The sequence below is a fragment of the Parafrankia sp. EUN1f genome (genome assembly GCF_000177675.1).
Lineage (GTDB): Bacteria > Actinomycetota > Actinomycetes > Frankiales > Frankiaceae > Parafrankia.
In genome coordinates this window covers 1-81,200 of sequence record NZ_ADGX01000022.1, presented here as the reverse complement: position 1 = coordinate 81,200, position 81,200 = coordinate 1, and the positions used below count along the sequence as shown (strand labels likewise).

Here is an 81,200-nt window from a genome sequence, read left to right as displayed (position 1 = left end):
CCATCGCGTCCAGCAGCTGGTCGACGAGCCGCTCGATGCGCGGCGCCAGCCCCGAGATCATGCGCGGGGTGAAGGTCCTGCTGACCATTCCCCGCAGCCGGGTGTGCTGCGGCGGGTTCATGAAAAGAAACGAGTCGCCGCCCCGGAACGCGCCGTCCGGACCCTGGTTGTGCCCCCAGGACGGGTTCTGCAGCACCGCGGTGCATTCCGCGTGCCGGGTCACCAGCCGGATGCCGAGCGGCGTCTCGTGTACCGGCCCGCCCTCGCGCAGCTGCGCGAACAGCGGGTAGGGGTCGGCGCGGTTCGCCGGGCTGAACAGATCCAGCAGGATCCGGGTGACGTCGTCCGCGGGCAGGGTCGAGGCCATCGGTCCTCCCTCCGAGATCGGTGTCAGGAGATCGGTGTCAGGTCCGGGCGGCCATCTGGAGGGCGGCCAGACCACGAACGACGATGTTCGGCTTGTAGGGCGGGTCGTCGTCGAGCAGTTCGAGCGTCCGGGCCCGGCGCAGCAGGCGGTCGAGCAGGATCTCCATCTCCAGCAGCGCGAGCGGGGCGCCGAGGCAGTAGTGGATGCCGAGGCTGAACGCCAGCTGGTGCGGCGGGACCGGGGTCCGCTGGTGGAACCGGGTGACGTCGAGGCGGTCCGGATCGTGGAACGCCGCCGGGTCACGGTTCGCCGAGTTGATGAGAACGACGACTCCCTCACCCTCGGCGAACGTGCGCCCGCCGATGGTCAGCGGCCGGGTGGCCGACCGGGTGGTCAGATGCACCGGCGGGTCGTAGCGCAGGAGCTCCTCCACCGCGGCCGGGACGAGATCGGGCCGATCGCGCAGCACCTGGACCTGGTCGGGATTGCGCAGCAGCGCGAGGATGCCGTTGCCGACCAGGTTCACCGTGGTCTCGTGGCCGGCGACCAGCGTCGTCACACAGGACGTCAGCAGCTCCAGCTCGGTCAGCACGTCGCCCTGGTCCTCGACGGCGGCGAGCGCGCTGAGCAGGTCGTCCGCGGGCTGGCGCTTACGCTCGTCGATGAGCTCCCGGAAGTAGGCCTGGAAGTCGCGGGCCGCCGTGCTGCGCTCAGCCCGCTCCTGCGGGGTGAGCAGGGCATCCGGGTCGAAGCCGCGTCCCAGCCACTGGGACCACTGCTGGACGAGCGCGTGGTCGGCGGCCGGCACCCCGACCAGCTCGCAGACGACGGTGAGCGGCAGCGGGTAGGCGATCGTCTCGATGAGGTCGAACTCGCCCGCGGCCAGCGCGGTGTCGAGCAGGTTGTCGACGAGCCGTTCGATGCGTGGCCGCAGGCCGGCGATCAGCCGCGGGGTGAAGGCCTTCCCGACCAGCCGGCGCAGCCTGGTGTGGTCCGGCGGGTCCATCCAGAGGAACGAGGTCGGCAGCTCGGAGGCCGCCTCATGCGCCTCGACGTCCCCGTGCAGCTGCGCTGCCTCGTCGGCGTGGCTCCAGGCCGAGTTCTGCAGGACGGCCACGCAGTCGCTGTGCCGGGTCAGCAGATACAGGCCCAGCGGCGTGCGGTGCAGCGGGCCGGCCTCACGCAGGCTCCGGCACAGCGGATAGGGGTCGGCCCGGTGGTCCAGGCCGAACAGCGAGAGAATGGTCTCGGTCAGGTCGACCGTGTCTGATACGCCGGGTGATGCGGCTGACGCGTCCACCGAGAACCTCCTGCTGCGGAAAGCCGTGCGAAAACCGTAAGGCGCCGGGTATCGAGACGGCGAACGATAGGCGGTTTTCATAATGTGATTGATTTCGGTCGAGCACCTTGACCGCCGATTTTCGCGATGGGCAGGATTTCGCTGCTGAATCCTTGTGGGTCGCGCTGCTGATCGCAGGCCGACAGCTGTGGAGGGCGATGTGGCAGACGCAGGTAGCTCCAGCTCGGAGCGCCGTGGGCGGGCGGTGGTGCTCGGAGCGAGCATCGCGGGCATCCTCGCCGCCCGAGTCCTCGCCGACAGCTACGAGCAGGTGGTGGTGCTCGACCGCGACGAGCTCACCGGGGTGCTCCAGCGCCGCGGCACCGCGCAGGGCCGCCACCTGCACGGGCTCATGGAACGTGGCCGCCGGATCATCGAGGACCTGTATCCCGGGGTGACCGCGGAGCTCGTCGGCCTCGGTGCGCCGACCACCGAGGTCCTGACCCGATCCCGCTGGTACCTCAGCGGCCTGCGGGTCCATCCGACGTCCACCGGCCTCACCACGGTGCTGGCCAGCCGGCCGCTGCTGGAAAGCACCCTGCGGGCCCGCACCGCCGCGATGCCCGGGGTGGAGATCCATGCGGGTGTCTCCGCGTCCGGCCTGGTCGCCGTACCCGCCGCACCCGACGGCGCGCGGCGGGTGGTGGGCGTGCGGGTCACGGCCACGGACGCGGCCACCGCCGCCGCGATCGACCACCTCGGCCAGAATGCACCCCGCAACGGCCAGGACGCGCCCCACCTCGGCCATGACGCAGCCCGCCTCATCCAGGACGCAGCCGGCAACGGCCAGGACGCGTCCCAGGGCTCCCGCGGCGGGACCGTCATCGCGGCCGACCTCGTCGTCGACGCGACCGGGCGGGCGTCGCGCGCTCCCGACTGGCTTGCCGAGATCGGCTGCGACCGGCCGGCCGAGGAACGCATCGACATCGACCTGGGCTACGCCTCACGCACCTACGAACGCCGCCCGGAGCACCTCGACGGTGACCTCGGTGTGGTCGTCTCGACCATGCCGGGCTGGCGCGGCGGCGGCGCGATCGTGCTCGAGGGCAACCGCTGGCACGTCACCCTCGGCGGCATGCTCGGCGACCACCCACCCCTCGACGAGGCCGGCTTCCAGGCGTTCGCGTCCACCATGCCGGTGCCGGACGTCCACCAGATCGTCTCCACCGCCCGGCCGCTGGAGGACCCCGTCCCACACCGGTTCCGCGGATCGGTGCGCCGCTTCTTCGAGCGGCTGGCCGCGCCGCCCGAGGGCTTCCTCGTCATCGGCGACGCCGCCTGCAGCCTCAACCCGATCTACGCGCAGGGGATGACCGTCGCCGCCCAGCAGGCCGAGGCGCTCGCCGGCTGCCTGCGCGCGGGCCGCGCCGACCTGCCGCGGCGCTTCTACCAGGAGGCTGTCACCCGCATCGAGTTCGCCTGGCAGATGTCGACCAACGCCGACCTGAACTACCCGGGCGTCGTCGGCAACCGCACCCCGCGGGTCCGGATCATGAACGCCTACATCCGCCGCGCTCACATCGCCGCGCACCTGGACCCCACCGTCGCCCGGACCTTCATGCGCCTGGCGAACCTGGTGGAGCCACCCTCCAGCCTGCTGCGGCCGCCGATGATCGCCCGCATCCTGCGCCACGGCTTCTCCGCCTCCGTCCCCACTCCACGCACCGGTGCGTCGGCCGTTTCGAAGGGTCGCCGGACGCCGCGGCGGCCCGGGCCTCCCGGTGAGAATCGGCTGATCCGGGCCCGCTGGCTGCCGCTGCTGTCGAGCAAGAAATGAGGATTTCGGCTTCTGTAACGACCGAAATCCTCACTTCTTGCGGATTGCCAGGACCATTTTTCTCTATTGGTATGAGTTGGCGGCGCTGCGTGGCGGCGCGGGTTCCCCTCAGCCGGCGGGGCGGTCGCCCGGGGCGTAGCCGCGGACGAAGAGCCCCACCGCGGAGCGCAGAGCAGCGTCGAGGGCGGGATCGTCGAGCTCGGGCGGGTGGTAGACGGCGAACGTGCCGAGCTCGGTCATCTCCCAGACGGTGCCGTTGACCAGGGCGACGAAGTGGCCCGCCGCCCGGGCCGGGTCGTCGATGAGCAGCGCGCCGCCGTGGGCGAGGCGAGCGAGCTGGCCGATCAGCTCCGACCAGACGGGCGCGGCGACGCGCTGGCGCCACAGCTGCGTCAGCTGCGGATTTCGCGGTCCCTCGGTCTGTAGGAGAAGCCGCAGCGCGGCGGTGCGCGGGTGGAGGAAGGTCGCCATGATCCGGCGCGCCAGCTCGTTCAGATAGACCTCGGGGTCGGGCAGCTCACTGGGGAAGTGCGCTGTCGCCTCGCGCAAGGTCTCCAGCGTCGCGCTGAGATGCTCATCGATGACGGAGAGGAACAGGGTCTCCTTGTCGCCGAAGTGGTTGTAGATGGTCTGGCGGGAGACCGGTGTGGCCGCGGCGACGTCCTCCAGAGTGGTGGACGCATAGCCCTGGCGGACGAAGAGTTCCAACGCCGCAGCCATGATCGCTTCACGTTTGGCCGGGCGGCCCCGTGCGGGCGCACGTGGGGCTGGTGGGACTCGCTCGGGCACCCCTTCAGCCTAGTCTTGGACGCTCCTGTCTAAAATTCTAGACGATCACGTCCTGATTGGCGCTCCGGGTGCGTGGGCGCGGCGTCGCCGGCCACCACGGGGCCCTGCCGAAGGAGACGAATTGACCGAGGCTGAGCGTTCGCACACCGCCGTCATCGGTGCCGGCCCCGCGGGGCTGACCGCCGCCTACCAGCTCGCCGCCCGCGGCGCGGCGGTGACGGTCTTCGAGGCCGACGACGTCGTCGGCGGGATCAGCCGCACCGTCGTGCGTGACGGCTGGCGGTTCGACATCGGCGGGCACCGGTTCTTCACCAAGGTGGCTGAGGTGGAGGCGCTCTGGAACGAGATTCTGCCCGCCGACGACTTCCTGCTCCGGCCACGGATGAGCCGGATCTACTACCAGGGCAAGCTTTACGACTACCCGCTGCGGTCGCTGAACGCCCTCGGTAATCTCGGGCCGCGCGAGGCTGCCCTCGCCATCGGGTCCTATCTGCGGGCCAGGATCCGTCCGCCGCGAGACCGGGACGCCAACTACGAGTCGTGGCTGGTGGCCAGGTTCGGCTGGCGCCTCTACCGGACGTTCTTCAAGACCTACACGGAGAAAGTGTGGGGAATCCCGGTCAGTGAGATGCCCGTGGACTGGGCCGCCCAGCGCGTGAAGAACCTCTCCCTCTCCGCGGCGATCGTGAACGCGGTCCTCCCGAAGCGCAACCAGAAGAACATCACCAGCCTCATCGAGGAGTTCCGCTACCCGAAGCTTGGACCGGGGATGATGTGGGAGGAGGCCGCCCGCAAGGTGGAGAAGATGGGCGGAGAGGTCGTCATGAACTCCGCGGTGACGACGATCCACCGGGCCGACGGGCGAGCCGTCGCCGTCACCGTCACCACCGGGTCCGGGCAGCACCACCGGGTGCCCGCCGACCACCTCATCTCCTCGATGCCGATGTCGGCACTGCTCAAAAGCATCGACCCGCCCCCGCCGGCGGACGTCCTGGCGGCAGCGGACGATCTGCGTTACCGCGACTATCTGACGGTCGCGCTGATCGTGCCGCAGGAGTTCAGCTTCCCGGACAACTGGATCTACATCCACGATCCAGGAGTTCGGGTCGGCCGTATCCAGAACTACGGGTCATGGTCGCCGTATCTGGTCAAGGAGGGCCGCACCTGCCTCGGCCTGGAGTTCTTCGTGTTCGAGGGCGACGACATGTGGACGAAGCCCGACAGCGAGCTGGTCGCGCTCGCAACCGCGGAGCTGGAAGCACTCGGGCTGGTCCGCCCTGGCATGGTCGAGACCGGCTATGTCGTGCGGGTTCCCAAGGCATACCCCACCTACGACCAGTACTACCGGCGCAACGTCGACATCATGCGGCGCTGGCTGGAGGAGAACGCTCCGAACGTGTACCCGGTCGGCCGCAACGGAATGCACCGGTACAACAACGCCGACCATTCGATGCTGACCGCCATGCGCACCGTCGAGAACATTCTTGACGGCACCGAGCACGACGTGTGGGAGGTCAACGTCGAACAGGAATATCACGAGGAGAAGTCGACCACCGGCGCGAGAGCGCGGGCGACCGGCGGAACCGGCCGCGACGCACCGATCATCCCGCGCCGGTAGAGACGGCCCCTGGGGCAGGGCTCAGATCGCCGAGATCGCGTCCCAGATCGGGGGCCAGCAGGCGACCGCGGTGACCACTGCCGCGGCGGCGAGCAGGCCCGTCGTCAGCAACGGACGGGCCTGGCGGCGCAGCCGCATGGCGAAAGGCGCGCTGCTGCCCGGCGCGGCCCGGACCTCCTGCGCCACGACGAAGCCCAGCACCAGCAGGAACACCAGCGTGTCCTGCAGGGCGAACAGGAGATACCCCGCCGTCGCGCCCTCGTCGTAGACGGCGAGGTGAAACCAGCAGACCACCAAAGGCAGCACGACCATGGCGATGTAGGGAGCGACGAGCCGCAGCGACATGGCGCCGGCGTCGTCACCGACACCCTTCTTGGTGATCATGTACGGCTTCTTGACCCGCATCACGACCTGTACCAGCGCGGAAAGGACGATCACCCAGCGGGCCGCGTGCAGCACGATTCCGCGCCAGGTGAGACGCACCCGGCGCGGTACGTGCCACGGCCGGCTCCACCACCAGACACCCGCCCCGACCGCGCTCAGCGGCAGGCTGTGGACGATGAACTCCAGGTAGTGAATCGTCGCGATGCGCCAGTTCAGGCACAGCGCCGCCAGCGGCAGCGCGAAGAGGGTCACCATAGACAGGCACCAGAAGGTGTACCAGGTCTGCGAGAAGAGGAACTGAACCGCCTGCCGTGGCCGGTAGTTCCGCAGCAGGCGCGGTGTGTGCCACAGCAGAACCTCGATCATCGAATAGGCCCAGGCGAACTGCTGCGAAAGATAGGTCTCGAACGTCTCCGGCCCGTCGCCCACCGCGATGACGTCGGGGACGAAGACACCCTGATACCCGCGCGCGGCGAGGCAGACCGTGTCGAGATGATCCTCGGCCCGGGTCGGCTGGAAACCGCCGATCTCACGGATCGCCGCGGTGTCGTAGGTGCAGTGGGAACCGATGATGAAGGGAGTCCGGGAGAAGCCGTAGAAGCCCATCTGCAGCGGGCCCTGCAGGCCCAGCTCCTGCTCGGCGGCGCCGCGGGCCGTCCAGTGCTCGAAGTTGCCGTAGACGCTCGGTGCCTGGACCCACTTCACCTTCGGGTCGGCGAAGTAGCCGAGGACCTGGTGCAGGTAGTCCGGGTTGGGAATGTGATCGATGTCAAGCTGGGTGAAATGGCTGTACTCGTGGCCGTGGGCATCGAGCCAGGCGTTGACGTTCCCGGCCTTCGTCTTGCGCTTGAAGGGCGGGAAGCGCCGGTTCCAGCCCGCCACACCCGACTTCCCCCAGCGGGCCTCGTCATGCCGGCAGAAATATCGGACGCCGACCGAGCGGGCCATCTCCTCGATGTCCGGCGAGGGGACCTTGTCCACCAGGATCCAGCTGTCGTGCGGATAGGTGATGCGGCTCATCGCGACCAGCTGACGCCGGACGATCTCCAGCGACTCCGAGCCGGGAACGGTCAGGCTGACCACCGCGACCCGGCCGATCGCCCCGGCATCCTCCGCCCGCCGCACCGGGATGCGAAGGGGCCGCCGCATGTTTCCCACGAAGATCAGGTACATCGTCGCGAGGAACGTGCCGACGTAGAAGAGGGACAGCGACATCAACACGAACAGCGGCGGGGAGCCGATGTTGCCCGGCCGCAGCCACCACTGCCAGAAGAAGACGACCGCGGCGACCCAGCAGACCACGACCAGCCGGTACTGCCACGCCTGCGACCGACTCATCACGGCCACCGCCCGGACCCGAATTCCAGCACCGTCGGCCGCCGCCGTCCGCCCGCGGCCGCGGCTCGGCACCCGCGGACGCCGCTGTACCGGCACGGTTACCTGGTCGACACCACCGACCGAGAGCAGCACCGTGACGTCATCCAGATCCAGGAAGGACGTCGCAGCCTCGGCCTGGGAGGGCACCGCGGCCTCGGCCTGATGAGGCACCGCGGCCCTGATGCCTGCACCGGGCCCGGGTCCGGCCGAATACGCCGACGTCGTACCGTCACGCAGCGGGCTACGCACCAGTCTCTCCCCCCACGAACCACGCACCATTGATCACGCGGCGAAAAACAACGAGCGAGCGGCTGGACGGTCTCGGGGTCACCGAATGCGCGGACAGGTGCCAGGGCCCGCGGCAGGTGCGAAAGAACTTCCCGCGGTGTGGCGGATTCGCCTGCTGGCAGCCCAGGTGGGCTGCCGATGAATGACGCAGGTCACATTTCCCGGACCCGTCGGTCTGAACGCGCGAGTAGTCGACGAATGAACTCTCGTCGCAACGTCCAGCCCCCTCCCGCATCCGATCGAGAGCCGAGGAATAGATCGGCGTAGTCCGGATGGATAGTCACGCTAGGCCATCCGGGACGGCTTGGCAAAATTGATGCACACCGCTGCCAGACGGACGCTCTCCGGCGCCGGGGCGTAATCAGGTAACGCAGGTCACTCTGTTTTTCTGCTCACATTCGCCGCTGCTGGCGGCGATAGCTGAGATCACTTTCGACTGGATGGGGAAAGCTTTTCGTGGCCAGGTATCTTGCGAGACCTGAGGCGTTGTCCGTAGGGCCCGGGCGGTCGCGCGGGCCCTGGGCCCCGAGATCGCGGAGCCCGCGGGCCGGTCGGCCGGGAGGGGGCGGGCACCGATGCGGGGACGGACCGTGCGGGTGGCCCCACCTGCGCGGGTAGCCCTGCCGCTGATCCTGGTCTTCGTTCTCGCGGTGGTGTCGGTGCTGGTCACAGTGCTGAGTGGGCCAGGTGCGCGCTCGGCGGAGGTCCTCGGTGTCCGCGGCGCCGACATCTCCTTCACCCTGCAGGAGGAGGCCGCCGGCACCGCCCTGTCTGACGGCGGGCAGCGGCGTCCCATCGAGCGGATACTCGCCGCCCACGGCGGGAACTACGTCCGGCTGCGGGTCTGGGTCAACCCGCCCGCCGGTTACAGCGACGAGAAATCGGCGCTGACACTCGCCAGGAGAGCGCGCGGCGCCGGGCTGAAAATCATGCTGGTGCCGCACTACTCGGATTTCTGGGCCGATCCGCACGCGCAGGAACCGCCGGCGTCATGGCCCCGGTCCGACCTGGCGGCCATGAAGCAGAGAATCGGCGATTACACCCGGGATCTCGTGTCGAGGTTCGCCGCGCAGGGCACCCCGATCGATATGATCCAGATCGGCAATGAAATCACCAACGGAATCCTCTGGCCGCTGGGCTCCGTCCGGGCCGGCACCGCGGACGGATGGGCGAGGCTCGCGGCCCTGCTGAACAGCGCCATCGCCGGTGCCCGCGAAGGCGCGCCGGGCCGGCATCTCCCGGTGGTCCTTCATGTCGACAGCGGCGGGGACAGCGGCCTGTCCCGCTATTTCTTCGACAGCCTGATCCAGGCCGGTGCCGCATCCTTCGACATCATCGGCCTGAGCTACTACCCGTTCTGGAACGGCTCGCTGGCCGCCCTGCGCGCGAACCTCGACATGCTCGCCTCCCGCTACCACCGCGGAATCCTCATCGCGGAGACGGCCTACCCGCGGAGCCTGGCCGCGGCGAAGCCCGGTGACTGGGTAAGCACCCCCGACCAGCTACCGGACGGCGCCGCCCTGCCGGCAACACCAGCCGGCCAGGAACAGTTCCTCACCCAGCTGCGCCAGATCCTGCGTGACGTGCCCGACCATCGTGGCCTGGGCTTCTTCGTGTGGGAACCGGCGTGGCTCACCGTGAGCCCGAAACCCGGCGAACCGATGCCGGCGGCGAACCTGGCGATGTTCGATCGCGATGGCAACGCGCTGCCCAGCCTCAACGCCTTCGCGGCCACCGAGCCCGCGGCGGCGGGCGAGAGCTGATCCCGGGCGCACGCGGAGGCAGCGGAGGCATCGGAGGCGCCGGGTTTCGCGGCCGCGCTCCTGATCAAAACCAAGGATTCATCTCGGTTTTGCGGTTTTCGGACCCAGTTTCACGTCCGGTTGAAATGCGCCGCGAAGATTTACTGCATATTCGCTCTCGGGTTGCTCTGCCTGATCGGTTGTCTGGGATTCTCCTGGACGGGTTTCGCCGGACCTGGACCGGAATTCCCTCCGGCCCCGGCGGGGCCAGTCAGGAGAGCGTGGTGTCCCCTCGTGTCTTCAAGACGGCGGCTGTCGCCGTCGTTGCCATGCTGGTCGGCGTGCTCCTCGCCGCCGCGCCGGCGAATGCGACGCCCCCGAACATCCCCTCGGCAAGCACCGCACTGAGCCGGCTGAACTCCCTGACCGTCGCCGCCGAGTCGCACTCCTCCACCTACGACCGTGACCTCTTCCCGCACTGGATCACGATCTCCGGCGCCTGCAACACCCGCGAGCAGGTCCTGAAGCGTGACGGCACCGGTGTCGTAGTGAACAGCAGCTGCGCGGCGACCTCCGGCTCCTGGTACAGCCCGTACGACGGCGCGACCTGGACGTCCGCCTCCGACGTCGACATCGACCACATGGTGCCGCTGGCGGAGGCGTGGGCGTCCGGCGCCTGGGCCTGGACCACGGCGCAGCGCCAGACCTACGCCAACGACCTCGGCGGCCCCGAGCTGTGGGCGGTCACCGACAACGTCAACCAGTCGAAGGGCGACAAGGACCCGGCCGAGTGGCAGCCGTCGCTCACCTCGTTCCGCTGCACCTACGCGCGTGCGTGGGTCCAGGTGAAGTACTACTACAACCTCACCGTCGACAGCGCGGAGAAGTCCGCCCTGACCACCATGCTCGGCACCTGCTGAGCCCTTCAGAACTGATTTCCGCCTGACTTCGCCTGGCTGCCCACATCCGAACCCGCGGGCAGCCAGGTCGCGGCGCGGTCAGAGCAGGCCCGGGAGAACCTCTACGAAAAACGGGTGGTCGCCGGCGAAGGTGGGTTCCAGCTCGAGGAACTCGGCCGGGGTGACCCAGCGGGCGGCGCTTGCTTCGTCCGGGTCGAGTGCGAGCTCGCCGGTCTCGGCCGGTGCCGTCCACCAGTGCAGCCGGAAGGTTCCGTTGTCGGTGTCGCATTCCCAGACCTTGGCGCCGGGGGTCACGGTGAGCCCGACCTCTTCTCTGACCTCCCGGACCAGTGCTTCCTCCTGGCTTTCACCGGGCTCGATGCGCCCGCTCGGCGGCGCCCAGTAGCCGGATCGCTCCGTCCGTGGCCCCCGCTCGATGACGAGGACCCGCCCGGCTCTGGTCAGCACGGCCACCACTGCCTGTCTTTGTGCCACGGCTTTGATGCTGCCAGAGCGTCCGGCGCGGGGGCTCGGCCGAGCCAGGTCAGCGCAACGAGGGGGCCAGGCCGGAGGGCGTGGGCAGGTCACAGGCCGGTTCCGCGGAACCGGCGGTGAGGCGGAGCGGGATCACGCCTGCCCAATAGCCCAGGTCGAGGTCGGCCTCGTCGTCGTTCGGTGGCCCGGTGCGGGCCTTGAGCGCGACGTCCGTCGATTCGGCGTCCAGGTCGAGGGCGAGCACGGCGGTCGCCGCCAGCTCCTTCGAGGTGGGCGGGCGGCACTGGGTCGAACGGGCGACCGCCACCCGGTCGACGAGTGCGGCCAGCGCCCGTTCCTTCGCCGCGGGGTCGAGAACGTACTCGGCGTTCCCGTGGATGATGACGGAACGGTAGTTGAGCGAATGGTGGAAGGCCGACCTCGCGAGGACCAGGCCGTCGAGCAGCGAGACCGTCACGCACACGGGCAGCGGTTCCGGCCGCGCAGCGGTGAGCAGGCGGGCCGCGGTCGAACCGTGGACATACAGTGTTTCGCCGATCCGCGCGTGGAGGGTCGGCAGCACGTGCGGTCGGCCCTCGACGGTGAAACCGACGTGGCAGGTCAGCGCCTCGTCGAGCACGGCGTGTACCGCGGCGCGGTCTCTGGTCACCCGCTGGGCGCTCCGTGAGGGTGTCAGCATGGGGGGATTCTGTCCCGCCACCCGAGCCCGTGACGACTGCTTTTCCTGCCGACCGCACGAACGCCGCGGTGCCGCGGTGCCGCACTGCTGCGGCACCGCGGCGTGCCGGCGTGCCGGCGCTGAAGCTGCCTTGGTCGGTCCGGCCTACCTGACGATGACCCGGGCGCGGGCGATGTTCTGAACGAGCGTGTAGGGCGCCGCCGCATCGCCGTTGCGTTCGGATGTCACCCGCACGACCGCAAAATACGTCCCGGGCCTGGTGAAGGTGTGGCTGATGGACGTCTGGACGGAACTGTCGGGCTTGTTGATTTTGGACTGGTCCGGGAATGTGCCTCTTCCGTCGAAGTCCCATTCGATGCTGACGATCTTCCCGCTGCCGGGCGGTGCCTGGGTGGAGACGGCGAGGGTGACGGCCTCATCCGGTCTCGCGTCGGCACGCACCGCCGCCGGCCTGATCTCCCGGGTGCCGACCTTGCTGATGGTCAGGTTGACGACGGGCTGTACTCCCTTCCGCTGCTCGGCGGTGGGTGCGAGGTTCACCTGAGAGTCGCCGTCGACGGTGTACGTGCTGCTGGCGGGCGGTGCGGTGCCCTGGGTGACCCAGGCGTCCAGGTCGAGCAGGGCCTGCTGGGCCTCGCCGCCGTAGCTGACGGCATGCGTCTCGGCGGCGTCGTCGCGCGGTGAGCCGTGCACCGCGTTGTCCATGTACCACAGGCGGTAGCTGTCGTTCAGCCCTGAGCCGAGGGTGGTCTGTGCCTGGGTGCGGTACCAGTCCGCGGGCCAGGGGAACGCCTCGACGTCCAGCAGCGAGGCGAGCATGATCATTTTTCCGTGGAACTTCCCGGTCGGCACGGCCCCGCTCGCCGCCTGGGCGAAGGTCGGCCCGGCGAGGATCGGCCGCTGCGGATACAGCGGCGCGCCGTCCGAGCCGCGGAACTGGTTCCAGCCGTACATGTCCGCCGAGGGAACCTGATAGCGCTGGTAGTACTGCAGCGCGAGCAGCCACGAGTTGTCGAGGCGCACGTGGTCGCCGGGACGGATCGCGCCGATCGCGGCAGCCGTGGCGGCGTCCGCATCCTTGCGGAAGGTGACCTCGGTGCCTTTAGAGCCCGCGGCGATGACGGACTTGCCGGTCGCGGCGCCGCTGGTGACGACGATGTCCGCGCCGGTCAGGTCACCGGTCGGCACCCCGGACAGCCGCAGCCCCGTCGGAGGGCTCCCGACCAGCTCCGTCACCTCGGCGTCGTACTGGAAGCGGGCGGTGCCGGCCGAGGACGCCGGATCGGTTCCCGCGTAGCCGGGCTTGCTCCAGAAGTCGTCGACGTAGGTCGGGTCGAGGATGCGGACCCCACCGGCCACCGCGTAGAAGGCGCCGCCGTCCATCTCGGCGTGGTCCCACCAGCCGCGCGGGGAGAACCCGAGGCGGGTGGCCTCCCTGAGCACCGCCCGCTGTTCGGTGTTCAGCCCGGCGTAGGGATCGCCGCTGCCGCCGGGCTCCATCGCGTCCACGATCTGGGGGAGCTTGTCACGAAGCACCCGCAGCGCCAGCAGTTGCGTGGTCATGCTGCTCGGAATCGCGTTCGGGGTGCCTGGGACGATGGGCACGCCGCCATCCCACACGCCTTCGGTGTTCTCCAGGGCGCCGATGGTCTGGTAGGCGCCGCCGCTGGCGCCGTAGATGTAGCCGCGGGGCCTGGCGGAGTCGGCGTACACCTGGGCGGCGACGGTGCGCGAGAGGTTCGCGGCGGCCGCGTTCGCGCGGTAGCCGCCCAGCTCGCCGGCCTTCGGCAGGCCGCCGGCGTTGTTGGTGCGGACCAGGTAGGCGCCGTTCGAGAGGGCGAACGCGATCGTGGCCGGCCCCGCGTCGTCCGTGGTCAGGGTCGGGTAGGTGTACTGGAAGAACCGCCCGGCGTAGCGCTCCGGGAAGTAGAAGGCGAAGGTCGCCTCGGTCCCGCTGAAGCCTCCGTGCACGTAGCGGAAGTCGACCTTGACCTTGGTCTCCGGGTCGGTGACCGAGCGGCGCTCGTCCTTGTCGACGTAGGGCTGGTTCAGCTTCGGGTCGACGCAGGAGCCGGTGACCACGGGCGTGCCGTCATCCCTGGTCCGGCACGGCTGGCCGGGTAGCGGCGTCGAGATCTGTAAGGGACGCCCGACGTTGCTCTTCCACGACGCGGTCGCCGCGGGTGTGGCGTCGGCGTCGGGCTTTCCGTCCGATGTGCAGGCGGCGGTGAGCAGGCCCGCTGCGAGCGCGACCGCGACGAGCCGGATCGTCCGGCCGTGAGGCGTGGGCTTTCTGAATGACCTCATCACAGGGCTTCCTTCACTTCCTTCACTTCCTCGCCACCGATCGTCGATCTTGATCGTTATGAAAACTGAGCGAACCATAAAGATGAGTCGCCAGCAAGGAGAAGCAAAGGTACAAAACAAACTTTTCGGGCGAGGATAGGCCCCGGGACCTTCATGTCAGATCAGAGTTGGGATGGGCGATGCTCGGTACATGGCATCGACGTCCAGCCGCTCGCGCGGCCGCTACGCCCGGACGGCCGGGCGCCGACGAGAGATCGCCGCGGCGGTCCTCGACCTCGTCATGGAGAAGGGGCACGCCCAGGTGACGATCGCCGAGGTGGCCAGGCGCGTCGCCGCCAGCGAGGCCACGGTCCTGTACCACTACCCGAGCAAAGATCATCTGCTGGTGGCCGCGCTGGAGCGGGACGACGAGGTGGCCGTGGCCCAGGCCGAACAGGACGGCGTGCCGCCCGGGGCCGGCCTGCCCGGGCTCGACCTCGACACGCTCGCCGCACACGTGCGGGGCGCTGCCGGTCGCGAGCCCGTGTTGCGGCTACGGGCCGTTCTCTCCGGCCTCGCCGCGATCCCGGGCCACCCCGCGGAGGCCTACTTCGCCCAGCATTACCGGGTGGCCGTCGAGACGTACGCCCGGCTGGTCGCGGACCGCCAGCGCGGCGGGCAGGCCCACCCGAGCCTCGACCCGGTCGAGGTCGCTCGACAGTTCGTGGCGACCTGGGAGGGTCTGCAGGCCCAGTGGCTCATCACCCCGGATTTCGATCTGGGGGCGACCCTCGTCAGCGCGTTGCGCAGGCTCTCCGGCCAGAACTGGATGGAGGCGACCCGTGCGGTGCTGGAGCCGCCGACCGGTATCTGAACGTGCCCCAGCCTGGGGCTGGGGCTGGGGCGGGGCGGGCCGAGGCCTGGCCGGATCAGGCGGTGCCGCGCAGCTCCAGGGTGCAGCATTTCGGGCCGCCGCCGGCCTTCTGCAGCTCGGACATGTCCACGCCGATCGGTTCGAAGCCGCGTTCGCGCAGCTGTGCGATCACCCCGGTGGCGCCGTGGGGGAGCACGACGTGACGACCGTCCGAGACGGCGTTGAGGCCGAACGCCTCGGCGTCGTCGGCGGAGGCGGTGATGGCGTCCGGGTAGAGCTCCTGCAGCCGGCGGATGCTGTCGGCGCTGAAGGCCTGCGGGTTGTACATGATCAGGTCGTCGTCGAGGACGGCGAGGGCGGTGTCCAGGTGGTAGTAGCGCGGGTCGGTCAGGGTGAGGCCGACCGTCGGCAGACCGAGGAACTCCTGGATCTCCGTGTGGGCTTCGGGGGTCGTCCGGAAGCCGGAACCGGCCAGGATGTGGGCCCCGGCGGTCAGGCAGTCGCCCTCGCCCTCGTTCGTCCACTGTGCCTGGCGGACCACGCTGAACCCGTGGTCGGTGAACCAGCCGCGGAACACGTCGGATTCGGGGCGCCGCTGCGGATGGCGGAACCGCGCGACGAGGACCCGCCCGTCGACGACGGTCGCGCCGTTGGCGGAGAACACCATGTCGGGCAGGCCGGGGCGGGGTTCGAGGACGTCCACCCGGTGCCCGAGCTCGAGATACAGGTCGCGCAGCGTGGACCACTGCTCGAGCGCGACCTTGGGGTAGGTCGGCAGCTCCGGGTGCATCCAGGGGTTGATCGAGTACTCGACGTCGAAGTACGTCGGCTCGACCATGAGGTAGTGGCGGCTGGTGGCGGTCCGCTGCATAGGCCCTCCTGGAGCGCCTCGGGTGCGGGTGTCCCTGTCCCCGTCCATTCTTACGGGCGTGGCGCGTGTTCCCTGGTGCGACCACCGCGAGTCGGGTGACAGGCCGCATTTCGCGCGAGCGCCTGCGCCGGTCGCGCGAGCGCCTGCGCCGGTCGGGAGAAGTGACACCAGTGTCTGAAGCGAGGCTCGGGCGCTGACGGGACCGGCTCGCCGGGACCGCGGTCACCGCCACGGATCAGCCCCCCGAGGTCCGCCGCCCCGTCCCACCCGCGCCGTGTCTGGATCCGTGCCGGATCCGCGCTGCGTCTGGTGGAGGCCGACGATGCGGGCGGGGGCTTGCGGAGCCAGTACCTCCGGTGGAGTCAACAGGCGTTCCGTGGAAGGCCACGAGGAGCCCTATAGGCACGCGAACGCGACAGCCGAACCTGCCACGAAAACCAGCCATGAGTGTCAGATTTCCAACGGAACCCGGGGCTGTGCCCAGGCGTCATCCGGCGGGGTCGACGGGCGCCCGGCGGTGGCGCCACAGGGCCGGCGCGGCGACCCCGATGGCCGTGAAGGCGGACGTCCAGGCGAGGTGGCGCAGGTCCGTCCAGGAGAACCGCTCTGAGAGCAGTTTCGCCAGCAGCAGCTCGATGGCGCCGACCGCGAGGGTGGTGATCATCCACCACAGGACCGCCGCACCGATCTCGCGGGAGACGCTGCGTTCCCGGGCTGGCTGCACCGATCGGATGAGAACGCCGCGGGCGGTGTATTCCGCCGTCCGGCGGGCCCGCCGCCGGCGCGCTGGCCGTCCGTGCCCACCGGCCACCCACTGGACGTAGGTCCGTCGCAGCTCGTCGCTCTGCTGTGACCACTGATCCCAGGCGTCGGGGGCACGCCGCAGCGCGTCGGTGAGCTCGACCGGGAGCTCTGGGCCCGCGTCGTCTCCAGCCATCCGGGCATTGTCGTGGTGTGCGGGCGCCTCGGATGGCTGAATGCGTAAAAGATCGCATACCGGACGTACGCGGGCTTCACGCCTGACACCGAAAGCCTGCGCATGTGTTCCGTAGATACGGGAAAAAGGCTATAGTTGATCCGCAAATTATGTTTGCAGGCTTCTGTGTTGGCGTGACTGCGGCTCCATCGGGTGGGAGTGGAGGGCGACACCATCACGACCGCCCAGACCGCGTCGGGCAGACAGCGGCGATCGCCGGCCGAGAAGGCTGTTCTCGGGCTGTTGATCGGGTGCGTGCTGTTCGCCTCGTCCGCCTACGGGGTCCTGCTGCTCATCGGGCCCTACCGCGTTCGTCTTCGTCGGCTCGAGTCCGGTGTTCTACTGCGTGGCCTCTCTCGCGCTGGGCTGCACCTACGGCCTGGGGCTGCCGGCCTTCCAGGCGCGGGCGGTGAACCTCGCCGGGCCCGCCGAACGAGCCCGGATGCTGCCGATGGCGGGCCTGCTGTTCGAGGTGGCGATCCTGGTCTTCCCGCTGGTCGCCGGGGCCGTCGTCGGCTCGGCCGGGTACCGCGGGCTGTTCGCTCTGCTCATCGGCATCACGGCAGCCGTCACCGCGCTCGGCCAGATCCGCGGCCGCCGCGCAGAACCCGTGGCGGCGCCGCCGCTGCAGTCCGTCCCGGCTGCCGCGGTGGCGGATGGCGGTTCCGCGGAACCGGCCTGAACACGGCGGTTCCGCGGTTCCGCGGAACCGCCCCGAACCTGAACCCGAACCCGAACCCGCCCGAGCCGCGCCCCGCGATCGTCTGGAGGGCTGGATGTACTTCTCCACCACCTACGCCGAGGCCCGCGGGCCGACTGGGAGGGTCCCGCGCACGCCGCGGCCGACGAGCGCATCTTCGCGCACCTCGCCGCGGCGGGGGAGCGTGCCACCCAGCTCGCGATCACAGCCGGTCAGTACCACCACCCCGACGGCCTGTTCTACGGCGGCGCCGAGCCCTGCTGGTCGAACACGACCTGGCGATCGATCATCCGCGAGCACCTGACGGGCTACGACCGGATCGCCTACCTCGACCTGCACACCGGTCTGGGGGCGCGCGGTGCCGCGGAGCCGATCTTCCGCGGCGGCGAGGACCCGGCCGCGTTCGACCGGGCTCGCGCCTGGTACGAGCCGGCGCTGACGGACTCCGACGATGGGACGTCCAGCTCGACGCGCATCGGCGGGAACTCCGCGCGGGCACTGATGGACGAGCTGCCCGGCACCGAGCTGACCGCGATCACCCTGGAGTTCGGCACCCAGGACGCGATCACGGTCCTGCGGGCGCTGCAGGCCGACAACTGGCTCTGGCTGCACCGCGCCGAGGCGGCCGAGGAACAGGTCGCGCGCGTGGCCGGGCTTGTCCGGGCGGCGTTCGACCCGCCGGAGGAGACCTGGCGCGCCGAGATCCTCGACCGCGGCCTGGCCGGGATCACGGCCGCCGTAACCGGTCTGGCCGCGGGATAGCGGCCTCCGACCGGTCATCCTCCGGCCTGGTCGTCAGCCGTGCTCCTCCGCGTCGAGAGCGGAGTCCAGGCTCGACCACGTCAGGCTACCGACCACGCCGTCGGCGGCCAGGGCCTTCTCCTGCTGGTAGTGCAGCACGACCTGATGGGTCACCGGCCCGAAATCGCCGTCCGGATTCAGCCACTCCGGGGTCCCCTCCTGGCGCTTCAACGCCCTGTTCAGGGCGCGCTGGAGCGTCTGTACCGGAGCGCTCCGGTCGGGGAAGCCGGTACTGCGGTGCGGATCCCGGGCGTCCTGGCGCAGCACCGGGTACCCGTGAAAACGATTGGCCGGCTGCGCGCGGGTCGGATACCACTCGTTGTAGTCGACCCCTCCGGTGGCCCGCCCGATGCCCGAGACCGAGCCCGTGGACGTGTACTGCCATGCCACCAACGTCTGTTTGTCCCAACCATGCGGGAGCAGGCTGTCTCGCCAGGTGTCGGTGTAGGAGGCGAGCCAGAGAGGTGTGCCGAAAGGCTTCACCCCTCCCTCCTGGAGATAGTATATTCCTGAATAAAGCCACTTCTCGCCTGGCACCCTGTCGAGGAAGTCGCGGGCCAGGGCGCCGCGGCGAGCGGCCGGGAGCGACGCCTTTTCCAGGTCGAGCACCAGGATGTCGTCGTTGCGGTAGTTCCGGTTCACCACGTTCAGGAAGTGTGTTGCCTGGTCCGCGCTGTCCCGTATGGAGGCGAAGTGGTAGTGGCCGACGCGTAGCCCGGCACGGCGGGCGTCCTTGACCCACCCCTCCCATCTTTCGTTGACGTAGGTCGCCCCCTCGGTCGCCTTTATTATGATCAGGTTGTGGCCGGCGTTCTTGTAAACGTCTGCGTTGAAGAAGGTGTTGTGCACTGAGATATCGGAGAAGTGCAGCATGTCTCCCCCCGGAGTCCGTGCCGTTCCGATCCGTGGCCTGGTGTCCGAAAACGCGGACCAAAGCGCGTGTACTCTGCCTGATGCCCGCGAGGAGCGGACCTGAAGCACGGCGGGTTCTTCGCGGTGGACCCGCCATGTGGATCCGTGCTGCGGCTCTGTTTCGGGAATGTCCCCGATGTCAGGACAGGAGCTGGCGGATGTCGTCGGCGTCCAGCGCCGTGTCGACGAACTCGCCACTGTCCATCACGCCGGAGAACAGCTCGGCCTTGCGTGCCTTCAGCGCCATCACCTTCTCCTCGATGGTGTCCCTGGCGACGAGCCGGTACACCATGACATTGCGGGACTGGCCGATGCGGTGTGTACGGTCCACCGCCTGCGCCTCGGTCGCCGGGTTCCACCAGGGATCGAGCAGGAAGCAGTAGTCCGCCTCGGTCAGGTTCAGCCCGGATCCGCCCGCCTTGAGACTGATGAGGAAGACCGGCGCGGAACCTTCCTTGAACCGCCGCAGGACCCCGGCACGGTCGCGGGTCGAGCCGTCGAGATAGCAGTGTTCGATGCCGGCGGCGGTGAGTGTCTCCCGGACCCTGCCGAGGAACCGGGTGAACTGGCTGAAGACGAGGGCCCGGTGCCCGCCGTCGGCGACGTCCCGCAGCTGCTCGAGCAGGACGTCGATCTTCGCGCTGGGCGTGTCGTCGTGCTCGTCGTCCACAAGGCCGGCGTGCAGGCTGAGCTGCCGCAGCGCCGTGAGCGACCGCAGGATGGTGAACCGGTTGCGGTTCAGGTCGCCGATGAGGCCCAGGATCTTCTGCCGTTCACGCTGCAGATGGGTCTGGTAGATCCGCCGGTGCCGCGTGTGCAGCTCGACCTCCAGGATCTGCTCCTGCTTGGCGGGAAGCTCCGGCGCGACCTGTTCCTTGGTGCGCCGCAGCATCAGCGGTCGGATCCGGCGCCGCAGCTGCGCCAGACGCTCGGCGTCACCCTGCTTCTCGATCCGGCGGGCGTAGTAGGCGTCGAACCGGCCGCGGTTCGGGAAAAGCCCCGGCGCGGTGATCGACAACAGCGACCACAGCTCCATCACATTGTTCTCCAGCGGCGTTCCGGTGACCGCCAGCTTGAACGGCGCGGGCAGCAGCCGCGCACACTGGTACGCCTTCGACTGGTGGTTCTTGACGGTCTGCGCCTCGTCGAGAACCAGGCCGGCCCAGGAGACAGCTGAATACGCCTCGATATCGAGGCGGAAAAGCGTGTAGGACGTCACGACCACATCGGCGCCCGCGATGATCTCGGGGAGGCTCTCGCCGCGGCGACGCAGCGTGTCGGTGACGGCCGCCACCCGCAGCGACGGCGCGAACCGGGCGGCCTCCGCGGCCCAGTTCGCCACCACGCTCGTCGGCGCGACGATGAGGAACGGCGGCTGCCCCGGGTCGGTCTCGCGGGCGTGGCAGATCAGCGCCAGTGACTGCACCGTCTTGCCGAGCCCCATGTCGTCGGCGAGGATGCCGCCGAGCTGGCATCCCCACAGGAAGGTCAGCCAGCGGAACCCGTCCGCCTGGTAGGGCCGCAGCGTGGCCTGGAGAGTCTCCGGCGGCTCCTTGGCACCGGCGGCGTCGAGTGCCAGCAGGCCCGACACCTGCCGGCGCCACGCCTCCGCCTGGCGCACGACCACGCCGATGCCGGTGAGCTCCTCCCACAGCCCGGCCTGGAAGCGGCTGATGCGCAGCTCCCCGCCGGAGCCGGAGCCGGAGCCGGAGCCGGAACCAGCGCCGGCGCCGGGGGCGTCCCGCAGCGCCTTCGCCTCCTCGACCAGGGTGCGCAGCGCGCGCAGGTCCGGCCGGTCCAGGCTGAGGTAGGCCCCGTCGTCGAGCAGCAGGTGGGACTCCTGCCGGCTCAGCGCCGCCAGCAGCGCCGCGAACGGGATCTCGCGCCCGGCCAGCGTGACGGCGACACCGAGGTCGAACCAGTCCGTCTCACCCGGGACGTCGTCCGTCGACACCTCGATCCGCAGCAGCTCCCCGGCTTCGCGGTAGTCCGCGGGACGCCCACCGACCTCGACGGTGAGACCGTCGACCTCGGTGAGCAGCGGGAGCAGCCCGGTGGCGAACCGCATCGTCTCGACACCAGCGAGGCGCACCGGATCGGACGAGACGTACTCGGCGTCCGGCGGCCAGGGCACATCGCCACCCCCGCCCGGTGACAGCAGCGTGGTGGACCCCGGTGGCAGCCGCAGCCCGGCGAGAATCTCGGCCTCGGCCACCTCGTCACGGAACCCGCCCGTGGCGGTGGTGGTGGTGGTGGTGGCGCTGTCGCTGAGCAGCGGTGTGCGCTGCCGGGCGCCGCCGACCATGTAGGCCCACTCCCAGGCGATCTCGACGGCGTGGCCCGGGCCGAAATCCGCCCGCATCACCAGCTCCGGAGGTGTGATCACCGGCGGCTCGAACGAACCGTCGCTGGAGATGATCCGGGCCACCCGGCGCAGCCGCGGGTAGAACTCGTCGACGAATCGCGGCCGCTCGGCGGCCGGAATCCGCAGAACCTCGGTCGCCATCGTCAGCTGGATCAGCGCGGCGGAGGCCGGCACGCTCAGCCGGACGAGCCGCAGGTGCCAGTCCTCAGGACGATCCGTGGCCGCGATCTCCGCCCCGTCGATACCCACGACGCCGTGATCGCCGATAAACGCGATCGTCGCCACCGCAAACGCCGCATCCGCGTCAGCGTCCGCGTCGACGTCGGTCAGGCACAGCAGGGGAGCGACGGTGAGCTCCGCGGCTCCCGCTCCGGCTCCGGCACCGGCTTCGGTATCGCCTTCGCTTTCGGCATCGGCTGAGGTCACGTCCAGGCACAGCTCCGCGGAACCGTACCGCTCGATGTCGCCGAGCCGCCGGTTCCCGTGCACCAGCCGGACCCCGGCCGCGGCGGCCTCGTCGAGCAGCGGCCACAACCGCGGACTCGTGAAGGCGCCGAGGTCGAGGTATTTCACGTCGCCGTACACATAGGCGCCGTACCCCGTCTCCTCCTGCCCGGAAAGGTAGACGGCGTACATCTCCCGCAGAATTCGCAGGTGCGCCGGGAGATAGCCGTCGCGCTGGTAGACGCCGTACGGAGAGTTCAGCTTCGACCACGGGAGCGCGTTGATCCAGCCGGTCTTCCCCGCCTTCACCAGTCGCGCCCGCACACCCACTGACGGCTCGCCGCCGCGATCAGCCCCGTGACCTGCGGCGCCCCTTGCACCACTGCGCCGACGGGCCCGCCCGCCACGGCTCGACCGCGCCGCCGGCACTCCGGCGGACTCGGCGGAGAGCGTCAGCTCGATGGCGAGCGGCGTCGTTCCGTGCGGCTCGTCCGTGGCCGACCGTTCGCCGATCAGGGCCGACATCGAGGACGCCCAGTCCCGTGCATCGGTGGCGCCAGACCGGCGAGCAGGGGTGCCGCCGGCACCGCCCGAACCGGCATCGGCACCGGAACCGCCGGCGCGGGTGGCCGCCGCCAGCACCAGCGCGACGGCGTGCTTGCAGTCGACGCCGACCGGGCAGGTGCACCGCCCGATGTCGAACCACCACTGCTCTCCGGAGCCGACGCCGGTGAACTGCACGGTGGTCAGGTACCGCTCTCCGTGGCTTCCCGCGACCACGCCGGCCAGGGTGTTTCCCGCCGGACGCCACGATATCTGGAGGACGGCGCCCTGCTGCGCGTACTGCAGCCCACGCCGGTAGGTGGTGTCACCCACGGTGGCCCGCAGGTGACCCCGGTCGACGTTCTGCAACTCCAGGGGCAGCATGCGTACGACGCTAAACCCGTCCCATCCCGGCGCAGATGCCCCCTACCTGCGGAGACCACGCGGGCCGACATCCTGGATCGCGCCGAACATCCACGTCGATCAGCCGCCGAGGCCGTCGGCGCCGGCCATCGGCGCTGGACGTCGGTGCTGGCCGTCGGTGACGCACAGCTGGGAGCCGGGGTGCGGGCGTTCCCACCGGATGACGACTCGTATACCCGGCGGCCAGGCGTGGTAGCCCAACCCGTACGCCGCCGGGAGTGTTAGATCGTCGCCGTTCTCGGTGTTGAGGCGGTTCGCACATGCTCCGAAGGCGCGCTGACCACCGCGCTGTGCGCCCGCCTGGGGTCTGGTGGTTGGCGCGAGGGTACGACTGCCATCGGGTCGGCCGCGTGAATCGGCGCTGGTGGCTGGCTGACTGGAACTCAGAGTCGGTAGAGCTTCCTGGCGTTCTCGCCGAGAATCTTTGCGCGCGCGTCGTGGGACAGGGTTGCCATCTTCGTCTCGACGCTCTGCAACGGATCCGGGTAGAGGCAGGTCGGGTGCGGGAAGTCGGTCTCGAACAGGATCCGGTCCTCGCCGACTGCCTCGATGAGATCTGGCAGCCTGTTTCGGTTGTTCTCGAACCAGAATGTGGCGTAGATGTTGCTGCGGAAGTAGTCCGACGGCATCTTCTTCAGCTGTGCGAGCTCTGCCGGAGCGTTTTCCGCCATCTCGTAGTCGAGCGCTTCGAGAATGAACGGGATCCAGCCCACGCCGCTTTCCACTGACACCGTCTGCAGGTCGGGGTGGCGGTCGAAGATACCGGAAAGAATCAGGTTTGTCACGACCCGCGCGTTACCGATGAAAAGGAGCGTGCCACCGATCGCAAGCTTGGTGTTCGGGCCGTGGGACTCCCACGGGTACTTCCCGTAGAACGTCATGCCGGTGATGCTGGCGCCGATGTGGAAGTGCACTGGCAGCCGCAGTTCGGTGCAGGTCTCCCAGAACGGGTCCCAGGCCCTGTTCGCCAGGTCCGGAGAACCCAGGTCCTGCGGGTCCGAGGTCATGTTGACCCCGCGCGCCCCCAGCGCCGCGACCCGCTTCGCCTCGCTGACACACAGGTCGATGTCCCATGCCGGCATCAGCGGCAGCGGTAGCAGGCGGTTGCCCGACTCGCTCTGGATCTCCGCCATCGCGTCGTTGTAGATCTCGATCGACAGCCGGGTGAGGGAGGCGTCGTCCGCCAGGCCGAGGCCCTGGCCCCCGAGCCCGATGGTGCTCGGGAAGATGATCTGGGCGTCGATGCCGCACTCGTCCAGGACCTGGAGCCGGACCTTCGGGTCGTAGGCGCCGACGTGGATCTCGTCGATCGTCCACTCGAATAAGGCCTTTTCGGCGCTTTCCTTCTTGCCGTCACGGCCGATCACGCCGCCGGCGCTGTAGTTTCCGACAGGCTTTCCGTCGAAGACCCACATCTGTTGCCCGTCGATCGTCTCCACGCGCGGAACCCGGTCGCGGAACTCGGCCGGTGCGCGCTTGGTGAAAAGATCAGCGGGTTCGGACCAGTGGGAGTCGGAGTCGACGATGAAGAGATCACTGTTCGTCATGGTGTCCGATGCTAGCCTTTGACTGAGTGGCGGGCAATGGTGAATGGGTTCTTATGGGCAATTATTTCGTCCGCGGCGAGGTGGTCGGAGGTCATTGCGCTGGACGGTTCCCCGGGCATGCGGGAATCCGTCACCACGGGCGCCGCATAGTGGCGAGAAGGGTGCATTCGGGCGGAATGATCCGCCGGCAGGCTCGTTCTGTTGTTCTTCCGAAGCCCAAAGCCGATTGCGGCCGCGGTAGACGTCTCCCGGCAGCAGCCTCCGTGACCGGTCGCCCGGGGACCCGACTCGGACACGGGACTGGAGGTCCCACGAGCAAGCTGGCTCGTCCTGTCACGGTTCGTCGAAGAACTCCAGGAGGACGGGTGCCGCCAGCACCCACGGGCTGAAAAGGTCGCCTGTGCCCGCGAGTGACGCGGCGACGGCGCGCTCCCAGGCGTCCTCGGGCCAGGGAGGCTCGATCAGGCGGGATCCCTCGATGAGTGAGTGCACTTCCAGCGACGTCCGCTTCGGGTGGTCGTAATCTTTCTCGCCACCGCGGATGATCAGTGTGGGTACCTTGATCTGGTCGAACTCCCAGTCGCTTACCCCGGGGATGGGCTCGTTGGGCTTCGGCACGAACGCGTCCAGCCACCGGTTCATAACTCGTTCGAACTGCTCGCTCCCCAAAGCAAGCAGCCGATCTCTGTTACGTGGATTCGCGGCGATGGCCTCGGCCCAGCCGCCCGCGGCGCCCGATGTCTCCATGACGCCCTCGATGCCCCTGGCTCGCACCGTGCGCAGCTCGTTGATGACGTACACCTGCGCGAGCGACATGGTGCTGAACGTGCCACCGACGATCGACCACAAGGCCAGTTTCCGGACCAGTTGAGGCCACCTCATGGTGAAGATGATCGAGTCCCGTGCGCCGCCGGAACCGCCCGCCGCGATGACCCGCTCCACTCCGAGCGCCCGCAGCATCAGACCGAGGGTCTCGGCCCGCATGTGCGACTCCGAACGCCCATACAACTGCACGTCGGACCTGCCGCAGTTCGGCCGGTCCCACAGCAGGACCCGCTTGCCACCTTCGGCCAGCGCGTTGGCGAGTTCGTGCAGGCCACCCACGTCCTTGCTGAAGCGGCCTCCCGGGGTGAGGACGACGATCTCGCCGTTCTCCGGCCCGACGAACTCATAGACGACGACACCGCCGTTGACCTCGATCTCGAGATCAGGCATGGCCCTCCCTCTGGCATCTCGACGGTTGCCCGCGCGGTGCGGGCCTCAGGGCGACGACTCGCGGGCGTCGCCGGATGACGACAGCTCCCGGCACCCATCGAGGTGATGATCTCAACGGGCGATCTCAATATCTTAATCATATATATTGATCATCTGCAGGACAAGTAAATATCTTTTATTCGTAGGGCGCGGACGAGGCTGCTAGAGTCGACGTCTCATGGGGCAGTCCGAGCAGCAGCTTGCAGCTGACCGCCGCGCGCCGCTCGTCCACGTGCCGAAGGTGGCAGAGCTCGTTGCCGCCGAGGTCCGGCGACGGATCGTGGGTGGCGAGCTCCGCGACGGTGACGAACTCCCTCGCGAGTCGGACATGCAGGACGAGTTCCAGGTGAGCAGGCCCAGCGTGCGTGAGGCACTGCGGATTCTCGAGACCGAAGGCCTCGTTCGCATTCGACGAGGGAAGGTCGGCGGTGGCGTGGTCAGGCGACCCACCGCCGCCAGCGCCGCATATCACCTGGCACTGACCCTCAAGGCTCACAGCGTCACGCACGAGGACCTGGCCACCGCTCGGCTGGCGATCGAGCCGAGCTGCGCCTCGTTGGCGGCCGGCCTGCCCGATCGTCGAGCTGTCGTCGCCGAGCTCACGCGCCTCGTCGACGACAGCGCGACGTGCCCCACGACCTCGGCGTTCACCGAGGCGGCGCAGGCGTTCCACCTTCGACTCACCGAACTGTGCGGCAATACGACCATGACGCTGCTCGCGGGCACGTTGGAGGCGGTCTGGAGCTTCCAGGAGTCCCGGGTCGCCCGAGTCATCCTCGACACCGAGGACCACCCCGACAACATGAAGATGAGACGGCGGGCCATCGCGTCTCACCGGCGCCTCATCGCGGCGATCGCCGCCGGCGACAGTGATCGGGCAAACCGTGAGATGCGCAAGCACATCACCGAGATGCAACAGGAAGTGATCGGAACCTACGGCTCCACAGTGATCGATCTTGCGGAAGCGCCGACAGCAGGTACGCAGCGCCCTCGCGCCGGGTCGGTCGCCCCCACCCGCTCACGCTAGCCAGCGTCGCGGATGCCGGTCGCCCGTGGCGGCCGCCGGAAGGCACTTGTCATGAGGGGGGGTGTGTTCCGATGATCCGGACGGGGCAGAAGGTCGAGGTCGGGTTCGTTGCCGGCGGCGACCTCAAACGAGCCGCCCAGCTTGAGGAACTCGGGGTCGACTCGCTGTGGACGGGGGGCCACATAGCCTCACGTAACCCGTCGCCAGAGGCGATGATGAACCTCGCGCGGCTGTCCGCCGTGACCGACCGGGTGCGACTCGGCACCTCGATCCTGTTGTTGCCGCTCTACCCGCCGGCGATCATCGCGAAGCAGGTGGCGGACCTCGACCGGTCCACCGGAGGCCGGCTCGTCCTCGGGGTCGGGGTCGGGGGCGAGTATCCGCAGGAGTTCCGCGCATGCCAGGTGCCCATACATGAGCGTGGGCGGCGGCTGGACGAGGCGATTCCGCTCCTGCGGCGGTTGTGGACCGCGCAGGAGATCTCCCACGACGGGCCCTTCTACGCGATGCGGGATGTAAAGGTCCACCCCGCACCGGCGCAGTCCGGCGGACCGTCGATCGTCGTCGCCGGCCGCAAGCTGCCGGCGATGCGACGTGCGGCGCTGATCGGCGACGGGTGGATGCCCTACCTGTACTCGCCGCGTCGATACGCCGCGTCAGTCGAGACGATCCGCACCGTCGCGGCTGAGATCGACCGCGATCTGCGCGGGTTCGAGTGGTACGCCTTCGTCTTCGTCAACGTCGACAGCGACGGCCGGCGCGCTCGTGAGGAGGCGGCACGCACCATCGGCGGCAACTACAACCAGGATGTTCATGCCATGATCGACAGCGTGGCCGCGGTGGGAACGCCAGCCGAAGTGATCCGGAAACTGCGGGACTTCGTCGCCGCCGGCGTCCGGCACTTCATCTTCACGCCGGTGCCGGGCACCGGTGACGCCGACGTCATCGTACGGCGGTTGCTCGACGAGGTCCTGCCCGAAGTGCGTGCGGAGCGGCTGCCCAGCCTGTAGCGCAGGCGCGGCGCAGGTCCCGCCAGGCACGAACCGCACGGGCCTCGCGCCAGTCGGGTCGCGTCGTGTCGAGGTCGCCCCGGCCACCGGGAAGGCCGAATTCCAGACGGTCTCGTTCGTCAGCGGCTCCGGCACGCAGACCCACACCTACACCGGTGCGAAGCTCGTCGACCTGATCACCGCGGCCGTGCCGAAGTTCCGCACCGAGGTCAAGAACGACCTGCTGCGCTACGCGGTGCTGGTCAAGGCCAGTGACGGCTACGAGTCGGTCCTGTCCTGGCCCGAGATCACCTCCGGCTTCGGTGGCGTCCAGGCCCTCGTCGCCTCGACCGAGGACGGCGTCTCCCTCGCCGACGTCGGCCCGCGGTTGACTGTGCCCTCCGACACCAAGGGCGGCCGGTACGTCTCGTGGATCACCTCGATCACCCTGGTGCGCGTGGGTTCCTGACCCGCTCCCGCATGCCAGGTCCGCGCGCGGACCTGCGCCGGGCCCGGTGCCGGAACCGGGCCCGGTCCGGAGGTGAGCTGGGCGATTCCCGGGTCGGAACAGCGCGGGAATCCTCGGGGGACTCAGGGGAGCTCCGAGGGCCCCGGATATTCGCCGAACCCGACGACCACCGCTTCCGGAATCGCCGATTCCGGCGCCCGGCCCATGGAAGCCGGAAACCGGGATCCGATTCGGGATGTGCACGCGGCCACGCCGGTCGGGCCACCCGCACGATGGTGTGGATCCGACCAGGTCAGGTGACACCGGCCGCGGCACTTCCGCGCGGACGCAACCGGACCGCAACAGGACCTCGTTACTGTCCCAGACATGACCTTGAGCATCCGTAACCGGCTGACCGGGACCGTGTCCGACATAACCAGTGGCACGGTGATGGGTACCGTTCGCATTGAGCTCCCGAACGGTGAAATCGTCACCTCCGCGGTCACCATGGACGCCATCAAGGAGGTCGGCGTCGGAATCGGCTCCGCCGTCGAGGTGCTCGTGAAGGCGACCGACGTCTCCCTCGCCACCGGTGAGACGTCCGGGCTGACCATCCGCAACCAGCTCAGCGGCACCCTGGTCGGCCTCGACACCGGCGGCGCGATGGCACTCGCCCGCGTCGCCCTCTCGTCCGACGTCGAGCTGACCGCGGCGATCACCCGCGCCTCCGCCGACGACCTGGGCCTCACCCCGGGCACACCGGTCACCGCCCTGATCAAGTCGACGGAGGTCGCCTTCTCCGCGCTCTGAGCCTCGCGGCACAGCTGGCCTCGCGGCACAGCTGGCTGCGCGGCGCGGTACTACATCTTCCGGAAGTCCCAGCTGGTGAGCTTCTCCGGGGTGACCCGCAGCCACGCGTGCCGGCCGTCGTAGTGCATCTTGTCGCCACCGGTGTACTTGCGGGCGTACAGCAGCTCCGGGGTTTCCAGGTCGGGGTCGGGGGCGCCGCTGCGCGGGACGTCCCCGACGCTCTCCACCCGGCCGCGGATCTCCACCCCGCGCAGCTCGGTGAACGCGTCACCGGTGTCGACGACCACCGCCACCCGCGGATCCCGCTCAAGGTCCGTCCAGCGCTGACTCTTCACGACCGAGTTCAGCCACAGCGACGTACCGTCCCAGGCGAACCACAGCGGTGTCAGATGAGGGCCGCTCGGGCTTGAGGTCGCCACGCGGCAGGTCCGCTGCTCGGCGAGGAAGTCGTCGATCTCGGCCTGGCTCATGGCGATCTTGCGGCCTCGGCGCTGCTCTCTCATCGTTGTCCCTTCGTGGGCCGGGTGCCCGCCGTGCGCGACGGTGCCGAACGAACGTATGGCTGGCAGCACGCCCGGCGCACCGCCTTCGCTGGGAATTCGCGCTGGGATTCGCGCTGGGGATTCGCGGGGCGAACCCGCATCGCCCGGCCGGAGGGTCCGCCGTGGTGGTCGCGGTGGCCTACGCGGTGGGCCCGCCGACCGCGTGGCCGAGAGCCACGCCGAGGAACGCGGCGCCGAGACCTGCACTGACGCTCAGCGCGACATTCAGGACGGCCTGGCGGCGGTCGCCGTCCCGAGCCAGCCGCACCGTCTCGTACCCGAACGTGGAGTACGTGGTCAGCGCACCGCACAGCCCCGTGCCGGCGGCGGCCCGGACCGCCGCGGATGCCGGCAGCCCGACCAGGAACCCCAGCAGCAGTGACCCGACGACATTGACGGCCAGGGTGCCCCAGGGCATGACCGAACGGTGCCAGGACTGGACCGCCCGGTTGGTGAGATACCGCAGCGGCGCTCCGAGCGCCGCCCCCAGCGCGACCCACAGAACGGTCACCGCGCACCACCTCCGCTTCCGCTTCCGCCTCCGTCGCAGTCCCGAGCGCCGCCGCCGGCGTCGGCATGGGTGTCGGCGCTCAGACCAGGGCTTAGGTCGGGGCCGACGTCGGCGATGAGGCCAGGGTCGGCGATGAGGCCAGGGTCGGCGATGAGGCCAGGGTCGGCGATGAGGCCAGGGTCGGCGATGAGGCCAGGGTCGGTCGGAGGGTCCCGGCGCAGGGCGCGCTCCGCCAGGGCGGAACCCGCCGCGACGGCGGCGAGCGCGGCGACGACCGACACGGCGAGGAACACCAGCGCCGTGTCGACCGCGCCCGCGTCGACCGACTGCTGCACGTCGACGACGTAGGTGGAGAACGTCGTGTAACCGCCGAGCACACCGACGCCGAGAAATGGCCGGACCAGCCGCCGCCCCGCCCAGACGGTCGCGACCAGTTCCATCAGCACACCGATGAGAAAGCACCCGGAGGTGTTGATCGCCAGTGTCGCGCCGTCGAAGTCGCCCGGCTCGTGCGGGAAGGTCACCGCGAGCCCGTGGCGGGCGAGCGCCCCCAGCGCACCACCGACGGCGATGGCTCCGAGCACCGGCCAGGGGCCGGGCCGCAGCTCCGCCCGTTCGTCAGGATCGGACAGGTCGACATCGGGGTCGACCGGGCGGGGGTGCGACGGCGACGGCACTGACCTGACCACTCCGATCCCACTGAAGACACAGCTCAGACGCAGTTTCGCACCGCGTGGCCGTACACATCGTCGCCTGGTAGGCCCGGCATGCCAGGCACGGGACACCCCGTCACGGTCAGGCATCATCGATCAGCTCACGATGAGTTTCCCGATCCGTGCACGCGGTGCGAGTAGTCAGTGATCCCGAGCCCTGGGCCACCGCCGCCGCTGCTTCCGAGCAAGACCCCTGGCCACCGCCACCGCCGCCGCTGCTGCCGAGCAAGACCCCTGGCCACCGCCACCGCCGCCGCTGCTGCCGAGCAAGAATTGAGGATTCTGGCTGCTGCAGCAACCGAGATCCTCAATTCTTGCGGATCGTCAACCGACTCCGTGGCTCCGTTTGCACCTATTGGTGTGAATTGCTGGCGCTGTGTGGCGGCGCGGGATCCCCGGTGGTACGCCGTGCGGCGGGTGGTGCGGAGTGGACTGGAGCGCCAGGTCGACATCGGAGGCCGGATCCGCGGCTTCTCGGGATTTTGCGTTCGCTCTGGAATGATGAAAATCCGCAGATCCACTAGGCGTGGCTTCGGGCTGCCGATTCGGCTGCCGTTGTTACGTGGCAAGAATTGAGTGAGGGATTCTGGTCGCTGGAACGACGAAAATCCTCAATTCTTCGGGCTGGGGCTGGGGCTGGGGCTGGGGCTTGGAACTGCCGCTGCTGCCGGGCGAGATCTGAGGATAAGGTCGCCAGGGAGTGCGCACCGCCCGGTGCGGACGTCTGCGGACGTCGTGCATGCCGACAGGAGGCGCGGTTGAGTCCTGCCTGGGTACCGGTCGACGGTTCGCGGGCGCGCTCGGCGCTGGCGAGCCTTGCTGCCATCAGCCCGTACTTCGAGGCCGACGTTCTGGACGCCATCGAACGCCTCGCGCCCACGGCCTCCGCCAGCAACGTCGAACATGCTCGGTTCGAGCCCGTTGCGGTCGCTGAGCTCAACAGCGGAGGCGCCGCGCTCGCCGCGGCCGTCGACGGGGTCAACGAGCGGCTGGGCGGCGTCGAACGGCGGGTGGCCGCGTCAACGCTCGCGCTCGGCCATGCGGCCCGGTTGTGGTCGGTGGCGCTGGGCACCTGGGCGACCTCGGGCATCGTCCCCGATCTCGACCCGGCGGTGCTGCGGGTGCAGCCGCGGCTGACAGCGCCGCTCCGGCTGATCGTGGACCGGCCTGCCGGCTGGCGACCCGCACCAACGACACCGGCGACACCAGCCGCAACTGCCGCGTCGGCGACACCGACCACGGCCTCACCGACCTCGCCGGCGGTGCAGGCCGATGACCACCTGGAAGCTGCGGACCTGATCCACGAGGTGATCGTCGAGCGGAACCTGCGGCCGTACTTCGCGGCCGTGCGGGCCGAGACCGGGCTCGCGCTCGGCCTGCTGTGGGGGAACGCAGCCTCCGCGCTGGTCGGCGCGACAGGGATGCTGATCCGGTTCCTCCGTATCGAGCCGAGCAGTACGACCACCGTGGCGGCGGCTCAGTCGCAGGCTCAGGCCATGGTTTCGGCTGCTGGTCCGGCCTCGGCTCCGGCTCCGGTGACGGCTGAGGGCGTTGGCCGGTTGACCGCGCGGCTGCTCGCGACCCCACCGCTGGCCGGCACGACGGTCCACAGTCTGACCCTGGACGGTCAGCTGGTGGTCCCGTCCGTGGTGCGGCGCAGCTGTTGCCTGTTCTACCGGGTACCCGGCGGCGGCACCTGCGGCGACTGTCCGCTGGCGCGGCCCTGAGCCTGAGCTGAGCTCGAACCCGGAGCTTGAAGAGCTGAAGATTTCGGCTGTTCTGGAACCGGGCGAAAAACGCGGCCGGAAGCGGCGGCAGCCGCGGACGCTGCTCGGAGCCGCGGGCTGAGGACGTTCCCGCCCCCGTACCTCGCATGCCGAGGGATGGGCTTGTGGGCTGCGCATCTCGTCGAACTTCTGTGTTTCTGACAGCGCTGGTCAGCTTTCGACGCGGGCGCGACCTTTCCGTTCGTGAACCTAAAGGGCTTTGCGTTTCTCTTCCTCTCGATCTCTTGACATCCATTTCTTTGCCGGTTTCGCAAGCTTCCGCGTGGTGCTTATTGGAAGAGCCACGAAGAGCCCTTTAGTTGCCGATTCCGCGCACCTTGCCGACTCCTGCGGGAGTGGGATTTCGTCCGCCCGGCGAGCCGTGGGCGCTTCCGGAGGGCCCTCAAACCGCTGGTCTCGGGGGTGGCTGGGGGTTCCACCAGCCACCCTGACGCCGTGGCGGGTCGACGATGTCGGAGGCGCGGGTCACCCGCGGTGCGTATGAGCCTGCGACGACCGATCGCGGCCCGCCTGTCATTCATCAAAAAGATGGGAACGATTCTGGTTCAGACATCTCTGTCACCTTTCGGGTGAGCCGGAAGAGCGTCCACTGGGGCTCTCCGGCGTTCCCCGGGTCAGCCAACGCTGCGCCGCCTGACCCGGCCCGCGCCGCCCGTGTCAACCGGCCGTCGGCGCCGCCGCGCAGACGGTGCCGTGCCGTGCCGTGGCGCTGGCACGTGGCGGGGCTGATCCACGACCACATTGATGATCGTGCGGCAGTGTGCCGGACTGATCGGTCCGATCTGTCGGATAGCGCGAGCGTATCGAAGTCCCACGGTGAATCCTGGATCATCATTCAGTGCACGGCAATAAAAGGGTGACCGATTCGTTGCCGCGTCGGTGCGGTAGTTGACTTCGTTCGCCGAGCCGCGATGCGCCTTGGCTTGCATGGTCAATTCTTGCTCCTGATTCCCGTCCGGTTGTCGGGTTCGTGTTAGCGTTACCGACTCCCAGGGGGGTGTGATGCAGGTCTCCGACCATGACCCGGACTACGACGTCGGCCCCGGGCCGCTGGCGTCGCTCTGGCGTTACCGGCTCGCCTCATCCGTGGTCATAGTTCTGGCCGTACTCGTCGGCGTGATTCATGGTGTGCTGGCCGCGCCGCCCACGAAATCCCTCGCCCGGATCGGCCTGGCGAATCCCCGCGGTCTCACGGTGATTCTGGGCGGCAGTGCCTCCGGTGCGGATCTCGGCCGGTACGCGAGTGCCCGGGCAAGGTTTGCCGAGAGTACCGACGTGCTGGCGACGGCAGCGCGGTCACTGAAGGACGGGACGTCGCTGGCGACGCTGCAGACGGTGGTCGAGGTCACCGCCACCGCGGATGCGGACGTTCTGATAGTGACGGCCACCGGCTCGGGTGCCGAGCAGGCGGAACGCCGGGCGGACGCTGTCGTGGCGGCCTTCCGGGAGCTGACCCTGCAGGCCACGAACGACACGGTGAACAGCCAGCTCGCCGCGGTGGCACGGGCGCAGGCCCAGCTCGACCAGCTGTTCACGCCTGGCCCCGGCGACAGCGCGCGGGCCGCCGCGGCGGCCACCGCGCTCGGCGAGCTTCAGCAGACCGCCGCCCGGGCCCAGACGGAGGCGGCGCTGTTCGGCTCGGGAACGGTGTTCGTCGAGAACGCGACGGTGCCGCATCCGTCCAGTGGTGCGGCCCGGGCGGAGCGGGGCGGCCTGCTCGGGCTGCTGCTGGGAGTGCTTCTCGCGGGCACGGTGGCCTGGCTCCGGGCCGGCCGGCGGCGCGAGGTCGGTGACGGCGAGGCGGCCGCCCGGTTGTTGGGCACCCGGCTGCTGGGCGAGGTCCCCGCCACCGGGGAACGCGGCCGTTTCGGGGAACGCGACCGTTCCGCTGAGCGTGACGGTGTCAGGGAGCGTCGCGGTGTCAGGGAGCGCGGCGGTATCAGGCGACGTGGCCGTCCCGGGGATCGTGGCCGCGCCGACGAGGCTGACGGGCCGCGGAGCTCTCCGCAGCCTGGCCACCACGCCGCCGCCGGTGTGCTCACCGCGGTCGGCGGGCGCGGGCTGTACGTGCTGGCCAGCCCCGGACGCCAGGACGGGCGGACGGCGACAGCCCTGGGCCTCGCGACGGCGCTGGCGGCCGGCGGCTGCCGGGTGGCGCTGGTGGACGGTGACCTGCGAACCGGCCGGCTCACCGCCCGGTTCGGGCTCCCCGCGGCCGCGGTGGGGCTCGCCCAGCTCGCGCGGGGAACCACCGACCTCGCCACCGCCATACGGACGTATTCGACCGCGGAGGGCGGCGAGCTCGCCTTCGTTCCCCGGGGCCAGCTGGCCACCGACCCGGCCGGGCTGCTGGGCAGGGCGGAGCTCACCGAGACGATGGGCCGGCTCAAGAAGCTCTTCGACATCGTCCTCGTCGACACACCGGCGACCGGTCCGACCGCCGACGCGTTCCTGCTCGCCGCGACCGCGACCGGGATCATCGCGGTGGCTCGTTGGCGCACCCCGGGCGGTCCGCTGCGGCGGCTGCGCGCGCAGGCCGACGCCACAGCCGTTCCCCTGGTCGGAGTGGTGCTCACCCATGGCCCCCGGGTGCGTGGCGGCTACCAGGACGCCTACGGCGACCAGATCGCCTTCGACGTCGAGCGGACCCAGACGCTGCGGCCGCGGACGTCCGGGGACCGGCCTGACCGAACCCCGCCGCACGAAGCCGCGGCCCTGCACAAGTCACCCGTGCACAGGCCGTCGGTGCACAAGCCATCCGTCGCCGCCCGGCTCTGATGCCCCGCAGCGACGGGCCGCCAAAGCCGCCAAAGCCGCCAAAGCTGCCAAAGCGGCCGCGGCGGCCGCGGCTGATCGGCGGACGGCCCGGTGGACCGCCCGGTGGACCGCCCGGCCGACGGATCGGCCGACGGATCGGTGGACGGGCCGGCGGCGCGGTCGCCGCACAGGCCATCAACGCGGGCGGAAGCCTGGTGGTGCAGCTCGCCGCCGCCCGTGCCCTCGGCGCCGACCGGTTCGGCGCGCTGGTCCTGCTCGTCTCCTGCCTGGTCCTGTGCACGGCGCTCTACACCGCGTTCGTCGGTGACGCGCTGACCGTGCTCGGCCGGGACGATCCGGCGGTGCGCGGCGCCGTGCTGGTCGCGCACGGGGTCCTGGTGACGTCCGCCGCGGTGGTCGGTTTCGGGGTGGCGGTCGGGCTCGCAGGCCTCGGGCCGGGTGTCGGGGCCGCGTACGCCGGGCTGATCGTGCTCTGGCTGCACGAGGAGCTCGGGCGCCGGGCGCTGATGGCCGGGTTGTCGTTCTGGAAGCTGGCGGCGAACGATGCCGGCTACGTCGCGGTGACGCTCCTGACCCTCACCGCCGCCGGAGCGGCCGGGATGACGGTCAGTCTGCTCATGGTGATCTTCGCGATGGGCGCGGGGGCCTCCTTCGCCATCGGGCTCGCGCTCGGACAGCTCCCGGTCGCCCAGCTGCGTCCCGCCCGGCCCACGCCGGGCCTGGTGCGCGATGTCGCCGCTTTCGCGGTGTGGCGTTCGCTGCAGGCCGGACTCACCCCGGCACTGCTGTTCACGGCGCGGGTGCTGATCAGCGCTGTCGCCGGGCGTGGCGTGCTCGGCCAGGTCGAGGCGGCTCGGCTGATGGTCGCGCCGGCGCAGACGGTGGTCGCGGCGGCGGGAAACGTCCTGCTGCCGGCGTTCGCGGCGGATGGTGCGACGTCCGCCCGGCGGGCCCGTCGCGCGAGCGCGGCGCTGATCGGGGCGACGGTGCTGGTCGGCGCGGTCGCCTTGCTCCTCGTCGGCCCGTTCGCGGATCTGGTCGTCGGGCCGGGGGTCGAGGTGCCCCGCACCGCCGTGCTCGCCTGGTCGGCGTACTGCTGCGCACTCGCGGCCGGCCTGCCCGCCGCGACCGCGCTGGTCGCGCGCCGGCGCACCAGGACGGTGTTCCTGGCCTGGCTCGGCGACGCGCTGGTCGGGGTCACACTGGTGGTCGTCATTCTGGCCGCAGGGCATCCGGTCGCGGTCCCGGTGGGCCTGGCGGTCGCCCGGCTGGGGAGCGCACTGTGCCTGCACGTCCTGGCCAGCCGCGCGGATGAGCAGCCCCGCTCCCGGCACCGGCACCGGTCCCAGCACCCGGGCTGGTCCCGTTCCCGGACCCGGGCGCGAAGCCTTCGGTCGCCGGGCGCGGGCGCGCGGCGGCTGCCCCGGCTCCTTCCCAGCCCGAACCGGTGGGCGCTGGCGGCCGTCGTGCTCCCGCTCATGCTCGCCAGCGACTACAAGCTCCGGATGCGCGGCAGGGAGGCGACGACGTCCGGGCAGGCTGACCTGTTCATCCTGGCGGAGATGGCCGTGTACGCGACGGTCGGTGTTGTGCTGCTGCTGACCGTGGCGCGGGCGCCCGCCCAGCGGCGCAACGCCACCGTCGTCGTCCTGGCCTGGGTTTTCGGGTCCTACTGTGCGCTGTCGGTGCTCTGGTCGCCGTACGGCAGCCTGGCGGTGGTGCGTGCGGCGCAGCTGCTGCTCACGGTGGCCGTCGCGCAGACCGCGGCGCGGTACGCCAGCCGCGCCCAGCTGCACGGCCTGGCCCACGCCTTCGCCGCGACCGTCGCCGGCTCGGTGCTGTTCGGTGCGCTGCACCGGTTCCCGCCGGTGAGCGGCGAGACCGCCGGACGCTTCACCTGGCTGTACGTCCACCCGGTCGTCGCCGGGATCTACCTGGGCGCCGCGACGGTGATCCTGACCGTCTACCTGACCCGGCCGGGCCGGGAGCACCGCATCTGGCCGACCTGGACGTACCAGGTGCTGCTGGTCGTCGTCGGGTCCGGGCTGCTCGCCTCGCGGACCAGGGGCGCCCTCGGCGGGGCGGTCGTCGCCGCGCTGCTGGCGATGGTCTGCAGCACCCGCGGTACCCGCCGGCTCGACCTGCTGGTCACGATCGGTGTCTTCGCCGCGATCGCGGCGGTCACCTCCTCGGACGTCGTCCTGTCCTACCTCAGCCGGGGCGAGTCCGCCGAGAAGCTGGCCACGCTCAACGAGCGCACCAACCTGTGGTCGCTCGCCCTCGACGCGTTCGAGCGGAAACCGATGACCGGCTGGGGGCTGACCGCCTCCCGCGGGATCTTCCTCGACGCGATCGGTCTCGGCGGCGGGCACAACGCGTTCGTCAACGTCCTGGTCGACGGAGGTGCGATCGGTGCGCTGCTCTGGCTGGCGCTGCTGGGCGGGATCGTGGTCGCGCTGCGCGGGCTGTGGCGCCGGGTCCGGCCGGACGAGCGGGCGGACCTGACGTTGCTGACCGCGCTGCTGCTGTTCCTCCTCTTCGACGGCCTGACCGCCGAGCACATGGCGGCACCCGCCAACGTCGCGAACATCCTGCTGGCGGTGATCGTGGGCTGGACCGGCGCCTTGACCCGCCGGCAAGCCGGTTCCGCGGGGCCGGCGCCCGAACGAGGTCCGGTGCCTGCGGGACGTCCCGGAGGTTCGGCGCGAGCGGGAGGTCCGGACGGTCTCGACGGTTCGGTGCCGGTGCGCCCGACGGGCCGGCCGGCGCCGGAGCGGATCCCGGCCGGGGCCGGCTGATGGCCCGCCGGACGGTCCTGTTCGCGCATCCCTCCGCCGAGCTGTACGGCGCGGACCGGATGCTGCTCGACTCGGTGCGCGGGGTCGTCGCCGCCGGCGCACGTGCGGTCGTGGTCCTGCCGAACCCGGGGCCGCTGTGGCCGCTACTGGAACAGGCCGGGGCCGAGGTCCGGGCCGGTGACGTCCCCGTTCTGCGCAAGCGGTACCTGCGCCCGCATCGGGCCTTCGGCCTCGCGGCGCGGATGGTGGCCGCGGTCGGGCGGCTGGTCCGCCTGATCCGGCTGGTCCGGCCGGACGTCCTCTACGTGAACACGATCACGATCCCGGTCTGGCTGGTGGCCGCGCGGCTGTGCCGGCTGCCGAGCCTGGTCCACGTGCACGAGGCGGAGCGCACCGGCCGGCTCGTCGGCGTCGCCCTCACCGCCCCGCTGCTGCTGGCCCGGACGATCGTGGTCAACAGCTCCGCCGCGGCGGCCACCCTCGCCGCGGCCGTGCCGGCGCTGGCCGGACGGACCGAGCTCGTCTACAACGGGGTCGCACGCGCCGGCGGACCAGCGCCGCCGCCCTCGCCGTCGCCGCCCTCGCCGTCATCGCCCGCCCTGATATCGCCCGAGCTGGCGTCGCCCGCGCTGCCGCCGCGCCGGCTGGCATCGCCCGCGCTGTCACCGCTGTCACCGCCGTCACCGCTGCCGGTGCGGCCGGGCACTCCGGCTCGGCTGGTTCTCGTCGGCCGGCTCTCCCCGCGCAAGGGCACCGACGTCGCCCTCGACGCGCTGCTCAGGCTCCGCGACGCCGGCCGCGACGTCGAGCTCGACCTGGTCGGCAGCACATTCGAGGGGTACGAGTGGTACGAGCGGCAGCTGCGGGACGTCGCCGCCGGCCCTCGGCTCGCCGGCCGGGTGCGCTTCCACGGCTTCCAGCCCGACATCGAGCCCTTCCTCCGCGCGGCGGACATCGTCCTGGTCCCGTCCCGGGTCGAACCGTTCGGGAACGTCGCGGTCGAGGCCCTGCTCGCCGGACGTCCGCTGGTCGCGAGCGCCACCCAGGGGCTCGCGGAGATCGTCATCGCGGAACGCACCGGCCTGCTGGTCCCCCCGGACGACCCCGCGGCCCTGGCGGCGGCGGTCGGCGCCCTGCTCGACGACTGGCCGTTCGCCGCCCGACTGGCGGCGGCGGGGCGCGCCGACGCCGCCGAACGGTTCGGCCTGGAGCGCTACCACGCCCACATCAACGCCCTGATCGGCACGCTGGCCGCGGCCCGCCTGGCAAACCCGGGCTGACCGGCGCCGGAACCAGCAGGGCTCCGGCACATCTCGTGCCTGCACCAGCACAACTCCGGCGCGCTCCCGCTTCACCGGCCAGCGGCGCCGCACGGCGCCAGCAAGTCCCACCGATCAAGTCCCCCCAATAGTGATAAAAGGGACATAAAGTCACTTGGCAATCCGCAAGAAGTGACGATTCAGGTTGCTGCAACAGCCAAAATCCCCGCTTCTTGCTCGGGAGCGGCGGTGGCCGCGGAAGCCCGAGGCTCGGGAGCCCGCGACGGGCTTCGGAACGAGGTCACGGGTATTCCGCGGGCCCATCGGAAATCCGCGGGAAGGATGGCACTGAAGTGCCGGTCGGCTCAGCGGCCGGAAAGCAGGTGCACCATAACGGAGGGCCGGGTATCCGTCTCTCGTCCGTGGTCTGAGGAAAAGGTCGTAGGAATCGATGGAATTCGCCGGCGCCTCGGGCGGGAACTGGCTGGTGAAGCGCGACGGGTCGTAGGGTTCCCGGCGTGAGATCGTTATCCGTCCTTGAATCCGGGGTGCTGGCCGGGGTTCTCGCGGCCGTGGTCGCGCTGGCCGGCTGCGGAGGTGGCGACGACGACGGGGCGGGGGACGACCCCTACCGAAAGCAGGGCCCCTTCCCGACCGCGCTCGCCGCCGTGCCGAGCGCGCCGGCACCGACCGCCGGCCCGGCACCGTTCACGGCACCGGCGTCCGGGGCTGGCAGGGTCGTCGTCTCGGTGGCCGACATCAGCCCGGTGCGCTCGGCAGGCGAGGGGCCGGGGCAGTTCACCGGCCGGCCCGCCGTCGCCTTCACGTTCGCCCTGCGCAATGACTCCGGGCAGGTCCTCGACCTGAGCGGGGCCAACATCACCGTGTCCTACGGCGCGGACGACACGCCGGCGCAGCCCGACGACGGCGGAACGGTGCGGCCCCTGGCCGGAACGCTGCAGCCGGGGCGTACCGCGGGCGGCGTCTACGTGTTCCTCGTCCCCGAGGACCAGCGGGCCAGGGTCACAGCCGTCGTCAGCTACGACCCGACGAAACCGGCGGTCGTCTTCACCGGTCCCGTCGGCTGACGGGGCCGGTCTGCCGGCGCGGCGGTCCGCTGACGTAGCGGTCCGCTGGCGTCCCGTTTGGTGCACATCCACCGCCGGCACCGGTTTCAAAAAGCAGCCTGATCTCTTTATCGGGTCGACGAAATTCTGGCCGAGCCCGGTTGGCTCGCCGTTGGTTCTCGTCGGTTTCCGTGACGTGCCGCCGCACGGCTGAATTCGTCGCAATGCTTAACGGTTGAGGTGGCGTGGGCAGCTGTGTAGGGTTCCCCGAAATACCGGCGTGTGGCGGTTAATTCTTCGGCGGGCAATGGCGGGCGTGCTTCTGGTCACGCTCGGCGTGGGAAGAGCGTGATGCGTGTGACACGGCGAAAGTCAGGGCGAGGCGGAGGTTTACCTGCCGGCAGGCCTGGCCGGCCGGCCGGCGGCGTCGGGCAGCCGGACAAGCGGTCTACCGGGCGTGGCAGGTTCGCCAGGCGCCTCGTCGGCGTGGCCGCGGTCGCCGCCCTGGCCGCCGTCGGTACCGGCGCGTCCGTCCTGCTGACGGCACCGGGCGCCGCGGCGGACACCGCGCCACCCGACCCGTCGACACCGGCGACGGTCAGCGCGGACGCGCTGCCGACCGTCCAGGTGAACGGCGTCGTGTGGGCGCAGGCGACCGTCGGCAACACGGTCTTCGTGACAGGCAGCTTCACCGCGGCCCGGCCCGCCGGCGCCGCCGCCGGCGTGAACGAGACCCCGCGGGGCAACCTGCTCGCCTACGACATCACGACCGGCAACCTGATCGCGGGCTTCAACCACACGCTCAACGCCCAGGGCCGGGCGATCACCGCCTCACCCGACAGCCGCAGGATCTATGTCGGCGGCGACTTCACCTCCGTCGACGGGCAGACCCGCAACCGGATCGCCGCGTTCAACACCGTCGACGGCTCACTCGTCAGCGGCTGGACCGGCGGCGCCGCCGCGTCGGTACGCGCCCTGACCGCCTCCGACTCGACCCTCTACGCCGGCGGGGTCTTCGCCTCGGCGATGGGGAACACCCGCTCCCGCCTGGCCGCCTACTCGACGTCCACCGGGGCTTTGCTGAACTGGGCGCCGGCGGCCGCGAACGGCCAGGTCAACGCGATGGTCCTGACCCCTGACCGGTCCCGGGTCATCGTCGGCGGCCAGTTCAACTCCCTCAACGGCGTGTCCGCGGTCGGGCTCGGCGCCGTCGACGCCACCACCGGCGCGACCCTGCCGTGGGCGGCGAACAAGACCGTGCGCAACTCGGGCGACAAGGCGAGCATCGACAGCCTGCGCACCGACGGCACGAACATCTACGGGTCGGGCTGGGTGTCCGGGGCGACGAGCGGCAACCTCGAGGGCAGTTTCGCCGCGAACCCCACCACCGGTGACCTGATCTGGATCGAGGACTGCCACGGCGACACCTACGACAACTTCGCCGTCGGCGGCGTCCTGTACAACGTGGGGCACGCGCACTTCTGCGGCAACATCGGAGCCTTCCCGCAGACCGATCCGATGTCCTACTACCGGGCGCTGGCGCACACCACCGCGGCGACCGGCACCGTCGGGCGCAACACGCTGATCGGCTACGCCGACTTCGCCAGCAACCCGGCCCCGACGCAGCTCAACTGGTACCCGAGGCTCGCCGCCGGCACGTTCACCGGCCAGGGTCAGGCTGCCTGGTCGATCACCGGGAACAGCGGCTACCTGTCGCTCGGCGGTGAGTTCCCGTCCGTGAACGGGACGCCCCAGCAGGGCCTGGTCCGCTTCGCGATCCGCGCGGTGGCGCCGAACCGGGTCGGCCCGGTCTACTCCGCCGCGGCTCTCACCCCGACCGTCCAGGCCGTGGGCGCGGGCACGGCGCGGGTCAGCTGGACGACGACCTACGACAACGACAACGAGGCCCTCACCTACCGGATCGTCCGGGACGGCAACACCGCGAGCCCCGTCCACACCACGACGATCAACGGGCGGTTCTGGAAACCGCAGCAGGCCACGTTCGTCGACACCGGCCTGAGCGCCGGCACCCACACCTACCGCGTCTACGTGTCCGACCCGCTCGGCAACATCACCCCGGGCCCGACCAGCGCACCGGTGACGGTGACGGGCGCGGGCCCCGCGCCGACCAGCGCCTACGCCCGGACCGTCCTTGCCGACGGGCCGACGAACTACTGGCGCCTCGGCGAGACGGCCGGCACCACCACCTCCGTCGACCTGGCAGGCGGCGCGGACCTGCGCCTGGGGAGCACCGTGACCCGTGGCACCCCGGGGGCGATCGCCGGTGACGCGGACACCGCCTCGACCTTCAGCGGCACCTCCACCGGCTTCGGTGCCACGCCGACGGCGGTGACCGGGCCGGCCACGTTCAGCGCCGAGGCCTGGTTCAACACCGCCTCGGCCCGTGGCGGGAAGCTCCTCGGATTCGGCGCCAGCAACACCGGGACGTCCTTCAGCTACGACCGGCACATATACCTGACCAACGCCGGCCGCGTCACGTTCGGCGTGAACCCGGGCGGCTTCCGGACGATCACCAGCGCCGGCGCCTACAACGACGGGCGGTGGCACCACGTGGTGGCCACCCTGTCCAGCGCGGGGATGTCGCTCTACGTCGACGGTGCCCAGGTCGGCCAGGACCCGGCGACGACGTCCGCCCAGGCGTTCAGTGGCTACTGGCGGGTCGGCGGGGACGCCCTGGGTTTCTGGCCGGACCGGCCGACCAGCAACTTCCTCGCCGGTGCGATCGACGAGGTGGCGATCTACCCGACCGCGCTGACACCGGCCCAGATCCAACGGCACAACCAGGCCGGAAGAACAAATTAGTTGCGGGGCACGCACGGAATCTGAACGTGGGGTGGGGCGCAATGCGAATAGCCATGCTCGGTACCCGTGGTGTGCCGGCGAACTACGGCGGCTTCGAGACGGCGGTGGAGGAGGTCGGCCGCCGGCTCGTCGAGCTGGGCCACGACGTCACCGTCTACTGCCGGGGAAAAGGACCGGACGAATTCCTGGGAATGCGCAGAATCGAGCTGCCGGCGCTGCGCCGCCGATCGCTGGAGACGCTCAGCCACACCACCGTGAGCGTCGCGCACGCCCTGCGGCACCGGCCGGACGTGGCGCTGCTCTTCAACGCCGCCAACGCCCCCCTCTTACCCCTGCTGCGGCTGCGGAGAATCCCGGTGGCCGTGCACGTCGACGGCCTGGAGTGGCGCCGCGGCAAATGGGCCGGTGCCGGCCGGCGCTACTACATGATGGCCGAGGCCCTCGCGGTGGCCTGGGCCGATGACCTGATCGCCGACTGCACCGCCATCGCGGACTACTACCGCTGGAAGTTCCACGCGGACTCGACCGTGCTCACCTACGGCGCACCGCTGCTCGAATCCGCCGCGACCGCCCGGGTCGCCGAGCTCGGCCTGCGCGCGAAGGAGTTCCACCTGGTCGTCGCCCGGATGGAACCGGAGAACAACATCGACCTCATCGCCCGCGGATACCTGGCGAGCGGTGCCCGACATCCACTCGTGGTCGTCGGCGGTAATCCCTACCCGACGCGGTACACCCGCGACCTCACCCAGCTCCTCGCCGCCGACCCGCGGGTCATCTCCCTGGGCTCGGTCTACGACCAGGAACTGCTCAACGCGCTCTACGCGGCCAGCCTGACCTACCTGCACGGGCACAGCGTCGGCGGCACCAACCCGTCGCTGCTGCGCGCGATGGGCGCGGGCGCCACCGTGATAGCCACCGGGAACCGCTTCAACCGCGAAGTGCTCGGCGACGCCGGTTTCTATTTCACCGAACCGGACGAGCTGGCCCGCCACCTCGAGTCGACCGAACAGAATCCGCTCATCGGTGAGCGGTACGGCCTGCTCGCGCGAAACCGGGCCGCCGCGAAATTCGACTGGGACGAGGTCGCGATCGGCTACGAGAAACTCTGCCTGCGCCTCGCCGGCCGTGACCCGCACTGGCGGCCCACTCTGACCAGCTCCCTTCGCCGCTTCACCGAGAGCGGGGACCTCGGGCCCATCACCGCTCCCGTTCCCGTTCCCGTCCCCGTTTCGGTTCCCGCCGCTGTTCAGCTTCAGCTCCCGCTCCAGCTTCCACTTCCGCTTTCGGGTCCGATTCCGCTTTCGGGTCCGATTCCGCTTTCGGGTCCGCTTTCGCTTCCGGGCTCGGCGCCGCGGCGGCAGGCGCTGCGCCTCGGGAATCGGAGGCACGCGTGAGCGCCTCCCCGCCGGCCGGTTTCCACGCGGCCCTGGACCGGCTGAGCTCCGCGCAGAAGTCGCCGAAAGGCGCGCCCGCCTACTCGCGTTTCGTGAACCGGCGGCTAGGCCGGCTGTTCGCCGCCGCCGGCTACACCGTCGGGCTCACCCCGAACCAGGTGACCGCCATCAGCGGGCTGTTCACCTTCGGCGGTATCGCCCTGCTCGCGACTGTCCGTCCGACCGCACCCGTCGGCGTCGCCGTCTGCCTCGCCCTCGTGATCGGCTACGCCCTCGACTCGGCTGACGGCCAGCTGGCCCGGCTGCGCGGCGGCGGCAGCCCGGTCGGCGAATGGCTCGACCACGTCTGCGACTCGGCGAAGATCCCGCTGCTGCACCTGTCCGTCGCGGTCTCCTGCTACCGCTTCTCCGCCCTCGGCCGCGGCGGGTTCCTCCTGGTCCCGCTGGCCTTCGCGGCAGTCGCCACGACCACCTTCTTCTCAATGATCATCAGCGACTTCCTGCGCCGGACCCGCCCAGCGGCCGTCGCTGCCCCTCCGGCTTCGGGGGGCCCTTCGGCTTCGGCAGGCCAGCCAGTCGCGGGGAGCCAGCCGGTCGCGTCGGGCGCTGCGCCCGGGACACACGCGCCGGTCTGGCGGTCGCTTCTCGTACTGCCCAGCGACTACGGGCTGCTGTGCCTGATTTTCGTCCTGCTCGGCGCCGGTACCGCGTTCAGCGCCCCGTTCTGCGTCTCCTACGCCGCCCTCGCCGCCGCGAACACGCTCTACCTGCTCGGCGTGCTGCTGCGCGGCTACCGCGCGATGACCGCACTGGGCGCGACCGCCGCGACCGCCGCGACCGCCGCCGACGCCCCGACCGGCGTGACCGGCGTGACCGCTGCCGACGCCCCGACCGGCGTGACCGGCGCCGGTGCGACCTCGGCGGCTTCAGGGCCGCCCGCTCCGACGGCGCCCGCTCCGACGACGTTCATGCCTGGGGTGAACGTCCGCGTCGTGAACGCTGTGCGTGGCGGCCGACGGTGACCGTCGTCGGCTACGTTCCCGGCGTCTACGACATGTTCCACATCGGCCACCTGAACATCATCCGCCGTGCCCGCGGGGCCTGCGACCATCTCGTCGTGGGTGTGGTGACCGACGAGGTCGTCCTCGCGGTGAAAGGCCACCTGCCCGTCGTCCCGCTCACCGAACGCCTCGAGATCGTCGGCAGCCTGCGCCTGGTCGACGAGGTCGTCGTCGATTCGCACCACGACAAGTTCGCCATGTGGCCGGCGGTCCGCTACGACATCCTGTTCAAGGGCGACGACTGGCAGGACACCCCGAAGGGACGGAAGCTGGAAGCCGACCTGGCCACGGTCGGGGCCCGCGTCGTGTACTTCCCGTACACGGTCCACACGTCCAGCACCGAGCTGCGCCGATTCCTCAACCAGCAGCGCGACGACCTCGCGAGCAGCGAGGCGCGCGGCCCCGTCCCGTCGGCGTCGGCACGAATACCGCGGCGAACCTGAACATGTGCCCGCCCGACCTTCGGGCCGCCGTTGCTACCGTCGCTGCTGAGCAAGAAGTAAGGATTCTGGCTGCTGCAACAGCCGAAAACCTCACTTCTTGCGGATTGTCAGATGACGCCCCGGGCCTTGTTTGTCGCTATTGATATGAATTGGCGGTGCTGTGTAGCGGCGCGAGATCCCCGGTGGGTCGCCAGGCGGCCGGCGGGCACGGATCGCCAGGCCAATATCGTCGGCCGGAAGGTGACGCGGTGAGGAGGTGAGGAGGAGGTGAGAAGGTGATTGGCATGGGAACGATCGTGGTTATGGGGGTAAGCGGGTGCGGGAAGTCCACCGTCGCCGCGTCCGCCGCCCGCACGCTGGGGCGCCCCTTCCTGGAAGGCGACGACCTGCACCCGCCGGCGAACCGCGCCAGGATGGCGGCCGGCTCCCCGCTGACCGACGACGACCGCTGGCCCTGGCTGCACCTGATCCGAGCCTGGATGGTCGAGCACCCCGGCGGCGTCGTCGCCTGCTCGGCCCTCCGGCGTGGCTACCGCGACCTGCTGCGCACCGCGGGCGACGTCCGGTTCGTGCACATCAGCGTTCCGGCGGACGTCCTGCGGCAACGGCTCACCGACCGCACCGGCCACTGGATGCCCGCCTCGCTCCTGGACTCCCAGCTTGCCACCCTGGAACCGCTGACCCCCGACGAAGGCGTCATCCTCGACGGCCAGCTCCCCCTAGAAGAGCTCCTCCGCCAGCTGACACAGCTCACCACCCACCGGCCGACCGTGGCCTGAACGGACTGGCTGACGGCAGACGGCTGACGGCAGACGACTGGCGGCAGACGACTGGCGGACGTCAGACGATGCCGCCGTTGACGCGGATGTTCTGCCCGTTGACCCAGTGGCCCGCGGGGCTCGCGAGGAAGGCGACGACGCCGGCGATGTCGGTCGGGGTGCCCAGGCGTTCCAGCGGCGGCTGCGCGGCCAGCCGGGCGATCGTCTGCTCGTCCTTGCCGTGCAGGAACAGGTCGGTCGCGGTGGGGCCGGGTGCGACGGCGTTGACGGTCACGTCCCGGCCGCGCAGCTCCCGGGCCAGGATCAGGGTGAGGCCCTCGACGGCGCCCTTGCTGGCCGCGTACGGGCCGTAGCGGGGGAGGGCGAGCCCGAGAATCGACGTCGAGAAGGTGATCAGGCTCCCGCCTCGGCGCAGTCGGCGGGCCGCCTGCTGGGCGACGACGAAGGTGCCGCGGATGTTCGTGCGGTACAGCTCGTCGAGCACCGCCAGATCCAGGTCGGCGACGGTCGACAGAGGCATCCTGCCGGCGGCGTGCACGACGACGTCGACCCCGCCGAACTCCGCCCCGGCTGCCTCGAACATGCCCGCGACGGCGTGCTCGTCGGCGACATCGGCCTGCGCGGGGATCGCCGCACCCCCGGCGGCCTCGACGGCGGCCACGGTCTCCTGCGCCGCGTCCGTCCGACCGGCGTACCCGACGACGACCGCGAAACCGTCCGCGGCGAGCCTGCGGGCCACCTCACGGCCGATGCCGCGGGAGCCACCGGTGACGATGGCAACACGGTGCGTCGATGTGTTCGTCATGGGCCCACCATCGGCGCACCGGGCCGGTGCGACCAGTGGATGTTCAGCCCACCGCGGCAGGCGGGTCGCCTCCGCTCAGCGCGCGATACCTCCGCTCAGCGTGGGCCGACTCCCACCCGCTCGGGCTTGGTCATCACGTCCGCGACCCTGCCCGTGAGGGATTCGATCAGCCGGACTGCCTGGGAGAGAGACAGATTCAAGACGATCTCAGTGCCGGCCTCGGCCGGCAGACGCACCGATACATCCGCCATCGTCGTGCCCTTCCTAGCGAAAGCAGGTCACCCCATCCGCAATGCGGGGCCATGGTGACGCTACGAGGGAACCCGGCCGTGGCGTCAGCAAAGGTGTGCAGCAGCACTCTCGCCGACCCGGGGAGGCAGCCTAGCCAGGCGGCTGTGCCGAGATCGCCGCGGCGCGGGGTGAGGCAGGTCTCAGAGCGGCCGGAAGCGAAGGATGTACCAGTCGGCGACCTCGCAGGCGACCTCCTTGAGGATCAGCGCCTTGGCCACGCCGACGTTCTCGTTCTGCCCATGGGCGATCTTGTTCCGCAGCTCGACCAGATAGTTCAGCTCACGTCTCAACCGCTGGTCGTTCGCCCCGAGCAGGGCTCTCAGCTCGGACTTCAGTGCCGGATCGAAACGCAGCGCCAGCTCTCCCAAGGCGTCGGCGCTGGGATTCGGCGCGCGTTTCAGCGCACCCAGCGCGAAGTTGCGCACCATGCCGTCGGACGTCCGGCTGATGTAGGCCCGGGAGGTGACGATGACGGTCTGCTCCAGATAGCCGCAGCTGCGGACCACGAGCAGCCGGGCCAGCCACGAAGCGACTTCCTGGTTGTCCGGGATCCGCGCCTGTTCCTGCACCAGGGCGGATAACTCCCCGAGACGACCGAGAATGAGCTGGGTCTCGGCGGGCGGCCACTCCTCGCGGGCATGGCGGCGCGGCCCTCTGCTGCCCATCTGTCCGATGCCCATCTCAGATGCGGGAGAAGGCCCTCGTGGCCAATCCGAGACGTCTGCGCACACTGTCCTCGTCCGCGGTGGCCCGGGTGGTCACGTAGTCGATCCCGGGTTCGCCGAGCAGGTTCGTGATCGCCATGCTCACCTGGCCGGCGCTCGGCTCGTCACCGGCGTCGAGCCGGCGGGCCAGACCCACCAGCAGAGCCTCGGTGAGCGAAGCGTTCAACTGGCGGCCCCGAGCACGCAGCGCGTTTCTCCCGGCGTCGGCCAGCACCAGCTCCGTCGCCCGGGTGAAACGCTTCTCGATGAGCTCCACCGGCAGGTCGTCGAGGTCCCGATGGGTTCCGACGAAGTCGTTGAGGTACTTCTTGAGCGGACGCCGGTAGTTGCCGGGCGAGATGTAGAGCGCGATGAACCTGAGCACGATCTCCTGGTCGCGCAGCCGAGGGGAGCGCGGGCCGTAGAGCGCCCGCCAGGCCGGCTTGTCGTTCAGCGCGGTCAGGAACCTGATGAACTCGCCGGCGTAGAGCGCGACGCGGATCTCGTGCGGGGTGAGCTGTGTGCCGCCCGAGTTCAGCCGCTCGAAGATCTGGTAGACACCGTCGAGCGACTGCGTCGTACCGTCCGTCCTGACGACGGTCGCCTGGATGAAAGTGTTGTCGAGGGTGCGGCGCTGTTCGTCCGACAGTGTGCTGTACGTGAGATCCCGGAAACGGGGGCGACGTTCTGCAGCGCGAACTCGCGGTTGCCGATGCTGCCGCCGTAGAAGAGGCTCAGCGTCCTGATGCGCTGCTGCCCGTCCAGGACGAGATAACGGCGGTCCTGCTGCTGGACGAGGAAAATCCCCGGGATGGGGTAGCCGAGCAGCAGCGACTCGATGAAGCGGTCCATCTGGCTGCGCTTCCAGACGAACTCGCGCTGGAATCCCGCGGTCTCGATGCTCGGATCGTCGTTGCCGAACGACGGCACCACGATGTCGCCCCGGTCGTGCCGACGGACGATTCCCTCGATATCGAAGTCGGTGCCGCTGTAGCTGATCTGGGGCGGATCGGGATCCACCTCCTGCAGCTCGGCGACATCCTCGGCGAGCAGTTCCTCGGAGTCGCGGCCGCCTGCGGAATCGCGGCCGTCTGCGGAGCCGCGGCCGTCTGCGGAGCCGCGGCCGTCTGCGGAGCCGCGGCCGTCTGCGGAGCCGCGGCCGTCTGCGGAGCCGCGGCCTTCCCCGGCGGAAGGCTCGTTCCCGGTCATCTCAGGTTTCATCCGTGAAGAACCCTACTCCCCGGCCCGATCCCGGATGCCGTTGTAGACGTCGAGCCATCCCGTGCTCATGTGATCGCCCCGCCGGGAGAACACACTGACGCCGCGGTCCTGGGCGGTCGGCACCTGCCCCGGGGGCGAATGATCGCCGGCATCCGGCCAGGACGTCCACTGCCCGGCCGGTGAATCGACGACGTCGCGCCGGTGCCCCGCCCACAGCACCGCTGTCGTCCCGTTCGGCCCGGTGACCTTCACCCGCCCGTCGGACTCCGTGACCGAGGTGCCGGTCGTCCGGTCCCGGAGCAACGCCAGATAGTCCGGGGCGTCGAGCTGGCACTGGGCCGGGGCACGTCCCACCGGCCAGTCCGGGGCCGTCACACCGCGCTCGCGCGCCGCCGTGAACAGCAGCGGAACGACCCGCTCCGCCCGCAGCGCCGTCGCCATCTGCTCGCACATCCACAGCAGCCGGCCGGCACCGCGGGTGGGCGCGAGGTGCCGCCACCGGACGCGCCGCCCGAGATCCCCCGCGGTGACCGCAACCCAGGGCGCGACGGTGCCCAGCTCACCCTGCGCCGCCAGCCAGGCGAAAAAGCGTGGCGTCTCGCTGAGGATCGGCAGCAGGACCGAGGACGGCAGGCCGGCGATCCGCCGCGCCGGCCGGCTGAACACCGACGGGCTGTTGGCGACCAAGGCGATCGCGACCTGCGCCAGATCACCCGGGGCGACGACGGTCGACGGCACGAGGCCGGGCGTGCCGCGCGCGGTGTCGAGCTTGCCGAGCTGGTCCAGCTGACCGCGGGCGCGTAGCAGCCGTGCGACCTGGGGGCGCAGATCGTCCGTCACCGGCGCCTCGGCGAACTGCGGAACACCCGCGCCGATCGCGAGCCCCAGCAGCCGCTCGGCCTCCGCGGCGCCCCGGGGGAGTGGGTCGACGTCCGCGAGGAAGGCCCGCAGCCTCATCCCGATCTCGACCGGGACCATGAACCGGCTCGTCAGCCGCCCCAGGTCGGTGACCTGCAGCAGCGTGCCCGCATCGGGTGTGTCGGGTGCATCGGGTGCATCGGGTGTGTCGGGTGCATCGGGCGCGTCGGCCAGCGTCACACAGCCGGCCTCCACCAGCAGGTCCACGGCCCCACGCACCGGCGTGAGCCCGGCCGCGCTGCCGCTGCTGCTGCCGCCGCCGGCGCCGGCACCGGTGGTGCTCTGGTGGTGGGCCAGCGTGTTCAGCCACCAGCTCTGGGCGTCGGCGAGGGTGTGGACGCGCTGCTGCGCCGCCTCCGCGAGCAGATGGTCGGCAAGACTGTCGGCGATCCGGGAACGGACCGCGTACCCGGCGACGAGCCGGCTCTGCCACGTCGCCCGCTCGGTCTCGTCGACGAGCAGATACGCCCAGCCCTCGGTCTCCCCGGCACCGACCCGGCCAGCCCGGCCGAACATCTGCTGCACGGTCGCCACGTCGATCCGATCCAGACCGATCCGGGTGTCGCGGACGACCACCGCCCGCGCCGGCAGGTTCACCCCCGCCGCCACGGTCGTCGTCGCGACGAGGACGTCCAGTCTCCGGTCACGGAACGCACGCTCCGCCTCGCGGCGATGCTCCCAGTCCTTGTAGTGCAGACCGACCCCGACGGCGCCGCACGCACGGTGCACGTGGCCGACGTCGTCCGGGTCGACGCCGCGGATGTCGGCACCCCGGTCGGCCGCGATCGCGAGCGCCGTCGCGCGGACGTTGCGCCGGCTGCCGCAGAACACCAGCACACTGCCACCGTCGTCGGTGACCTGGCGAGTCAGCGCCGTCGCCGCCCGCAGCCTGTTGGCGTTGTCGGTCTTCCGGTCGGCGCTGGCCGGGATCATCGGCAGCTGCCAGGTCAGCCTGGACGGGCGCCAGGCGGTCGCCACAACCCCGGCCCCGAGCCACCCGGCGACCTCGTCGGCATTCGCGACCGTCGCCGACAGCCCGACGATCCGCACCGGCGAGTCCTCCCCGCGCACCCGGGCCAGCAGAGCCTCCAGCAGCGGCCCCCGCCCCGGACTGCCCAGCAGATGGATCTCGTCGATGACCATGCAGCCGACCTCGCCCAGCGCGGCCCGCAACGACGTCGCCCGGCACACCGACTCGAACTTCTCCGTCGTCGACACCCACAGATCGGCCGCACGGGCCCGCTCCACGTCGACGACATGCTCGCCGGAAAGGCGCTCCACCCGTAGGCCCCGCGCCCGCCAGCCGGCGAGCTCCCGGTCGAGCTCGTCGGTCAGCGACCGCTGCGGCACCAGCCAGGCCGCCTTACGGCCCTCACCCAGAATCGCCTTGAGCGCCGCGAGCATCCCGATCGCCGTCTTGCCCGACCCGGTCGGCGCGGCGACGACGAGATGGCCGTTGCCGCCCAGCACCCGCGGCGCCGCCTCGGCCTGCGCCGGATTCAGCCCAGGATGCGGCAGAAACGGCACCCACTCCTCGGGTATGAGCGTCCGAGCCTCGACCGGGCTCCACTCCGGGAGGAACGGCTCGCCATGGTTGTCCCAGGCAAGCTCGAATGCGTCCCGGGCGGCCTCGGCCGCAACCCCGATCACACCCGCCGTCCGCTGCCTCGCCGTGTTCGTGACAGGCAGCAGCTCGGGAACCGCGCGCAGCCCGACCAGCGCGCCGTCTGGCCCCACCGCGCCGTCCGGCCCCACCGTGCTGACCGTCTCCGCCTCAACCCAGTGCCGCACCCGCCGAAACGGCACTCCGGCGGAACTCATCAGAGCACAGAGCGCATCGAACGCGGCCGCCTGCGGCACCAGCACGCGAACATCCACCCCAGCAGGCCGGGACGGAACCTCAGCCCACGGATCAGAGATCTTGCACCAGTGCAGGAGCCTGCGCTCGGTACTCGGCCGCGGCGCAACCGGCCCCGCCGGTCTCGACGGTCTCGACGCGGCACCGGACGCACCCGGGGTGGGAGCGGACCCACGCGCGGTGAAGTAGCCCGGCGCGATTCGCGGGTCGAGCAACTCCTCGGCGAGCCTGCGCGCGCGCCCGCTCCGGTTCCCGGACGAAGCCTGCGAGCCCCGGGAACTGTTGAAGCCCGATGAGCCGGTGGAGCCTGGCGGGCTCGTGGGGTCGGATGACCGGCCACCCCGGCCCCCGCCGACCGGCGATGACCGCTGGAGCAGCTGCTTGTAGGTCCGTACACCCAGATCAGCCAGGGTGAAGGTGGTCGGGCAGGCAGGGCACACGAACGCGACGTAACGCTGGAACCTCCCGCGGTTCTCGAACGTTCCGCGCAGAGCGTGCAACGGCTGCTCGCATCGCGGGCATCCGACGGGCACGACCCCGTCGTACGACCAGCCGGGCCGCCCGAACCGCTCATGCGCCAGCGGCGGCGAAACGCCCCACCGAGCCCGCGCGACACCCGCGACACTCGTGCCGTCATCCGCTTCCCGAGCCGGTCCGGGAACCGAGCCCGTGCCGGTGGCCGCGTGGTTGCCGGCAGCCGTGGCTGTGCCGGTGTCCGTTGCCGTGCCGGTGGCCGTGGCCGTGTCCGTGTCCGTGACGCCGATGTGGCTCCGTTCCGGCGGTTGGCCCGATGGCGCGGCGACGTCCGCGGACGGTCGGGCCGCGTTCACCAACGGCCCGGAAGCATCGGCGGCCGACGCGGAGGGCCTGGCCGGCGCGGAGGGCCTGCCGGAAACCGGCGGCGTCGCACTGCCAGGCGACGTCCGACGCCAACCGAGCACACAGCCCCCTCAGACAACACCGTGACGCCCGAGCCCTGTTCCGGGCCTGCTGGTTACTCGCAGCAATCAAAATAGTGCATAGGGCGCTTGGGCTGCCCGGATTGATGGGATTATGTGCAAACGAAGCCCGACCTCGCCGCTTCCTGTTGGGTGGCCGCGCAGGGGCCTGGCCCCGCCTCGCCGGCCACATCGTCCGCGGGAAAGACCCTCGAGATCGCGGCGCTCAGCCGGTCGCCGGAGAGCCCGTCCATGCGGTCCTGGCTGGCCAGCGGCCGGCGGACGTCCATCCCATCCCACCTGCTGTGGGCGCCTCGGCCCGATCCGCCCGCCGGGCGCACCGGCCCCTACCCAGACCGCTACTCTTGGGGCGTGGTCACCACACCCTCGGTGGCCCGTCCGGGGCGGTAGCTCAGCCGGTCAGAGCAGCGGACTCATAATCCGTCGGTCGTGGGTTCGAGCCCCACCCGCCCCACCGAAGCCCCTGGTAGACAGCCACTTTTGAACCTACCGGGCAGGCCCTGAAGATCGCAAACCCCACGGAAACCCCACGCTTTGCGGAGTCGCCGAAACCCATCGTTGACCTTCGATGTCGATCGTCGTCTGCTGAAGATGTAGCCGCCAAGCGACGCGCAGGGGGCCTGCAACGAGCACGGCGTCGGTGCACCGCGCCCGGATCGCCACGAAGCGGCCATCCGGCACCCGAGGAACTCATCGCGCGCCCTTGAACCACGACCTGCCGTCTCGCATCGGTGTCCCTTTGTACGACCGGAACGCACTCTGCTCGACCGGGAGCCTCCTCCGTGAGCAAGCCAGACTGTGCGTTGCGCACGCCCTAGACCACGAACTGGGGTACCAGGTCTGCGATCACGCCTTGCCAAGACACGAGAGATCTGAGAGAAGTGGCTGTCCCTGTCGCCACCTCCGCGGCTGCACCGGATAAAGTACGGCCGTCAGAGTTTCCCGGCGGCCGTGGTCGGTGCTGTCTGGCAGGGGTGAGTAACTCGTGAGTGCGCTATCACAGGTCGAGGTCGAGGCGTTCGCGGACGCGTTTTGTGATCCAGCGAGAGCGCGTCATCTCTTAACGAACGCCGGTCTACCTGCCAATCGACATCCGTCCTGGCAGGCATCTGATGCACAGACCTTCTGGGCCGAAGTCTCAAGTTTGATTGCTAGCGGCGTCCGGCCTGGTCTTCAGGATGCGCTGTTCAAGGAAGCGGCGCAGCTCTTCCCAGGGAACGCGGTATTTTCCTGCGGATCGACTACGAGCACCGCGCGCAGCCGAGTTCAGCCAGCGCGAGACCTGCTGCCGTCCCTTCCGCCTCATCACGTCATTCGCGCCGAGGACCTCCATGCGCTTCGCGCGCTGTTAACGGACTCGACTAATTCTCAGGTAGTCGGAGTCTGGGCCATGGGCGGCGCCGGAAAATCCACGTTGGCCGTTGCGCTGATTCATGATCCAGTAGTCTGCAGTTTGTTCCCCGATGGCATCGTGTGGGAACGAATCGGATCCGAGCCGGACATCGCTGGAATCCTCAGACACCTCTTGAATGCTTTCGGTGACTCGTCGCACGTTAGTGATGTAGATGTCGGCGTAAGGCGCCTGAGATCATTGCTGAGTGGCGCTCAATGTTTGATCGTGCTCGACGACGTGTGGGATATCGCGATCGTTGAGGCTCTCCGACTCCCTTCCAGTGTGCGAGTCCTGGTCACCTCCCGCACCCGCGCTGCGTGGTACGCGGACGCCGCAGCCTATGAGCTGGCGATGCTCGACGAGCACACGGCTCGACGGATGCTGGCTAAGTATGCCGGTCTTACAGTCGATGAGCTACCGGCCGTCGCAGATGAAATCGTGGAGCGCTGCGATGGACTGGCCTTGGCGCTTGCATTGGTCGGCTCCATGTTTCGGCTCGGAAGCCGATGGCAGTATATTGTAGAACGACTTCGTGGTGCCACTCTGCATAAACTAACAGCTCGCTTTCCCGGCTACCTATACCAAAATCTGTTCGCTGCGCTCGATGTTTCGGTCCAAGCGCTGCCGCCATCTGAATCTGATCGTTTTCGAGACCTGGTTGTATTTGCCGGCCGTGGGCCAGTGCCGATTGATATCGTCGCCTTGCTGTGGGGAGCGACAGGGGGCCTTGACTCCCTTGACGTCGAGGAAATGGTCAACCTGCTCGGGCTGCGCTCTCTCGTCCGTGTCGACCGATTTACAGGCACAATAACTCTTCATGATCTTCTCTTTGACTACATGCGGGTCAGCATTCCCGAAGGTCGTTATGAGTGGTTGAACCGCGTGCTCTCGGAAGCACTTCTGTGCCGGTGGGGAGGAGTCCAGAGCGGATTTCCTGGGCTGCGCGAACGGGTCAGTATCGATCTCGCCGACCGCTATGGACTAGCCTGGCTAATACCCCATTTGGCGGCAAGCGACATTCCTAATACTATTGATCAAGTTCTTGCTCTAGAGGGTAGCGGCGACGGAGTACTGATTAATGTTTGGTTCGATGTACATGAACAGTTGGGGATGATTAACTCTTATCTATCGGACGTTGACACGGCTTGGAGGCTGGCAAAGGAGCGTACTGATCGCGACTTAGCGGAAGGCCGGCTGGCCACCACTCTTGGGATGGAGATCCGTTATGTCGCGATGAAGGGCTCGATTCTGCTCCGAGTATCCCGAGTTCCTCCCAAGCTGATGTATCGTCTCGTAGAATCTGGGATTTGGACGCTCGAATACTGCTTGGAGCATGTAGGTGCGATCCCTGAGGGTCGAGACAGAGTCTCAGCGGTCTGCGAGATTATCGACCTTGTTCCTGAAGCATCGCGTGACGCATTAATCCACGAAACTCTCGATCGCCTGGATGACTTCATCTACTCTGATTCCGTGCGCTTGGCAAGCCTTGCTCGCTCCATGCCTTTGACGCTACTGCGGATGGTGGTCGATGGCGCGAAGGTGTCGACTATCGAACGATGGTCCAGAAATTTGATACTTCTAAAGCATCATATCGACCCCGTCGAGTTTTCCGAGATGTTGATCGAAGCGTTTTCTCGGGCTCTTACGGAGAAGAGCAGTGGCGCCCTATCTGTACTGATCCCACATCTAGATCAGTCGAGGCTAGATCGGATTATCGAGTCGTTGAGATCCTGGAGTAGCGACGCTGGCGAGGTATATAGGGTACATAAAGTCCAGGCGCTATGTGAAATTTCTCGACGACTCGACGGGGATCAGCGTTCGATATTCTCTCGCTGGGCCCTCGCGCTGGCCTCTGGGATAGAGGGGCACCCGCAGCGATTCGAGGCATTTCTCGCATTCGATGACGAAATGATTCCCGATCGACGGTCGAGACTTGTTGACATCGCACTCAGTGTCGAGGATCCTTACCACAGACTATTTTCGATACGATCGGTAATCGAATGCGGCGAAAAGGTTACGCCTCTTTTGGTGGACGAGATGCTGCGCTGCACACACTCGGTCGATAGTGATGCGATGCGGGCTGAGTGCCTCGGTGCAGTCTCGGAATTTCTTTCCGAGACTGCAAGAATTAATGCACAGCTGGAAGCGTTGGATCTACTTGCTCGCAGCGATAATCTCGATGACTGGTTCTACACACTTGACGGAATATCCCTCGAACTCGACCACTCGCTTCTGCGGCGGGCATTTCTGGTATGTCAGAGGATCGACGACGCGGGTGATGTTGCAAAGACTGTATCTGAGTATGCCTTGATATTGGGCGAGGAACGCCAGGTGGTGTCGTCTACAGAGTTTAAGGATATGCGCAGCTCGGCAAAGTCTCCGGAGCAGCGGGCCGCGCTTGAAGTTGCGATCCTTCGAATTGATAATGATCTGTCGGTAAGTTCCATTCTAGATGCTGTCGAGCCCCTTCACGTGGCGGGATGGAGTGCGGTCGAGTTTGATGAGCTGCTGCCATTCGTGACCGCGGGTGTTGACGATGGTCGAATCGCCGCGCGCCTTGAGGATATAATTAATACCGAGCAGTGGCCTTCCAGTCGTCTCGATCTAACGGTTCAGCTACTTAAACATAATCTTCCGGATCCCCGACTTCGTCGCGACATCGCCGTCTTGGCATTCCGCTCGGTTCTTGATATAAATAACGATGACTTGGTGAAGGCGCGGGAATTCGCAGAACTTGTGCAGTATGTCCCTGCCGACATGGGGCCGGAGGCCCTTGCGACTGCACGCGAACTGGGCGGCTACGTAATGCCGTGGACGCTGGCCGCGATTGCGATGCGGGGTGACTGGGAGACAGACCTTGGATTGGCAGACGATCCCGCAGCAGCATTGGCAGGTGAGACTGAGGGGTATGTGTACGCTCGCGCACTACTGTGTCTATGTCGGTGTGCAGACGGAGAATCACGAGAAGTACTTGTGCGAGCAGCCCTCCATAGTATGCGGAAGGTTTCGGACACATTGCAATGGGCGTTCTTCCTTGCGGCCGTTGCACCTTATGTAGATTCTCGACGATTTCGACCTTTTCTTGACCTGATCGATATTTTGTGTCCGCGCGACGGCTGGCGCATGGTGCCGGGCATCCCGGAATCAATGCTGGATGGTCATCATTCGCGTGTCGCGGAATTGATCTGCAGATCCAGGCCGCAAGGTGTAATTGCTGACCGTCTTTCGAAGACGCTTATGCGGTTGGCGACCGCCAAATCTATGATCTTCTGGTGGAGGCTAGTTCTCGAAGAGGGAGCCAAGATGGGGCGGTCAACTTTTGTTCAAGCTATTCTTCCTGCTGCGTCAGTTGTCGCCAAATATGGCGGGAACGAGGCTGTGGAAGAAGCTGCTCTTGGCATACTGGACTGTCAGCGCTGGTGGCCGTGAGCGTTTGCCGGAACCGGCACTAATCTTCAGTAATCGCATCATTCGACATCGTCTGATGATCGATTCGCCGCGATCCACGTGCGGACCTCCTCCTCGTCCCAGAATCGGCCGGCTGGGGTCTTCTGTGCGGGTTCCGGGAAGCCGACCTTCCGCGTGATCTGGTCCGCGCGGCGGCGTGAGAGGTGCCCGTCCGGTGACGACGGGCGCAGTAGCTCCTGCACCTCGGAGATCGTGATCAGCCGGCCCACCACTACTAACCTAGGGACTACCACCCTAGGGCTACCGATGGTGGAAGGGGGCGTGTAGCGTGCCCAGTAGCCCGAAAAGAGGGCGGGCCGCCTCCGGTGAGTCAGCACCAGGGGCGGCCCTCGGCACCGACCCTTCAGGAGGTCGACACCGTGTCCGACATGTTGTCAGCCCCCAAGCGCGCCGCCCGCGCTGGGAGCATCCCCGACACCGCGCTCACGATCCGAGAGGAAGGAACAGGCCCCTACCGCTACGTCACGGTGACCGTCCCGGACGGCGTCCATCCCGCGACGCTGGCGGCCGCACTGCGCACGCTGCCCATCGCGTGCACCCTGGCGTCGATGGTGGACGGCGAAATGTCGTTCAAGGTCATCGGCCACGATGAAGAGGACGCCGACTGGAAGGCCGTTGGCGCGGCCCTCGGCGCCCGCACCGGTGGGTAGGGCCGTGGGCGCGACGACGGCCGCCCGTGTCGTGATCCTCGCGAGCGACGATCCAGGGCCGGTACACCTGATGTTCGTCGAGTCTGACGGTCAGCCGTCGCCGCTACGGCACCGGCCGTCGGCCATGCTCGCCGTGCGGTACGTGGAGGCGATGACCGGGATCATCGACCCGAGCGTCTCCGCGCGGCGGACGTGGCTGGTCAGCCCGTGTGGCTGCGGATCGACGCAGGGAGGTTCCTGACCATGCCGGGGTGGCCGTCGGTCGCCTGACGGCACCGTCGGTCAGCTCAGGCACAGGAAAATCTGAACTTCATCACCGAAAACCGAAACGACCCCCAACACCTCACCGGGTGTTGGGGGTCGTTTTTACTTCAGGGATTTCTGTTGTCCGGCGTTCGGGTCCCTGGTTGACTGGTTCGCTCGTCGAAACTGGTTAGCGTTGACTCGCGGGCCGGCGTTCCCTGGCTGGCGGTGGATTCCCGCTGTTACTCACTCCTCTGCTTCTCAAGCCAGTCGGCTACGTCCACCGCGTCGAAGCGGAGGTACCGTCCGACGCGGTACGCCGGAGGACCCTCCCCGGTACTTCGCCATTTGTAGATGGTGTTTATGGGTACGCCGAGATAGCGAGCCAGATCGTTAGCTGTCCATAGTCGCGTGCCGCGTTCTTCGGAAGTTCCGGGGGTCGTCGCCGATGCGGAGATCCTTGTGGGCATTATTCTCCTCTTCGCGAGTGCGGTGTTCCGCTTGGTCCCGTGCGACCTCGTCGCCGTGTGCGACTACGATAGGTCACGTCCGACTATGGTGGTCTAGCGACGGGTGGGGAGGGGCGGGAACCCCTCTCTGGCCCGTTTCGCGGCTCTCCGCTGGAGCCCTGCTAGGCGACTAGAGCCCAGCTCAGAGTAGCTTTCGGCTGCTAGAGGTGCTGCTAGACCTAGCAGGTAGGGGTGCTAGACCTAGCAGCACAATCCGTCAGTCACCGCCCCCACTTCTGCTACGATCCGTGATCGCTGAGACGACCTGCTGTCGCTCGATCCCGCGCCTGTTGGCGCCTTTACCACCGGGGGTCGTGCCCCACACCTGGCCGGGGGAAATCCCATAGGGCTTGAGAGCGACGGTAAGTTGCTCGGCGCCCCACCCGGTGTACGCGTCGGGGCGTAGCTCGGCAAGTCGAGCGACGATGGTCTCCGACCAGACCTTGGTTTCGCTGGCAGGAAACACGGCCAACACGTCGTCCAGAATGGTCGACGTTCTTCCGGCTGGTTCCGGTGGGGCTTCGCCTGCCGCGATTCCGGCGAGTGCGCCAGCCTGGATACGGACTGCGCGTGCCCGGTCGGCTATCTTCTCGGCTGTTGGTGTGTCGATGTAGGCGGCCCGGACGATGAGCGGGTCATCCGTCGCGCCGACGAGGTAGCCGATTCCCTTGTCGGTGGGCCGGAGCGTGGTCGCCCGGATGCCGTTCTTGTACATCGACGTCCCGAGGATCATGTCGTTTTCGACCTGGCCCATGACCCGCAGGCAGAACCGCACCGAGACGCTGGACGACACGCCGGTCGGGAGGCTGTTCGCGTCCGGGCGCTGGGTGGCCAGAACGAGGACGACGCCGAGGGCCCGTCCGAGCTTGATGACGTCGGTGGCCAGCGTGCCGGCTTCCTCCCCGTAGACGGGATGGGTGAACAGGTTCTGGCACTCGTCGAAGAACGCGACGAGCAGGTGCAGGCCGAGAGATCGGCGGTTGGCCAGAGCGCGGGTGACCTTGCCGTCCGGGCACAGGTCCTTCGGGAGGTTCTTCAACGCGGTGGCGCGGCGGACGACCTCGGCGCGCAGGTCGCGAAGCGCGACGAGTGCGGCTTCGACGCTGGCATCGTCGATGCCCGTGACGCACCGGTGGGCGAACTTCTCGGCGGCGTCCAAGTCGCCGGTGCCCTTGAGGTTGTAGACCCACACCTCACACGTGGGGTCCAGCCCGCAGGCGAGCAAGAGCACCCGCACCGCCGAGGTCTTGCCCGCGCCCGGCAGCGACCCGACGAGCACGTTGTTCTCCGGTAGCAGGACCGTGACCGGTCGGCCGCGGGCATCGGACCCGAACGGCAGGGGCGCGAACACGTCGGCGGTGCCGCGCCGTGCCAACGGCCACTCGGCGGCGTTGGCCTTGGACATGTCCTCGTCGCCCACCCACAGCACGAGTCGACCGGCGTGGGTGTCGTGGACGGCTTCGGGCCACACGCACCCGATCGGACGGCGCAGGCCGGACGCGAGACGTTCCCGGCGGTCGAGGATGTCGGACACGGTCACGCCGTAGGGAAGGTCAACGTCCGCGCGCCATCCGGGCCCATCACGGGTGATCGGCGCGGGAAACGTGATCCCACCACCCTCCCGACGTGCCTTGTTGATCTCGGCGATGCCGAGCGACTCCAGCGCGCGGACCACGATGTCAGCGGTCAGCCGGCCGACCTTGGTCGGAGTGACGGCCGGCCCGACGAGTGGCCGGTCCGCCGGCGCGCCGAGCGTGCCCAGGACGCCGACCAGAATCGCGAGGATGACCAGATGGACCGCCGGGGGAGTGGCCATCCACGCGATCGTGAATGCCGCGGTAGTCGGCAGTCCCGCGGCGATGGCCACGATGGTGCGTACGCGGACACGCGCGTCCCGCAGCTTCGCCAGCCTGAGGTACTCGCTCGTCTCCTCCCGACGGATCGCCGTTGCACGGGCCGGTCGGGTCTCGGCGTCGGTCAGCCAACCGGCGGCGCCGGTCGCTGCGCGCCCGAGGCCACGGGGCGCACGCCAGAACAGAACGGCGGCGTAGAACGGTAGCCGGACGGCATGGAACAGAGCCGTGTGGAAGCAGTAGCCAGCGAACCACCGGGCCGCCGATCGCAGCGCTGCCCACGATCGCAGCCAGGTCGGCATGACCGGCCGCCGCGCGCCGGACCGGGCAAGCGCCCATGGACTCGGCGGCGGTTCGGGCGGATTGACCGCGACGCCGGTCACGACCACGTCCTCGGTGTCGGACCGGCCGTCCCGCGGTGCGGCCTTCACGAGGTCGTAGACGATCTGCGCCGGTGCAGCGGGCAGCCGGTCGCCGGACCCGTACGGGACGAGGGAGCCTGCCTCAGGGCTGACGTCAGGCACCCATCCGCCGGTGCCGGACGGCGTCCCAGCCGGATCGGACGGTGTCGAGGGAAAATTCTCGGACATACTTATGGTTCCTCCGTGAGAGCGGGGAGCCCGGGGCGCGGCGTCTGTCTTGGCGGTCAGGACCGCGCCCCGGGGCGAATTCAGTAGCTCGGTGTCGTTTGTTTCTTACGTCGCCAGGTTGCCTCCAGGCGGTGGAGGCCGACGGTCTTGCGGTTTCCTTGCACGAGCCGAATCGGCAGTATTACCGGCGGGCTTTCATCCGAGAGGGCAGCCATCGCGAGGACGAGAGGCGGAACTCTATTTCCCCCTAGACCCCGACGGTCGAGACGATCCCGATGACTTCGCCGATGATGTCGCCGATCGTCGGGGCTAGGCTGGAGGAGGCCAGGTAGAAGCCGAGCACGATGCACAGCAGCGCCGACGAGATGGAAAGTCGGTACGAGCGGACGAGAACCACGACCGCGAAGAGCAGGAGAACGACGATGGAGATGCTCACCATTGTGAGTGCCGGACCCTTTCCTTGAGGAGGTGAACAGGACGATGCGGTTTCACGTGCTGTCGGGGTCGAAGTCGTAGTCGGTGCCGAGCTCGTCGCCGAGAACCTCGTCGGGCTCGTCGGGAATGGGATCCAAACCCGCCGCCACCGCCCACGCGTTGTACAGGTCGTGCCACGCCTTCCGGGCCCTCGCGTGGTACCTTTCCAGCTCGGCAAAGACGAGGTTCAGCGCCTCCCGGGCGGACTCGTCGGCGTGATCCATCCACAGCACATGCAGGACAGATGACGCGGTGTAGCCGTCCCCGTGATCGGCGTACGCTCGGGTGGCACGGTTCTCCAGATCGGCCAACACCAGACTTCCGAAAACCACGGTGTCGCCGGTCTCGCTGGTGTGAGCGTTGCGTGAGTTGGACATCGTGATAGCTCCTTCTGCGGTGGGTCAGGGAACGGAGTGAGGAAACTCGGTGCCGGGTTCATGGCAGGCGTCATGAAGTGGCGGATGAGCCCTACAGGTCCATCGGCGTCCTCGGCTAGGTCCCCGAAAATGGGGGCGCTCCTGCTGTGAGAATCAGAGGTTCTTCGCTACTCTCGGAGTCGATGGAGGCTCCACACGACCGCGACGACCAGGATTCCGACGACCGTGAACGGAAGAATCGCGGGAAGAGCTTTGACGAAAAGCCACTGAAGGCCGGTCAGGAAGAGGATCAAGGTGCCGGTTCCCAGCGTCCATCGGAGGATGGTCGCGAAGGGCGATCGATAGTAGTAGCGCCGCATTCTTGTCTCCTATAGGTGAGTCTTCTGTCGGCGGCCATCCCTCGGTGGACCCGTGACCAGACCCGCTTTTGGTGGCTGCCGTTCGACGTTTCCCATGATGGGACAGTCGACTGTTTGGAATCGCAGATGAGAACGCCGACTTCCGGATGGGTATCGGCTGAGAAACGGCGAAGAACTGCGCACGGAACGTCGGCGTTGCGCGGCGAAAGTGTGGGAGGACTGCTGGAAAAGTGCTGGCCGACTGCCATCCGCGCAGCTCAGGGCAGGTGCAGTCCACGATGGCACAACAGCCCTCGATCACACGTGAGATGCCTCAAGTGTCATCTGTGCGAGGCAAACGTAGGCAAACATGGCGATCAAGCTGCAAACCTGGCATGCTCTTGGGTCGTCCCGGACGGAACACGTCCCCCGGCAAGGTCCGGGACACCCGCCACAGAGAGGAGGCGAACCGACGGGGGACGCCGTGGGGTCACACTGGCCCCTGTCGAACCGCGATGATCACACCAACCGTTGACTTCGAGGCTCTCCGCTCCGAGCTGCGCGCGACCCTGCGCCGCGGCGCACGGGCCCGGTCGCTGCTCGACCGTATGGCGCTCGTCGACCTGCTCATCCCAGCTAAGCCGAATGAGGAGGCACCGCCCGACGCGCAACGGGCACTCGAAGCCGCGCGGTTGGTGGCTGACACCGTCGACGCGCTCGACCCGCCGATAGACCGGATCATGTCGATCATGCTGTGCCTGGCACCGGGCACCGCAGGCATGACCCTCTCGGCACGGCGCACGCGCGCGGCCGACCTGGTCGACGTCCAGCCGGTCACGTTCCGGTCCGAGGAACGCTACGAACAGGCGTTCGTCACCGAACTCGCGCTTGCGCTCTACGGGCGACTGACCGGCTGCGCCTGACACACGACGAGGGCCGCTTCCCAAAGAGGATCGGGGAAGCGGCCCTCGTTCATGAAAGGGTCGACTAGCAGATGTCCAAGAAGCAATTTTTTGCCCAGAAATTGGTCTTCTCTTTGGCGGTGGAGTGTCATTATGTGGCCGGAAGATTCTCGTTTTTCAGAGTTTAGCGCCGTGATATTTTGCGCTCCGGTGAGGTGAGGTAAGGCCCAGTGAAGATGGGCTACTAGCGGCGACGGGAATAAGCGTATGGATCATTTCTGGAGTGGGCTCAGCTCTGCCATCGGAGGCATTGTTACGGCAATTGTCGTATTTGCCATTCTCGCTATGTGTGGGCCCGAAATATCGAATAGCTTCAAAGAAGCTAGTTGTGCAGATCCAAAGGGCCTGGATCGCGCAGAGCAGCCAACCAGAGTTGAGGCGACATCTCAACTTCCGCCGCAAGAATCGATCTCCTATGGGCCAAATAATCTCGTTGACGGCGATACGGGAACGGCTTGGGTGGAAGGGGCTGATGGTCTAGGTGTAAAAGAGAGAATAACCTTTACCTGGACTGCGCGACAGAACATAAAGCTGATTTGCGTAGTAAATGGATACGGGAAAAGCTGGACCAGCTATACCACGAATGCAAGGCTACGTTTGGTGAATGTATCGACAAACGATGAAGATGCCGAAGAATCCGCACTATCTGAGCAAAATGAGAGCAGCTTTGCCGAATTCCAGAAATTGGAGGGCCCTCAAGGGGAAACATCGGCGATCACGATAGAAATCCTCGCGGTCCGGGCGGGGAGAGACGACAGTGAAGACGTGAAAAGGGCGAGCGATATGGCGATCAGTGAGATAGAATTCTGGGTGTCGGATTGACTAGCTTGATTGCATGCCGGGTGGCGGCATCGTTCGGATGGCCTCGGTGAGGAGCATCATCTCGAACTCTGCTACGTCGTCGCTGTCGGGCTGGTAGGTGGCCATTCGATGCTGGGCCTCGGCGAACCAGGAAGTCAGTGAAATAACATCCTGCGGGCCAATGCGACCCTTGGCCACCCCGTGTGCAGTGATGAGGTCGAATTCTTGGCGGAGCAACTCCGGTTTGGGGCGCTGTGGATTAACCCAGTCATCCACGGGTACAGGGCGAACACGGGCTGCTGCGTCGTTCCATACTAGGTTCAACGTCAGGTCAACTGTGAAGCCCTCGGGGAGTTCGGCAGGCCATAGGCGACGAATCGCGGCTCGTTGACCTGACCAAGGGGTGGCGCCAACCTTGGGGAGCATCTCGGGGAAGATGCGGCCCGCCAACGGTGCAAGAAAACCGTACAGCCACATCTGCGGATAGAGGGGGCGCCAATAGAGATCGGCTATCGTCGCGTCGACTATTCCCATCATGATTGGCCGAAGGAGCGTCGCGGCGATCGGCTCAGGGCCAAAATATCGAAAGTCGCCATCCACGGTCGCTACAACTGTGCCGGTACTTTCCAAAAGCGCAGCTTTGACCGCGTTGCCCTTGCCCTTCTCGGCTTCGATCACGCGGGCGCCAGCCGCACGGGCGAGCGTCGCAGTCTCGTCGGTGCAGTCGCTTGCCGCGACGATGACTTCACCATCCGCGCCGAGTATCTCGATCGCTCGGCGAGCCTCGCTCACGACCTCGGTGATGGTCTCGGCTTCGTTGTGGGCAGGGATGCAAATGCTGACCGGCCCGGCCCGGTAGGCCAAGGAGCGGTGCCCAACGAGTGTGAGGCCGAGGGCCGGATCGATGAAGGGCTCGTCAGCCAAGGAACGCTCCTTGCCACAGTGGGTTGCGGTCCCGATGCGGTCCGATGATGGATTCCTCGTGTGGGTCGAGCGGGATCAGCCGCGGGTCGGACCACGCGGCCTGGACGTCGGCCGGTGGTGTCTGTTCGGTCCAGAGCCCATCTTCGACCGCCGGGGCGGTACGTGTGCCCGCGCGGCCGAGGATGAGCAGCCGTACCGAGTACTCGCAGCCGTCGGGAAGCGATCCACCGGCGCTTCCCACGGCGCCGATGGCGGCAAGGTGCCTACGGACCCGACCGATCCAGGCCGCGTGGTCGGCCTGGGCGGCGGCGTACCTGTCCGGCGCGCCGCCGAGGTCGCTCGGCGGGTCGTAGAGCAGGACGCGCCGGAAGCAGAAGCCGGTCTGCTCCTTGAGCGCCCGGCGGAACAGGGCGTGGTCGAGGTCGTCCCGGACCCGTTGGTGGTCGGGATCGGTGAGCCATGGCGTTGCGACCTGCACCGTCCACACGGTCGCGGCACTCTCGACTGCGGGCAAGCTTCGCCGCCACATGTCCGGCGCGGGGGTAGGACCGGCGCTCACCGGAGGATCGCTTCGATGATGTCCAACAGTTCCTGTCGCCGTGCAGGTCGGTCGCCGAGGCGATCGGCCATGCGGGGCGACCAGGTGAGCATGACCGGCTCCGCAGGTCCGTCGATGGTCAGCGAGAAGCGGGCAAGCTGCAAGGCACCGGCGACGAGCGGCTCAGGCAGGCGATCGACGAACTCGCGGGCGTCGTCCGGCCGGTGCATCTGGAGACAGCACAGGGCCGCTAGCGTCGTCGCGGCCGGCCGGGCGTCCGGCCCGTGTAGGTCGAGGGTGCCCGGATGCCCGACGGCGGAGACCGCGGTGTCGACAGTGCGCCATAACGAGCGTTGGGTCGGGAACTGAGACAGCGCGGTCGAGAGCCAGTTCAACGCGCCGTCCGGGTCGGGCAGGCAGTCGTACGTGGCGAACATCGTGATCTGTGAGCGCAGATACCGCCGGTCGGTCGAGAAGGTCGGGTCCTGCTCGAAGCCGGCCGGTGGGGTGAAGCGGGTGTTCCGTAGACCGGCGATGACGGTCGCGCACAGCTCCAGCGCGACGGTTTGCAGCCCTCCACACGCCGCGACAACCTCGGCGGCGCGCCCGTCCTCGGTGCGGTGCCGCCGGGAACCGTCGGCACCGATCCGCCGCTCGATCTCGGTGAAGATGCATTCGTCGTTCCAGTAGTTGCCGTAGAACTTCTCACCGGTGATCACCTCAGCGAGTACGTACAGGCCACTGCCGACCCAGGACCCGCCGAACTCGCACATAGACCACAGCCACACCAACACCGCGGCAGGATCGCTCAACCCGTACGGCCACGGGTCCTCTGCCTGCCGGTAGAAGCCGGGCGGGTCGGGATCGACGAACTGAACGATCCGTAGCCGGCCCTTGGCGACCGATGAGATCACCTGTCGGGCGCTGACGTCGTCCGGCCGTTCCTGAAGCCGCTCGTGCGCGGCTTGCTGAAGCCAGCCGATCACACGGCAGACCTGGCCGAGGGTGACCGCGGCTTCGACCTCACTGACGTGATCTTCCGACGCCGCTCCGGTGCCGGTCAGCTCGGTGAGCCGGTAGCTGGAGTGCAACGCCCCGTCGATGAGATGGGGGAGCGCGACGCGTGCCGCATCGCCGGTCAGGTCGTGGTAAAGCACCGCCCGCCCGACCCGCTCGATCAGGTACGTGAGCAACGCCAACCGCCATCGGGCGACCTCGGCGTGCTCGTCGTCGCGGGCCTGCCGGGCGACCTCCGTCATGCGCTGTCCGAGGGCCGCGACGTCCGCGCTATCGATCGCGGTCTCGACCGCGCCCAAGTACCCGGCAAGCGCATGGGCCCGGTCGACCCGAACTGGCCGACCGGAGCGGGCGGCGCGCCTGAGATCCTCGGACGCAAGACGAGCAAGGAAGAGTTGTCGGCCCTCACCGGCAAGCACCCGCAGAAGCGCCTGTAGCGAGTCGATCCCCAAGATGAGCTGTGCGACGACGAGACCGAGACTGAGGTCGGCCAGGAGGCCACCCCGTCCTGTGATGTCCGCAGCCGCAGGCAGCAGCACGGAGAAGGTGCCTGTCGTGAGCCAGAGGACGAGGCCGGTCTCTTCCACCAGGTCGAGGAAGGACGGCCAGACTGTCTCAGGGTCCGCGCTGACCGCGAAGACGATGGTCTGCGCGGTCAGGAGCGCGGTGAACAGGCCCAAGCCGAGCTGCCATAAGACACCGGCCTTCGCCGCTGACACCGACTCTCCGGCTGCCCACAGCCCAACCGCACCGACTGCAGCGACCACGACCACGAGGGATCGAAGCACCAGCTTGCGCTTCGCCGACACCAGCCTCCCGCCGCATGCTCGACTCCATCACCGTCGTCAAGTGTTCCACGAGTAGTCCTCTCGTGTGCCTGAAAGGCCAGTGGTCAGGCTAGGGCCGACCGAGTTGGATACCCGGGATTCTCACCTGGACACCGGGCCGAGGGCCGGCGGCCTCGCGTGACGAATCAAAGAGATCCCTACGTCCCATCTACAAACATCCACGGCAGGCCGTAGGTCCAGGCCACAGGCCTATAGGGGTGTCGGAGTCTGTGTGCGGCTGACCTCACACTCCCATGCGTCGGACACGGTCTTGCCGCGGCCACAGCCGCCAGGCGGCCGGTTTGCCACCGATCGACCACTTCTTCACGATCGTGACCGCTTGTGATTGACTGCGTAGTCTTGCTTACATCTGCTGCGCGCTTGATCCGGTGAGTATCACCCGTTGCGACCGGGTGCGAGTCCGTCACGGTAGGGGAGGGGCCTTGATCCAGAGCCCGCATGGGGGTCTTCATGGAGCAGCTTGATCTCACTCCATCTCCCAGACTGCTGGAGGTCCTGGGAGATATTCCGTATCAGCCTTGGCAGTGCCTTGCGGAATTGATCGATAATGCCTTCGACGATTTTATCGCGGATGAAGAACGAGACCCGCAGGAACCTCCGACCGTACGCGTCACTCTCCCTAAGCCCACCACGCCAAAGGGCGATGAAATCGTATGCGTGGCCGACACCGGACGCGGTATGGGTAAAGAGGACCTGGAAAGGTCCCTGCGGGCTGGGTACACGAACAACTCACGGCATGGCAGCTTGGGGCTGTTCGGTATGGGTTTTAACATAGCCACCGCCCGACTTGGAACGCTCACCGAGGTGCGTACAACGAGGGCTGGTGACGCAGATTGGCTCGTGGCCGAAATCGATTTTCGGCGGATGGAGAAGGCCGGCAGCTTTAGCGTCCCGCTGAGCAGACAACCCAAAGCAGACATCGCCATTCACGGAACCGAAGTAACGGTACGGAGACTAAAGCCGGAAACGCGTGCCTCGCTACGCCGACAGGCAACAGGTTCTCAGATACGAGAAAAACTAGGAGACGTATACTCGTATATGCTGAGATCGTCCGATAGTGTACCGGAGCTTCCCGGGCCGGCGCTGGTAGGTCGAGGTTTCGCGCTCTACGTCAATGATAATCGTGTCAAACCGCGACTCCCGTGTGTTTGGTCGGCAAACCGGTATGTAACTTATCGAGGTGCAAACGTATCCGCAATAACTAAAATTGAGAGGACTCTTAAGCCTGCTTGGGCTTGTATGGACTGCGGTTACTGGCATCATTCGGATCCGGATTTCTGTGCTGAGTGTCAGAGTGAGAATTTGCAGCTCCGGGAGCGGCGAGTTTTTGGCTGGATAGGCTTGCAGCGCTACTTCGATACGAGCGATTTCGGCTTCGACCTATTGCGAAACGGCCGGAAAATTCGCCTGAAAGACAAATCTCTCTTTAAGTGGGAACATCCCGACACGGGACGAGAGTGGACCGAATACCCGATCGAACTTGGAGCTACCGTCGGTGGACGCTTTGTTGGCGAAATACACCTAGACCACGTTCCAGTAACATATCAAAAAAATGATTTTGAACGGGGATCTTCGGATTGGCGCACGGCCGTTGACATCGTCCGAGGCGATGGGCCGCTTCAGCCTAAAAAAGCCAAGGAAATAAACTACCCGGAGAACCACTCTCCCCTTGGCTGGTTCTTCGGAGCATTTCGTGATATCAAACCGGGACAGCGTAATCTAATTCCGGGCGACGGCGCGCGAGCGCTGCACGAGACCGCCCGGGAATGGGGCCGGGATTTCCATAAAGGACTGCCGGAGTATCGGACTGATGCCCGATGGTTTGAAGCTGCAGTCGACCACGATGAAGTAAGAGTAGGCCAGCGGCCGTCGAGAAAGAGTACGGCGGCGGGAACTAGCCGTCCCAACGTTAGTTCACCGGACCCCCAAGATGACATCCTGGCTATTACAGGACTATCGCTGACTGGGGCATCTTCTTCTACCTCTCCGAGCGGTCCTGGTCCTATTACGCGCCAGGAAACCGATGAGGAAAGATTTGATCGATACCGCGCATCAGCCAGACGCCTCCTTGACCTGTGCCATGAAGTGGCGTTGCCGAACCTTGGCCGTCGGGAGGTCGTTGTCTACGAGACTTCGGAGCCTCTCAAGGACGGAAACGGCCGTGAGACCCCGACCTTGGCCCGCAGCCCAAGAGGTAACAAAATAGAGATCTTTGTTGATGGCCGCCACCCAGTCTTCAAGGAATGCGGGCGAGACCCGCGAGATTACGCCATTATGCAGCTGGCGGAAACAATGCGCACCCAAGCTAGAACGACCGAACCGCTCGCCTATGTCGCTGCGGATATCATAAGCCGCCTACCCGATCAGCGCTTTACCGACTCGGCACTGCGGCAACGTATCGAAGGTCTACTGCAGAGGACCCGCGAAGCACTAACATCGGTAGTCGCCGTTCGCGAGCATGCGATTGCTCTATGGAATTGCTTGCCGATCTCGGAGAAAGAATATGCCGAGCGGAATGCTGAGGCTACCGAATCAAGCTTGGTATGGTCCGAGGCCACAACCGATGGTCGATTTATCGCACATCTAGGGCCAGGCGGAGTTGCAGCTATCATCAGAAGCCGGCCGGACCTAGTGCTAGACGGAGTTGTCTTCACTACGACCTGGTCAACTTGGCCGAGCCATGATGCCAAAGCGCGGCAAGTCGAGCGACTCGCAAGACGCTTTGAATCGTTGGCTGAGTTTGTGGTCAATACCGATGCAAAAGGCCGACTCGACCTCTCGTTGACTCGGCTCACGCTAGACATGCTTGATCAAGAACTCAGGTCGGAGGATCTGCAGTGAGATCTTCCTTCGTAGACCCGCTTTTCCTAAAAGAGGTCGGCCCGATCGCCTTCACCCGTCAGGTAGAGCGAGTACTACTCCACCTCGGATTTACGGATGTTACGAACATCGATGGCTCTTATGATCAAGGCGGCGATATTCTTGCCCGTCGTAACGGAGAGCGATGGGTGTTCCAGACGAAATGGAAATCTACGGCCTCGGTTGGCGCCGCCTCGGTTGACGAGGTTGTTAAAGCGAAGGATTACTACAGCGCCGATCGCGCTGCGGTTGTCACGAACTCTCGTTTCGGCCCGTCGGTGCTTCGTCGGCGAGACGAACTTCTGCGTGTTGGAATACGTGTCGAACTTTGGTCCGGTAAAGAACTCGTTCAGCTCTACGGGGAGGAGCGAGCTTTTCTAAACCGGTTGCCTGAGCGTCCGCTCCGTCCATACCAGTCGGAGGCATTTCAGCGGGTCACAGACGCGCTAGACGAACATCAGCGAGCGTTGCTGGTACTTGCGACCGGCCTTGGAAAGACTGTGATCGGTGGCGAAGTCATCGCCCGCCACCTAAGCCGACATGCGGCGGGCCGGATACTTGTTGTTGCCCACACCAAAGAGCTCGTCGAGCAGCTTGAGCGGGCTCTTTGGTTTCATATCAGCAAAGGTACCCGAACCCAGCTTCTGACTGGCGATCACCGACCAGATGACCTTCGGGGCATTACCTGCGCGACGGTCTTTAGCGCGCTGTCATACGTACGAAGTGGGTATCGGCCTGATCTCGTTGTGGTCGATGAAGCTCACCATGTCGCCGAGAATGGGTATTTCGCAGAACTGCTCGACCTGTTGTCAGATGTGCCCCAGCTGGGTGTTACAGCAACTCCCTGGCGGGGCGATCGCTATGATATTAGACACCGCTTTGGTGAGCCGGTATACACTCTCGGTATCGAAGATGGGATGCGTCTCGGTTTTCTGGCCGAGGTTCGCTATCGATTGTTTGCGGACAATATCGATTGGGATTTTGTGCGTGCCGCTAGCCGGAATAACTACGCGATTAAGGATCTGAACGCACGCCTCTTTGTTGCCGAACGTGATGAAGCGATTCGCGACAGACTTATTGAAGCTTACGAGCGAACACCCGATCCGCGCATAGTCGTGTTTTGTCGAACTATTGAGCATGCCGAACGGATGGCGATACTCCTAGATCAAGTTCCCCAGTGGAAGGGTGCTGAGGCAGTCCATGCAGAGCTGCACCGGAGGGAACGACAGCTTCGTCTGATGCGCTTCCGCGCTGGTGACACGCCGATCATCACGGCGGTCGATATCCTAAATGAAGGCGTGGATGTTCCCGACGTGAATATTATTTGTTTCGCTCGCGTGACGCATAGCCGTCGTATCTTCGTCCAGCAGCTAGGCCGAGGGCTTCGGCTACGTCAAGGGAAAAGTCACGTCGAAGCATTGGATTTCGTCAGTGATATTCGGCGCATTGCTGCGGTACTCAATCTACGGGAGCGGGTTTCTGCTGACGAAGTAGAAACCCTAAGACTATCGAATACGGGCACTCGGTTCGAATTCAGTGATCGTGCTGTCGAGAATCTGATGCAGGAATGGATCAAGGATGCGGCGAGCCTGGAGACTGCGCTGGATGAGGCAAAACTCCAGTTCCCCGACCCCAACGTTTTTTCGGACTAGAACACATGAGTGATCTTCCGGACGCCGTGCGCCGCCAGCTTATCACTGAGATCTATCGTAGAGCTGACGAGCTGGATTGGGACGGCCTAACGCAGGTGGATCGCTCGGCTACCTATAACAGGTGGCTTGATGATCCAACGATCGGAGAGGTTCTCGCACAGTTCGTTCCACGCGAACGGGCAAGGCTATGGATCAAAGATGTGCCGATGAAGAACTACGACCGCGCACGGCATGGTATCGGCCCCTATGCTCAGTTCGCTACGCGGAGGCTTCCTGGACCCGACTATCTTGTACATCAGGAATTTGGTCCCGAGTGGTCAATCAACACGAAATCGCTGCGAGAAAAACCAAGTCGATGTCTGATCACCGACGGGCGGACTCGGAAGCTTCTGATCTGGGGTAACCCAAGTAACTTTCGGGCTTTGATATGGGCTGGGCTGAACGCCAGGATCGATGGCGGACCGACACCCGTGATCGTTGTTTCCGTTCGCCAAGGCCAGAGGCTGACCGAAGGAGAGATCGCACGCCACGTCCTCCTAGGCGGGCAGGCTGGAATTGAGGTACGGCATACAGTCATCCGAGAGCTCCCGCGAATGAGTGGAGAGTGACTATGCGTGATCCTCAAATAACCAGCAAGATTATGTCGTCTGTCAAGTCCCGGGACACGCGGCCCGAAATGGTGCTTCGTAGTGCGCTCTGGCATCGCGGCCTCCGGTTCCGTGTTAGATACCGCGTTACGGGCCGCCCTGATATTGTTTTTCCTGGTCCCCGCGTAGCCGTGTTTGTTGACGGCGATTTTTGGCATGGCAATTCCTGGCGTGTGCGCGGCATGTCTTCTTTTGAAGCACAGTTTGAGCGAATGAATAATGCGGAATTTTGGCGGGCAAAGATTATTGGAAATATGCTTCGTGACGAGCGTGTTGCGCAGGATCTGGCAGACGCGGATTGGACCGTTTATAGAGTCTTCGAGTCGCGGCTGAAGACAGATCTTGCCAGCGTAGTTGACGAAATCGAGCAGCTTGTACGTTCCAAAGCTGCGTCACGTCGGCGACAGTCGACCACGTCGCCGGAGGAATCAAATGGGATATTGGTTGATGGGTCAGGTGAGGGAAAATGCCGCGATCAGTAGAACTTTTCGCGGGTGGCGGGGGCATGGCACTGGGTATGCGGGACGCTGGATTCGAGCATGAGCAGCTCATTGAGCGGGAGCCTAGGCCAGTCCATGTACTACTAGCGAATGCGGCGCGGAACCCGTGGCTGTGGAAAGCTGAAAGCGTAGTGGAGGCCGACGTCCTCGATTGGCTTGAGGATGTCGAGAACCTGGAGCTGGACGACATCGACCTAGTTGCGGGTGGTCCACCTTGTCAGCCGTTTTCTATTAGCGGTGCTCATGCTGGTCACAATGATGTCCGTAATATGTTTCCGTCTGCGATAGAGACAGTCCGTCGCCTACGCCCGAAATTGTTTGTTTTCGAAAACGTACCTGGGCTCCTGCGGCCCAGCTTTCTCCCATACTACAATTACATTTCTGACCAGCTTGCGATCCCGGAGGTTACTCCGCGAGATGGCGAGTCTTGGATGGAGCACCATGCCAGAGTACGGCGGTCGCATTCGGATGGCCTTCGCTATCATGTATACAGACAGCTGGTGAACGCCGCAGACCTGGGAGTCGGGCAGGAGCGGCGGAGAGTTTTTCTTGTCGGTATGCGATGGGATATCAGAGGTGCGGATTCATGGTCGGAGATTTCTCCCACGCATAGCCGGGACTCTCTTCTTCGGGATCAATGGATTACTGGCGAGTACTGGGAGCGACACAGATTAGCGCCGGAAGGCGAGAGTCCTGTAAGACTCGCGAGTAGAATAGCGGCTCTTCGTCAGGAGAAGCTAGAATTTTCCTCTCTGCCAGCGTGGAAAACTACTCGTGAAGTGCTCCTGGGTCTTCCTGATCCAATCGATGACAAGGAGCATCCTAAGGTTCTCAACCATAAAGGCATTCCTGGGGCGAGAACATACAAGGGGCATACGGGGGGTCTCTTCGATTGGCCAGCTAAGACCCTGAAGGCTGGTGTTCATGGTGTCTGTGGTGGAGAGGCAATGATTCGTTTCCGTGATGGATCGCTTCGTTACCTAACTATTCGGGAGAGTGCCCGAGTACAGTCATTTCCGGATGATTACGAGGTTCCTGGTACGCGGACTGCTGCCATGCGCGTCCTTGGAAATGCGGTCGCGGTTGACGTCGCTGCCGCCATTGGGTCCGCCCTCCGCGCCCACACCGGATTGTGATCGCGGTGTTTAACTGATCCATGGGTCGAGTCGTCATTCCGAATTCGGGAGTGTTATCGGGTACATAGTCTTGATTATTCGGGCTTTGGGTGGGTGTGATGGCGGCTATGGCGGACATCATGTATCCAGCTCTTCAAGAATTGCTGCCGCTCCGGTCTCGGCGACCTTGCGGCCGAAGTAGCGGTCTTGGGTCAGGCTGACTTGGCGGTGGCCGAGTTGGTCGGCGGCGGCGCGGGCAGTCAGTCCGGCGCTGTCCATCGCTGAGGCGACGGACTTGCGGCCGACGATGTGGGAGGTTGCCCACTCCATACCGACGGCCTTGAAGGCGTCGCGTAGGTCGGCCTGCGTGTTCGATGGGTCGCGTAGTCCGCCGAGCTGAGCGGGGAAGACCGTCACGTCGTCCGGCTGGTTGTCGAAGCGCTGCTTCAGCGTCCGGATCATCCAGGACGGGAGTTGCAGGCGGCGGTGGCCGGCCTTGGTCTTGGGCTTCGGCTTGTTGAACAGTCCTTGGCCCTTGATCCGTACGACGGTCGAGCGGATCTCGATCCAGCCTTCATCGAGGTTCACGGCGCCCCATGTCAGACCGGCGGCTTCGCCGATGCGGACGCCGGTGCTCATGAGGAGGTCGACGAACTCGGGGATGTCGCGCCCGACGGCCTTCGGGTCGTTCCGGAGTGCGACGCGTAGCTCTCGGAGCTGGTCGAGGGTGAGGGCCCGCGGCTGTTCCTTGGGGGTGGCCTCGGCGATCGGTCCGGCGTCGCGTACGACGTTGCGGTCAAGGGCGTCGTGACGGGCCGCGAGACCGCACATGCCGGAGAGGACGGCGCGGGTCTGCTTGGCGGCGGCCGGTCCGTGCTTCTCGGCGATGATGGACAGGAAGCGGTCGACGACGCCGACCGTCAGCTCTCGGATGCGCAGTTCGCCGAGGCCAGGGATCACGGACTTGTCGAGCCGCGTCCGGTAGGCGGCGGTGGTGTTGGGGGAGCGGTCCTGCCGCTGGACGGACTCGAACCACGCCTCGGCGAGAACGGCGACCTTCGCTTCGGCGGTGATGGCGCCGGTGCCGATGTCGACGCGGGCGCGGTCCCGTAGGGCCGTGCGTAGGGCTTGCTCGGCGGCGCCCTTGGTCTTGGCGTGGCGTTCGACGAGCCGCGTGCGGCCGTCGAAGTCGCGGTACCGGGCGCGTGCGCGGTAGCCGTCGCCGTACTTCGCCGTGTACAGGTTGCCGTAGGTCCCGAGGTTCAGTGAGGGCCTGGCCACGAGGTCACCGCCGTCCGTTCTGGGCGCTTCGCCGGTGTCTCTGACGGTACCGTGAGCCCCACGGAAACCCCACGGAAATCAAGAAGAATCTTGCTAGATGATGAAGGTCGCTGGCTCCTGTTCGGGAGCAAAGTTCCCTAGTGGCAACGGGTTTCGGGGGTCTATGACGGACGCCGATAGATGATCAATAGTAATCCGTCGGTCGTGGGTTCGAGCCCCACCCGCCCCACCAACCTATTGATCACGGCGCTGACCTGCGGTGATGCGGTTTACGATCTATCTCGTTCAACATCGGCTACCAGATTGGTGCAGGTCAGGCGCCGACGCCCGGTTCGAGCCCCGGACGGACGACCACCTTTTCTGTCGCGCGAACCGCACGGTTTGCGCTCCGGCTGTGACGCTTCGGCTCGAACAGCAAGGGATTGCCGACCGCGTCCGCCGGCGGCAGGCTTGCCGCCGGGGGGCAGCATCGGCGCGGGTGGCAACGGGATAGCAGCCACTTGGCTACCTATCCACGGCGCCATCCCGACACGGATACTCCTCATCGTCGAAGGCCGTTTCGCCGCCGCTCTGGCGGTATGTGGGTGCTGTCGAAGCTGTGGGACGGCACGGATGTGACGACCCTGCCCACGGCCTCGACGAGGGTCTGGGTGACGACGGTGACGGTGAGCTGGTCGGGGAGGGCGAGGGCGAGCACGACGAGGGAGTTGCGGGTAGCGCCGATGAACACGACAGCGTGGCCGGCGGGCATGTCGTGCTCGGCGAAGAGCCGGTCGTAGATCCTCTCACCCGGTGCCGTTGCTTGCGCGCTGCGTCCCGGTCCGCGCGCAAAATGGCGTCGATGACCGCCTTGAAGTCGTCCAGCTTCGACGCCCGCGGTGGCTCGCTCTTCGCGGCGTCGGCCACGCCGATGCCAGAGCCGCGCGGACCGTGCGCCGGCTGACGGCGTATTTTGCCGGCCATCGCTCGCACCGACATCCCCGCGCGAGTCCCGGCGGATCGCCGCGAACAGATCAACCTTCGACATCAGGGGCATCGGCGGGCTCCCGTCCGGACCCGCTGATGCTCCCACCGCCCGAGGTGGGTCCGGAACTCGTGAACATCGAATCCACCCGATCGAGGTGGAATCCGAAATCGCGAACAAAACGCAGGCCAACACCCGCAACCGCTGCGCCGGTGGAGCTGGAGGGGCGGCCTGAGTTCGGGCGGCCGGGATGTGCCAGTCCTGCTGCGCTGTCCACTGTTCGAGGGTTGTCGTGGTCAGGCCGTAGCGGGCGGCGTGGTGGGGGCGTGCGGGGTAGCCGACACGGTCGTTCCAGATCTGGCTGTCCGCCGAGGGTGCACCAATACGCAGCGCCTGCTGCTCCCAGGAGACGAATACGGCGGTGATCTCGCGGCCGGAGAGAGTGTCTGCGATGTCGGTGTGCGTCAGCGCATCGCCGGCGAATTCGATCTCTGCTTCGTGGAACTTGTCGGGCTCGGCCACGGCGGCGGCAACAGCTGCTCCGAAGTCGTCCGCGCAGATGAGCGCCAGCACGGTATGCGGGCTCGTGGCCGTGACCAGCTTGCCCTGAGGCAGCTCGGGGAACATGGGGTCCCGCTTGGCCGGGAGGAAGTTGTTCATGTAGAAGGCGGGCTTGAAGATGGTCCAGTGGTCGAAGCCCGCCTGCCGGATCGCGTCTTCCGCGGCCTCCTTCTCGTCCCAGTACGCCTTCAACAGGTCGGATTGCTCGATGTCCGGGTGCTGGCTGCGCCACCCGGTCGCGGACACGGACGTGTGGATGATCTGAGTGACGCCGGCTCGCTTGGCGGCGGTGGCGATGTTGCGGGCCTGGCGCTGCTCGGCGCCGGGATCGGCCGGGTCAACGCCCGCCAATTGCACGGAGAAGACCGCGTCGTGTCCGGCGCTGGCAGCCTCCAGGGATGCGGCGTCGTTCAGGTTTCCGGTCGCGAGGGCGACGCCCCGCACGGCGAGCGCCTGAGCGGCGGCCGAAGAGGGATCACGCACGAACGCGGTCACGGGGTGTCCCGCACGCAGGAGCGCCTTGACGGCGGCGCCGCCCTGCATCCCGGTTGCCCCGGTGACCAGCACTCTCGCCTTGTTCTCGGGTGTCACAGCACGCCCTGCCTTCGGTTGATCACGTCGTAACGGTGAACGGGCACGACAACCCGTCAACTAGAGACTCTACAGTATCGAGTCAGTCATGTACCTAGTTCGGCAGCCGCTGTTTGTGATCAGTCGGGTTGGTGGCCTGGGCGTCAACAGTGGCTGGTCCTGGCGTTGGCGTGGTGGCGGCCTCGCCATCGGGACCAGTGCAGGACGTGATCGAGTGTCGCGGCTGGGAACGCCGTGATCGGGATCAGCTGGAGGGGGTGCCGCCGACCAGAGGCAGCAGCACCTGGTCCACCAGGCGAGCTATCCCCTCGGCGTCGAGAACGGCACCGAGCAGGTCCTCCTGCAGGACCAGCACCGCGACGGCTGCGGCGATCTCCAGCCGGCCCGGCGCCAGTAGACGCTCAACTCTCTGCGCAGTGAGCTCGCCGCGCTCCTGCGCGCGGCGAAGGCAGGAGACGATTCCCTCGCGCTGCCCGGCGATGTACCGCTCACGCAGCGTGTCCGCAATCTGGGGGTGGGAGGCGGTGGCGGTGGCCAGCACAGCCGAGAAGCGACGCTCGCGGGGGTGCAGGCACGCGGAACTGTGGGTCAGTGTGGCGACAAGGTCCTCGCGCAGTGTCCCGGCGGCCGCCACCCCGGCCGCCGGGACAGCAGGAAGCATGATGCTTTCCAGGGCGTCGGCGACCAGGTCCTCGCGCGAGGCCCACCGACGGTAGACGGTGGCCTTGGCCACCCCCGCGCGCGCGGCCACCGCACCCATGGTGAGATCCGCGTACCCGCTCTCCACAATCAGGTCCAAGACCGCATTGATGATGCGAGCATTCCGCGTCTCGTCACGGGCAGGCCCGAAGGCGCCACCGGGACGCTGGCGTCCAGCGGGGCGGGTCGGCCTGGTCATACGCGCGACGGTACTGCATCCACTTCCCATCGTCCCCAGCCGAGCGCTGGGCGCCGAGGTGGAACGGCACCCGCGAGCTAGCCTCAGCCCTCTCGGTCTACGGGTATCGGGCATCTTCGGCCGAGCCGAGCTGGTCGACCACGAGCCTGGAGCTGGATTCTGGAAGCGACGTGCTCGTCCTCACCAGCGAGAAGTTCGACCTCCCGCTTCGCCATGACGACACCGTCGCGGACCATCTCGTTCTCCTCGTCACCGACGAGGGCCACCTGCTCGGTGCCGAGGGACCGCGCGTTCTCCGTCTGGAGCTGCTGCCGACCTGGGGGAAGCAGCGCATTCCCGCCGCCCAGCAACTATTGCTGTCCGCCGTCCTATCCAACGGCGAGGACATCGCTGGCTGGCTCGACCCGGTTGGCAGCCACCTTGCCGACGTCGAGTGGATGCCCTCCGGCCTACGGCTCGGGGTCTTCATCTGGCGAGGGAAGGCGGCTGCATGGCAACGAGGCTTCGTGCAGTATCGGTCCGCGGAGATCGATGAGGGCCTTTTCCTTTCCGCATGTGCTGGTCCGCCGTAAGGCGCGTACGAAGTCCACCCTGATGGCAGGGACGGAGACTCCAGCTGCTCTCCGCGGAGCTGGGAGTAGAAGTGCCCTTGCCTCTGCCCGTGACCTGCATCGGCGTGATGGCGAAGTACGGCGTCGGCACACCGGCGGAGTGCCTTGCCGCCAGCCTCGGTGTGACGGTCCTCGCGGCCGCTGTCACCCGCCGGACGTAACCCTCCGCCCTGCCCGCCTTCAGGCAGATCTGCCGGCGTGACCCCGGCCGGGCGCAGCACCCGCGCCACCTCGGCCCGGCTGGGTGGTGCGCGGGGGCCGGCCCCGGTCGCCTGGGCGCCGGTTTCACGGGCTGCCGCGCCGGAACCGTATTCTCAGGTGTGACCGAGTCCGAAGACCAGCCGACGTTCCATGATCTCGGGCTTGGTACCGCAGTCCTGCGAGCCCTCACCGAACTCGGCTACGAGGTGCCGTCGCCGATCCAGGTGGGCACGATCCCTGCCCTGCTCGAGGGCCGTGACGTCGTCGGCCTCGCCCAGACCGGGACCGGCAAGACCGCCGCGTTCGCTCTCCCGATCCTGTCCAGGATCGACGTGCGCAGCACCTCCACCCAGGCGCTTGTGCTCGCTCCGACCCGGGAACTGGTCCTGCAGGTCGCCGAGGCGTTCGGCCGGTATGCCCACCACCTGCCCGGCCTGCATGTGCTGCCGGTCTACGGAGGGCAGGCCTATGCTCCGCAGCTGGCCGGGATCCGCCGCGGCGCGCAGGTCGTCGTCGGCACTCCCGGGCGGGTTATCGACCACCTGGAACGCGGGACGCTCGATCTGGGCGGCCTGCGCATGCTGGTCCTCGACGAGGCCG

The 81,200-nt window shown here is 67.7% G+C and carries 65 protein-coding genes, 1 tRNA gene and 1 pseudogene; 35 read left to right on the top strand and 32 right to left on the bottom strand.

Annotated features, from left to right (window positions below; genetic code table 11):
• Together FREUN1FDRAFT_RS09345 and FREUN1FDRAFT_RS09340 are read right to left on the bottom strand one after the other, a co-directional pair.
• Window positions 1–367: pseudogene (locus FREUN1FDRAFT_RS09345) on the bottom strand (cytochrome P450); the annotation flags it as partial.
• A 37-nt stretch (window positions 368–404) separates the two neighbouring features.
• A complete protein-coding gene (locus tag FREUN1FDRAFT_RS09340) occupies window positions 405–1,667 on the bottom strand; it encodes a cytochrome P450 (protein WP_006539765.1) in 1,263 nt (420 codons plus the stop codon).
• 199 nt (window positions 1,668–1,866) lie between these two features.
• Here FREUN1FDRAFT_RS09340 and FREUN1FDRAFT_RS09335 point away from each other — a divergent pair, with 199 nt between their 5' ends.
• Complete coding sequence (locus FREUN1FDRAFT_RS09335; RefSeq protein WP_006539764.1) at window positions 1,867–3,483, top strand: NAD(P)/FAD-dependent oxidoreductase; 1,617 nt, start codon at window positions 1,867–1,869, stop codon at window positions 3,481–3,483.
• Between the two features lie 108 nt (window positions 3,484–3,591).
• On the opposite strand, the gene FREUN1FDRAFT_RS09330 is transcribed toward FREUN1FDRAFT_RS09335, so the two are convergent.
• Window positions 3,592–4,203, bottom strand: coding sequence for a TetR/AcrR family transcriptional regulator (locus tag FREUN1FDRAFT_RS09330; protein WP_006539763.1), 612 nt, complete (start codon window positions 4,201–4,203; stop codon window positions 3,592–3,594).
• 190 nt (window positions 4,204–4,393) lie between these two features.
• Here FREUN1FDRAFT_RS09330 and FREUN1FDRAFT_RS09325 point away from each other — a divergent pair, with 190 nt between their 5' ends.
• Complete coding sequence (locus FREUN1FDRAFT_RS09325; protein ID WP_006539762.1) at window positions 4,394–5,890, top strand: NAD(P)/FAD-dependent oxidoreductase; 1,497 nt, start codon at window positions 4,394–4,396, stop codon at window positions 5,888–5,890.
• A 21-nt stretch (window positions 5,891–5,911) separates the two neighbouring features.
• Here the strand turns inward: FREUN1FDRAFT_RS09325 and FREUN1FDRAFT_RS09320 are convergent, their stop codons facing one another.
• Entirely contained in the window at window positions 5,912–7,900 is a 1,989-nt protein-coding gene (locus tag FREUN1FDRAFT_RS09320; RefSeq protein WP_006539761.1) for a glycosyltransferase family 2 protein, read from the bottom strand.
• Between the two features lie 635 nt (window positions 7,901–8,535).
• Between FREUN1FDRAFT_RS09320 and FREUN1FDRAFT_RS09315 the strand changes: the two genes are divergently transcribed.
• Both FREUN1FDRAFT_RS09315 and FREUN1FDRAFT_RS09310 read left to right on the top strand, forming a co-directional pair.
• Complete coding sequence (locus FREUN1FDRAFT_RS09315) at window positions 8,536–9,702, top strand: glycosyl hydrolase 53 family protein (RefSeq protein WP_232295119.1); 1,167 nt, start codon at window positions 8,536–8,538, stop codon at window positions 9,700–9,702.
• A gap of 308 nt (window positions 9,703–10,010) precedes the next feature.
• Complete coding sequence (locus FREUN1FDRAFT_RS09310) at window positions 10,011–10,601, top strand: HNH endonuclease family protein (RefSeq protein ID WP_157474541.1); 591 nt, start codon at window positions 10,011–10,013, stop codon at window positions 10,599–10,601.
• 78 nt (window positions 10,602–10,679) lie between these two features.
• Here the strand turns inward: FREUN1FDRAFT_RS09310 and FREUN1FDRAFT_RS09305 are convergent, their stop codons facing one another.
• From FREUN1FDRAFT_RS09305 to FREUN1FDRAFT_RS09295, 3 genes are all read right to left on the bottom strand, one after another.
• Window positions 10,680–11,075: an NUDIX domain-containing protein gene (locus FREUN1FDRAFT_RS09305; RefSeq protein ID WP_035951052.1), complete on the bottom strand. Its 396-nt coding sequence runs from the start codon at window positions 11,073–11,075 to the stop codon at window positions 10,680–10,682.
• 49 nt (window positions 11,076–11,124) lie between these two features.
• Entirely contained in the window at window positions 11,125–11,754 is a 630-nt protein-coding gene (locus tag FREUN1FDRAFT_RS09300; RefSeq protein ID WP_050795792.1) for a pyridoxamine 5'-phosphate oxidase family protein, read from the bottom strand.
• Window positions 11,755–11,898: 144 nt separating this feature from the next.
• Entirely contained in the window at window positions 11,899–14,061 is a 2,163-nt protein-coding gene (locus tag FREUN1FDRAFT_RS09295; protein ID WP_006539756.1) for a PKD domain-containing protein, read from the bottom strand.
• A gap of 190 nt (window positions 14,062–14,251) precedes the next feature.
• Here FREUN1FDRAFT_RS09295 and FREUN1FDRAFT_RS09290 point away from each other — a divergent pair, with 190 nt between their 5' ends.
• Complete coding sequence (locus tag FREUN1FDRAFT_RS09290) at window positions 14,252–14,914, top strand: TetR/AcrR family transcriptional regulator (RefSeq protein ID WP_035951046.1); 663 nt, start codon at window positions 14,252–14,254, stop codon at window positions 14,912–14,914.
• Window positions 14,915–14,969: 55 nt separating this feature from the next.
• Here the strand turns inward: FREUN1FDRAFT_RS09290 and ddaH are convergent, their stop codons facing one another.
• Both ddaH and FREUN1FDRAFT_RS09280 read right to left on the bottom strand, forming a co-directional pair.
• Window positions 14,970–15,785: a dimethylargininase gene (gene ddaH, locus FREUN1FDRAFT_RS09285; protein ID WP_006539754.1), complete on the bottom strand. Its 816-nt coding sequence runs from the start codon at window positions 15,783–15,785 to the stop codon at window positions 14,970–14,972.
• 487 nt (window positions 15,786–16,272) lie between these two features.
• Window positions 16,273–16,722, bottom strand: coding sequence for a YdeI/OmpD-associated family protein (locus tag FREUN1FDRAFT_RS09280; protein ID WP_006539753.1), 450 nt, complete (start codon window positions 16,720–16,722; stop codon window positions 16,273–16,275).
• 385 nt (window positions 16,723–17,107) lie between these two features.
• Here FREUN1FDRAFT_RS09280 and FREUN1FDRAFT_RS09275 point away from each other — a divergent pair, with 385 nt between their 5' ends.
• Together FREUN1FDRAFT_RS09275 and FREUN1FDRAFT_RS41270 are read left to right on the top strand one after the other, a co-directional pair.
• A complete protein-coding gene (locus FREUN1FDRAFT_RS09275; protein WP_157474538.1) occupies window positions 17,108–17,443 on the top strand; it encodes a hypothetical protein in 336 nt (111 codons plus the stop codon).
• Window positions 17,444–17,533: 90 nt separating this feature from the next.
• Window positions 17,534–18,223 (top strand): DUF2817 domain-containing protein, encoded by a 690-nt coding sequence (locus FREUN1FDRAFT_RS41270; RefSeq protein WP_083828632.1) that lies wholly within the window; start codon window positions 17,534–17,536, stop codon window positions 18,221–18,223.
• Between the two features lie 33 nt (window positions 18,224–18,256).
• Here FREUN1FDRAFT_RS41270 and FREUN1FDRAFT_RS09265 read toward each other — a convergent pair whose 3' ends face one another.
• From FREUN1FDRAFT_RS09265 to FREUN1FDRAFT_RS09250, 4 genes are all read right to left on the bottom strand, one after another.
• Window positions 18,257–19,135 carry a GH25 family lysozyme gene (locus FREUN1FDRAFT_RS09265; protein WP_006539750.1) on the bottom strand — a complete coding sequence of 293 codons (879 nt, stop codon included), beginning with the start codon at window positions 19,133–19,135 and terminating at the stop codon, window positions 18,257–18,259.
• A 178-nt stretch (window positions 19,136–19,313) separates the two neighbouring features.
• Complete coding sequence (locus FREUN1FDRAFT_RS09260) at window positions 19,314–22,910, bottom strand: DEAD/DEAH box helicase (protein ID WP_006539749.1); 3,597 nt, start codon at window positions 22,908–22,910, stop codon at window positions 19,314–19,316.
• Between the two features lie 422 nt (window positions 22,911–23,332).
• A complete protein-coding gene (locus FREUN1FDRAFT_RS09255) occupies window positions 23,333–24,496 on the bottom strand; it encodes an amidohydrolase family protein (protein WP_006539748.1) in 1,164 nt (387 codons plus the stop codon).
• Between the two features lie 333 nt (window positions 24,497–24,829).
• Entirely contained in the window at window positions 24,830–25,711 is an 882-nt protein-coding gene (locus tag FREUN1FDRAFT_RS09250) for an alpha/beta fold hydrolase (RefSeq protein WP_006539747.1), read from the bottom strand.
• Window positions 25,712–25,991: 280 nt separating this feature from the next.
• On the opposite strand from FREUN1FDRAFT_RS09250, the gene FREUN1FDRAFT_RS09245 reads away from it, so the two are divergent.
• The 4 genes from FREUN1FDRAFT_RS09245 (at window position 25,992) to FREUN1FDRAFT_RS09230 (ending at window position 29,024) form a co-directional block, all read left to right on the top strand.
• Window positions 25,992–26,777, top strand: coding sequence for a FadR/GntR family transcriptional regulator (locus FREUN1FDRAFT_RS09245; protein ID WP_232295118.1), 786 nt, complete (start codon window positions 25,992–25,994; stop codon window positions 26,775–26,777).
• Window positions 26,778–26,848: 71 nt separating this feature from the next.
• A complete protein-coding gene (locus FREUN1FDRAFT_RS09240) occupies window positions 26,849–27,787 on the top strand; it encodes an LLM class flavin-dependent oxidoreductase (protein ID WP_006539745.1) in 939 nt (312 codons plus the stop codon).
• Window positions 27,762–28,235, top strand: a complete 474-nt coding sequence (locus FREUN1FDRAFT_RS09235) for a hypothetical protein (protein WP_006539744.1) — start codon at window positions 27,762–27,764, stop codon at window positions 28,233–28,235. Before FREUN1FDRAFT_RS09240 ends, FREUN1FDRAFT_RS09235 begins: the two co-directional genes overlap by 26 nt.
• Window positions 28,236–28,601: 366 nt before the next feature.
• Entirely contained in the window at window positions 28,602–29,024 is a 423-nt protein-coding gene (locus FREUN1FDRAFT_RS09230; protein WP_006539743.1) for a molybdopterin-binding protein, read from the top strand.
• A 50-nt stretch (window positions 29,025–29,074) separates the two neighbouring features.
• Here FREUN1FDRAFT_RS09230 and FREUN1FDRAFT_RS09225 read toward each other — a convergent pair whose 3' ends face one another.
• The 3 genes from FREUN1FDRAFT_RS09225 to FREUN1FDRAFT_RS41265 form a co-directional block, all read right to left on the bottom strand.
• Complete coding sequence (locus tag FREUN1FDRAFT_RS09225; RefSeq protein WP_035951081.1) at window positions 29,075–29,527, bottom strand: pyridoxamine 5'-phosphate oxidase family protein; 453 nt, start codon at window positions 29,525–29,527, stop codon at window positions 29,075–29,077.
• Between the two features lie 178 nt (window positions 29,528–29,705).
• A complete protein-coding gene (crcB, locus tag FREUN1FDRAFT_RS09220) occupies window positions 29,706–30,077 on the bottom strand; it encodes a fluoride efflux transporter CrcB (protein ID WP_006539741.1) in 372 nt (123 codons plus the stop codon).
• Entirely contained in the window at window positions 30,074–30,766 is a 693-nt protein-coding gene (locus FREUN1FDRAFT_RS41265; RefSeq protein WP_006539740.1) for a CrcB family protein, read from the bottom strand. The genes crcB and FREUN1FDRAFT_RS41265 overlap by 4 nt, the downstream gene beginning before the upstream one ends.
• A 782-nt stretch (window positions 30,767–31,548) precedes the next feature.
• Here FREUN1FDRAFT_RS41265 and FREUN1FDRAFT_RS43635 point away from each other — a divergent pair.
• The 10 genes from FREUN1FDRAFT_RS43635 to FREUN1FDRAFT_RS09160 all read left to right on the top strand — a co-directional run bounded on the left by FREUN1FDRAFT_RS43635 (window position 31,549) and on the right by FREUN1FDRAFT_RS09160 (window position 46,979).
• A complete protein-coding gene (locus tag FREUN1FDRAFT_RS43635) occupies window positions 31,549–32,517 on the top strand; it encodes a (2Fe-2S)-binding protein (protein WP_006539739.1) in 969 nt (322 codons plus the stop codon).
• Window positions 32,518–33,579: 1,062 nt separating this feature from the next.
• On the top strand, window positions 33,580–35,355 hold the full coding sequence (locus tag FREUN1FDRAFT_RS09205; protein ID WP_006539738.1) for a hypothetical protein: 1,776 nt from the start codon (window positions 33,580–33,582) through the stop codon (window positions 35,353–35,355).
• A 194-nt stretch (window positions 35,356–35,549) separates the two neighbouring features.
• The gene (locus FREUN1FDRAFT_RS39620; RefSeq protein WP_232295117.1) at window positions 35,550–38,153 is read left to right on the top strand and encodes an O-antigen ligase family protein; all 2,604 of its coding nucleotides are present in this window, start codon (window positions 35,550–35,552) and stop codon (window positions 38,151–38,153) included.
• Window positions 38,153–39,433, top strand: a complete 1,281-nt coding sequence (locus tag FREUN1FDRAFT_RS09190) for a glycosyltransferase family 4 protein (RefSeq protein WP_006539736.1) — start codon at window positions 38,153–38,155, stop codon at window positions 39,431–39,433. The genes FREUN1FDRAFT_RS39620 and FREUN1FDRAFT_RS09190 overlap by 1 nt, the downstream gene beginning before the upstream one ends.
• 497 nt (window positions 39,434–39,930) lie before the next feature.
• Window positions 39,931–40,500, top strand: coding sequence for a hypothetical protein (locus FREUN1FDRAFT_RS09185; protein ID WP_006539735.1), 570 nt, complete (start codon window positions 39,931–39,933; stop codon window positions 40,498–40,500).
• Between the two features lie 465 nt (window positions 40,501–40,965).
• Window positions 40,966–43,302, top strand: a complete 2,337-nt coding sequence (locus FREUN1FDRAFT_RS09180; RefSeq protein ID WP_006539734.1) for a LamG domain-containing protein — start codon at window positions 40,966–40,968, stop codon at window positions 43,300–43,302.
• A 53-nt stretch (window positions 43,303–43,355) separates the two neighbouring features.
• On the top strand, window positions 43,356–44,696 hold the full coding sequence (locus FREUN1FDRAFT_RS09175; protein WP_232295116.1) for a glycosyltransferase: 1,341 nt from the start codon (window positions 43,356–43,358) through the stop codon (window positions 44,694–44,696).
• Window positions 44,693–45,718, top strand: a complete 1,026-nt coding sequence (locus FREUN1FDRAFT_RS09170; RefSeq protein WP_006539732.1) for a CDP-alcohol phosphatidyltransferase family protein — start codon at window positions 44,693–44,695, stop codon at window positions 45,716–45,718. The genes FREUN1FDRAFT_RS09175 and FREUN1FDRAFT_RS09170 overlap by 4 nt, the downstream gene beginning before the upstream one ends.
• On the top strand, window positions 45,715–46,200 hold the full coding sequence (locus tag FREUN1FDRAFT_RS43630) for an adenylyltransferase/cytidyltransferase family protein (RefSeq protein ID WP_006539731.1): 486 nt from the start codon (window positions 45,715–45,717) through the stop codon (window positions 46,198–46,200). The genes FREUN1FDRAFT_RS09170 and FREUN1FDRAFT_RS43630 overlap by 4 nt, the downstream gene beginning before the upstream one ends.
• Window positions 46,201–46,484: 284 nt before the next feature.
• Window positions 46,485–46,979 (top strand): gluconokinase, encoded by a 495-nt coding sequence (locus FREUN1FDRAFT_RS09160; RefSeq protein ID WP_035951040.1) that lies wholly within the window; start codon window positions 46,485–46,487, stop codon window positions 46,977–46,979.
• A gap of 61 nt (window positions 46,980–47,040) precedes the next feature.
• On the opposite strand, the gene FREUN1FDRAFT_RS09155 is transcribed toward FREUN1FDRAFT_RS09160, so the two are convergent.
• The 5 genes from FREUN1FDRAFT_RS09155 to FREUN1FDRAFT_RS09140 form a co-directional block, all read right to left on the bottom strand.
• Complete coding sequence (locus FREUN1FDRAFT_RS09155) at window positions 47,041–47,784, bottom strand: SDR family oxidoreductase (RefSeq protein WP_006539729.1); 744 nt, start codon at window positions 47,782–47,784, stop codon at window positions 47,041–47,043.
• A 431-nt stretch (window positions 47,785–48,215) separates the two neighbouring features.
• Window positions 48,216–48,740 carry a HEPN domain-containing protein gene (locus FREUN1FDRAFT_RS09150; protein ID WP_157474535.1) on the bottom strand — a complete coding sequence of 175 codons (525 nt, stop codon included), beginning with the start codon at window positions 48,738–48,740 and terminating at the stop codon, window positions 48,216–48,218.
• 16 nt (window positions 48,741–48,756) lie between these two features.
• The gene (locus FREUN1FDRAFT_RS42940; protein WP_006539726.1) at window positions 48,757–49,164 is read right to left on the bottom strand and encodes a hypothetical protein; all 408 of its coding nucleotides are present in this window, start codon (window positions 49,162–49,164) and stop codon (window positions 48,757–48,759) included.
• Between the two features lie 149 nt (window positions 49,165–49,313).
• Window positions 49,314–49,988: a DUF262 domain-containing protein gene (locus tag FREUN1FDRAFT_RS42935; RefSeq protein ID WP_157474532.1), complete on the bottom strand. Its 675-nt coding sequence runs from the start codon at window positions 49,986–49,988 to the stop codon at window positions 49,314–49,316.
• Between the two features lie 24 nt (window positions 49,989–50,012).
• Window positions 50,013–52,739 (bottom strand): DEAD/DEAH box helicase, encoded by a 2,727-nt coding sequence (locus FREUN1FDRAFT_RS09140; protein ID WP_369809778.1) that lies wholly within the window; start codon window positions 52,737–52,739, stop codon window positions 50,013–50,015.
• 1,376 nt (window positions 52,740–54,115) lie between these two features.
• On the opposite strand from FREUN1FDRAFT_RS09140, the gene FREUN1FDRAFT_RS09135 reads away from it, so the two are divergent.
• From FREUN1FDRAFT_RS09135 to FREUN1FDRAFT_RS09120, 4 genes are all read left to right on the top strand, one after another.
• A tRNA-Ile gene (locus tag FREUN1FDRAFT_RS09135) sits at window positions 54,116–54,189 on the top strand.
• A 531-nt stretch (window positions 54,190–54,720) separates the two neighbouring features.
• On the top strand, window positions 54,721–58,557 hold the full coding sequence (locus tag FREUN1FDRAFT_RS41255; protein ID WP_083828635.1) for an NB-ARC domain-containing protein: 3,837 nt from the start codon (window positions 54,721–54,723) through the stop codon (window positions 58,555–58,557).
• A 407-nt stretch (window positions 58,558–58,964) separates the two neighbouring features.
• Window positions 58,965–59,246 carry a hypothetical protein gene (locus tag FREUN1FDRAFT_RS09125; RefSeq protein ID WP_232295121.1) on the top strand — a complete coding sequence of 94 codons (282 nt, stop codon included), beginning with the start codon at window positions 58,965–58,967 and terminating at the stop codon, window positions 59,244–59,246.
• Window positions 59,247–59,250: 4 nt separating this feature from the next.
• Entirely contained in the window at window positions 59,251–59,487 is a 237-nt protein-coding gene (locus tag FREUN1FDRAFT_RS09120; RefSeq protein WP_006539717.1) for a hypothetical protein, read from the top strand.
• 244 nt (window positions 59,488–59,731) lie between these two features.
• On the opposite strand, the gene FREUN1FDRAFT_RS41250 is transcribed toward FREUN1FDRAFT_RS09120, so the two are convergent.
• The 5 genes from FREUN1FDRAFT_RS41250 to FREUN1FDRAFT_RS09100 form a co-directional block, all read right to left on the bottom strand.
• On the bottom strand, window positions 59,732–59,959 hold the full coding sequence (locus FREUN1FDRAFT_RS41250) for a helix-turn-helix domain-containing protein (RefSeq protein ID WP_006539716.1): 228 nt from the start codon (window positions 59,957–59,959) through the stop codon (window positions 59,732–59,734).
• 256 nt (window positions 59,960–60,215) lie between these two features.
• Window positions 60,216–62,441, bottom strand: coding sequence for a hypothetical protein (locus tag FREUN1FDRAFT_RS09115; protein WP_006539715.1), 2,226 nt, complete (start codon window positions 62,439–62,441; stop codon window positions 60,216–60,218).
• Between the two features lie 247 nt (window positions 62,442–62,688).
• Complete coding sequence (locus FREUN1FDRAFT_RS09110) at window positions 62,689–62,880, bottom strand: DUF2304 family protein (RefSeq protein ID WP_006539714.1); 192 nt, start codon at window positions 62,878–62,880, stop codon at window positions 62,689–62,691.
• A 49-nt stretch (window positions 62,881–62,929) separates the two neighbouring features.
• Window positions 62,930–63,292 carry a hypothetical protein gene (locus FREUN1FDRAFT_RS09105; RefSeq protein WP_006539713.1) on the bottom strand — a complete coding sequence of 121 codons (363 nt, stop codon included), beginning with the start codon at window positions 63,290–63,292 and terminating at the stop codon, window positions 62,930–62,932.
• 167 nt (window positions 63,293–63,459) lie between these two features.
• Complete coding sequence (locus FREUN1FDRAFT_RS09100) at window positions 63,460–63,651, bottom strand: hypothetical protein (RefSeq protein ID WP_006539712.1); 192 nt, start codon at window positions 63,649–63,651, stop codon at window positions 63,460–63,462.
• Between the two features lie 494 nt (window positions 63,652–64,145).
• Here FREUN1FDRAFT_RS09100 and FREUN1FDRAFT_RS09095 point away from each other — a divergent pair, with 494 nt between their 5' ends.
• A complete protein-coding gene (locus FREUN1FDRAFT_RS09095) occupies window positions 64,146–64,553 on the top strand; it encodes a hypothetical protein (RefSeq protein ID WP_006539711.1) in 408 nt (135 codons plus the stop codon).
• 246 nt (window positions 64,554–64,799) lie between these two features.
• The gene (locus FREUN1FDRAFT_RS43625) at window positions 64,800–65,414 is read left to right on the top strand and encodes a hypothetical protein (protein ID WP_157474529.1); all 615 of its coding nucleotides are present in this window, start codon (window positions 64,800–64,802) and stop codon (window positions 65,412–65,414) included.
• Here FREUN1FDRAFT_RS43625 and FREUN1FDRAFT_RS09090 read toward each other — a convergent pair whose 3' ends face one another.
• From FREUN1FDRAFT_RS09090 to FREUN1FDRAFT_RS09080, 3 genes are read right to left on the bottom strand one after another with little or no spacing between them, the layout of a single operon-like run.
• Entirely contained in the window at window positions 65,415–66,317 is a 903-nt protein-coding gene (locus tag FREUN1FDRAFT_RS09090) for a glycosyltransferase (protein WP_006539710.1), read from the bottom strand.
• A complete protein-coding gene (locus FREUN1FDRAFT_RS09085) occupies window positions 66,310–66,831 on the bottom strand; it encodes a hypothetical protein (RefSeq protein ID WP_232295114.1) in 522 nt (173 codons plus the stop codon). The genes FREUN1FDRAFT_RS09090 and FREUN1FDRAFT_RS09085 overlap by 8 nt, the downstream gene beginning before the upstream one ends.
• Window positions 66,832–66,872: 41 nt before the next feature.
• Window positions 66,873–68,591: a hypothetical protein gene (locus FREUN1FDRAFT_RS09080; RefSeq protein ID WP_035951066.1), complete on the bottom strand. Its 1,719-nt coding sequence runs from the start codon at window positions 68,589–68,591 to the stop codon at window positions 66,873–66,875.
• 579 nt (window positions 68,592–69,170) lie between these two features.
• Here FREUN1FDRAFT_RS09080 and FREUN1FDRAFT_RS41245 point away from each other — a divergent pair.
• Genes FREUN1FDRAFT_RS41245 through FREUN1FDRAFT_RS47955 form a run of 5 tightly spaced genes read left to right on the top strand, consistent with a single transcriptional unit; the run spans window position 69,171 to window position 75,514 of the window.
• Window positions 69,171–71,561, top strand: coding sequence for an ATP-binding protein (locus tag FREUN1FDRAFT_RS41245; protein ID WP_006539707.1), 2,391 nt, complete (start codon window positions 69,171–69,173; stop codon window positions 71,559–71,561).
• Complete coding sequence (locus tag FREUN1FDRAFT_RS09070; RefSeq protein ID WP_006539706.1) at window positions 71,558–73,231, top strand: DEAD/DEAH box helicase family protein; 1,674 nt, start codon at window positions 71,558–71,560, stop codon at window positions 73,229–73,231. The genes FREUN1FDRAFT_RS41245 and FREUN1FDRAFT_RS09070 overlap by 4 nt, the downstream gene beginning before the upstream one ends.
• A 5-nt stretch (window positions 73,232–73,236) precedes the next feature.
• On the top strand, window positions 73,237–73,839 hold the full coding sequence (locus FREUN1FDRAFT_RS43620; RefSeq protein WP_157474526.1) for a hypothetical protein: 603 nt from the start codon (window positions 73,237–73,239) through the stop codon (window positions 73,837–73,839).
• 2 nt (window positions 73,840–73,841) lie between these two features.
• Window positions 73,842–74,360, top strand: coding sequence for a very short patch repair endonuclease (locus FREUN1FDRAFT_RS41240; RefSeq protein WP_083828629.1), 519 nt, complete (start codon window positions 73,842–73,844; stop codon window positions 74,358–74,360).
• Window positions 74,345–75,514, top strand: a complete 1,170-nt coding sequence (locus FREUN1FDRAFT_RS47955) for a DNA cytosine methyltransferase (RefSeq protein WP_006539705.1) — start codon at window positions 74,345–74,347, stop codon at window positions 75,512–75,514. The genes FREUN1FDRAFT_RS41240 and FREUN1FDRAFT_RS47955 overlap by 16 nt, the downstream gene beginning before the upstream one ends.
• 117 nt (window positions 75,515–75,631) lie before the next feature.
• Here FREUN1FDRAFT_RS47955 and xerC read toward each other — a convergent pair whose 3' ends face one another.
• The 3 genes from xerC to FREUN1FDRAFT_RS09050 all read right to left on the bottom strand — a co-directional run bounded on the left by xerC (window position 75,632) and on the right by FREUN1FDRAFT_RS09050 (window position 79,788).
• Window positions 75,632–76,774, bottom strand: a complete 1,143-nt coding sequence (xerC, locus tag FREUN1FDRAFT_RS09060; protein ID WP_006539704.1) for a tyrosine recombinase XerC — start codon at window positions 76,772–76,774, stop codon at window positions 75,632–75,634.
• A 541-nt stretch (window positions 76,775–77,315) separates the two neighbouring features.
• Window positions 77,316–78,890: an NmrA family NAD(P)-binding protein gene (locus FREUN1FDRAFT_RS39610; protein ID WP_006539703.1), complete on the bottom strand. Its 1,575-nt coding sequence runs from the start codon at window positions 78,888–78,890 to the stop codon at window positions 77,316–77,318.
• 244 nt (window positions 78,891–79,134) lie between these two features.
• Window positions 79,135–79,788 (bottom strand): TetR-like C-terminal domain-containing protein, encoded by a 654-nt coding sequence (locus tag FREUN1FDRAFT_RS09050; RefSeq protein ID WP_006539702.1) that lies wholly within the window; start codon window positions 79,786–79,788, stop codon window positions 79,135–79,137.
• A gap of 170 nt (window positions 79,789–79,958) precedes the next feature.
• On the opposite strand from FREUN1FDRAFT_RS09050, the gene FREUN1FDRAFT_RS09045 reads away from it, so the two are divergent.
• The 3 genes from FREUN1FDRAFT_RS09045 to FREUN1FDRAFT_RS09040 form a co-directional block, all read left to right on the top strand.
• The gene (locus FREUN1FDRAFT_RS09045; RefSeq protein ID WP_006539701.1) at window positions 79,959–80,360 is read left to right on the top strand and encodes a hypothetical protein; all 402 of its coding nucleotides are present in this window, start codon (window positions 79,959–79,961) and stop codon (window positions 80,358–80,360) included.
• Between the two features lie 77 nt (window positions 80,361–80,437).
• Window positions 80,438–80,560: a hypothetical protein gene (locus FREUN1FDRAFT_RS47380; RefSeq protein ID WP_255348206.1), complete on the top strand. Its 123-nt coding sequence runs from the start codon at window positions 80,438–80,440 to the stop codon at window positions 80,558–80,560.
• Between the two features lie 159 nt (window positions 80,561–80,719).
• A partial coding sequence (locus tag FREUN1FDRAFT_RS09040; RefSeq protein WP_006539699.1) for a DEAD/DEAH box helicase occupies window positions 80,720–81,200 on the top strand: 481 nt, incomplete at its 3' end.

Coding starts and splice junctions, on each gene's coding strand:
- FREUN1FDRAFT_RS09105 (WP_006539713.1), bottom strand. CDS start 63,292: ATGTCCAACTCACGCAACGCTCACACCAGCGAGACCGGCGACACCGTG.
- FREUN1FDRAFT_RS09260 (WP_006539749.1), bottom strand. CDS start 22,910: ATGCTGCCCCTGGAGTTGCAGAACGTCGACCGGGGTCACCTGCGGGCC.
- FREUN1FDRAFT_RS09050 (WP_006539702.1), bottom strand. CDS start 79,788: ATGACCAGGCCGACCCGCCCCGCTGGACGCCAGCGTCCCGGTGGCGCC.
- FREUN1FDRAFT_RS09125 (WP_232295121.1), top strand. CDS start 58,965: ATGTTGTCAGCCCCCAAGCGCGCCGCCCGCGCTGGGAGCATCCCCGAC.
- FREUN1FDRAFT_RS09140 (WP_369809778.1), bottom strand. CDS start 52,739: ATGAGTTCCGCCGGAGTGCCGTTTCGGCGGGTGCGGCACTGGGTTGAG.
- FREUN1FDRAFT_RS09250 (WP_006539747.1), bottom strand. CDS start 25,711: ATGCCTGATCTCGAGATCGAGGTCAACGGCGGTGTCGTCGTCTATGAG.
- FREUN1FDRAFT_RS09310 (WP_157474541.1), top strand. CDS start 10,011: ATGCTGGTCGGCGTGCTCCTCGCCGCCGCGCCGGCGAATGCGACGCCC.
- FREUN1FDRAFT_RS09095 (WP_006539711.1), top strand. CDS start 64,146: ATGATCACACCAACCGTTGACTTCGAGGCTCTCCGCTCCGAGCTGCGC.
- FREUN1FDRAFT_RS43620 (WP_157474526.1), top strand. CDS start 73,237: ATGAGTGATCTTCCGGACGCCGTGCGCCGCCAGCTTATCACTGAGATC.
- FREUN1FDRAFT_RS47955 (WP_006539705.1), top strand. CDS start 74,345: ATGCCGCGATCAGTAGAACTTTTCGCGGGTGGCGGGGGCATGGCACTG.
- FREUN1FDRAFT_RS43625 (WP_157474529.1), top strand. CDS start 64,800: ATGGATCATTTCTGGAGTGGGCTCAGCTCTGCCATCGGAGGCATTGTT.
- FREUN1FDRAFT_RS09240 (WP_006539745.1), top strand. CDS start 26,849: ATGATCCGGACGGGGCAGAAGGTCGAGGTCGGGTTCGTTGCCGGCGGC.
- FREUN1FDRAFT_RS09150 (WP_157474535.1), bottom strand. CDS start 48,740: ATGGGCAGCAGAGGGCCGCGCCGCCATGCCCGCGAGGAGTGGCCGCCC.
- FREUN1FDRAFT_RS09205 (WP_006539738.1), top strand. CDS start 33,580: ATGCAGGTCTCCGACCATGACCCGGACTACGACGTCGGCCCCGGGCCG.
- FREUN1FDRAFT_RS09280 (WP_006539753.1), bottom strand. CDS start 16,722: ATGGCTGGAGACGACGCGGGCCCAGAGCTCCCGGTCGAGCTCACCGAC.
- FREUN1FDRAFT_RS42935 (WP_157474532.1), bottom strand. CDS start 49,988: ATGACCGGGAACGAGCCTTCCGCCGGGGAAGGCCGCGGCTCCGCAGAC.
- FREUN1FDRAFT_RS09110 (WP_006539714.1), bottom strand. CDS start 62,880: ATGGTGAGCATCTCCATCGTCGTTCTCCTGCTCTTCGCGGTCGTGGTT.
- FREUN1FDRAFT_RS09230 (WP_006539743.1), top strand. CDS start 28,602: ATGACCTTGAGCATCCGTAACCGGCTGACCGGGACCGTGTCCGACATA.
- FREUN1FDRAFT_RS09330 (WP_006539763.1), bottom strand. CDS start 4,203: ATGGCTGCGGCGTTGGAACTCTTCGTCCGCCAGGGCTATGCGTCCACC.
- FREUN1FDRAFT_RS09175 (WP_232295116.1), top strand. CDS start 43,356: ATGCTCGGTACCCGTGGTGTGCCGGCGAACTACGGCGGCTTCGAGACG.
- FREUN1FDRAFT_RS09290 (WP_035951046.1), top strand. CDS start 14,252: ATGGCATCGACGTCCAGCCGCTCGCGCGGCCGCTACGCCCGGACGGCC.
- FREUN1FDRAFT_RS09160 (WP_035951040.1), top strand. CDS start 46,485: ATGGGAACGATCGTGGTTATGGGGGTAAGCGGGTGCGGGAAGTCCACC.
- FREUN1FDRAFT_RS41250 (WP_006539716.1), bottom strand. CDS start 59,959: ATGCCCACAAGGATCTCCGCATCGGCGACGACCCCCGGAACTTCCGAA.
- FREUN1FDRAFT_RS09225 (WP_035951081.1), bottom strand. CDS start 29,527: ATGAGAGAGCAGCGCCGAGGCCGCAAGATCGCCATGAGCCAGGCCGAG.
- FREUN1FDRAFT_RS09155 (WP_006539729.1), bottom strand. CDS start 47,784: ATGACGAACACATCGACGCACCGTGTTGCCATCGTCACCGGTGGCTCC.
- ddaH (WP_006539754.1), bottom strand. CDS start 15,785: ATGCAGCGGACCGCCACCAGCCGCCACTACCTCATGGTCGAGCCGACG.
- FREUN1FDRAFT_RS09100 (WP_006539712.1), bottom strand. CDS start 63,651: ATGCGGCGCTACTACTATCGATCGCCCTTCGCGACCATCCTCCGATGG.
- FREUN1FDRAFT_RS09255 (WP_006539748.1), bottom strand. CDS start 24,496: ATGACGAACAGTGATCTCTTCATCGTCGACTCCGACTCCCACTGGTCC.
- FREUN1FDRAFT_RS41245 (WP_006539707.1), top strand. CDS start 69,171: ATGGAGCAGCTTGATCTCACTCCATCTCCCAGACTGCTGGAGGTCCTG.
- FREUN1FDRAFT_RS41240 (WP_083828629.1), top strand. CDS start 73,842: ATGCGTGATCCTCAAATAACCAGCAAGATTATGTCGTCTGTCAAGTCC.
- FREUN1FDRAFT_RS09265 (WP_006539750.1), bottom strand. CDS start 19,135: ATGCTGCACTTCTCCGATATCTCAGTGCACAACACCTTCTTCAACGCA.
- FREUN1FDRAFT_RS09115 (WP_006539715.1), bottom strand. CDS start 62,441: ATGTCCGAGAATTTTCCCTCGACACCGTCCGATCCGGCTGGGACGCCG.
- FREUN1FDRAFT_RS09300 (WP_050795792.1), bottom strand. CDS start 11,754: ATGCTGACACCCTCACGGAGCGCCCAGCGGGTGACCAGAGACCGCGCC.
- FREUN1FDRAFT_RS09295 (WP_006539756.1), bottom strand. CDS start 14,061: ATGAGGTCATTCAGAAAGCCCACGCCTCACGGCCGGACGATCCGGCTC.
- FREUN1FDRAFT_RS09190 (WP_006539736.1), top strand. CDS start 38,153: ATGGCCCGCCGGACGGTCCTGTTCGCGCATCCCTCCGCCGAGCTGTAC.